Raw genomic sequence first — 115,343 nt, forward strand, 5'->3', positions numbered from 1 at the left:
CTTCATTAACTTGTATGTGCTGCTGTTTTTGGCGAGTGTGATTGTGGCTGTGCTGTTGGCGAATCAGATTACCCGGCCTCTGAGTATGGTTCGCGAAAAGCTGAAGGGAATTCAGTTGGTGAAAAAGAACGAACAGATTGTTTATCAGGGGGATGATGAGATTGGAGCTTTGATTCAGGAGTATAACCGTAAGGTGGAGGAATTGGCAGAAAGTGCCGAGCTTTTAGCACGCTCCGAGCGGGAGTTGGCATGGCGTGAAATGGCCAAGCAGATTGCTCATGAGATCAAGAATCCACTGACGCCAATGAAGTTGAATATTCAGTATTTGCGGCGTGCAAAAGATGAAAAAGGAGAACACTTTGATGAATTTTTTGACCGGGTTACCGGTACGTTAATTGAACAGATTGATACGCTGTCGGAGATTGCTACCGAGTTTTCAAATTTTGCCAAAATCCCTAAAGCTCGTAACGAGGTGTTTGACTTGACTGACGAATTGAATAAGGTGGCCGGATTGTTTGAAACCAGCACTCAAATTGATTTTTCGGTTTATTTAAGAGAGCATGAAAAATTGCTGATTTATGCTGATCATGAGCAAATTTCGAGGGCTGTCGTTAACTTGGTGAAAAATGCCATTCAATCCATTCCGCCACAACGAAAAGGGAAAGTGGAGCTGCTTTTAAGCAAGCAGGATAATCAGGCAATTGTAGCTGTAAAAGACAATGGTAGTGGCATTCCTGAAGATATTCGTCAGCAGATGTTCCAGCCGAATTTCACCACCAAAAGCAGTGGAATGGGGCTTGGCTTGGCAATTGTGAAAAAGATTATTGAAAATGCGAAGGGAACCATTTGGTTTGAAACAGAGTTGGATGTCGGTTCTACATTTTACATTGAGTTGCCCTTGTATGAAGAGGAATGAGAATGTGTATTGAAGCTTGAAGGTCAGGCGGTTAAGATCCGGGCTTCCAAGGTCCGGATTGTTGAAAGAGGTCGGAGTTGGGGATTGGAGTTTCAGGTTTCTGTTGTCCGCTGTTCGCATATCACAGTTTGAAGTTTCCAAGTCTTGGTTCCTGTTTCTGAAAATCTGAATATCTATTTTCTGAGATGTATTATCTTGGCTTTTTACTATCTAAGTAAACCTAGCTTTTGAAGTTTTTCTGAAGCTGCCATCCCATTCGGATTGCATCCGGGAAGCCCTTCCGGAATTGCTATTCCCAAGTCTTCATAATGCTTAACCCAAGTGTCAACAAACTTCCCGGTTACAGGATCTTTGAAAGTCATTGGATTCATTTTAAAGATGGAGTCGTGTTGAAAAGCTTTGTAGATGAATTCTGAACAGTAGTGGCTTGAATCGCTCAGCACGTAGCTGAAATTGTAGGGCTTTCCGAGCATACTGTATGCTTTTTGGATAGCTTGCGGAATACCCTTTCTGTACGGTTCTTTTAAACGATAAACAAAAACTTGAGTTGAGTCGCTTTCAGAATGTGTGAATTCGTTCAGGCTTACTTTACAGGTTCCTCCAACAGAACTGGCATGCAACACAAAAACAGAATCTTGTTCGACAACTGCTAAGCCAACATGCGAAAAATGAGTCTTCTGATTGGTTTGCGTGACTTGGTCTATTGCTTGAGAAAGTGATGCCGTTACTTTTTCGCGGAACAATAGGTCGCTGGTTTTTATGTTGCAGCTGACAATGGTCTGTGCTTGACTATTCATTGTGGTCATAAAGAGTAGGGTGATCAGAAAATGAAGTTTTAAAAAGCATGCTCGCATGTTACTTGGGGTTTATAAGTCAATTTTTCCACGCCTTTTCTTTTTTTCAGCGGTTTGCTTTTTGAGTTCCATGCGCTTTTGGATGGATGCGCGGGTGGGCTTAGTGGCTTTTCGTTTTTTGATGGGCCTTAGCGCTTTGTGCAAGAGCTCATAAAGCTTTTCAATTGCCAATGCCTTATTTTTGTACTGCGATCGTTCTTGTTGGCAAACCACAATCAAGTCGCCGTCGCTAGTTAGTTGAGAAGAAAGCTTTTGGTGAAGGATCACTTTTTGGTCATCACTTAGCAGCTCTGACTTTTGTGGATTAAAACGTAGTTCAACCCGGGAATCGGTTTTGTTAACGTGTTGTCCGCCCGGTCCGCTGCTTCGACTTGTTTTAAAAGTAAACTCACTTGTTAAATCCGGTAGATGTGTTAACGCCGTGTTCATGGCTAAGTTTTTTTGGGAGATAAGCTATTTCCCCATTTTAAAGAGCAATTCTTTTTCCTCTTTCGTTAGTGAATCATAGCCCGATTTGCTGATTTTTTCCAACACCCTATTAACTTCTTCTTGCTTCAAGTTTTGCTGGCGGTTGTATTCAATATCATCGTTAGCTTTTCCCTTGTAGGTTATTTTTATTTTCTGCTTGGGCTTAAAGAGTTTGGCGCCTTTATCCAGTAGCGAACTTACTCCCTTGGTCAGGTCATTATTCTTACGGTATTGTAGAACAAACAGTAAGCCGAATGCTGCTCCTCCAATATGGGCCAAGTTGCCTCCAGCATTGGATGATGCAATCCCGATGACGTACATAGCGACAGCAACAAGAGCAATGTATTTCATTTTTATTGGTCCAATAAACAAGAGGTTGATGGTATGATTTGGTGCCCACATGGCGACGGCAATTACAATGGCAATAACCGATGCTGAAGCTCCGAGCAGTTGTGAAAATGGTACCTGGTTAGCAAAGGCCGGGAAAAGATTGTAGGCAGCCAGGAAAAAGATCCCCCCAACGATGCCGCCCAACAGGTATACGCCAATCAATTGTTTTTCATTGAAGTAGAATAGAAACAACTTGCCCAGCCAATACAACCAAAGGATGTTGAAGAGAATATGCAAAAAATCAAAATGAAGGAACATGTAGGTAATCAAGGTCCATGGCTTGTATACAAGCTGACTAATATCGGCAGGTAGAGCCAACCAACTGATTAACGAAAAGTCCTGGTTCAACAAGAAAAAGAAAACATTAATGATGCGGATAACCAGAAATACACCAATATTGATGTAGATCAGGCGTGTTAAAGCAGATCCCTTTTTAAATGATTCCTTTATTTCGTCGAGAATACTCATGATTTTTTTTTGACGCTAGTAAAAATTGTTGGTATTCTTATTCCAATAACGAATAAGAAGATAGCCAAACAGCATGCCTCCTAAGTGAGCAAAGTGGGCGACATTACTTCCCGGACGAGCAAGTCCCAGGTATAACTCGATTAAGCCGTAACCAATAACAAAATACTTGGCTTTAATCGGAATAGGCGGAAATAGCAGCATCAATTGCGTGTTTGGGAAGAGCATTCCAAAACCAAGCAATACCCCAAAAACAGCACCCGATGCACCAACGGTAGGTACGTTAAGTAGAACATTTAACTTACCCATCAGTGGATCTGTGTAGTTTTTTCCCTGCATCCAAATGGAAGTCCCGTTCTGAACAACCAAGTCAATTTGTTCCGGTGTCATTTTTGAAACGACAGATTGGTATTCAATAAAGTTGACAAAAGTGTGCAAGACAGCGGCTCCTAGTCCGGTGACAAAATAGTAGATAAAAAAACGTTTTGGTCCCCACACACTTTCCAGAATGCGGCCGAACATCCAAAGAGCAAACATGTTGAACAAGAGGTGTGTAAAGCCCCCGTGCATAAACATATGGGAGACAATCTGGTAAGGCTCAAACTGTGGTGAAGCAAAAAAGTGCAGGCCTAATATACGTGATAGCTCAACACCTCGCATACTCATGATATAAGTAGCCAGCAGCATTAAAACATTAATGATGATTAAGTTTTTAACGACTGGAGGTATGGAGCCGAAGTTGGGTCTGTAATTCTGCATAGTCGAAAATTTTATTGTAGGCTACAAGAGCCAAGCCAAAAGTTGTGTTTCGTACAAAGTAAACAATTCTATAGACAAATTGTCACTTTAAAAGTTTTTCAAAATGCTCAATCGGCATAATTGTTAACACTTGTTTTCCCGATGGCGAAAAATTGGGGGTTGAACAAGCAAACAATTGATCAATCAGTTGGTTAATTTCCTCTAGCTTCATGGCATAGCCATACGAGATGGCAGAGGCACGGGCCAATGAGGCAGCCACATTTTCGCGAGCTTTTTCCTTCAGGTCAGTAGCCGAGCTTTTGATATCTTCAAGCAAGGATTCGATAACTTCCAGTGGAGACGAGTTATCCAGCATTCCTGGAGTCCCATTGATGATGAAGCTGTTGTTTCCAAAATCCCGGATGTCAAAACCTAAAACTTTCAGGTCGTCTAAAACAGAACGTAATAATTCGGCATCTGCTGGATTGAGGTCAAACGTATGTGGGAAAAGCTGTTGTTGACTAACCGTTTCATTGGTTGCTATCACAGCCATAAAATTTTCAAACAGAATACGTTCGTGGGCACGCTTTTGGTCAATGACCATCAGTCCTGACTTCACCGGTGTCAGAATATATTTGTTCTTAAACTGAAAGCATGTTCGGCTGTTGTGCTGCTCTTCATGCTTTATTTCTAAGGGGCTTTGTTCCTGGTTAATATGCTTTTCATTGGGAAACTCTTCAGGCGCTTCTTCCTCTTCTTCTTGAGCAAAGTCCCGATACAGTTTTTCCCAATATTGTGCTTTTTTATTATCAGGTGGTGTATTTGCAAAATCAGGAATTGATGTAAACTTCTTTTCTTCTTCAAAAGGATTATAGGTTGGATCAATCTCGATTTCCGGGGGGCGAATTTCTCCTGCATTTTTAGGAGGAAGTGGAATTTCAATACTTCCTGCCTGATCGAAATCAATTGAAGGCACCACATTGTGTCTTCCGAGTGATTCGCGGACAGAAGCTCTAATCATTTGCCAAATCGCAGATTCACTTTCAAATTTAATTTCGGTTTTTGTTGGGTGAATGTTGATATCGATGCTTTCAGGTTTCACCTCAAAAAACAGGAAGTAAGATGGGATACTGTCTGGCGGTAATATTTTTTCGTAAGCTTGCATCACTGCTTTGTGAAAAAAGGAGTGACGCATGTAGCGCTTGTTTACAAAGAAAAACTGTTCGCCAAATGTTTTACGGGCATGTTTGGGTTGACCGATGTACCCGGTAATATTCACCAAACTGGTTTCTGTATTTACAGGAATCAGGTTTTGAGTGCTGTTTTTTCCAAATAAAATTCCAATTCGTTTTCGGATGTTATCTTGCCCCAACTCATAGATGGTTTGTTGATTATGAATCAACGAAAATGAAATATCGGAGTTGGCTAAGGCAATTCGCTGAACTTCAGTGATTACGTGTTTAAGCTCTGTCGAGTTTGCTTTTAAAAACTTACGTCGTGCCGGAACATTAAAAAACAGGTTTTTAACCATGAAGTTTGTTCCACAAGCACAGCTGGTTGCTTCTTGCTTAATAACCTTCGAACCGTTGATGTGAATAAATGTCCCAATTTCTTGGTCGTGTTGACAGGTATGTAATTCAACATCAGCAATTGCTGCAATAGATGCTAATGCCTCACCACGAAAACCCATGGTGCGGATCTCAAATAGATCATTGGCTTCTTTGATTTTTGACGTGGCGTGACGCTCAAATGCCATTCGGGCATCGGTGTCTGACATACCACAACCATTGTCGCTTACTTGGATAAGCGTACGACCGGCATCTTTCAAATTGATCTTAATTTGAGATGCACCGGCATCTATAGCATTTTCAACGAGTTCTTTAACGACAGATGCAGGACGTTGAATAACTTCACCTGCTGCGATTTGGTTTGCAACCGAATCAGGAAGTAATTGAATGATATCTGGCACAGAGAATCTTTAAAATTTGAAAAACAAATAAACTGCTAGTGATAAAATGACAATCAGCATGATTAGTCGGGTATTGGAGCTTTTGCGCGCATCCGATGCTGTTTTTGATGAATCACCCATTGAGCGACGAAATTGTCCTCGAATATTGGGCCGGTAGTTTTCATCAGACTCCTTCTTTTCATGAATACCCATTTCTTTCTTAATCCGGCTTTCACGCTCTTCCATTTCCTCTTTTTCCGGGTTAAAATACCGATAAGGTATATTAAAACGGCGATGGTTGGGTAGATGAAAAAATTTCCCGATCATGGCTTTAATTGTATTGATTGACTCACAAAAATACAAAAATCAAGCCAGATGATAAAAGAGAAAAACGTTAAAAGTCGTAAACAGCACTAGGCGGGTTCTCAGGATTGATGTGTCCCATTTAGGGGAGTGCCACATTTCTTGCAGAAAACAGCGTCATTATCATGCTTGTCATGAAGACATTGAGAACAGACTTGCGTGTTGGTTTTGTCTGGAGTTCGTATCATCTCGGCAGTCACAATGCCGGTTGGTACTGCAATAATGGCATACCCGGCAATCATCACTACGCTGGCTAGTAATTGCCCCAAAGGAGTTTGTGGCGAAATATCACCGTAGCCAACTGTGGTCATGGTAACAATTGCCCAATAGATACTTGATGGAATACTTACAAAACTATTCTCTGGGCCTTCAATCAGGTACATAAGTGTCCCGACAATAATGACCAGATTAATAATGAAGAAAAGGAAGACGAAAATTTTCTCACGGCTGGCCCAAAGAGCACGTGATAAATTGTTCCCTGCAACCGTATAGCGGTTGAGTTTAAAGATTCGAAAAACACGTAACAGCCGAATGGCTCGAATAACTACTAAACTGTGGCTACCAACAAATACTAAACTCAGGTAAGTAGGTAAAACAGCAAGTAAATCAATGATTCCATAAAAGCTGAAGACGTATTTGAACGGACGTTTCACAATGAAAATCCGGAGTAGGTATTCAAGGGTGAAAACCAGCGTAATCACCCATTCCAGAATTCTTAAAAGTCCACGATATTCGGCATTAATTGAGGGAACGCTTTCCAGCAAAACCAGCAAAATGCTAATTAGAATGGTGATGAGTAGAATCACGTCAAACGCTTTGCCTTTGGGGGTGTCTGCTTCAAAAATGATCTCGTAAAGCTCTTGTTTAAGTCTCATTTGCCTGGGGTTGAAATGAAACTTAAAATTAGCAAAAACAATTGAGAAGAAGGGAAGAATGTCCTTTTACCAAAAGGTAGAAGTGGAGTCAGCTCAAGTTTTGTGAATACTCATTCTATGGGGATGAGGGCGTTATTGGGTTCGTTTTCAGCGAGAAGACTGGCTTGAATACTTGCAATTTAACAAGAGTCCTTGTAAATTTATGTTTTGTTCATAACTTCCCTTAATTCTTGCCCTATGATGATTAAAACTTTTGCGGCAGCGGTACATGGAATAGATGCGATAACAATTACGGTTGAGACAGACGTTAGCCAGGGAATTAAATTTTTTTTAGTGGGATTGCCCGACAGTGCTGTTAAAGAAAGTCAGCAGCGTATTGAGTCTGCTTTACGGCTGAATGATTTTAAATGGCCTCGTAAAAAAATCGTGATCAATATGGCGCCAGCTGATATTCGAAAGGAGGGTTCTGCTTATGATTTGCCTTTGGCCATTGCCGTTCTCGCGGCTTCAGAGCAGTTGGTCTCGGAGAAGCTTGAACGTTACCTGTTGATGGGAGAACTGTCATTGGACGGAACGCTTCAACCCATAAAAGGAGCTTTACCCATTGCGATTAAAGCACGCGAAGAAGGTTTTGAAGGTTTTATCCTTCCTAAACAAAATGCCCGAGAGGCTGCGGTGGTGGATCAGCTGAAAGTGTATGGGGTAGAAAACCTGATGCAGGTTGTCGATTTTTTCAACAATGAAGGAGAACTGGACGAAACAGTTGTCAATACGCGGGAAGAATTTTATCAGAAACTTAATGATACCGATTTGAACTTCTCGGATGTAAAGGGGCAGGAGAATGTGAAGCGTGCGCTGGAGATATCTGCCGCAGGGGGGCACAATGTTATTATGATAGGCCCGCCAGGTGCAGGTAAAACAATGTTAGCCAAGCGGATTCCAACTATTTTGCCTCCTTTTACTTTGCATGAGGCTTTGGAAACGACCAAAATTCATTCGGTTGTAGGTAAGATCGATCGGGATACTTCGCTGATGACTGAACGCCCGTTTCGGAGTCCGCATCATACCATATCTGATGTGGCGTTGGTAGGGGGTGGAACCTATCCACAACCTGGCGAAATAAGTTTAGCTCATAATGGCGTGCTATTTTTAGATGAGTTGCCAGAGTTTAAACGGACTGTTTTAGAGGTAATGCGACAGCCTCTTGAAGATCGGAGGATAACCATTTCGAGGGCAAAGTTCTCAGTGGACTATCCAGCTAGCTTGATGTTGGTGGCTTCCATGAATCCGTGTCCATGCGGGTATTACAATCATCCGACGAAGGAGTGCGTTTGTGCTCCGGGAATGGTGCCGAAGTACCTCAATAAAATTTCTGGTCCATTGTTGGATCGGATTGATATTCATTTGGAAGTGGTGCCCGTTCCGTTTAAGAAACTATCCGAATTGGATGAGACGGAAAGTAGCGAAACAATTCGGGAACGGGTGATTCATGCCCGTGAGATTCAATCTGCGCGCTACCGGGAAGTGGAGGGCGTATTTTGTAATGCTCAAATGTCATCCCGGCAAATTCGCGACTATGTGGAGCTGGATGAAGCTAGTAACTCATTGCTGAAAAATGCGATGGAGAAATTGGGACTTTCGGCCCGTGCTTACGATCGTATTTTACGTGTGGCACGCACTATTGCCGATTTGGATAATTCAGAACCCGTTGATGCCCACCATATTTCAGAAGCTATTCAATACCGGAGTTTGGACCGGGAGAATTGGGGAAGCTAAGTAAAGCTTAAAAAATAACTTAGCTACTTTAAACGGTAGATTGTTAATGTTTGATTTTAGTGTTTTGTGTGATATTGGTCTAAACTGTTGTAATTAAGGGGACAATGAATGTCTGACAGTCTGAAATCTGAAAATAGAATGATCTATTGTTTTAAAATATTTGAGGTAATCCAGACAACAATTGCTGTTTATTATAGTTAATACTCTTATTTTAGTCATTGCTTTTTTAAAATCAAGCTATCAAATTATTTACGATGAAGAGTTATACTCGCCTTCCTTTTATTTTTTTCGTTTTAAGTTTTGTCGTTGCGGCTTGTGGCGATCAAAAGTCAAAGCCAAGTGCTGCTGTCGACAGTGGTTTTACGCAATTTGTAAGTAGTTACACCAGTGGTGTGATTTCTTGCCAGGCACCAATTCTGGTTGAGTTTAGCCAAGATCCCCTGCATCCGGGACAGCCGGGAGAGGAAGCACCTGCTGAGTTGATCAGCCTTTCGCCTAAAGTGAAAGGAAAGGTACAGTGGGTTGATGGAAATACCTTGGCTTTTATGCCTGGGGAAAAAATGAAATCGGACACTGATTATGAGGTGCATGTGGCTTTGGCAAAAGTGCTGGAGGTGCCTGCTGAATACAAAACCATGAAGTTTGTGGTAAAGACCATCAAGCAGTCTTTCAACCTAAATAATTTGGCCGTAAAGGCGTATGACAGTCAATCGCTGGAAATGCAGTATTTGTCGGGAGTTGTTTACACGGCTGACTGTGCCGATGACAAGCAAGTTGAATCGCTTGTGAAGGTGAGTAAAGACAATGGTCAACTAAGCTTGAACTGGATTCACAATGCAAATGGAAAAGAGCATACTTTTCGGGTAGATAGCTTGAAACGAACCGAGGAGACCCAGAAGATCCAGGTGGAATGGGATGGCCAAGCGATTGGCGATGAGAAAGAGGGGAGTGAAGAAGTCGAATTGCCAGCATTGGATGTTTTTAAGGTGGTCGATGTACGTGTTGTTCAGCAACCTGAACAGTACTTGTTGGTGCGCTTTTCCGATCCTTTGTTGCAAGGGCAAAACTTGACAGGTTTGGTGACGATCGATCAACTTGATGATTTGCGCTATCAATTGGATAACAATGAGCTAAAGGTGTATTTGCCATCGCGACTGGCAGGAGATCATGAGGTGTATATTTCCAGCGGAATTCGAAACGCACTCAACTTCAAACTGAAAGAGTCAACGACTTTGCAGGTGCGCTTCGAGGATCTAAAACCTGCCGTTCGCCTTGTGGGAAAAGGAGCGATTGTCCCTTCTTCCGGAGAATTGATTTTCCCTTTTGAAGCAGTTAATTTGCGATCGGTCGATTTGCGGATCATCAAGATTTTTACCAACAATATTCACCAATTTTTTCAGAGTAATAACTACGACCAGAGTTCGGATGTTAAACAGGTTGGACGCTTGGTTTATCAGGATAAAATTGATTTGGATGTGGCTTCTTTTGCTGAGTTGAAGCGATGGAATACCTACCGGGTTGACCTGACAAAACTGATTCAAGTGGAACCAGGTGCTATTTATCGTGTGCAGTTACGGTTTAATAAAGACTATTCGCTGTACGGACAAGAACAATTGCCGGATAAAAAGATGGTTTCGTCGGCAGAGAAACTTACTGCTGATCAGGATTTGAAGAATGAAATGGACGAATGGGATCGTCCGGGATGGTATTCCGACTATTATTACCCCGATGGTTTTCAGTGGCGTGAGCGTGAAAATCCAGATCATATTTCGTATTATAATTCGGACCGCTTTGTTGCCCGCAATTTGTTTGCGACGAATTTAGCCGTAATTGCTAAAGGAGGAACAAACCAGCGCATGCGTTTTGTGGTGACTAACTTGGTGACAGCGGAGCCAGAAGCTGGTGTGACGCTCAAGGTTTATAGCCTTCAAAAGCAATTGATGGAAACTGTTTCAACAACGGCTGATGGGATGGCGATGGTTGAGTTGAAGCATAAACCCTTTTTGCTGGTGGCTGAAAAGAATGGTCAGTTTGCTTACCTGCGTTTGGATGATGGCTCTTCCTTGTCGCTCAGTAATTTTGATGTAAGCGGGAGTGTTGTTCAAAAAGGAATTAAAGGGTATGTCTATGGCGAACGTGGCGTTTGGCGCCCGGGAGACAAGATTTTTCTGACCTTTCTTTTAGAGGATAAACAAAATAACTTACCGGATGATCATCCCGTGATCTTTGAGTTAATTAATCCCAAAGGACAGGTGGTGAGCCGCCAGGTTAAAAGCCAGGGGATGAATGGTTTTTATTGTTTCACAAGCGAGACCGATGCCGAAGCTCCAACAGGAAACTGGACAGCCATGTTGAAAGTTGGGGGACAGTCTTTCAGTAAGCGAATTAAAGTGGAAACGGTAAAACCCAATCGATTAAAAATTGACTTGAAGTTTGATGCTGACCCATTGTCAATTGATCAGGGGAATGCCGAAGGACAACTAAAAACAGCTTGGTTGCACGGAGGTATAGCGAAAAATCTGAAAGCCCAGGTTTCATTAAGCTTTTCCAAGTCAAAGACAACATTTAAAGACTTGTTTAACTATGTATTTGACGACCCGGCCAAAGACTTCTATGCGGAAGAAAAAGAGGTGTTTAATGGCAAGGTAGATGAAAAAGGGAATGCGGTTGTCAACTTCAAACTACCCAAAATAAGCTCGGCTCCAGGAATGCTGAATGGCCATTTTTCAACACGGGTTTATGAAGAAACCGGAGACTTCAGCATTGACGTGCAAACGGTACCTTATGCGCCATACGCTTCTTTTGTTGGGGTGAAACTGCCGGCATCCGAATCGAATTGGTATAAAACAGATACAAGCTATCCATTGGATTTGGTAACAGTGGATGGAAAAGGAAATAAGATTGACCGAAAAGGACTGGAAGTAACGGTTTATAAGGTCGATTGGCATTGGTGGTGGGACTCAGGCGAGGACAACCTGGCTCGGTATGTAAACAACTCCTACAATAAGCCAGTCATGCGGGCTAAAGTGGCTACGAAGAACGGATTGGCCAGTTTGCCATTGCAAATAAAATACACGGACTGGGAAGATAATGGCCGGTACCTGATTCATGTGAAAGACCCGGAAAGTGGACACAGTACCGGTCTTACTGCCTATTTCTCGAAATGGGGGTATTGGGCGGCTGATGGTATGCAGGGTGCAGCTACGATGTTGTCGTTTAAAACCGATAAAGATAACTACCAGGTTGGTGACAAAGTAACGGTTACAATTCCTTCGGGAAAACAAGGGAAAGCCTTGGTAAGCATTGAAAACGGTTCGGATGTACTGGATTTGTTTTGGGTGGAAACGAAGGAGAAAAATACGGTCTTCAGCTTCGAGGCAAAAGCTGAAATGGCACCCAATGTGTTTGTGCATGTTTCTTTAATACAACCGCATGCGCAAACCGAAAACGATGCTCCAATTCGTTTGTATGGTGTAATTCCGGTGTTGGTTGAAGATCCGGAAACGCATCTCACACCTCAGATTAAGATGAAGGATGAACTGGAGCCAGAAGAAGAATATGAGGTGAAAGTGTCTGAAAAAGATGGAAGGAAAATGACCTATACCTTGGCCGTTGTTGATGAAGGCTTGTTGGATCTGACTCGTTTTGATACGCCTGACCCGTGGCCATCGTTTTATGCTCGCGAAGCTCTGGGGGTGAGAACCTGGGATTTTTATGATGATGTGATTGGAGCATACGGTGCGCGTCTGGAACGGGCCTTTGCTGTTGGTGGTGATGAGAACCTGACGGCTTCGAAACGGAAAAAGGTGAACCGGTTTAAACCGGTGGTTTCATTCATTGGGCCTTTTTCGCTGGACAAAGGAAAAACCAATAAGCACAAGTTGAACATGCCAAACTACGTGGGGGCTGTTCGGGTGATGGTTGTTGCTGGCGATCAGGGAGCTTATGGAAATGCTGACAAATCGGTTAAAGTTTTAAAACCATTGATGTTGCTGGCAACCTTGCCGCGTGTGCTTGGTCCAGGCGAGGAAGTGATGCTTCCGGTGAATGTTTTTGCGATGAAGCCGGATGTTAAAAATGTTACCGTTAGCATTGAACCGAATGAGTTGCTAAGTCCTGTGGATGGAAAAACGCAGCAAGTGAAATTTTCAGAGGTGGGCGACCAGATTGCTGGATTTAAGCTGAAGGTGGCTGAGAAAACGGGTGTCGGAAAAGTCAGGATTACAGCTCAAAGTGGGAGTCACAAAGCTTCTTATGAAGTTGAACTTGAAGTACGTCCATCCAACCCTCGCATTGTAAATAATGAAGAAACCGTCATTCAATCTGGAGAAAAATGGGAAATGGCAGTGACAGCTCCGGGAATGGAAGGAACCAACTCGGCCCGTCTGGAGTTGTCAACAATTCCCCCGATTGACTTAAGTCGTCGCTTGAATTACCTAATTCGCTATCCACATGGTTGTATTGAGCAAATTACCTCGGGCGTATTTCCGCAGTTGTTGCTTAATCAACTTACTCAAGTGTCGGATGAGCAAAAACAAGAGATTGAAGTTAATATTAGGACAGCGCTGAATAAATATCCTCGCTTTTTAACTTCGGATGGTGGTTTTGCCTATTGGCCCGGAAGTCGTTACTCATCATCGTGGGGAACAAATTATGCGGGGCATTTTATGTTGAAAGCAGAAGAGGCCGGATACAGTTTGCCATTTGGCTTGAAAGAGAAGTGGTTGAACTACCAGAAAAATGCCGTGCGCAATTGGCAGCGTTCTGAACGGACCTATGAGCGATCAGAACTGGTTCAGGCTTATCGTTTATATACTTTGGCTTTAGCGCAGTCGCCTGATTTTGGTGCCATGAACCGCTTGCGTGAAGAGAAAGGCCTTGATGCAATTGCACAGTGGCGTTTGGCCGCTGCTTATGCGTTGGCTGGGCAACCTGAAGTTACTGAAAAAATGATTGCTAGCTTGAGTAAGCGTATTCAGCCCTTCCGCGAACTTTCCTACACTTTTGGATCAGATGTTCGGGATAAGGCGATGATCCTGGAAACTTTGGTATTGCTGAATAGGCAAAAAGAAGCTTTTCCTTTGGTGACCGAACTTTCTGAAGAGCTTTCGGCTGATTCCTGGATGAGCACACAAACAACCGCTTACTCCTTGTTGGCAATCGCTGAGTTTGCTGGAGGTAAGTTGGAAGATAATCCCCTAAAAGCAGGCGTTTCAATAAATGGCTCTTCCTCAAAAACGATTTCAACAAATGCTCCGGTTTGGCAGGGCGAAGTAGCCTTTAAAACTAATCAAACTGCAACGGTTGAAGTTGAAAATAAGACTGACAAGGTGATGTATGCCCGTGTGATGAGTGAAGGGATTCCGGTGACCGGAGATACGACATCGGCTCAGAATAACCTGTTTATGGAAGTGGCTTACACTGATATGCAAGGGCAAAAGGTAAATCAGGAAAAATTGACGCAAGGGACGGATTTCGTCGCAGTAATTCGTCTTCAAAACCCCGGGCAACGTGGTGCTTATAAAGAAATGGCTTTGACAACGATTTTTCCATCCGGTTGGGAGATTATCAATCATCGGTTAAATGATATTAATAGTCCGTTAAAGAGTGATGCTTCAAATTATCAGGATATTCGGGATGATCGGGTGTTGACTTATTTTGATCTGAAAGCGAATGAGAAAAAGACCTTCCGGATTCTTCTGAATGCGTCGTATGAAGGAAAGTTCTATTTGCCATCTGTTCAGTGCGAGGCGATGTATGATAATCGAATCAATGCGCGCCAGCCAGGCCGCTGGGTGGAAGTAGTGAAGTAGGTGTTCGTGTGGAATTAAAAGCAGGTTTCTGGATTTTGAAAAAGAAAAATAAGCTCCAGAGAAGCTATAAGGTATTCAACCGCAGAGGGCGCAGAGAAATTATGAATAACTAAAAAAATCTCTGTGAACTCTGTGGTTGATTTAAAGAAGGAAACTTGGACCGAAAAGGAGTTATTATTGTACCATAGAGTATAGAGAGCAAATGGATGAAGAAAATAAAATAACTGCAGAGATTATAAATTGTGCAATCAAAGTACATGCTTCTCTTGGTCCTGGATTACTTGAGTCTGCCTATCAGCAATGTCTGTTCTATGAATTGAAAAAATCCGGGTTAGATGTTGAAAAGGAAAAGCCACTTCCTGTCACATATAAAGAAGTAAAATTAGACTGCGGTTATCGTTTGGATTTAGTCGTTGAAAAGAAAGTGATTGTAGAATTAAAATCAGTTGAAACAATTTCAAACATACATTTAGCTCAGATGATTACTTATCTAAAACTGTCAAAATGCAAGCTAGGACTTCTCATTAACTTTAATGTAAATCAGCTTGTCAAAGGAGTTAAGCGAGTTATAAATGACAGATGATCCCTGTTAATCAGATAGAAGCAGAGCAATGATTCTAAAGTTTACCACAGAGAACGCAGAGCGATAAAATTAGGAGTAAAGAAATATCTCTGTGAACTCTGTGTTTAAATAAAAACGGAAGATTTAAATGATGGTAAGTGCTATGATAATAGATGGTTATAGAGTGAATGACTGAAGGGGTTCTAAAAGATAGAAAGTGGTAATATAAGATTCCGCACAGAGAACACAGAGTAATAAAATTGGGAGTAAAAATATCTCTGTGGTTAAATAAAAACTGAAGATATACAAAGAGGAATGAGTGCTATTGATCGACAGGGAGCATAGAATAAATGAAGAAAGAGAAAAAACATATACTGTCTTTGCGTCTTTGTGTGAGCTGTTTAAAAAATAACAAGAAGTCTTTTGTTGTGCTACTTCTTTTGTTTTTGCTGTCCCTCGTTTGGTGGTTTAGCTTGCCGTCGCCGTTGTTTTCTGATCCTACCTCCACGGTCATTGAAAGTCGTACAGGGGAGCTTTTGGGCGCACATATCGCCAAAGATGGCCAATGGCGTTTCCCGGAGGTTAAGGCGGTACCGGAGAAGTATAAAACCTGTTTGTTAACCTTTGAAGATCGTTATTTTTACTACCATCCCGGGTTTAATCCGGTTTCGCTGGGACGGGCACTGATCCAAAATATTCGGAATGGGCGAGTGGTTAGCGGAGGAAGTACGATAACCATGCAGCTGATTCGCCTATCGCGGAAGGGGAAAGCCCGAACGATGAGTCAAAAGCTGATTGAGTTATCGTTAGCCATACGGGCAGAACTCTCTTATTCCAAAGAGGAGTTGCTTCGGTTGTATGCATCCAATGCGCCATTTGGCGGAAATGTGGTTGGCCTTGATGCTGCTGCCTGGCGCTATTTTGGAAGAAATGCGGCAGACCTTTCATGGGGGGAATCCGCAATGCTAGCCGTCTTGCCCAATGCCCCTTCATTGATCTATCCGGGAAAGAAAAACAACTTGCTGCTACAAAAGCGGAATCGCTTGCTCGACTTGCTTTACGAAAACGGGAAACTGGATGAAACGACATTGGAATTAGCCAAGTTGGAGCCTTTGCCCGAGAAAGTATATGCTTTGCCTCAAGTGGCTCCCCATTTGATGAATCGTACTTTAGCTGAGCACAATGGCGAGCGGGTGATCACCACAATTGATGCTGACTTGCAGCAGCATGTAAACGATTTGGTGCGGCAGCATTTGGTAAAACTCCGTGCCAATGAGATTCACAATGCAGCTGTGTTGGTGTTGAATGCCGCCTCAGGAGAAGCGCTGGCCTATGTTGGTAACTCCCCGGATGTGGCTGAAGGACAACATGGAGAGCAAGTGGACATTATTGGGGCTCCCCGGAGTTCCGGAAGTATTTTAAAACCGTTTCTTTATGCCGCCATGCAGGATGACGGGCGGATATTGCCCCATACGTTGGTGGCGGATGTGCCAACCCAGATTGGTGGCTTTAGTCCTCAAAATTTTAATTTAAGCTACGAAGGCGCTGTCCCGGCATCCAAAGCTTTGTCCAAGTCTCTCAATATTCCGGTTGTTCGAATGTTGCGTGACTATGGTGTTGAACGCTTTTATTCGCTTCTGAAGGATTTACACTTTTCAACCTTGAACCGCCCTGCGGATCATTATGGGTTGTCTCTTATTTTGGGAGGTGCAGAAGTTAATCTGTGGGATTTGGCGGGTGCTTATTCATCGATGGCCCGTTTACTGATTCATTACGAAGAAAATGATGGTCGAAGTTTTAAAGATGACTTTCGGCAACCAAGTTATTTGCCAGCAGTTTATTCAGACGAGGAAGCATTGAAAAAGCCTATTTCTGCGGGTGCGTCGTGGTTAACCATGGAGGCGCTCATGCAGGTCAATCGGCCGGATGAAGAATCGGGTTGGGAGTCGTTTTCTTCGTCGCGGGAAGTTGCATGGAAAACCGGAACCAGCTTTGGCTTTCGTGATGGTTGGGCGGTAGGGCTCGATCGGAATTTTGTGGTTGCGGTTTGGTGTGGGAATGCCGATGGCGAAGGTCGTCCAGGACTGACCGGTACTTCAGCTGCTGCTCCCCTGATGTTTGACGTGTTTAATTTATTGCCGGCTGGGAAATGGTTCACTCAACCTGTTGATGAAATGGAGCAAATTCCGGTTTGTGCGACCAGTGGTCATCGTGTTGGACCGTATTGTGAGCAAACGGATTCGGTTTTGATTATGCGAAAGGGATTAACGACTTCTGCCTGTCCCTATCATCGTTTGGTTCATCTCGATCCAACAGGGCAGTTTCAGGTAACGGGTAAGTGCCTGTCGGTGGATGAGATGAAGCATCAATCCTGGTTTGTTTTGCCTCCGGCCATGGAATGGTATTACAAACAACGCAATCCGTTTTATCGGTCGTTACCTCCATTTATGCCGGGCTGCTCCAATGAGGTTCAGGCGGTGATGGAAATGATTTATCCGCGGGAGAATAACCAGGTGTTTGTGCCTGTGCAGTTGGATGGAACTCCCGGGCAAGTTATTTTAGAGGCAGCACATGCCTCTTCAAAGGCCATTGTATATTGGCATCTCGATGAGCAGTACTTGGGGCAAACCTCGGGCCTTCATCAGATGCCGGTTCGTCCGCAACCCGGTGTTCATCGGGTGACCTTAATTGACGACCAGGGAAATGTGTTTCAATTGCGCTTGCAGGTTGCTGCGAAGGAGTAGGTTTGAGGCTGCTTGATCAATAGATTGAATACCCAGACATGAGTGTCGATAACTGCTTGGGTTTGTAGTAAATCTTTCGTTTGTACTTTTTGTATTTCTCCGACACCCGATCATCCTTCAATACATATTCTGAAAACTCCTTGACTTGATGTCCAAGTCCATGTGCAATTGTTATTTCATCTACTTTGCGCTCCAGCTTTTTCCGAAACGGATGAAAAAGGTAGCCTATTCCTGTCAGGATAATACCTCCGGCAGTTTTTTCTTTGTAATCAACAATGTGGGCTAACTCATGGCCAATAATTCCAACTTGAGCGTTGAAAGGAACATCGCTCAGGAGCAATCCTTTTTCATTTTTAACATTGTTGTCAATGAAAATTCGGTAAGTCCGTTTGGCTTTTTTTTGAAACAGAAAGCCCAAAGCTGGTCGTGATGCCATCGTTGTTTTGATGTCTTTGCGGACAAACTCAATTCGAGTACCTTTTAGTTCCGGGAAATAACTCATTGCGATCATCGCTTCTTTTTGGTAGCTTTCGTCAAGTTTTTTGTGTTCGTATTCTTTGCTGAATAGTTCTTGGCGGCGAATATTGACCGAATCACGAAAGAAGCGGGGCACTGGATCCGGAAGAAAAGCCAGGCAGTGTAGGCTAAACAAGCTGAAAATGATGATCAAGGAGTACTTCATGGGATGCGAAACTAATGAATAAGAAGTGGGATTCCAAGTTTTTAGCAGGAGGCTGAATTGGTAAGGAAACAGCCTTTTGAGCATTAGCTAATTAAAACGAGAATAAATAGCTATGTGTTTGTTAGTTTATAGTAAATAACATGAAGGCTTTTTTAATTTTGCATGAAAAATGAGTTCCTCCAAAACATTTTAGCATTTGCGAGGTTTAACTGTTTAATTGATAAAGAAAATAATATGGTAGACAAATTATCTGATCCTATCGGCCGATTGATGGGATTACGTTATAAGTCGCATCCTTGGCATGGAATCTATATCGGGAAAGATGCTCCTGAAAAAGTAACCGCATTTATTGAAGTTGTACCAACTGATACGGTGAAGTATGAAATTGATAAAGACAGTGGATACTTAAGGTTGGATCGCCCTCAAAAATATTCCAATGTTATTCCTGCTCTTTATGGTTTTATTCCGCAAACTTTTTGTGGCGATGAAGTTGGCGAATTTTGCATGCAAAAAACAGGAAAAGAAGGAATTAAAGGAGATGGTGATCCAATTGATATTTGTGTCTTGACTGAAAAGGACATTACACATGGCGACATTTTGGTTCATGCACGTCCTATTGGTGGTTTTCGGATGATCGATGGAAATGAAGCCGATGACAAAATTATTGCAGTATTAAGCAATGATGTTGTTTACGACACTTACAAAGATATTACTGATCTTCCGTCGATTGTAATTGAGCGGTTGAAGCACTATTTTTTGACATACAAAGATATGCCAGGTCGAAATAAAGATACCGAAATTACCCATACCTACGGGGTGGATGAGGCAATTGAGGTAATCAAACATTCTGTTAGTGATTATCAAAAGCGATTTGACAACTTGGGAAAACTAATGTATTAGCAAAACCAAAAAGTCCGGTTTTAACCGGACTTTTTGGTTTTATAGTAGTTACTTTCTTACCAGGTTAATGTAGGAATAGTCAAAGCCATTTTTATCATCGTGAAAGTCTTCTCGACTTTCTTGTTCCCAATTGTTGTAGTCAATTTCCGGGAAATAAACATCCGCTTCAAAATCCTGATGGACGACCGTCAAATAAAGTTTGTTGGCCATTGGGTAAAACTGCTTGTAAATCATACCACCGCCAATGATGAATGCTTCTTTTTCATCTTTAACTTTTTCGATCGCAGCTTCTAGTGACGAAACAACTTCACATCCTTCAAAATGATCATCAGCCTGGTCGCTGATAACAATATGGCGACGATTGGGTAAAGGCCATTTGGGAAGCGAAAGCAAAGTGTTACGTCCCATAATAATGGTGTGTCCCGAGGTGATATCCTTAAAGTGCTTTAAATCGTTGGGTAGATGAAATAGCAGGTCATTGTTCTTTCCAATCGCGAAGTTTTGAGCAATGGCAACAATGATTGAAATATTTTTATGTGTCATAAACTTGCGTGTTTTATACGGCAACTTTTCCCGGAATATGGGGATGGGCTTCGTAGTTTTGTAATTCAAAGTCTTCGTATTTAAAGTCGAAAATCGAACTTACTTCAGGATTGATTTTCATTTGCGGGAGTTTTTTGGGCTCCCTTGTTAGCTGAAGTTTTACTTGCTCCAAGTGGTTTTGGTAGATGTGTACATCGCCACCAGTCCAAACAAATTCACCGGGATTGAGTCCGGTAACCTGTGCCATCATCATCGTTAGCAGTGCGTACGATGCGATGTTGAAAGGAACTCCCAGGAAAACATCGCAACTGCGTTGGTATAACTGACAGCTCAATTTCCCATCAGCTACATAAAACTGAAAAAGCAAATGGCAAGGAGGAAGGTTCATTTTATCCAACTCGCCAACATTCCAGGCGCTAACAATCAGTCTTCGTGAATCTGGATTGGTTTTGATGGCATGAACGACTTCTGAAATTTGATCGATTTGTTTTCCTTCAGGCGTTGGCCAGGAGCGCCACTGATAGCCATAAATATGACCTAAATCGCCATCTTTGTTGGCCCATTCATTCCAAATACGGACTCCCTTTTCCTTGAGGGTGTTATTGTTGGTATCTCCAGCTAAAAACCAAAGTAATTCATGAATAATGGATTTTAGGTGAAGTTTTTTGGTGGTTAAAACAGGAAAACCATCTTCTAAATTAAAGCGCATTTGGTGGCCAAACACACTCACCGTTCCGGTACCTGTTCGATCGTCTTTTTTTACTCCGTGAGTGGTGACATGATTCAGTAAATCAAGGTATTGCTTCATGATAAATATTCGAGCGAAATTAATTCAATGTGAAATTTTAATGGGGCAAGTTAAGCTTTTTGATTGAATAGGGAAAACGATTTTTTTTAACAAGCTGAGTCATATTTCATAAAAAGAGCGCAAGCCAGCTGGCTCACGCTCTTTCGCAAAATGACCGGTACGGTATCATTCAAATACTTCCTGTTCGGCTACAAAACCTTCAGAAATTACGGTCATTCGTATGTTTTGTTTGTTAACAACTTGTCCTTCCAATAAAATTGCAGGAACTAGTCGGTGTCCATTGTTGACCGTGAAGCTCATGTTGTCACTAGGATCTTTGCCTTTAGCCATTTTGACCGAAGCAATCGCAGCATTGAAGGCTAATGATTCCAATGGTTTGTAAATCGTAATGGTCTGATTACCAAAAACAATATTCCGAATGGCATTGATGTCAGCATCTTGTCCGGCGACCAATACTTTACCTTCCAGATTGTGTTCGTGAAGCGCTTCGATCGCTCCGCTGGCCAAGGCATCGTTAGCGGCAATAATAGCATCAAGCTTGATGCTGTCTTGCAGTAGTTTTTTGGTTACGTCATAACCTTCCTCAGGAACCCACTCTTTAACAAAAGTGTTTGATACAATGTTAATGTCTCCTTTGTCAATCAGTGGTTGTAGTACATTCATCCATCCCAGATAAAGTTGAATGGAGTTGTTGTCTTTAGTTGGGCCGCCAATGAGAGCATAATTCCCTTCGGGTTGTGCTTTGGTAATAAAATTGGCTTGCTTTTCACCAATTTGAATGTTGTCCGTTGAAATGTAGAAATCCAGATCACAATCCCAGATTAAGCGGTCGTAGGCTAGTACTGGGATGCGTGTTTTTTTAGCTGTCTTGACGATTCCCGCCGCAACGGTTTTATCAACCGGGATAATAACGAGAACGTCAATTCCTTCATTGATTAAGTCAAGTGCCTGCTGAAACTGAACAGAAGCATCGGAATCCGCTACTTTTACAATAACAGAACCTCCCAGGTCATTCACTTTTTCAACAAACAGGTCTCTGTCCTTTGCCCATCTTTCGCGCTCTGTTGTGTCCATCAAAAGTCCTATGACAGGATTGGTGTTGCAACCGGAAAAAAGAAAGATCAACAAGAAAAATCCGAAAATTACGTTGATGTGTTTCATAACGGAAAGTTTTTGAATGATTTATATCTATTCAATCATACGTCAACAATCCATTGAACGTTAGGTATTTAAAAGCATGGCATTTGTTGTAACCTTTGAATGCTTTTTCAGCTTTCCCCTTTCAGTTAATAAAATTAAGTTTATTAAGTGTTGTAAATAAGCTGATTAGCTATCTGTTGGCTGCTTTTGCTTTTAGCCTAAAATCATGCCGATAATGGTGGCAGACATGAGTGATGCCAGTGTTCCGGCAATTAAGGCAGGCATTCCATAGCGCGACAGCAACACCCGTTTATTGGGAGCTAAAGCACCAATTCCTCCAATTTGAATCCCAATGGAAGCAAAATTGGCAAAGCCACATAAGATGTAGGTGGCCATGATAATCGATTTTTGCTCGACAAAGGCCCCAGCTGATTTAAGTTCTGAAAGACTGATATAGCCAATAAACTCTGTTAGAATGAGCTTTTCTCCAAGTAGCCGGCCAACCAGCAAGATATCTTGCGGGTTAACACCAATCAACCACATAATGGGCGCGAAAATATAACCGAGCAGAAATTGCAGTGAAAGTTCGGAGAAACGGCCTCCGGTTCCTTGTGCTATGATTTCATTTAAACCAGTCCAGTCACCAACTTTTCCAAAGATAAAGTTGAACATGGCGATCAAAGCCAAAAAAGCCAACAGCATAGCTCCTACATTAACTGCCAGCCGCAAGCCTTCTGATGTTCCATTGGTGATAGCATCCAAAACATTGCTTCCAATGCGGTCTTTACTAACTTCAATATCTTTGTTGACTTTATCGGGATTGGGCACAATAATTTTAGAAAAGATAACCGCTCCGGGAGCTGCCATGACAGAAGCTGTTAATAAGTGTTTGGCAAATTCGAGGCGTAAAACAGGATCATTCCCTCCAAGCATCCCGATGTAAGCAGCCAATACGGCTCCAGCCAATGTGGCCATTCCTCCGGTCATGACCAACATGATTTCGGAGTTGTTCATTTTGGGCAAATAGGCTTTAATCATCAATGGTGATTCGGTTTGTCCCAAGAAAATATTTCCGGCCACGGAAAGTGCTTCAGCTCCTGATAACTTCATCAGTTTCGTGAAAACCCAGGCAAGTGCCCAAACGACACGCTGAATGATGCCCCAGTAAAAAAGCAAGCTGGTTAAGGCTGAAAAGAATATGATGGTGGGCAGAATCTGAAAAGCGAAGATCATTCCAAACTGGCTGAAATCAACTAAGTTGCCAAATAGAAATTCGCTGCCTACCTTGGTGAAGTCGAGTACTTTTACAAACACTTTCCCAAAGAATTCAAAGCCCGTTCGAACAAAGGGAACATATAGAACCCCCAGCGCCAATACAATCTGGAAAATCAGCCCAACACCGACTGTTTTCCAAGGAATATTTTTTCGGTCTTTGGAAAGGAGAGTTCCCAGTCCCACCAAAACCAACATTCCGAGCAGTCCTCTTAAGATGGTCGAAAATTGGAAAGAGCGTTCTTTTGAATGATCAATTAAAATATTGGATGTTGCACCAGACTGATCCTGTGCAACGGCAACACTTTCCTGAGGAGATGTTTGACTGTTTGAGTAGGAGGTGACAGGAAATGCAGCAAGCATGCAGATAACTGCAAGCAGCAGGATAAGCAGTCTTTTCATAGTCCGGGTCTTAGTTATTTTTTTCGGCGGTTCAGTTCATCCCTGATTTTTGAGGCTCGTTCGTAGTCTTCATTGTTAATTGCCTCATTGATCATCTCGTTAAGCTCGTTTTCAGTATAATTTTCAAACTCGCTTTGTGATCCTTGTTTGTTCGACTCTCCTTCAAAATCAACAGGGCTTTCTCCTTCTGAGTCCATGACAATTCCTGCCTTTTCCAAAATGGATTCGTTGGTGTAAATCGGGCATTTGAAGCGAAGTGCCAATGCAACGGCATCCGAGGTGCGCGAGTCAATCCGTACTTCATCATCTCCCAAGGCACAGACCAATTCCGAATAGAAAATACCTTCTTCCAGTTTGTAAATAATTACTTCCGACACGTTAATGTCAAAAGCGAAGGCCATGTTCTTAAATAGGTCATGTGTTAGTGGGCGGGGAGGTTTTAATCCTTCAAGTTGAATGGCGATGGCTTGAGCCTCGACAGGCCCGATAATGATTGGAATACGTCGGTCACCATTTTCCTCAGCTAGTACCAATGCGTAAGCTCCCGATTGCGTTTGACTGACAGAGAGTCCAAGAATGTTCAATTTTTTTTTCTGCATAAAACGAGTACATCAGACATGTATGCAAGCAAATATAACAATACTTTTAAGTGTTTCATTAAAAATAAAAGGTGTTTCTTAAAACAGATGCCGACTTCTTTGTTGTGCGAATTGGGCTAAGGCAATTATATTCAGTTAAAAAACACCTTCAATTCTTTGCTGATGACTAAAAAATATCTACTTTTGCAGTCCAAAGTTTTCGAGTAGGCTCTAAAAAGTGGATAATCAGTGATTTCCCGCCTGCCGGAGGAAATTATAAAAGTATAGAGAATGTACGCTATTGTAGAAATTGCAGGACAGCAATTCAAAGTAGAGAAAGACAAAAAGATTTTTGTCCACCGTCTTCAAGAAGAAGAAGGTGCAAATGTTGAGTTTGACAACGTTCTTTTGGTAGAAGATGAGTCTGGCGTGAAAGTTGGAACTCCAAAAGTTGACGGAGCTAAAGTCAGTGCTAAAGTTGTAGAACACTTGAAAGGTGACAAAGTAATTGTTTTCAAAAAGAAAAGAAGAAAAGGTTACAAGAAGAAGAACGGTCACCGTCAGTACATGACTCAAATTCAGATTGAAGAAATTATTGGATAACCCTAAAAACATTAGACCATGGCTCATAAGAAAGGTGTCGGTAGTTCGAAAAACGGACGCGAATCGGAAAGTAAACGACTTGGTGTAAAAATTTACGGCGGTCAAGTTTGCAAGGCTGGTAACATTATCGTTCGCCAGCGTGGAACTTCTCATCATCCTGGAAGTAATGTTGGTATGGGAAAAGATCATACATTATTTGCCTTGATTGATGGCACTGTTGTTTTCAAAAAGAAAAGAGACAACAAATCGTATATTTCTGTTGAACCTGTTACTTCAGCAAACTAGGCGATTTTAAAAATATGCAGTTAAGAATCTCCTGTCTTTGCTAAGGCAGGAGATTTTTATTTTATAACTTTGCCCGACAAAATTTTAAACCCGTTCAGAAAATGCTTAACCTAAGATTTATCCAAGATAACCCAGAGCTGGTTATAGAAAAGCTTAAAAAGAAGAATTTTGACGCTTCTGCTATTGTAAAGGAAATCATTAACCTGTATCAAAAAAAGAATGAAATTCAGGTTAAAGCCGATCAGTTTAAATCCGAAATGAATAAGTTGTCGAAAGAAATCGGCCAGTTATTTCGTGAAGGGAAGCAAGAAGAAGCCAGTCAGGCAAAATCGCGTACTTCGGAGCTAAAGGATAACATCAAGCAACTGGATGAGGAGTTTGCCAAAATTGATGACGAGGTTTTCCAACTGCAAGTGCAGTTACCCAATATTCCTGCTGACATCGTACCAGCAGGAAAAACACCTGAGGACAATGAAATTGTAAAGAATGCAGGGGAACAACCAGATTTAGGTGAAGCAAAATTACCACACTGGGAATTGGCTGAAAAATACGACTTGATTGATTTTGAATTGGGTGTAAAATTGACGGGCGCAGGTTTCCCGGTCTACAAGGGAAAAGGATCGCGCTTTCAACGGGCTTTAATCAATTTCTTTTTGGATGAAGCACAAAAAGCAGGTTATTTGGAAATTCAACCTCCTTTGGTGGTGAATGAAGACAGTGGGTTTGGAACGGGCCAGCTTCCAGATAAAGAAGGGCAGATGTATCATGTTACAGAAGACAACCTTTACCTGATTCCAACAGCTGAAGTGCCTGTAACCAACTTGTATCGGGATGTGATCCTGGAGGGCAAGCAATTGCCTGTGAAAAATACAGCCTACAGTGCGTGTTTCCGTCGCGAGGCAGGTTCATACGGGAAAGATGTTCGCGGATTGAACCGCTTGCATCAGTTTGACAAAGTAGAGGTGGTACAAGTTGCTCATCCTGAAAAGAGCTACGAGGTGCTGGATGAAATGGTGGCTCATGTAGAGAGTTTAGTTCAAAAGCTGGGATTGCCTTACCGTATCTTAAGACTTTGTGGTGGCGATATGAGCTTTACGGCAGCACTGACTTACGATTTTGAAGTTTTCTCTGCCGCTCAGGAAAAATGGTTGGAAGTTAGCTCGGTATCTAATTTCGAATCGTTCCAGGCAAATCGTTTGAAACTCCGGTTCCGCGATGAGGGGCAAAAGAAACCTCAAATTGCACATACCTTAAATGGGAGTGCTTTGGCTTTACCACGAATTGTCGCAGCTTTGCTTGAAAATAATCAAACACCCGAAGGTATTAAAGTGCCAGAAGTTTTGGTTCCTTACTGTGGCTTCGAGTGGATTCGTTAAGCATATTAATCAACCAATAATATAAATTTGAAGGCCGTTCCCTTAATTGAAGGAAATGGCCTTCATTGATTTAAATCTCTTCTTAAATGAAAGCTGGCAGGCTGAATGAAACGGTTGTTCCCTGTCCTTCTTCACTTTCAATCCAAATTGATCCGTGTTGTTTCTCAACAAGCTCTTGGCATAAAATTAAGCCTAAGCCGCTTCCCTTTTCGTCATTGGTGCCCGCAGTGGAATTTTGAGCGTCCAGCTGAAAAAGTTGCAGTAACTTGTTTGATGGTATTCCAATGCCCGAGTCTTTGATTGAAATGATCCAGTAAGTTCTATTATTGATTTGTTTTTGATGACTATTTACTGTTATTTTTCCTCCCTGTTTGGTGAACTTTAGCGCATTCGAAACTAAGTTTCTTAAGATGGTGTGCGTTGCCCGTTGGTCACACAAAGCAAAGGTTTGCTGGGAGATTTGATTGCTAATTGATATGGACTTTTTTATGGAGCCGGGCTGCATGGCTTTCAAAGCTTCTTCTGCCAAATTGTAAATATTGTGTTTCTGAAGATTGAACTGAAGTTCATTCTTTTGAGAAAGGGACCATTCCAGTAAATTTTCCAAAAGGTTGTTGAGGTGCGATGAAGATTCATGAATTGCTTTGATCAGTTGTTTCTTGCTATCGTTGCTAATGGAATCATAGTCTGTGTGTAACAATTCTAAAATGCTTTGAAAACTGGCGAGAGGACTGCGTAGATCGTGAGCTATGATGGAGAAAAACTTGTCTTTCGTTGCGTTGAGTTGTTTTAGTTTTTCTGTCGACTGGCGAAGCTTTTCTTCGTCTTGTTTTTTTTCGGTTATGTCGTAGGCACTTAGAATGACTGTTCCTCCTTTTTTGTAGGATAGTCTTCCAGTAAACCAAAAATTTTTGTCATTAATAACAAGTGGATACTCTATGATTATCAATTTACGTGTTTGAATACACTGAGAAATTGCGCTTAAAAATTGTTGAGCAACTACAGTTTCTAAAACGTCCGTGACATTTTCTCCCAATAATTCATGCTCAGGCTTGATTAATAAGTCGGTATTGGTGGGGGCTATTTTGATGTAATTTCCATCTTGGTCAAACTCGACAATTAGGTTACGCATCGAATTAAAAATCGCTTTTAGCTCATTGGCATTGGTTCTGATTTGTTGTTGCGAACGGATAACCAGCCAAAATAGAAAGCTGATAATGATAGAGCTGATAATTAGGAGGATGCTTAAGGTTTTATCTTGATCTAAATAGCTATTCCAGCCGGTTTGTGGGCTTGCACCCAGAATCCATTCTCCGTCGGGAAGATCGACAGAGATTGTTACTGGATTTTGAGCAAAAACAGCTTCATCTCCCCAAAAGACATCACCTGCGTGTCCTTGCCCGTCTTGCCCTTTTAGGGCATAGTTAAAGCCATTTTCAGTGGTGTGGAACGAGGCTTCTTTCAACAACTCATCCTTGTAGATAACAATATCTGTCATGCCCCAAAAACTGCCGTTGCTTTCAGGTAGTTTGTTAAAAATGGGCGTATAACTGATGAAGGCAATTCCTCCTTCAACTAATTCAACAGGGCCTGCAACAAAGGTGCGCTGGGTTTTGATGGTTTGCTCAACAATCTCGCGTCGGGCGGGGTGTGCTAATAGATCAAGGCCAACGGCTTCCTCATGCCCTTCGTAGGGATAGATTGCACTAATAATGCAATTGGGAGCAATGGACATCGACGAAATAATGCTGTCTTGTTTGATTAATTCTTTGGCGAGTTGATCAAAGTCGGAGGTGCTTAGATCAGGATTAACAGAAACGTATGCAGCAAGCCCCTTTGTGTAGTAGATGCGGGAGGAAAGAGCTTTCTCCAATTTTGATTTTTTTCCGATCAAGATTTCCAGAAGGTTTGCTCTGATGTCTTTTTCCCATTGTCCTCTTTTATAGGAAATATAATAGAAGGAAATTGAAAGTAAACTGAGAAAAAATAAGCTTGCGACAAGAAATGGAAAATTTCTTCGCATAGGGTTTGTCAGGTCTTTGAACTTCATGAACTGGACATGTTGGTAATTATAAAGTTATCTCTTGAGATAACTCGAAATCGGCCAGTAAAGTTTAAAATAAGTTGTTATTTACGGGGAAAGAAAAGTATAGAGAAGGAGGGACTAGCCCTCCTTGAATATTATTTTACCAATTTCGAAATGGTCTTGAATTCAGCGGCTTTAGCTGAGCGGGTCAATTCGAATAAGATGGATTCGTAAGAAGTCATTAGAATATTCTCATGACGGAAACGTTCACTTGCTAGCTGAACATTCTTTAAGTTACGTGATGAAGTACAATCCATAACGATGATCGGGTTGTAACCTGCTTCTTTTAAGTCAACAGCTGTTTGCAGCACGCAAACATGGCTTTCAATACCACAGATGACTACATTCTTTGCTCCACTTTGCTCGAGTCTTTCTTTAAAAACAGCCTCATCCAAGCAGCTGAAGTCACTCTTTTCAATTGGAGAAAAGTCGTTGATGATTTCGCTTACTTCAGGAATGGTTTGCCCCAGTCCTTTGCTGTATTGTTGCGTTACCAGCAAGGGTAAATTCAGGGCTTGAAGTCCTTCGATTAAGATCTTGCTGTTTTTTACAAAAGTCTCTTTCTCTGCCATTGCAGGAACCAATCGCTCCTGAATGTCAATCACTACTCCTACAGTGTTGTCTTTGGTAATGCGCATAGCTTATTTTTTATTTTTTAGAAGTCTTGCCTGGCTACGTGACTTATCGCCCAAATAACCTCCATGGTGGCGTTTGGCATATTCTTCATTTGTAAATCCGATGGCTTTCATCAATAGAACAACCAAAATGTCTCCAATAACTGTCATCGTGGTTGTAGAAGTGCTTGGAGTTAATCCAAGGGTGCAAACTTCAGCGGGGTTTCCGGTGAATAGAACAGCATCCGCCATTTGAGCCAACTCGCTTTCTTCGTTTCCGGTAATTACCAAAATTGGGAGATTGGGATATAAGTTATCAGCCAATTCAACCAGCTCTACAATTTCACGAGTTTTTCCAGAGTTTGAAATCAACAAAAGAACATCGTTGGGTTGAACTACGCCCAAGTCGCCATGTTGTGCATCACTCGGGTGTAAAAAAACAGCTGGAGTTCCTGTTGAACTGAATGTGGTGGCAATGTTTAAAGCAATTTGTCCGGCTTTTCCCATGCCACTGGCAACGAGTTTCCCGTTGAGTCGGTGAACTCTTTCCTTGATGATTTGAATGGCTTTTTCGTACTGGTCAGTTACGGGAATGGATGAAATTGCATCTGCTTCCTGTTTAATGAGTTTAGCTACTTCCTCTTTCATGGTTTATTTATTATTCAGACAACAATTACTTTTTTTTGATGGCTGTCTCTTCAAAATTTGTGAGCCCAAAATTACGCTAATTTTTAGCTTCTGCCAATGTCAATTGTATTATTTGGATACGATTGCTCTCTTTTAGCGTGAGACTGCCATTTTTGAATAAAAAGCCGACGGACTGGGAAGCGATACTTGTATCGTACTGCTGAAAGTTTGCTATGAACTTGTTTTATAAACTATTGTTTACTTAATGCTAGTTTGAGGGCAAAAAGAATGGTGTTGACAACCGATTGTTTCTGTTTAGAATTTTGGCACAAACAATTCGGTAAAACGACTGTTTATATGTTTTAAAATAGCCAAAAGGGGTGATCGAAGTACTTCCTGACCTCTGGATATTTTGATACATTTAAAAAGCTCGAAATTCTCTAACCTATTTTAATAAATACTTTATGAAGATACATGAATATCAAGCCAGAGAAATCTTCAAGAAATACGGCCTTCCGGTACCGAACAGTGTGCTTTGCCAGTCGGTAGAGGAAGTAGAAAAAGCAATGGCAAAGAAAGAAGACCTCGTGGTTGTTAAAGCACAGGTTTTGGTTGGTGGACGAGGAAAAGCCGGAGGGGTAAAGCTCGCTCGAAACAAACAGGAAGCGGTTGATGCTGCCCGTCAGATTTTGGGAATGGACATCAAAGGGTTGACTGTTGAAAAAGTGTTGGTAGCTGATGCTGTCGACATTCAGAAGGAGTTTTACGTGGGCTTAATCAACGACCGGAATACCAAATCGGTGACCTTAATGGCGAGTGCTGAAGGTGGAGTCGAAATTGAAGAAGTTGCAAAAAACACTCCTGAGTTGATTCACAAGTTTGCAATTGATCCATTAACGGGTTTGTTGGATTTTCAAGCGCGTGAGATTGGCATGAAGTTGTTTGGCAATGTTAAGCATGCTCGTAAAGCAGCTGATATTATGCAGAAGCTTTACACTTTGTTTGTTGAGACAGATGCCACAATTGCCGAAATTAATCCGTTGGTTTTAACACCTGACAATGAAATTTGGGCGATTGACGGAAAAATGAACTTTGACGATAATGCTTTGTACCGTCAGGCAGAAATTGAAGCCATGCGCGAAGCAGATGAAGATGAGTTGAAGGAAATTGATGCGCATGAAAAAGGACTTTCCTATGTGAAGCTGGATGGCAACATTGGTTGCATGGTTAATGGCGCCGGTTTAGCTATGGCCACAATGGATATGATCAAGCTTTATGGAGGCGAGCCTGCCAACTTTTTGGATATTGGTGGAAGTTCGAATCCTCAAAAGGTTGTGGATGCGATGAATATTCTGCTCTCTGACCAAAATGTGAACGCTGTGATGATTAATATTTTTGGAGGGATTACACGTTGTGATGATGTTGCCCGGGGCTTAATCAAAGCTCTGGATACTATTAAGACGGACATGCCTATTGTTGTTCGCTTGTCGGGAACCAATGCCGAAGAGGGATTGGCTTTGTTGAAAGAAACAGGCCTGCCAACTGTAGCAACAATGAGCGAAGCTGCACAAAAAGCAATTGAATTAAGTCAAGGTCAGTAATCTTAAAAAGAATTAGTCATGAGTATTCTCGTAAATAAAGATACAAAACTAGTGGTGCAGGGAATAACTGGCCGCGATGGACAATTTCATGCCGGAAGAATGAAAGCATACGGAACCAATGTTGTTGCTGGAACCTCTCCGGGAAAAGGAGGACAAGAAGTTGATGGAGTTCCTGTTTTTGACACCGTGGCTGAGGCAGTTCAGGCTACGGGGGCCAATACGTCGATTATTTTTGTGCCGGCAGCCTTTGCCGCCGATGCAATTTTAGAAGCTTCTTATGCGGGTGTTGAGTTGGTGGTTGCAATTTCAGAAGGAGTCCCTATTCAGGATATGATTCGGGTGACTTCAATTATTGAGAAAAATGGCACCAAATTGATTGGTCCAAACTGTCCGGGATTGATCACTCCCGATGAAGCATTGATTGGCATTCTTCCAGGAATGATCTTCAAAAAAGGCAACATTGGATTGATGTCTCGAAGTGGAACCTTAACCTACGAGGTGGTGAACATGTTAACCATGAATGAAATGGGACAGAGCACTGTTGTGGGTATTGGAGGTGATCCGGTGGCCGGATTGTATTACCGGGAACTGCTGGAGATGTATGAAAATGATCCGGAGACAGAAGCCGTGGTGCTGATCGGAGAGATTGGTGGTGACGCCGAAGAGCAGGCTGCTGCTTATATTGCTGAGCACATGACCAAGCCGGTAGTTGCCTTTATCGCAGGGCAAACAGCTCCTCCAGGGAAACGAATGGGGCATGCCGGTGCGATTATTTCCAGTGGCTCTGGAACTGCCGAAGAGAAGATTCGGGCCTTTGCCAAGGCGGATGTTCCTGTGGCTAAGGAGCCATCTGAAATCCCCAAACTATTACAAGAAAAGCTGGCAAAAACTACAGCATAAATACAAATGGGCTGCAGAATTTCTGCAGCCCATTTTTTATTGATTTCAAAATATCTTACATGATTCCACCCTGGGCTGAAGCTCCGTTAAGAAACGAGTTTAGAACATCAAAGAGGCTGTATAACAGGTAGATTCCTCCAAGGATGAATAAGGCAATTTGCTTGGTTTTACTTTTTACCGCAAAGGCTAGTCCAAAGGGTACGAATGCCCAAATGATGCCCATTAGCATATTAACTAATTCATACCATCCTGGAGAATACTGACTTTCGGTAAATAGTGGGACTAAAGCCCAGAAGAATCGAGAAAATGCCATCCAAATAACGATAATCAAGATCACAGAATCTTCTGTAGAAGAATCAACCGAATGGTCGATTAACTGCATTTCATCGGTACTTTCATTATAGGTGTAACTGAAATTGGGATTTTCTCCGTAGTTATTTTCACCGGGACTGCTTTTTTTTGCTAATAAAACGAATAGCCAGATTGTTCCGATTACAGGAATTAGCGCAAGCAAAATAAATCGACCACTTTTCCCAATATCGTGGAGCCGCCTGACGGTAACGGCAAGGCAAGGAATAAGAAGAGCCAGCGCAAATAGGGAATAAAAAATACCAATGCCTGTACCTGCGAAAGCAATGCCCAGAACGTTGTCGATAATCATTGCGACACTGGCAAAAATGAGGTTGAAAAGAACAAACATCCAGTATTCTGTTCTGCTAGCGCGGCTTTTAAAATCAGCGTACTGTTTTAATACCTTCAAATACCAATTCATAAATTTAGTTTTTAGTTTTTCCCACTCAACTTTTGCTTTTGATCGATTGAGGAGATCACACGGGGATTCTCCTCTGAGGCTCTGTCTCAGCTAATTTAAGCAAATCTTTTTTAGAAATCAGAATCATTTGAGGTTGATGTTTATCATTTTCAATCTTATAATGGCTAATTTTTTGTCATAGTTTGTTGGTCGTTACATCTTTTCGAACCAGAATTTTAAAACTTGTTCAGCTGGTTTGTCGCGAACCGAGGCAGCCTTATCAAATGCTGTATCCATATTTCTGGGAGCGTACTTTTTGAATTGGTCAAAATACATGTATCCATGAGAAATAACCCCGAGCACATCGACTGACGATTCATTTAATGCTTCAAAAATCCCTTCATATACGTCGGCCTGCTCATAAAAATCAACTACATAATTGGAGGCGGCTTGACTAACATCCAACACGGGCTCCAAATGTCCATACTTGTTGGCTGAGCCATCAACTGATGGAGACCAAACCCAGAGGATGATTGGTTTTTCAAAGCTCGTGTACCGATCCAGAATCGATGTGACCGAGCTTTTGATTTGATCAATACTTGGATTTGGCGTTGATGTAATGTTTGACAAAATGACTCCAAAAGCATCGAACAAGTTCTTGAAAGTTGTTGTATAAGCTTCATCTTCATAATATTCAATTTCACTACCTCCTTCATAATTTTGAGCGGTAAAAGATCTGTTAGTCCCAAAATAAATCAAATCGCCAGCATAAACTTCTTTGATGCTATTAATTAGGTTAGTCCATAAGGAATGGTAAAGCTCGACAGATGAGAATTGCTGTGGGGAAGTTGCATAATTCAACCCATGTCCTAATGAAATGTAGGGAACACTTTGAGTTTCTGCAAGCTTAGCATAGTCAACCAAGATTCTGGTGTATTCGGAGAACCAATCCTGCCAGAATTCATCAGGCAATACTTTGCCGCTAAAAACAATGGCATTGAACGATTTTCCTGAAAGCTGCTTTTCAGCTTGAGGCCATACTCCAAACCAAAACATAAAATCAAGTCCTTTTTGTGTTGCTTTGTCTGTCAGGTCTGTGTATTGCGATGAGCTAAGCATATCCCAAGGATATTCGGTATTAGCGCTGGTGCTCATTTTTACGGAATCGTTTCCTGCTTCAGTGATAAAAACAGGATCGAACACAGTGACTAAATTACTGTGATTGCTGGCTAAACGATCGAAGGTAGAGGCAAAAGCATCGGGGTACAGATCTTGTCCCATCCATGGGCCTGCATCAAACATCGAGACACCTTTGATAAAGCCTTCTGCTTGTTTTTGAACGTTTTCGGGCTTTTGATAAAGGTAGAGATCATGGCTGGCGTTGGTGTTTTCAGTAAGATCAAATCCGACAGTAGTGCCCATAAAGTCTTCGGTTGCGTTAATTTCCAGCGCGTAGTGTCCTTCTGCAAATTGATTGGTTATTTCGTATTTACCGGCAGCATCCGAAGTTGAAGATTGATCTCCCAAGTGAATGGTCAAGCCCGGCAAGTTGGCAGTAGTCTGGCGTGATTTGATCGTTCCGGTATAGTTTGCCGTTAGCCGAGGTTCTGTCAAGGTAATGTTGACTGAGCGAAGCGTTTTTTGATCATTCAAATCGCAGGCTTCAACTTTTATTGAATAACTTCCGGGAGTGGCTTCTGTTGTGTTCCATTCGTATTGGTATGGAGTGGTTTCGGTATAAGCAACTTCTTTGTTTTGGATGTAAAATCGAACATAGCGAATTCCGGTATCATCAGTTGCAGATGCAGTAATTGAAACAGTTTCACCTTGAGCAATTGCAAGACCACTTTGGGGAGAAGTGATTGTTAGTGATGGAGGTGTTAATATGGTTTCTTCTTCTTCAGAACTTTTACTGCAAGAGAGTATCAGGATAATTAGCAGGAGTGAAAGAAGGTAGGTGTAATTCGTACTTTTTTTCATTGTTATTGGTCTTAAGGGTTGTTGATTGTGCTATATGATGGTTTTGAACAGAAAGTTAGCTTACAGAAATAGTAGGATAAGTTGAGTTTTCATTAATGTGTCAATAATGAATTGATCATGTTTCTTACGTCCTGTAATCGATCTTCTATGATCGTTCAGCTTTCATCTGAAATACCCTGACAATGAATTAACAAAAGAGCTTCTTATGTAGAAGCAAGTTAAAAAATCTTTCTGAATTTTTGTTCAAATAGACATTAATTTGGAACAGGTCAAAATAAAAAATTTCGCAGGGGAGAGGGGGAAGGTCGCGTTTGTTTATCGCTGGCGTTTATGTTTCCACCTTTTATGCGACCAAAGGTAGTATTCAGGACGTTGGCTGATCAAATGCTCAATTTTTGAAACGTAACGGTTTAGCACTTCGTCTTTGGGAAGTTCAGATGGATTATTGGCTAATTCTTCAAATGTTATTCGATAGTAGCCTCGTTTAACCTTTTCTACATGTTGATAAAGTACTGGAAAGCCAGTGTGGCGTGCTAGTGCTTCTGGTCCGGGAAAAAAGCCGGCCTCTTGGTTTAAAAAAGTGGTCCAGTAGCGAGTGTTTGCTTTTGGACGCTGGTCGGCTGACAACCAGGTAAATGTTGGGATTTGACTTTTCTTGTAAGCCAGAACTTGCTTTAAAATTTTCTTTGTTGAAACCAGTTCTCCTCCAAAGCGTGCTCTCATTCGGTTAATGAAAGCATCCCAAGTAAGGTTGCGAGCCGGATTGTACACCAGTAAGCATTTGTGTTTTAGGTAGGTCGGTAAAATGGCATTCCATTCCCAGTTGTTATAGTGCATGGTTAAGGCAAGTACACTTTCGCCTTTTTCGAAATAAGCATTGACCAACTCGGGATTGGTAACCTGCATCCGTTTGCTTAGATGTTCCTTGGAAATGGTTTTGAGTTTGAATGATTCAAAAAGCAGGTCACAAAAGTGATGGTAAAACTTTCGGGCAATGTGATTAATTTCCCCTTCTGACTTTTGCGGAAATGATTTTATCAGGTTCTGATAAACTACTTTTTTGCGGTATTTGAATACGTGAAATACCAGAAAAAATAAGGTGTCCGATAGTAAATAGATAAACCAAAACGGAAATAGAGAGAGCATAGAGAGTAGAAGAAAACCAATATGGTTCAACAATTTTCTCATGCTTATTTCTTTGGTGTGCGTTCGGTGAGCGGAACATTCGGAGAACGTTTATGTTTCCAACGACGGTGTGACCAAAGCCAGTATTCGGGGGTTTCCTGAATGACTTTTTCCATTTGATCGATATAAGCCATTAGGATATCTTCCGGTTTTTCTTTCGCAGGTTCAGCAAAAAGCTCGATGAGGTTGACCTGATATTTTCCTCGTGCTAGTTTCTGAGTGTGATGAAAGAATACAGGTTGGTTGGTTTTGTAGGCAATTTTTTCAGGACCACTGAAAAAAGGAGTCTCTTGGTTTAAAAACATAGTCCAGAATTTCGTTCTCTGGAATGGGGTTTGGTCAGCAGCTAGCCATAGGCATCCCGGCCTATCTGTTTGGTCAAACTGAATCGCAGATCTCGCTGATTTATGGACAGGAACCGATAGGCCTCCAAAGCGTTCGCGCATATCAAGAATAAAGCGCTCCATCTCCAGGTTGTTGCGAACGGGGTTATAGATCATTAATAACTGGTGGCTAGCCATGCGTTGAAGGCTGGCACTCCATTCCCAGTTATTATAATGCATACCCAACAAAATCATGCTCTTTCGCTGTTTGAAATATTTTTCCGTTTGATCCAGCCCTTTAACAATTAGTCGTTTATCAAGTTCTTCATCACTCATGCTATGAAGTTTGATTGATTCAAGGCCCATGTCGCAGAGATGATGATAAAATTTACGGGCTATTTGGTCAATTTCCTGTTCACTCTTTTCAGGGAATGAATTTCGTAGATTGGTATAGACAACTTTCTTTCGATATCCAACGACATGAAAAACGATCGCATATAAAATATCTGAAATAACATAAAGCACACCGAAAGGAAGGTGCGAAAAAGCTTTAAGTAAAGAAACGATTGAATTTCTGAATAGTTTTCCCATGTCTAACAATTGTAGTTCCGGCAAAATTAAGATTTTTTTAAGAAGATTTTTAACAATATCTCACCCAAAATGGACACCTTTGTTAAGCTCAGGGCTTTAGGAAATAGGCCGAAGAGAAGATACCCAACGAATTATTGCTATCGCCGAATAATTGAAATCTAAATCTCTAAACAAAATAACATGAAACAAATGATGTGCTTTTGCATTTTTTTTATGGCTGTTTCGTCAGCTATTGCTCAACCAACCATTATTGCTCATCGGGGAGCATCGTATTTGGCTCCTGAAAATACGGTTGCCGCAGCTCAGCTCGCCTGGGAGTTAGGGGCTGATGCTGTTGAAATTGATATTCATCTGTCGGCTGATGGAAAGGTGATGGTAAACCATGATCATACAACCAAACGTACTGGCGGCGAAGAACTCAAAATTGCAGAGAGTCAGTCGGCAAGTTTGCGGAAACTGGATGTTGGTACCTGGAAGTCAGAAAAATATAAAGGAGAGAAGATTCCTTTTGTTGCAGAAGTTCTGGAAACGCTTCCGGCAGGAAAACATTTGGTGGTAGAAATTAAATGTGGATCAGAGGTGTTACCAGCGTTAAAAGAAGCAGTAGACGCCAGTGGTAAGCAAGATCAAATTATTTTTATCAGTTTTGGATGGCAAACTATTGTAGATACCAAAGCCAAGTTTCCGGACAATGAATGTTACTGGTTGAGCTCTTCAAAAGATAAGGTGAATGAGAAAATTGAGGAAGTTGCTCAACTTGGCTTAGATGGAATTAATCTGCACTCATCCATTGTAGATCAGGCCATGATGGATCGAGCAGCTGCATTGGATCTGAAAGTGCTCTGCTGGACTGTTGATTCTCCAGAGGAGGCCAAACGAGTAAAGGAACTTGGTATTGGAGGTATTACAACCAACCGCCCCGCATGGTTGAAAGAGCGAATCTAGGCTTACGTAGTTGCATTTAAATTCATAAAAAAGTCCAGTTCATGCCTGTTTTTGCAGACAGCAACTGGACTTTTTTATGGCGTATTTTTTATTCGAGTTTAATCTTAGTTCAATGGTCGGGCAATCACAATACCTGTATAACTCGCTTTATTTTGAAGCATTTCGTCCAATGGCTCTTCTGAAATAACCACTTCGTTGGCTAGCGAAGAAGCATGCATCAGGTGAATCCGTCCTTCAATGCGAACCAAAATTCCTGTATGGGTGACGTCTAATCCTTTGATGTTGGTCACGAGCCCAATAATATCGCCTTCGTTCAGTTGATCTTCATTTACTGCAAACTCAGCTTTAGGAAGGTAGAAGTAGTCTCGTCCTGAAACCTTGGTTTCTTGTTCGGCCATGGTTTTTACCAATTCTGGGTTGGCTTTTAAAACGGCATAACTATCAGGGTGGGTCGACATAAAATCAACTTTTACAGGGAGAGGCTTCCCGAAATCTTTGGCCGGTTGAGTAATCAAGCCTTTTTGTTCGTTGTCAAATAACCAATCCGTAAAATAATGAAGGCGTGAAAGGTAGCCATCTCGTTTTCCGTCGCGATAGCGTATTTTTTCCAGCTCTTGGGCAAATTGGTTAAAATTGGAGGTTTGTGCTTTGGCTGTTTTGGCAAGTGCCAGGGCTGTTTCAACAAAAGTAGTGCAGTCCAGACCTTCTACTTCTATGGTCAATGGTTCTTCCAAACCATGCTCAAGGGTGTGGGCAACATAAGGAATTCCAAGAAATTCTTTTCCTGCTGCAGCAACCAAATTGGCAGTCGATTGATCCGCTTTTTTGTTTAAATGATCCAGTACTGCTTGCACTTTTGTGCTATCGGCAGCCTGGCAAATGGCTAGTACTTTGGGGTGCTCAACAACAACTTGTTTGGTGTCTTTTTTCCTCTGTTGACAGGCTAAAAACAACAGAGCACTTAGGGCAAATAGGATTGGTTTAGTCATGTTTATCATATTTACTGTTCGAAATTACAAAAATAAATTTCGAATTCAAGGTAGGGTAATTTGATTTTTAAACGGATATGAGGTGAAAAGCAAGGAATAATACTTAACTTTTGAGAACAGACAACCAAGTACTGGTAAACTTTGAAAGTGAAGAAATAACGTTCTTTTGAAAAGTGACGAAACAGGAATTTAAGCAGTTATTTGACCTACATTTTGAGGCAGTACGCAACTATGTGTACTATCGATGCGGCGATGTGGAACTTGCAACAGATGTTGCTCAGGAGACCTTTTTGCGCCTGTGGGAAAAGCAACTGTCAGTTCAGGAGCAAAGCGTGGTTGGTTTGCTGTATAAGATGGCTCGCGATGAGTTTGTGAACCAACACCGACGGAAACAGCTGGAATTGGGCTATCGGAAAACCTTGGAATTCAAAGTGACTCAAAATTCGTTGGATGAGGAATTGGCTTATGCCGAGCTGCAAAAGAACTATGAGAAAGCACTGAGTGAACTGTCGGAAAAACAACGAGTTGTTTTTCTAATGAGTCGGATGGATGGTTTGAAATACTACGAGATTGCGGATCGCCTGGCGATTAGTGTAAAAGCTGTTGAAAAGCGAATGAAACATGCATTGGAGCACTTAAAATTTAAATTGAAACAAAGTGAAAGACCATATCAAAAAAGGGAATAACGAAAAGCTGGGCTGGGATAACTTCGAGGATAAGCTCCAAATCCCTTATCCCAGATCCAAAGAACAGGTCTGGGCTAAGTTAGAAGAGCAGCTTGAAGAGCAGGAAAAGTCTCAGCAAAAAAGTCGTGTGTTGAAGCTGGCTTGGTATTGGGCGGCAGCAGCAATGGTTTTAATTGTGCTGGGAGTTGGAAGTTTTATGCGTTACTATACCATTCGGGTGGACGTACCGGCAGGCGAAGTGCAGGTAGTTAGTTTGCCTGATGGCTCAACGGTAAAGCTAAATGCGGTGTCCGAATTGGCTTACCATCCCTATTGGTGGCGAATAAATCGTCAGTTAAGTTTGACTGGTGAAGCTTATTTTGAAGTGAAAAAAGGTTCGCGATTCTCGGTGGTGTCGGCTAAAGGCATCACGTCTGTTTTAGGGACACAGTTTAATGTGTTTGCTCGAAAAGAGGTTTACCGGGTGACCTGTTTGAGTGGAAAAGTACGCGTAACTGATGCGCATAAAGAACAGGAAGTTTTGCTTGAAGCCAATCAGCAAGCAGTCTTGGATGGCCAAGGAAAAATGAACTACGAAGAACTCGTTCAATTTTCTGATGAAGCCGCTTGGGTGAACAATGAGTTTGCCTTTAGAAAGCAGTCATTGGTTGAGCTATTGGAAGAGGTGGAACGTGCTTATGATGTTGAAATCGAGGGAAAAGAATTGATTGCTGCAAACAACATTGTTTTGCTTTCGGGCCGTTTAAATCGGAATGAGCTGACTGCTGATCAGGTTTTAGAATTACTTAGCCAGATTAGTGTTTTTAAAATAGAAAAGATAGACTCCCGAAAATACCGTATCTTTCCCAAAAAGAATTGATTACCCTTGAAAAAGCAAATTATTCTTTTCGGACTATTGCTGCTCAGTTTGCTTGGATTTTCTCAAAAGGTTGAACTGAATGAACAGGAGCACCCCCTGAGTGAAATCATTATTACTATTTGTGAAAAATACCAGCTACAGTACTCGCTTAATGAAAATACCTTGGCTGATATCAAGGTGACGGCATCAGGAAGTTTTGACTCGCCTGAAAAAGCGTTTGACTATTTGTTGAAAAAAGTTCCGGTGGCCTATTCTCGGGTGGGTGATGTCTACCTTTTTTACGAGCAGCGGGCTCAGCAAGAGCAGGTATCCTATCGGTTGAGCGGACGTTTTTCTGATCAACTTAACACAGAGTCACTGCCTTATACGCACCTTTCAATTAATGACCGGGGACTGGTAACAGACCAAACGGGAAGTTTTTCAATTACAGCCAACGACAGCCTTTTCCATCTCCAGGCCTCCTATTTGGGCTATCATTTGCTCGACACCGTGGTAGTTGCAGGGATGAATCAGCAGTTCTTTTTAGTGCCAACCAGTTTTAAACTTCAGGAGATAAAGGTTGTGTCAAGTCCAGTGATTCGTTCTTTGCAAATCGGACAGCAGCCAGGAGTCATGCGTCTGAATCATCAGGTCGCCCGATATTTGCCCGGAAATGGTGATCATTCTGTTTTTAATCTTTTGCGATTACAGCCTAGCGTTTTAGCTGCTGGTGAGCAATCCAACGATTTGGTCATTTGGGGGAGCTACGAAGGGCAAAGCCAGATTTTGTTCGATGGAATGACCTTGTTTGCTATGAAAAACTTCAATGATAACATCAGTACGGTTAACCCATTTATGGCCAAAGATATTCAGGTGCTGAAAGGAGCTTATGGAGCTGAGTTCGGAGGTCGGGTTGGCGGGATGGTCAATATTACAGGAATTGACGGTGACCGAAAGGCAACGCGTTTGAAGTTGAGTATAAATAACATGACTGTCAACGGAATGATAAGTGTTCCGGTTGGGAAAAAGGCTGCTTTTACTGCCGCATTTCGACAAACTTATTACGAACTATATGATTCCAAACAGCTAACATTCAGTAGTGGACGAGGTGAAAATTCGGGGGGGAGTATGGAGCGAATGATTTATCCGGACTACACCTTTCGGGATTTAAACCTGAAGTTTGCCGGAACAAATAAGGCCGGAGATCATTATGGGATCAGCGCTGTGATGGGGGAAGATCGTTTTTCGTATTTGTTGGATCTCGAAAGTGAGCATTCTCGGTATGATTATGAGGACCATGAACACAACCGGCAACTTGGCGTTTCAGCTTATTATCAGAAAAAATGGGCCGGAGGAAGTCGAACAAAGTGGCAGGTGGCCTATTCCGGTTTGTCGAAAGAAATTCGAAATTTAAGGCAGATTGGGCGGTGGCAGGAAGGTCATCAGGGCAAAGGGCCTGGGGGCGGTTTTAGCGATGTGTCGAATGAGGACAGTCGAATTGAAAATGAAGTGGCAGAATTGATTGCAAAAATGGAACACCGATTTGCTGTTGGGGCTGCCAATCAGTTTTTGGCTGGAGTAAGTTGGGTGTTGAATCCGGTTTCTTTTCAGCAGGATTCATTTGACATTACAACTGCAAAGCAAGAGCTTGATGGAGAACGAATCAATGGCTATTTGCAAGATGCAGTGTCTCTTTCTTCGTGGCTAAATTTGAAATTGGGCTTGCGGGCAAATTATTCACCATCTCTGGAACAGTTTTTTTGGCAACCGCGCCTGTCAGCCACTGCTGATTTTACACGGAATTTAAGAATGAACATAGCGGCAGGCATGCATAACCAGTTCATTACTCGCAGCTCAATGGTTGATGCTGATGGGAATTATCATTATTGGTGGTCGGTTAGCAATGCGCAGGATGTTCCGGTGTTGGAATCGCTTCATAGTTTGGTTGGTCTCACTTTTCAGGATCATGGGTTCACGTTTAGTTTAGAGGCCTATCAAAAACACACAACTGGCTTAACCCGTTTTGTGGATGGCGAGTTGACCTCTGGTCTATACGAAGGAGAAAGCAAAAGTAAAGGGGTGGACTGTTTCGTGAGGCAAGATTTCATGGGGCATTCAGCATGGATCAGTTATAGTCTTAGTCAAACGCTTGAGCGGTTTGACTATTTTGAAACGGCAGACTATCAGCGGGCCTTGCACGATCAGCGTCACGAACTGAAGGGGGCTTTGTTACTCAATTTCAAGGCATGGCATGCATCGGCAAGTTACGTTTATGGCTCAGGTTTCCCAGATCCTCGATTGCAGCGAGAAGACGGCTCTTTGTATGCCTATCAGCGACTTGACTTAGGGCTGGTCTATTCCTGGTCTACGCAGCGGCTGGGGTTGGAGGCTGGTGTGTCTTTGTTAAATGTACTGGACTATACAAATTTGAAGTACAGCAATTTTATTATTCTTCCGGAAGATCAGGATGTTTCGGTTGGTTTACAAGCTGAAGCGATTCCTTTTACGCCAACCATTTTTCTGAATGTTTCTTTTTAAGTGAGGAAAAAATTGAGAAAGCTTTTGAATCCCTTTTGTCATCTGAAAAGGAACTTATTCTCAAAAAAAATCAAAATCAAGGTAGGGTAGATGGTGTTTCATACGGTTTAGAGGTGAATCAATCTTTAAACACACAGGTTATGAAAACTTATTTTAAAACAATTGGACTATTGGTTGTCTTGCTGTTGACCGCGGTGCTGGCAGGAAATGCACAGGAAGTTGGAGATCAAGTGAGGGATCGCTTACATCAGGAGGATCAGACTGCAGATCAGGATCAGCTTCAAAAACAAGATCGGATGCATAAGCAGGATCAAATACATTTAAACCTGACAGCCGATCAGCAGGCTGCACTCAATGAGGCGAGAGCAGCAAACCAGGAATTTCGGAATACGTTTCGGGCAACGTTTACCGAAGAGCAATTAGCCATCTTGGAGAATATGGAAATGACCCGGGAAGAAAAGAGGGCTGCTTTACAAGCCTCATTTTCTGCAGAGCAGTTAACAATGCTTCAAGAACATCAAGAGTTGCGTGATCAGCAACGTGAGCAACTACATGCGAATCTTAGCGGACAACAGCAGCAACAACTCCGGAAGCAAATGGGGCAGCAGAATGGTGAAGCTAAAGGAAATGGGATGCAAGCACGAATGCAGCAACAGAGTTCGCAACAAGCACAACAGTGTGCTAACGAGCAGGTTCAGGCTCAAGCACAGCAGCAAGCACAGGCTCAAGCACAACAACAGGCTCAGCAGTGTTTGAACGAGCAGCTTCAAGAGCAAGTCCGTCAGCAAGCCACAGAGCAGGCTAAAAATCAAATTCATAAAGGACATGGCGGCCGGTAATTAAGAAAAGGGTTAACCTAAGGCCCGTAGGTATTTTCTACGGGCTTTCTACATTAAAAAACTTAGAATATGAAGCTAAAGCAGTGGTTGATCATAGTTGGAGTGCTTGGAACAGCGCAAGCTCTTTGGGCGCAGCAACCCACAGATATTTTTGATGAGGTTTATACCGATCGGGTGGATTCTCTGTTGAACGATGTGTTTTTTGGAGATGAAGAATGGTCATACTTGGTGGAATCCCGCAAGCATTATCAGTTTTTGTACTGGCGAAGTAACTTTGATTCAGGAACCTATTTTGCTGGTCGGGAAATTGGTGAACAGCAGAGTAACCTGTCTGGTCAGTTGTATTATCTGCACTCTTTGGGGTTTTATGCTGGAGTGTCTGGTGCGTGGTATAGCCAGTTAGATCCGGGCTACCGAACAACGGTGTTGACTGCCGGCTATGCAAATGGACCCCAGAAAATGAGCTTCTTCAGGTACCGATTGGCATTCGATTACTTCTTGTATCATGATGATGATCCGGATTTTGATCCGGCCTATTCCGGAGGAATCAATACTGGAATCACCTTGAAAAGTAAACATGCCGGTGTTCGTGTTGATGCCTATCACTTATTGGGAGATGGTTTTAAAACGTCATTGACTGTTGATGGCTACAGTTCATGGCGGATTTTACGCTTGGGAACTTATGACCGGATAAGCTTGGAGCCGGAAGTGTCTTTGTTCTGGGGAGCAGAGTTGGTGGAATATCAGTTAAATGAAGTCCTGATTGATCCGGAGACCAATATCATTTACGATCGGTATTTTGAAGATACGTTTGGACTCATGAACATTCAGCTTGAGATCCCTTTAAATATTCGGTATAAGCAGTTTGATATTGAAGCATCCTGGATTCATAATTTTCCACATTCGATGCAAGATGGCTTAACTTATCCCGAAAGTTCCTTTTTCCGTTTTTCAGTGGGCTACTTGTTTAATCTTTAAGTGTTATCGTTGGCCAGTTTAAAAAGTTCGTTCAATTCAAAAATGCGATAGTCACTGTACTTTTTGGGATTTACAGCAACATTGATCATGGCCTGAGCAACAACTTTTGCTGGCGTTGGGCGATATTTTTTGAATACATAGCGGGTAAGCCAACGATTGATTTTCAGACCTAGTTGCTCAAACGGTCGCTTTTCTTGTCGATTGCCATCCAAAAAAGACGGGCGCAAAATAATTGTTTGGTTAAAGCTCAACGCTTTTACATCGCGATCCAGCTCCCCTTTCATTCGGCTGTAAAAGATCTGAGACTTTGGATTTGCCCCTGCCGACGATACTAAAACATATGCCGACACGCCATTGGTTGAAGCAGCTTTGGCAAACTGGTATTGGTAGGTGTAATCAACCAGAAATTGATTTTTCTTACTTCCTGCTTTTTTCATGGTTGTCCCTAAAGTTGAGAAAAGCACATCTCCTTGGACCAGTGCCTGCCATTCTCCCGGAGCATTGAAGTTTATCTGGTGTTGTTCCAGTTTGGGATGACTGAGTTCGAGAGGACGACGGGTAAAGACACGGATTCGGTCAAATCGGTCGTCTTTTAATAATTGTTGGAGTAGCTCTCCACCAACTAAGCCTGTTGCTCCCAAAAGGAGTGCTGTAAACTTTTGCATGCTTTTCAAAATTAAAGTGAAAACTAGGAACGTTTGTCAGGAATGAGTCCGTCATTAACCAATTGCTTGAAATGATCTTCAATGGTGGTTTCAAATGGACGGAACTTTAGTCCGAGATCCTGCTGAATATAGCTATTGTCAAAAACAAAGTCATAGCCAATATTGCGCTCCACATATTTACGAGAAAAACCCATGAGCGGACCAACAAACTTAAATAACCACTTGGGTAAAACTTTCTCAGGAAGTGGATATCGTGGATGTTTTTTTCGAATGACTTCAGCGATTGCCAGAAAATCCTTTTGATGAGCAGCTGCGAGATGACGACCATTGGCTGAAGCGGTTAGCCCTGCTAAAATGTGTGCTTTGGCAACATCTCGAACATCAACAACCGCTTGGTCGCCATCGGGAACTCCCATTTTGAATTTTCCGGAAAGCAGCTGACGCATGAGACTGATACTTGTAGAGTCGGTTCGTTTACTAAGTGAGGGTCCAAGAATAAAACCTGGATTAATAACCACCAGGTCCCAGCGATTTTGTTCCGATGCAATTCGCCAAGCTTCCTTCTCTGCCAAGGTTTTGGAGTAAGGGTAGGGTTGATGATTGACAGAACTGGTCGTATTCCAGCTTTTTTCAGTCATCACTCCATGGTTGAGGTTTTGAATGTCAATCGTGTCGCCCACCATGGCAACAATACTCGATGTGAGTACAATCCGCTTTACTGAATCAGAATCGTTTGCTGAGAACAAGACATTTCGTGTGCCTTGTAGAGCGGGCTGCACCAACTCTTTATCGGCATTTTTAATTCCAGTTATTTTGAATGGCGATGCCGTATGGGTGACCAGTTCACAGCCCGTCATGGCTTCCTGAAAAGAATGATCAATGAGCAAATCAGCTTCAAAAATCTTAAGTTTGCCTGGAGATTGTTTGGCTGCGTCAAGTAAGTGTTGATATTTAGTTTTGTGCTTTTTCTGTCGAACAGTGGTGTGGACAGAAAGTCCTTCATCCAGTAATTGTTTGATAATCCAGGAGGCCAGGTAGCCTGTTCCGCCTGTTACCAAAATGGGTTTGTGTTTATCTATTGTTGTCATGCTTTCTTTAAGTTGTTTCGCTTCGTTTCCTGTGTGTAATTTCTGCTATAGACCAAACAGTCAGCTGTTGAAATGAAAAGCTTAACCTTTTAAGACATCCCAAAACATGCTGAAAGCTTGTTCTGTAAACTCTCTATCATCGATTTTTTCCGGGTGTTCCATCAGGTAATTGGTGATGCCATCCAAGGTCCCCTGAGCAGTATCAATCATTAAACCAATGGGAATGGCTTTCAAAATGTCGTTTTCCTGTCCCTCTTTTAAAAGTTCCTGAATGACATGAAAGCGTTGTAATCCCAATTCACGAGTTAAGGTTGAAATAAAAGGAGAGTAGCTGTATTGGCTGTAGAAGAACTGATGATCGGGGTGACTTATTGCCCAATTAATGGCATTGTAAAAAACTTGACGAAACTTACTTTTAAGCGTGTCTTGTTCATTTACTTGCTTGGTTAAGGCCTGGATCAGAATTTCTTTGGTCTCCAGATACAGGGTGTTAATGAGCTCTTCTTTTGTTTTGAAATGATGAAACAGGGTGCCTGTTGCTACGCCGGCTTCTTTTGCGATCATCGATGTAGGGGTGGCGTGAAAACCGTTTTCTACAAAAAGTTTAAGAGCTGTCTCGAGTATTTGTTGTCTTTTATCTTTCATGATTCGAATTGACTAATCAGTCGGTAAAGCTAACTTTTTCCGAGGAAACAGCCAAACTACAGTTCATCGAATTGACAGATAGGCTGTTTGTTTTTTTTACTCAAGATGTTAAAACGTATTTTATGCTTTAACATCTTGAGACTTTTTATGTTCTTTTTGCTCAACAATTCTTTCTGCATAATGGTTATTGATAAAGTAAAATCGAAACACATCGCTGATTTCTAATGCAATCGCAAGACAGAGAAGACAGACTTACCGGGAGGAAATCGCAAAATGTTGTTTCTTGTTTTTATTCAGTTTAAATTAGTATTATCCTATTTTACCAAGATAACAAACAACCTAAAAAACAAATGAAATGATAAACAAAATCCATAGCCTGGGGGGCTATATTCACGAGTATCAGAAGAGCATCGCTAATCCCGAAGCTTTTTGGACCCAGCAAGCAGAATGCTTTTTTTGGCGAAAGCGTTGGGACAAAGTTTTCGATTGGAATTTTGATGAGCCTAACATTCAGTGGTTTGTAAATGGTAAGCTGAACATTACAGAAAACATTTTTGAGCGTAACCTTTATACGCATGGCAATCAGGAGGCCATCATCTGGGAGCCCAATGATCCGAATGATGAAACCCGCACGCTGACGTATTCAGAACTTTATCAGGAAGTGAATAAGTTTGCTAACACCCTGAAACGTTTAGGTGTTGGTAAAGGAGACCGGGTCGCTATTTACATGCCCATGGTTCCTGAACTGGCGATTGCTGTTTTGGCTTGCGCCCGCATCGGAGCCATTCACTCGGTGGTCTTTGCCGGATTCTCAGCCAATGCTCTCCAGGAACGAATTAACGATGCCACGGCAAAAGTGCTGTTAACAGCCGATGGCGGTTTTCGGGGAGATAAAATTACACCGCTGAAGAAGATTGCGGATGAAGCTTTGGAAAGTTGTCCAACCATTGAAACAGTGGTGGTGTTGAAACGAACCAATTCGGAAGTGGATATGGTTGTAGGACGCGATATCTGGTGGCATAAAGCGATCGATGGACAATCTGATACTTGTCCGGCTGAAGAGATGGATTCAGAAGATCCTTTATTTATCCTTTATACTTCTGGTTCAACAGGCAAGCCTAAAGGAATTGTGCATACCACAGGAGGCTACATGGTTTACACGGCTTATTCCTTCTCCAATGTATTTCAGTATCATGTAGATGATGTTTATTTCTGTACGGCTGATATCGGCTGGATTACCGGACACTCCTACATCGTTTACGGGCCTTTGTTGGCTGGCGCCAAAACCTTGATGTTTGAAGGAGTTCCAACCTGGCCAAATGCCGGGCGCTTCTGGGATATTGTAGCCAAACACAAAGTCAATCAGTTTTACACGGCGCCGACAGCCATTCGGGCATTGTTGGCAAAGGGGAATGATTTTCTGGAAGAAAAGAAACTTCAATCGCTTAAAGTATTAGGAACGGTTGGTGAGCCAATCAATGAGGAAGCTTGGCATTGGTATCACGACCATGTGGGATTAAACCGATGTCCAATTGTTGATACTTGGTGGCAAACAGAAACCGGTGGAATTATGATTTCGCCTTTGGCGGGAATTACACCAACGAAACCATCTTTTGCAACCTTGCCTTTGCCGGGCATTCAACCCATTATCATGAATGGTGATGGAAAAGAACTGACTGGCAATTCGGTTGAAGGGAATTTGTGTATCAAGTTTCCGTGGCCAGGCATCGCTCGCACCATTTGGAACGATCACCAACGGTTTAAGGATACCTATTTTTCAACCTACAATAAAATGTACTTTACCGGAGACGGTGTAAAGCGAGATGAAGATGGGTACTACCGGATTCTTGGGCGCGTTGATGATGTGATTAACGTATCCGGACACCGATTGGGGACTGCCGAAATTGAGAATGCCATTAATGAGCATCCATTGGTGAATGAATCAGCTGTGGTTGGTTATCCGCATGCGATTAAAGGACAGGGAATTTATGCCTTTGTGGTTTGTGGTGAATTGTCAACTGGAGGAGAAGAAGGTATTCGTAAAAGTATCATGCAAGGGGTAACTAAAATTATTGGTCCTATTGCACGGCCTGACCTCGTGCAGCTTGTTCCTGGCCTTCCAAAAACAAGAAGTGGGAAGATTATGCGCCGTATTCTTCGGAAAGTGGCGGAAGGAGATGCAACTAATTTGGGAGATATAACGACTTTGCTGGATGAAGACGTGGTTGATAAGATTATTGATGGAGCATTAGTTGATGTGAAAAGATAAGGTTAAATCGTACCTCTAAAAAGGAGCTATCAGTGCTCCTTTTTTTATGATGTAATCTTTGTGTTAAAAGTGATTTACCGGAAATTAGAAAAAGAACATGGATGCTTTTTCTAATTAATTTTGGATAAAATGAGGGACAGAAAAGAAAGATTGTTACAGAGAACATAAAGAGTGTAGTAACGTATTGAGAAAGTAGTCGGATTAGTTGAAGGAGTATTCGCGAAGTTCGCACAATCTCGTTTTTTAAAACCTTTTAAAAACAACAAATATCATGACAGTAGACAGAACTTTTGGAATAGGCATTAACAGCAATGAGCCTGAGGTGTCAGCTAAAAAGAAAATTCAATATATCAACTTGAAATTAGCTGCTGATGGTTATCCAACATGTATGCCGGGGCTTAAAACCGATTTCTTGGAGATGGCCAGACCATTGTTGAATAATTATAATATTAAATCACAGCTGCTTTCCAAAAAGAATTCGCCAATGGGAGAGCGGATTCAGGATTTTCTGAATGATTTTTTGAGTGATGTCCCTGGCAATAATCAGTTTACTTTTCCAGGACACCCATTCATTCTTGATCGTCATGGATTGGCCCGGATTGTTTCAATGCCCGGCGATGCCGATTATTATGAAACAGATATTATTAAAAGTTTCCGTACCGCTCAAGGAGTGTTGAATAATCCGAAAGAAGATCGCCGGACAACAAAAGGCGTTTTCCATGTTAGTGAAGGTGGGTTACCTATTCCCGACGATAAAAAATCGGTTCCCAAGGTGACCTTTTGCAAATTGTTGCAAGCTGCTCTTAATCCGCCACGAGAGCTGATGCGTTTGCCATTTACGGCTAACCAGGAAAAGCAGGCTGAATTATTTGTCAAGCTGATGCTTCGTCCAATTGTTGTTCCTGAAGTTCCGGGTGTGATGAAAGAAAAATCGATGGAAATCTGTTTTCTCGCACCAGGTAGTTTGGTGTCAAACCTCGATTTTGTGGAGTCGATTTTTGGAAATGCTGGCGATCCTTTCTTGCCAGAGAATGATGCAGCGCTTTCGCCAGACAACTGGACCGGACATAGCGGATGTGTTATTTTAGCGCCTCATTTGACCAAATTAACGAAGAAAGAATTAGGCCTTCCTCATTTTGATAATGCGACCGATCGCCAAAAACGCGATGGCATGTGTTGGACAGAAGAGGGCGAAAAATATAACGATGGAACGGCATTCAAAATTACTGCTCGTACCGAGCAGGGAATTGCGGTTACATTAATTGCAGATAACTATTACGGGTATTGCAAGAAAGAAGTAAAAACCATGATTGGCTATTCGGCCAACCTTTATGGGTTAGCTGAAGAGGAACACGCCGGAGGTGCTATCGCTTTCAGAAGCTATAATCTGGGGGAAAAGTGCTACATGGATGAAAGGCTTCCAACCAACGGGTTGACTTTTGCCTCATTCCTGTATTTATTTGCTGATATGCTTGAGCTGCGGGAAGAAGGTTATGCTGTTGATAAGCAATATCGCGATGTTATTTACATTCCGGAAGATTCGCGTTTCGATCTGTTGAAGCAAACCATCACATGGAATAAGGGGAATAAAGAGCAGCTGATTAAGCTGCTTCCATACAAGCATTACATTTACCCCAATGGTTACCGGGTTGAAATGAGAAAGCGGATTGAAGGTCCGAAATGGCATTTGGTGGGAACCGTTGCTGAGGGAACGCTTTGTCATAAGCCATGTACCGTGTCGGGTGGTGGAAAATCGGAGATCTCAAAATCGATTGAGGATGCCATGATTCAAGGATCCGTAATCGTAGCTGACTTGAACGCTGATCTGGATATCGTTGAGGAAATCATGTCAAAAGATTTCTCAAAACGTTTTAAAGTTCCGGCAGACTATTCAGTTAATAAATCGCGCCATATTTTGAGTCGCCGCAGATCGCTGGGATCGGTAATCAAATTGCTGACACCAGCCGAAGAATATACCGAAGAATACAACGATTGGGTAAACTCATTGCCACAACGAATTAAAGTGTTGGTGTATGTAATCAAAGGAAATTACAGCGAAGATTGGGATAAAGATTGGCGGAAATATTTTTCTGTTGATAAAATCAATGGGGTGCCTGGAAATGAGTTGAAATTCCAAAATAATAAATTGTTGTCAAACTACTTGCGTGTAGGACATGACACCGATAATAGCTGGCGTATTTTCTTGCTTCGTCAGGATTACAACCCATCGAGCAAAGTGCAATTTGAGGATGATATCACCGCCTCGGTGGTGTTGGATGCGAAGAAACTGGAAAACCTGAATCCAGAATACAGAAACAGCAGTGTCAAGATTGTGAAGAACTGTGAGTCTCGCTTGTTCCAGCGTCCGGATGACTGTGTAATTAAAGGGTATGACAAGCAGGGCGAAAAGGATCTTTCCAGTCCAAATACCTTCTTGTCGAACTTCGAACCCTTAACGCGTAAGCAGGTGCAGGAAATTAAGGACGATGCTATCGGTTTTGAATTGTACACCCAACCAGTGAAGGACTTGATCAACAACTTCCTGTCAAGTGATAAACCAGAATATTTGGTTGTACCTTCTGAGCCTCGTTTGGTTAACGGAAAGCCTTCTAAAAACCCACGGTACTTACAAATTCGCCCTGATCTGGTTGATCCGGTGAATAAGTATGTTGCGGAGGTGACAACGCGTATTTTCCGGAAAGTTCCTTTGGATAAGGCTGTTTACCTGCCTGTGAATGCGGTCTTGCCAGGAAGACGTAATAACCCGGCTGAACCGGCAAATAACGTACCTCCATTGGCTGTTTATAACCCGATTCATTACCAAGAGTTGCCAGAGCTTTTTATTGATTTTATCTGTAGCATTACTGGAAAATCACCTTCAACAACTGGCTTCGGTTCTGAGGGAGCATTAACCAAAGGGCCTTTCAACTCGTTGTTGCCGGCTTCTGACTTGAACAACGCATTCCTTTCATACATCTTGACAGGTTACGATGGATTTTCATCGGCTGCAGGCTATGTTGGACCAAAATACAAAGTCGATCATGATATCAGCTTGTTGGTTCCTGAAATTTGGTGCCGCATGTCAGTCGAGGAGCGGGATCCTGAATTCTTGATTAAGAATGGATACCTGGAGAAAATTGAAAACTTTGTTTACAAAGGAAAGCCGGTTGACGCCAGTTTGTTGGGATACCGGATTACCTTGAAGTTTGTAACACACTTCATGGCACGTATTTTCAGTAAGCCTGATGCTGTTTTCAATGAGGAAATGCTGCGTCCAGAAACTCAGGACATGGAAACTTTTGTTGCTTCAATCGACAACTTGTCAATCACTCAAAAACGGGTGGCAGAAGGATTCCTGCGGGACAATACGGTTGATCAACTTTGCCCTCCATTGAAAGCCTTGATTTATGTAATGACTGAAGGAAATTACAAGGGAATGGATCGGAATGATCCGGAGTTCCGGGCGATGTTCACGCGTGATGCAGTTCTGAATAGCGATTGGTACAAGGAGCGTTTGATTGAGAAACAAAAACGCGACATCGCTCAATGGACCAAAAATGTAGCGTACATGGAAGAGGTGATTGGCCGTCAAAATTTTGCTGAAACTTCGGTGCGTTTAGGTTTGCCTGAGCGTTTGGCGGAAGCTCGAGGAACCTTGAAAAAGGTTTCCTCTTCAGCTTATCTTGATAGTCTACAAGGAACAATTGGTGTTGATACCTTATCACCAATTGCCGATTAAAATATTACGAATTGATTAGAAAGGAGTTCTGCGGAACTCCTTTTTTTATGGTGTAATCTTTTAGTTAAGCTTTGGTTTAGCAGTTTGTTTAAAGTCATGAATAAGTTTGATACGATGTTACTTTTGATTTTTAAAGAACCAATTTTCAGATTATGAAACTAAAATATGGTGTTGTAGGAACAGGAGCCTTGGGTGGATTTTATGGAGGAAAGCTAGCCAAAGCCGGGCATGATGTTCATTTTTTACTTCGTAGTGATTTTGAACACGTCAAGGAGCAGGGATTGAAAGTTGACTCCGTTGATGGTGATTTTTTACTTCAACCAATTGCTTGTTACAACTCCGCTCAGGACATGCCGGTGTGCGATGTTGTTTTGGTTTGTATGAAAACTACGGGTAATCATCTGTTGCCAGAATTGTTAGACCCGATTATTGATGAGCAAAGCCTGGTGATTCTGGTTCAAAATGGTTTGGGCATTGAGGAGCGCTTGGCTCAGGAAGTTCCTCATGCAAGTGTTGCCGGAGGAATTGCCTTCATTTGCGCACATAAAGTTGGGCCAGGCCATGTCAGTCACTTGGATTTGGGCCGGTTGATTTTAGGCTTGCACACTTCTACGGGAAATGAATTGCTGCAGCAATGTCAGCAGGATTTTGAGCAAGCAGGTGTTCCTGCTCAGCTTGCTGAAAACTTAGGGTACATCCGTTGGCAGAAGTTGGTTTGGAATGTGCCGTTTAATGGTTTAGCAGTCGTGCTGAATACAACGACGGATCAACTGATGAAGCAAAAAGAAACCCGCGAGTTGGCTCATGAAATGATGCACGAGGTGATCTTTGGAGCTAAGAACTGTGGTTACGATCTGGATCCCGATTTTGCGGATAAAATGATCCGGACAACAGAGAAGATGACACCCTATGCGCCAAGCATGAAGCTGGATTTTGACAACCGCAGGGCAATGGAGATTGAGAGTATTTATACGTCACCTGTTCAAGCAGCCCGTCAGGCCGGATTTGAGATGAAGAAAGTAGCGATGCTTGAAAGTCAGCTGCGGTTCATCGCCAGCCAGATGGAAAATTGGAAGATTAGAGTATCAGAAGGTTAGAATGTTGACAGATTAAAATAGAAGAAGTTGCAAAAAAACACAGTGTTCTCTGGGGGTGAAAACTAGAAAAATAACAGAGCGCCACGGAGATTGAGAAGTGATTATCTCGATACTACTGCAAAGAATTTCAATGAAAGTTTTAGAGGCGGCAAAAAATAAAAGAGGACTCGTTTTGAGTCCTCTTTCTTTTATCTGTTAATGATGCACATGCTCATTGTAAACTCGTTTTAACCACGGTAGCAGGAGTAGAATAATCAGGAAGGCACCGGCCGTTAGCAGGGCGTTGGTCAGGAAAAAATTGGATTTCTTTTCAAACAAATCCCACATACCCGAAAGTACGCCGGAAAGCTTGTTTCCAATAGCGGTTGATAGGAACCAACCTCCCATCATCAAAGCGGCGATTCGGCGAGGAGCAAGTTTTGATACCAGTGATAAGCCCATTGGACTTAAACAAAGCTCTCCAACTGTAATTACACCGTAAACGCCAAATAACCAAGCAACAGAAGCTTTGTCTGCTCCATTGCCTGACATGACTGCTGCGGCAACCATGACTAGCCAGGATACGGCTGAAATGAGCATCCCCCAGGCAATTTTGCCAGGAGTTGATGGCTCTTTTCTTCGGCGTCCAAGGAAGGCAAAGAAAGCAACAACCAATGGTGTTAGCACAACGACAAAGAACGGGTTAATGGAAGCCTGAAGCTCGGTTGGCCACAACACCAGTTTTCCGAAACTGCTCTTTGAGCCATCTTTAATTTGTGCCCATTCTTGCTCTGTGATATCGTCTGGCTTACCATCAAGATTACCTTGAGGAAGCTCGCCGGTATAGTTGTCAAAGTAATAGCTTGGTCCTTGCTCTGTTCCAAGACTTTCGCCATGCAGGCCAGTAATTTGACGCTCGCGAGGAACTGTTGACACTTCTTCGCTGCTGGCAATCGTATTAATTACGACTTCCATTTTAGGGCCTAGTTCTCGATCGGTGTTATTTTTAGCCCAATAGGTAAGTGCTGAACCATTTTGGTGGAATACCGCCCAGAAAATGATAACAACGCCAAAAATCGAAAGTAAGGCGGCGATAGGAGCTTTCTCTGTTTTGTCAGCAGTCCGCCAAGTATTGAAGAAGAAATAAAGGACCGGAAGACAGAAGAAAATGAATGCATCGTTCGAGTCTGATCCAAAAATATTGTTAGGAATAATCCAGCCAATGGCTGCGGCAGCAAAGGCTGGTAAAAACAAAACGGTGAATATACGGGCCAGCGAAAGATCATTTTCCCGTTTAGGTGAGATTTTGTCAGCTTCCTTAATCTCAGGAACACGCCAGTTCCCCCAGGCAAACCAAAGAACACCGATGAGCATGCCTACTCCGGCAGCAGCAAAAGCCCAGCCCCAGCCATAAGAAAGACGCAGCCAGGCAGCGACGAAATTACAAACAAAGGCACCAATGTTAATTCCCATGTAAAAGATGTTGTACCCTGAATCTTTCAAATGTTCATACTCAGGTTTTTCATATAGTTTTCCCAATAAAACGGAAACGTTGGGCTTGAACAGTCCATTTCCGAGAATGATAAGTAGCAAGGAAATGTAGAAAGCCATCATGCTATTGGGGATAGACAAGCCAATGTAGCCGGCTGCCATAAATAGGCCTCCGATATAGATGGATCTTCTGTAACCCAGAAAACGGTCAGCCAGCAAGCCTCCAAAGAAGGGCGTGAGGTAAACTAAGGCCAGGTAGGTTCCGTAAATATCGGCTGCTTCCATGTTGCTCATGCCTAGTCCAGCAAATTTTGCAGTCTCGGGAGCAATCATGTAAAGGGTGAAGATTCCGAGCATGAGGTAGTAGCCAAAGCGCTCCCACATCTCGGTAAAAAAGAGAATCATTAATCCTTTAGGATGTTTGTTTTTCGCCATAATTTGATTTTTTCTATTTAGTATATACACTTCGATTACAATGATAAAGAGCTTGTAAGTTAATCAAAATGATAAAACCCCAGTATTTCTTTTGAGCTTTTATTGGATGCCCGTTGAGGTAAAAAAAAACCGGACAAGATGCCGGTTTTTTAAGTTTCTTATAATGAGATTTTTCTATTTGATTCCTTTCATCATCTTTTTCAGCTTTAGAGAAAGAGCCAGCTAGATCGTTGTAGCTCCATTCGTTTTCTGTCTGAAAACATGAATCTCTTAGCTATAAGATTAGTGGATTCCTTTCATCATCTTATTCAATTTTGGAGCAATTAAGAATGCGACTCCTGCAAGAATAATCGAATAGATGGCAATAAAGTAAAATGTAGGAAGACCTAACCAAAGGCAGATGGCTGTCATTGCAGCTGCAAGATAGTTTCCTAAAGCAATTGATGCAAACCATGTTCCCATCATCACAGAAGTAATCTTGGGAGGTGATAGTTTGGTGATCATTGATAGGCCAACAGGAGACATGCAAAGCTCTCCCATCGTATGTAAAAGGTAAACAAATACAAGCCATAGCGGACTTACTAGTCCAGTGGCAGCTTTATCGTTAGCAATACCAATAATCAAGAATCCGATTGACAAAAAGACAAGTGAGAAACCAAATTTATTTGGTGTTCTCGGGTTTAGTTTCTTTGCTGAAAGCTTATCCCAGACGATCGTGAATATAGGAGCTAAGATTACGATAAATAGTGCGTTTACAGATTGGAACCAAGATGCTGGAATTTCCCAACCAAACACAACGCGATCAGTCATATCTTTTGCGAAGGTGTTAAAAGATGTTCCAGCTTGTTCAAATCCAGACCAGAATGCAATATTGAAGAAGGCCAAGACCACAATCACACCGACACGGCTCCATTCCGTTTTTCCGTTTGTATTGGTGAAAATAGTATATCCCAAGTACCCGAATCCACCGATTGCGGCTCCAATAGCAATAATATCAGTTACAATTTTAGGAACTGACAAAATACCAAAGACAATTGCTAAGATTCCGCCGCTAATGGCCAAAGCATTAATAACAACTTTTCCCCAGTCTGCTTTACTCAGCCGTTTTTTGATATTGCCGTCATCTTTTGGGCGTAATCCAATACTGTATCCTGTAACTCGTTGTTCTATTGTTGTTTCTTTAAGGAACAACCAAATGATAGAGGCAATCATTCCAGTACCAGCAGCAACAAATCCCCAGTGCCAGCCAATCTTTTCAGCCAACGTACCTCCAATGAAGTTAGTGACTAAGGCTCCAAGGTTAATTCCCATATAGAAAATCGTGAAGCCGTTGTCTCGCTCATTATCTCCTTTTTGGTAGAGCCCTCCAACCATTGTTGAAATCACCGGTTTGAAGAATCCGTTCCCTAAAATTAATAGGCCTAAGCCGGAAAATAGGAAAAACTGCTGTATGTGGTGTAGTTCTCCGGTGTGTGTAACTTTACCGTAGTAAGAACCAAATGCCATGGCAAATTGTCCAAATGCCATCATAAGTGCACCAACATATATCGAAAAGCGTTGTCCCCAGATCTTGTCAGCAATAATCCCTCCGGCAATCGGAGTTAAATACACAAGCGAAGTGAATAGCCCGTAAATCGAATAGGCTGCCGTTCTGTCTAGCCCAAAACCGCCGCTGGCTAATTCCGCCGTCAAAAAGAGGACGAAGAATCCTCTCATTCCATAATAACTAAAGCGCTCCCAGAACTCTGTTGCAAATAGCGTTGATAACCCTGCGGGATGTCCAAAGAACGCTGTATCTCTATTGCTTGACATAATTTGATTTGAATTTTGGTGAAGAGCAAAGATAGCATCTTTTTGTTTTTTTACTTGGTGAAAAGTCAGCATTTATTGCTATTTTGACTCGGTCCAATTACAAGAAGTCAGTCCTGATTTTTAGAATGTTTTTGTATTTTAGAGAGAAATTAAAAGCCCATGAAAATCTTCTCAACTCAACAAATAGCTGTTATAGATCAATTTACTATTGAACAAGAGCCCATATCAGATCTGGATTTGATGGAGCGAGCTTCGCTTCAAATGACGAATTGGGTCGTTCAGAATATTTCCAACGAAAAGAAACTAATGTTTTTTGCAGGCCCTGGCAATAATGGAGGAGATGCACTAGCAGTCGCTCGCCTATTGGCGGACCTTGATTATCAGTGTGAAATGTTTGTTCTTGACTTCGGAAAAGGACTGAAAGGAGCTCCTGCTCAAAATTTGATTCGATTAAAAGAACAAAGGAAAGTGCTCGTTCAAATGATCGCATCAGAAGACGATCTTCCGGTGATTGAAAAAGAACATGTTGTTTTGGATGGTTTGTTTGGCTCTGGTTTGAACCGAATGTTGGACGGCTTGCCTGCAACCATTGTAGAACGGGTTAATGCTTCGGGGGCAAAGGTTGTGGCTATTGATATTCCTTCAGGTTTGATGGGGGAAGATAATTCGACAAATGATAGGAGCCGGATTGTGAAAGCGGAGCATACCTTGACCTTGCAGTTTCCAAAGTTGAGTTTCTTCTTCCCCGAACATGAAGCATTGTTGGGGAAAGTGGAGGTTCTTCCCATCGGATTGCATCCGCAAGTGATAGAAGAAACCGAAACGCCTTATTGCTTGCTAGAACCGGATTTATTAGAGCAAAAGCTGATTTGTCGTTCAAAATTTTCGCACAAAGGAACTTTTGGGCATGCTTTGTTAATCGCTGGCTCGTATGGCAAGATGGGAGCGTCGGTCTTGGCGGCCAATGCTTGCTTGCGGTCTGGAGTTGGGCTGTTGACTGCTCATTTACCTCATTCAGGTTATCCTATTATGCAAACGGCTTTGCCTGAAGCCATGTGTTCCATCGATCCTTCGGATTTGATGTTTACTGAATTTCCTCCGCTCGATCACTTTTCGGCTATTGGCATTGGCCCTGCTCTGGGGGTTAAACCGAATTCGCGTCGGGCATTAAAACAGTTGCTGGAGGCTAAGCCCGGAAAAATTGTTCTGGATGCTGATGCTTTGAATATTTTATCGATGCATCCGGAGTGGTTGAAGCTTTTACCTGTAGAAGCTATTTTAACACCTCATCCGAAAGAATTTGAGCGCTTAGTGGGGGAGTCGTCCAATTCTTATACCCGTTTGCAACGGCAGCGTGATTTTGCTCGGGAATATCAAGTGTATGTGGTATTGAAAGGGGCACACACCAGCATTGCTACTCCTGACGGGATGGTGTATTTCAACAACACCGGTAATCCGGGAATGGCCACTGCCGGAAGCGGAGATGTATTGACGGGGATCATTTTAGGTTTGTTGGCGCAGGCATACGAACCACTTGATGCCGCCTTGTTGGGCGTTTGGATTCATGGTGTTGCTGGCGATTTAGCAGCTGAGAGGAGTGGTTATCATGCCTTGATTGCAAGCGATGTGATCCAGTCGTTGGGGAAGGCTTTTTTGTCTTTGAGGAAATAAAACAGCACCTTTGACTGTTATATAATTTAAGTAGAAAAGCAGTAAAATATGGAAATTTTGAAACTTGCTTTTACAATTGAAGTGAGTTTGATTATTTTTGACTTCAATTTAAATCGATTAAACAAATGAGAACATATTTGATATTGGCCTTGTTATTGGTCACCTCCTCTGTTTTTGCTCAGAGAAATGATAAGCGAAAGGATGATGAGGCTGGGGTCGTTCCATCGGAAGGAGTAATATACAGTTTACCACGTACCGGAATTCGGGTTCATGTGAAGGCGAAACAAGAGAAGTTCTTTCACGGTCCGTATTTTCAATATGCAGAGGCTTTGCTGGGAATCAAAAATGCACCAGCACTGGATTATGAGCGTTGGACAATTACTGACATTCAGATTGAGACTTTTAGCGAACCAGACCCTGATCAGGTGTATAAAGCCATGGGAGGGCCAGCTGCTTTGCTTAGCTTGACGGAGTCGGGCGTATTGGCTGGAATTAACCAGGAAGTTACATTTGAAGATGAAGCCTATTCGGTATCTACCTTCCTTGGCGATACTAAAACTCCGGATTTTCCATTTTTGGATTTATCGCTAAATCCTTTCTATGAGCGCGGCGATTCAACAACGAATAATGCCATTGTTACAAAGTCGCTCGAAGCAAAAGCACAGGAAGCAGCTCATACCATTACCAAGTTGCGGAAGCGTCGTTTTAAATCGTTGGCAAATGCTTACGAAGAGCAGTTGCCAGATGGACGTGCTTACAAATTAATGGTTGAAGAGTTGGATAAACTGGAAGAAGAATATGTTGGTTTGTTTGTTGGAAAAACTTACAAGAAGACATTTGATTATAGTTTTGACTTTATTCCGGGAGAAAAATCAGTCTCCGGTGAAGTTGCCTTCCGTTTTTCTGAAAACAAAGGGGTATTGCCCAAAACGGACTTGAGTGGAAAACCAATTGTGATCGATTTGAAGAAGTTGGAGAATTTGACAGCTGCTCAAGATCGAATGAAAGCTATAGCAAGTGCCGGATCAGGAGCAAGTGGGGTTTTCTATCGCATGCCAGGAAAAGCCGAAGTAAAGGTGATGAATGGGATGAATATCATGGCAGTTAGTCGAGCTACAATTGCTCAGTTTGGTACGGTTGCCTCTATGCCTGAAAGTTTACTTGATGGTAGCTTCCGGATTAGCTTCCATCCTAAAACTGGCGCAATAAAAAGCGTTGTAGAACAATGAAAATAAAGGGGCTACTTGGTAGCCAGATCAAAGAATAGAATGGAAAGCTCTGTGCCTCGATGGTACAGGGCTTTTTTGTTATCGAGACAATTGGTCGGAAATGTTTTATTCAAAAGCTTTGATGAGTCTGGTGGATTGGCGGCCATGCCGAGTAGTATCGATCCTTTGAGTGAAAGTTTGCCTATCGCCTGATTGGTGCAGCCATCATGTTTAAGTTTAGTAACTGATAAATTTCAGAACAAGTTTGCCCATTTAATTGTAATTTTAAGCAATTCGTGTATACTGTTTAAAAATAAGTTTATTCACAGTTATTGTATCGATACCTTAAAGCTCTTTCTTTGAATCATCGCGATAAAAGGGGGGCAACCAGGGATCGCGACAATCAAAAAATAGAGAATTATGAGTAAGGTAATTGTTGACCTGGAGCCCAAACTACTTTGGAAGTATTTCTATCAACTAACGCAAATACCACGTCCATCGAACCATGAAGAAAAGGTTCAGGAGTTTGTATATAATTTCGGAAAAGAGCTGGGGTTGGAAACCCTGAAAGATGAAGTGGGAAACATCATTATTAAGAAACCTGCAACGCCGGGCATGGAGAATCGTAAAGGTGTTATTTTGCAAGGGCACTTGGATATGGTTCCTCAAAAAAATAGCGATAAAGAACATGACTTTACCAAGGATCCAATTGAAGCTTATATTGATGGCGATTGGGTAACAGCCAACGGCACAACTTTGGGAGCAGACAATGGTATTGGCGCTTCTGCAGCAATGGCCGTGTTGGCTTCAGATAATCTGAAGCACGGCCCCATTGAAGCGCTGTTTACAGCAACTGAAGAAACCGGAATGGATGGAGCAGAAGGCTTAAAACCTGGCGTGCTTCAAGGGGATATTTTGTTGAACACCGACTCTGAAGATGAAGGTGAGTTGTACGTCGGTTGTGCCGGAGGCGAGGATGCTAATTTACGCTTTACTTATGCCGAAGAAAACGTACCGGACGGTATGGTGGCGTTGGAATTGGCAATTACCGGGCTAAAAGGGGGGCACTCCGGAATGGATATTATTTTGCAACGAGGGAATGCCAACAAGTTATTCTTCCGTTTATTACAGGTTGCTTATCCTGAGACGGGCGTGCGGTTGGCTTCAGTTAATGGCGGTAGCTTACGCAATGCTATTCCGCGTGAGGCCTTTGGTATTTTAGTGGTCGAAGAAGCAAAAGTTGAACAACTGAAGGCGTTGATGGATGCTGAATTTGCTCTTGCAAAAAATGAGTTGGCAAAAACGGAGCCTGACATGCAATTAAGCCTGACTTCAACAGACTTGCCGGCTGAGTTAATTGATGAATTGACTCAGGTGCGGTTGACGCAAGCGATCCTTGCTTGTCCAAACGGCGTTATTCGAATGAGTGACAGCATGCCGGGATTGGTTGAAACTTCGGTGAATCTGGCTAGTGTGAAGTCCGAAAATGAAGGGAAAACCATTTCGATCGCTTGTTTGATGAGAAGTTCTGTTGATTCGGCAAAAGCTGACTTGGGACGAAGCATTGATGCCGTATTTCGTTTAGCAGGTGCCGAGGTGAAGTTTTCAGGAGCCTATCCTGGCTGGCAACCCAATATGGACTCTCCAATTTTAAAAACAATGCAGGGCATTTATGAAGGGAAGTATGGTAAAATCCCTCAGGTAAAAGCGATTCACGCTGGTTTGGAGTGTGGCATTTTAGGAGGAACTTATCCGAACTGGGATATGATTTCTTTTGGTCCAACGATTCGTTTCCCTCACTCTCCAGACGAGAAAGTAAATATTGAAACGGTTAAGAAATTTTGGGATTTCTTGGTTGAAACCTTGGAAAACATTCCAACGAAATAAGATTTTCAAAAGAATAGTTGAAGAGGCTGGCGGTTTGTCAGCCTCTTTTCTTTTTGTTAAGATGTGCTTTTCCCTTTCGGTTTTATTGCGCCGGAGTGAATAAAGTAACCGTTTGATCAACGGGTTCTAAAGTTTTCAAATAGGCATAAATCGCTTTTAAATCCTCGGTTTTCATTTCAGCGTAGAAGGTCCAGGGCATCAGCGTTTGAAATTCTCCAGGCGGAACACGATGAGGAGTGTAATCGGATTTGGAGAACGCTTTGAAACGTTGAATGAATTGTTCTTCGTTCCAACTGCCTATGCCGGTTTCATGAGGTGTGATATTTGCCGAGCGCAAAATTGCTCCGTCCGGAAATTTGAACTCCATACCTCCGGCAAAGGGTTGCCCTACAAATTGACCTTTTTCCTGTCGGGTATGGCAATCATTACAAGAGGCCGCTGTTACCAGGTATTTCCCGTAGTTGATCAGGTCCGTTTCTGCAGGGCGAGTGCTGAGTTGTGCTTCTTTGGGGATCGTATTGATAATGAGATTCATTGGGAAATCAGATGCCGAGGCTTCAGTTTCATGTTTAATAGGTTTGAGTGATCGGATATAAGCAATGACTGCATAAATGTCCTCCTTGTCTAGCTTTCCGTAGTTGGGGTGAGGCATAATGGGAAATAAGGCCCGACCATCTTTAGCTACACCGGATGTTACCGCTCGGAAGATTTCGCCATCTGTCCAGTTCCCTAGTTTCGCAGGAGTGATGTTGGGAGAAATGTAGCGTCCGGGAAATCCCAGGTTTTGGTCAAAAAGCTCGCCTCCTTGTCCTTCGGTGCCAGCAACCATTGGAGCCGTAAAAATGCTGTAGTCTCGCTCAGAGTGACAATCCATGCAAACCATAACATGATTGGCCAGGTATTCTCCTCGTTGTAGGCGTTCATCTGTAATTTCCACAGTTATCGTTGGAGCTTCGCCTACATTGGGGAGCATTACTTTGATATACGAGAGAACAAGAGCAATAACTAATACGAAGAAGCCTACACCATAAGCCAAAATCCGAATCACTTTTCTTTTCATACAGGGAACTTTTAATCAATTATCATTTAGAACGATAGCGAATGATCCGCGTGATTAAAAATAGTTAATAAATAAATACCTGCATGTCTTATTCTTAGTGTTTGTCAACAGCTTAACAACTTCGTTTTCTTGTTTTTAGAAAATTGTGTTTCGAAAGGAGCACAATTTGCCAAAACGTCCTAGTTCGATTTTATACGTTTCTCAATGTATTTGGAGTTCATAATGCGCAGAACGCCCATGTAATCCATTTCAAATTCCAATAGCGAACCAACCTGGTAGTTTTCCTTGTTCTCACCAAGGTCAACCACAAGCATGTCTGATGAAGCACCAACAATTTTCAAGTTCTTGTTTTTTAGTTTGATGTGCTTTTCATCAATGTCTAAAAGTCCGAGATCAATCAAAGCCCGGTTAGAGGTTTCAGATAAGTCGGAATCTTCAAAAATGATGGTTTCCCCAAGGAGATTTTTGCCGAGTTCGCCAATTGGACGCATCCGCTTTTCTGTTAATTCAATAATTTCAGCATGAAGTTGAAAGGCGTTGTTTTCCATTTGGTCAAAGGTGACATTGTTGTAAACATCGGTCCCCAAAAAGAAGGTTTCGCCAATACGGAAATGGTTAATTCCCTTGGGGAGAAGACCTTGAAAAATGAGCGGAACTGTTACTGAAGCGCCACCAGAAACGTATTCAATCTCTTTGTTAAACTTGGCTTCGATAAGCTGCTCATAAAGACAGAGTTGAACCAGTTTATCGTGACTGGGCAAAATCCCGTACATGCAGGTTAAATTTGTTCCTATGCCAACTACTTCAATGTTTGGTAGCTTAAAAACAGCATCATAAAAGTCCAAAAATTCTTCTTGAAGAACACCTTCCCGGAGTTCTCCAGTTTCAATCATGATGATAATTTTGTGTGTTTTTCCTTGTTTTTTAGCCTCTTTTGAAAGGAGTTCGATGGTGTGTCTTTCGGTGTTGAAACTAATGTCGGCATATTTCACGATTTCATCAATGGAGTGTTTTGGTGGTGGTTTGATATAAACCGTCTCTACTTGGTCTGAAATGGATTTGATAACCTTAAGGTTGGAAACACGAGAGTCACAGAGTTGTTTGATTCCAAGTTTTATCACCTCTTCAAGATAGGTTTTATTGCCGCACAAGAGTTTGGAGACAACAGCCCAGGTTATTCCGTTTTTTGAAAGTAGCTTTTCTAAGTAGTCGTAGTTCTTTTTTAGTTTTTGAGTATCTAATGTGATGTAAGCCATAACTAAACTAATTGTGTGTTTTTGTTTGATTTTTGGGTTTGAACGTTTTGTGGGCGTTTGTTGCTTTTTTGAATATAGTTTGTGTAGAAAGTAATTTTACATATTAGAACTTTGTGATTTGGGATTCTTTTGTGTTCGGAAAAATATTTTCTAATTGTACTTATAAAGTGGATGAAGTAGGAGGGTTTTCTAAACTTTCAATAGCAATGTTGTGTGTAAATGGAACGAGCATAGATTCTTGTTTTAATCTTTGTTTTTGTTCTGACATATGTGAAAACAACCATTATGGAGCATTGTTCGTATTTTTTTCAAAAAATAGTTGGTGTAGGAAGTATCTGAAAAATGAAAGAGCAATGGAAGAACCATCACTCTTTCTAAAAATCGGCTTAACTCGTGCTTTATTCAGTTGTTCCTTTTAGGTATTTGTTCAGGAAGTTCAAAATGTCACTATAACCTTTTATCTCATTCTCCTTCTTAATAAAGCCATGTCCTTCGTCAGGGAAGATCACGTATTCTACGGGCACATTATTGGCTTTTATGGCTTCAACCATCTCGTCTGATTCGATTTGCAAAACCCGAGGATCATTGGCTCCTTGCAGAACCATGACAGGATTTTTTACATTTTCGGCATGGAAGAGCGGAGAGATATTATATAAACGCACCGAGTCTTCGGTGAATGGATCTCCCAATTCAGTGTATAAAGCCTGACGGAATGATTCCCAATAAGGAGGAATGGATTTCAACGTACGCAGCCAATTGGTTACTCCGAAGATGTTAACGCCCACTTTAAATTCGTCGGGGGTGAATGCCATAGCCGCCATGGTCATATAGCCGCCATAACTACCACCGATGATTCCTATTTTTTCAGCATCGATATATTTCTGCTCTTGAAGCCATTTTTTACCCCAAATGCAATCTTTCAGGTCTTTATCGCCATGATTTCGATCGTCCATCTTATAGAAGGTTTTTCCGTAGCCACTACTTCCGCGGTTATTGACCGCCAAAATTGCATAGCCGTGATTCACCAAGTATTGGATTAATGCGAAGTAGCCCGTGCGCGATTGGCCGCCTGGACCACCATGAACCCACACCAATGCCGGAACCTGATTGTTCTCTGTAGCCATTAAAGGTTTGTAATAAATTGCTGGAATTTCAGTTCCATCAAAAGATGAAAAGCGAACGACTTCGGCTGAAACCAAGTCTTGAGGATCAATTTCAGGATTGCGTGTTTCTGTTAGCTTCTTTAATTCTTTCGTTTCGAAATTATAGACATAAATGTTGTTGGGAGCTTTGGAGGTTCCGATGGTTAAGCGCAACAATTCTTCACTGTCTGAAAAACCTACAGCAACAATGTTGCCGTCTGGAATTTCAGGAAAATCAACTTGTTCGTTGGTGGCGTTGTTTTTTACAAGTAAGGTGTTCTTACCATCTTCATTTATGGCTATTACCCTGAATTTCTCATTTTCGCTGAGGTAACTGTACATTACATCCCAATTGGTTTCAAAGAGTGCTGTCTTTTTCCCGGTTGCAATTTCGTATTGCATCAAATAGGCAAACTCTTTTCCAGCGTTGGTGATGTAGAAAAAGAAGTTGTCATCTTTACTGAAACCGGAACTACTGTATTGTCCTGGTTCGTCAGATATCTCGATTGTTTTTTCTGTGTCGCGGTTGTAAAGGAACAGTTTGCTTTCACTGGTGGTGATTGTTTGGTTTAGTCCAAATAATCTTTCATTGTGAGAAATTCCCGAAATGTTGAGGCCTTCATCGTTTTGGTAGATCATTTCAGCTTCCCAGTTTTCAGTGTCCATTTTGTAGAAATCGAAAAACTTCGGATCTCTCTTGTTTGACACATAGTACAGATACTGGTCGTCATCGCTCCATCCGGCAAACTGTGCTTTTTCGTTCTCGCCTGGTGTTAGATCAACCGTGCTCCCATCGCTTTTTAACAGGTAAAGATGGTCAATTTCATTGCCTCCTTTATCGGCCGAGTAGATAATTTCCCCGGTTGTTGGAACATAGTCGCTGGCAAAAAACGATTCTTCTTCAGAGTGAGTGATTTGTTGTTTGCTGCCATCAGCAATGGTGATTTCGTAAACATTGAAGATACCTGATTCATCACTGCTTACCAGCAACTTTGTTTCATCATTAGAAAAAGCACCTCCTCCGATACGCGTATTTTTATAGAATTGCTCAATGGAGTACTGTTTGGGAACATGCTTTTCCGGTGTTTGTGTGCAGGCCAACAGAAACAAGGCCGGTAACAGAAAGACTAGTTTTCTCATAGTGTTTTACTTTTTATTAGTTAAAGGGAGTTTTGGATTTGAATTTTAGGAACAGCATTTTGGTTAAGTTTATGAGGCAATCCTTTCTGCTCGTTCCTTCCCGTTGATTTTGAAAATTGCTTGCCGCTGGAGTCTTTTAGGATTACAGTTAACTAAAATAGTTAATTATCAGGACTAAAGGAATGGGGGGTTGTGTTTTATAGGACATGTTTTTTGACGAGATCGTAGACTCTGATACTAGAAATCTAAAGAGGATCAGAAAAGAAATAGCACCAATTTTGGTGCTATTTCGATGACTTATAAAAGAAGTTATAAACTCTTTATTTCGTTGACTAGTGTTTGTAAGGTGTCTTTTGCATTTCCAAACAACAAACGTGTTTTATCATCAAAGAACAGGCTGTTTTCGATCCCTGCATATCCCTTGCCTCGTCCGCGTTTCATCACAATGATGTTTTTCGATTCGTGTGCTTTTATAATGGGCATTCCGGCAATCGGACTGGACGGATCATTGAGGGCAGCAGGGTTGACGACATCGTTTGCACCAATGACGACCGAAACATCGGTATTGGGCATGTCGGGATTGATGTCTGCCATTTCAATCAGCTTGTCGTAAGGCACATCGGCCTCGGCCAACAACACATTCATGTGTCCGGGCATACGACCGGCAACCGGATGAATCGCATAACGCACATTGACTCCTTTTGAGCTTAGCAGTTCATCCAATTCATGACAGACATGCTGGGCTTGGGCAACGGCTAGGCCATAGCCTGGGATGATAACGACATTTTGTGAATAAGCCAGCAAAACAGAGGCATCGCTCATGGTCATTTCTTTCATGGTGCCTTCTTCTCCGGTCCCCGAAGAACTGCTTCCTCCAAAAGCTCCAATGATGACATTGAGCAAGGACCGATTCATTGCTTTACACATAAGCAAGGTTAAGATACTTCCGGCTGCACCCACCAGAATCCCTCCCAGAATCATGGCTTGGTTGTTATAAATAAAGCCGGCCATGGCAGCTGCTATTCCTGTGAAACTATTAAGAAGGGAAATAACAACAGGCATATCGGCACCGCCAATCGGCATAACGAAAAGAACTCCGTATAACAATGAAATGGCCAATAACAGGTAAATGGCCCAGTTGAGTTGTGCCGGAGTTTGCCCTGAAAGTAGGATGAATAAGGCGAGAGCTAGTGTGCCTCCCAAAAGAATGAGGTTGACAAAGCTCATGTAGCTTGCGCGTATGTCTTTGACTTTACCATCCAATTTTCCATAGGCAATCATACTTCCGCTGAAAGCAATGCTTCCGATAATTAGCCCCAGAAGGGTGACTAAGACCGAGCCCCAGTTACTCATATCGGCATTCGGGAATTCAAGCAGGGCAACCAAGGCAGAGGCAGCACCTCCGGTTGCATTGTAAAACGACACCAGTTGGGGCATGGCCGTCATTTTTATTTTGCGGGCAATAACCCATCCAATGGCCGAGCCCACACCAATGGCAGCCATGATGATCCAAACATTGGCTAAAGGGATGCCTGCTCCTGAATCGTTTTTATGTAGCAAGAGGGTGGTTGCCATGGCCAGCAGCATCCCACTGGCCGCATAAAAATTCCCTCGACGTGCGCTTTCGGGGTGGCTTAGGAGTTTTAGCCCTATAACAAAAAGCAGGGCGGCAAGGAGGTAGCTGAGTTCCAATAGGGTTTCCCCAATCGTAAAGTCTATTCCGTTGAGTGTTCCAAGTACGCTATCCATAGTTCCTCCTATTTTTTCTTCTTTTTAAACATTTCAAGCATACGGTCCGTCACCACAAATCCGCCAACAACATTGAGCGTTCCGAAGATAACGGCAAAAATACCGAGGATAAGTTCGGTGTTGAGCGTGGTGGCATCTGCATGCCCAACAAGAATAATTCCTCCGATGATAATGACTCCACTGATGGCATTGGCTCCCGACATAAGCGGGGTGTGAAGGACTGCTGGAACGTTTGAAATCACTTCAATTCCCAAAAAGATGGATAGAGCAATGATGAATATGGCTTCCTTGTAGGTGTAGAAAAATATCAGTATTTGATCCATGATAGTTCGTTTTAAGGTTGAATGATTGACCGGACACGTTCGTTGACAATTTCTCCCTGGTGAGTAATGCAGGTGCCTTTCACGATAGCATCATCGAAATTCAAGGAGAATTCGCCTTCCTCGTTAAACAGGAGTTCCAAGAAATTGAGGATGTTTTTCCCAAACATTTTGCTGGCATCAATTGGCATTTGAGAAGGATAGTTGGATTGTCCAATAATGGAAACCCCATATTCAACAACGGTTTCATTGTCTTTTGAAAGTTCGCAGTTGCCTCCTGTTGAGGCGGCCAGGTCGATAATGACTGAACCGGGTTTCATTTTAGCAACGGCTTCTTTGGGAAGTAGCAGAGGAGCCTTACGTCCGGGAATTTGAGCGGTACAAATAACCACATTGGCTTTTGCTGCATGTTCGTTGATTGCCTGTTGCTGCTTTTGCTTAAAGTCTTCGGATTGTTCCACGGCATAGCCTCCGGCTGCCGAATCTTCTTGAGCCCCTTCCACTTCAATAAATTTGGCCCCAAGGCTCATCACTTCTTCTTTAACAGCCGACCGTACATCAAAAGCTTGGACTTGTGCACCCAGCTTGCGGGCAATGGCAATGGCTTGCAGGCCTGCAACTCCTGCTCCCAACACCAAAACGGTGGCTGGTCGGATCGTTCCCGCCGCTGTCATAAACATGGGGAAGAAGCTCGGCAGTTTAAGGGCTGCTTCCAGTACGGCTTTGTACCCGGCAACAGTGGCCTGAGACGATAAAACATCCATGGCTTGTCCGCGGGTTGAACGCGGAATGGCATCCATGCTGAAGGTCGTTAGTCCTTTGGATTGAAAACTTTTAACCAACTCAATATTCCAGAGCGGGTTGTACTGACTGAGCCAAATTTTTTCCTGGCTTAGAGAAGCAACCAATTTATCATCGGGAGCTTGAATGCCAATCAGAAAGTCTGCTTGTTTGATTACTTCACTACGTTGGGCAATGCTTGCTCCTGCTTCTTCGTAGGCTGCATCACTGGCCAAGGCAGACTCGCCGGCCCCCGTTTCGACAAGAACACTGACTTTTCGTTTGATCAGGCTCGCAACAACTTCGGGAAGGAAGGCTACCCGGCTTTCTGAATCGCTTTCTTTTAAGAGTCCAATACGCATAACTAGTCAATTTTAGTTATTGATTAAAATAGGCTGGTTGGGTATGTTGATTTTTGATGGTTTATCGATGACTCTCCACTAAGATAGCATTTTCCTGTTCTTTCTGAAAGAGTGGCAAGTATCACTTTGTAGCTTTTGGATGAGAAACAAGCGCTAAGGGCTGTTTTATTTACTCGCATTCACCAGCAGGTCGCTGCTTTGATCAATTTCTCAATTTTGTGAAAAACTATTTGCTAAAAAATGGGCATAAATCCTTGAAGAAAATATCTTTGCATACTCATTTTTAAAGTTAGAATTATGCAGACTTGGTTTGAATGCAAGGTAAAATATGTCAAAGTTGATCAGGATGGACGTGAACGTAAGGTTTCAGAATCTTATTTGGTCGATGCCGTTTCATTTACAGACGCTGAAACACGAATTGTTGAGCAAATGCAGCAAATTGTTCGCGGTGGCGAGTTTCATGTTGATAACATCAAGAAGTCAAATATTATCGAGATTTTTCCTCATGATAATGGAGAATACTGGTTTAAAGCAAAAATCAGCATTGTAACCATCGATGAAAAAGCCGGAAAAGAGAAAAAAGTGAATAACTATTTCTTGGTGGCTGCCGATGATTTTAAGCAAGCTTTACAACGTATGGAAGAAGGATTGTCTTATATTTTGGTTCCTTACCACATCACAGCGATGAATTTGAGTACGATTGTGGATGTTTTCCCTTACTTTAAAGATGAAGTTAATGAGCCACTTCCTCCACATTTGAAACGGATTGAACCAGAGCAAATGCCTGTTGAAAGCAGTTTTGAAGCGGAGCAGGAGGATGAAGCACCTCAAGGTGATTTTGAGGCTGAAGCTGCCGACGAAGCACCAACAGATGATGAAGAAATTGTAGACGAAGAATAATTAAAAAGCCGGAAGCAGACGCTTCCGGCTTTTTTGTCCCCACTTAGTTTGCTTGAGGAATTGTTTTCTTTAAACCAATCATAACTCTGAAAAAACAAAACTGGTCACGTTTTACCGGGTCAAAAAGGTAATAGGCAGTAGCCACGCGACAAATATCCTTGATCTCAGAAAAAATGGCGTTAATAACACGCTTGCCCTCTTCGGTTAAATGATCTGATGTGTTAATCAAATCGAAGCATGCTTTAAATTCATGCAGTTGATTGTCAAAATCCGTTAGATTTTGAATGAGTGTCAGCGGAATCGATTTATTTGTAAGCAGGTCGGAAAGCTCTGAGCTCATGTTTTTGTGTAACGTTTCGAGCAGAAAATACAAACTGTGGTAATCCCCATTCTTGGCATCGCTGAAATAGTCGTTATAGCCTAACTCTTCAAAAAGGTATTTCTGAAATTTTTTATCTTCTTTAAAATCAACTTTTATGAGGGCCCGCAAAATACTTACTCTTTTGAGGGCTGAGATCATGAGTTCGTGAACGTAGTGTTGTCGCTCGGCGTGGCGACAGAATGATTCGGAAGGGAGATAATCTGCCAGGGCGGTGTTAATCCGTCCTTTTAGTTCAGCGGCATAGGCCGGAGTCCAGTCGGTCCGTACCAGCGCTAGTTCGTAGATGTTTTCGTTGAAAGATTGAACGATTTTTTTGCAAGCCAGAATGGTTGCATTGGCTGTTGAACACGTAATTTTACCATCCATTTGAGCTGATTTTTGGGTTGTATGTTAATGAACTTCTAAAAAAAGTTACGATAAAACCAGCTCATAAAAAATGCTTAATCTTCTTAAAATGAGAATTATGTTGTAGAATATCTCATTCTGTAAAGATTAAGCATCTTGCTATTCTAAAAAGAACCTATGTTTTAATAGTTGATCTTCATTCCTCGTTTTCTTTCTGCTTCGCGAAGTAAAATTTTACGCATCCGGAATGATTTTGGAGTTACCTCCAAGTATTCATCTTTCCCAATATATTCCAACGCTTCTTCTAAGCTGAAACGAATTGGTGGTGCCAGCTTTGTTTTTTCATCCGAGCCAGAGGCACGCATGTTAGTCAGCTTTTTCGATTGAGTGACGTTGATGGTCAGGTCGTCAGCACGTGTATTTTCGCCAATAACCATTCCTTCATAAACATCTTCGCCTGGAGCAACGAAGAAGCGTCCACGATCCTGCAGCTTGTTCAGAGCATAAGCAAATGAGGTTCCCGGTTCTTTGGCAATCAACGAACCATTTTTCCGTCCTTCAATTTCACCTTTTAATGGTTGGTACTCTATAAATCTGTGAGTCATGACTGCTTCTCCAGCCGTAGCTGTAAGCATGTTGGTTCGTAAGCCGATAATTCCGCGTGAAGGAATCAGAAATTCCAGGTGGATTCGGTCGCCTTTACGTTCCATATTTTGCATTTCTCCTTTTCGAACAGAAACCATCTCAACCACTTTCCCTGAAAATTCATCAGGAACATCAACGTGCATTTCCTCCACTGGCTCACATTTGATTCCGCCAATTTCTTTGTACAAGACTTGTGGTTGGCCTACTTGCAGCTCATAGCCTTCGCGACGCATGGTCTCAATCAGCACTGAAAGGTGTAGAACACCTCGTCCGTAGACTGTGAAAGTATCAGCTGACTCACCTTGAACAACACGCAATGCCAGGTTTTTCTCCAGCTCTTTATGTAGTCTATCGTGTAGGTGGCGTGAGGTTACAAATTTTCCTTCTTTTCCAAAAAACGGAGAATCGTTGATGGTGAAAATCATACTCATGGTTGGCTCATCAACAGCAATTGGATCAAGAGGTTCCGGGCTTTCTAAATCGCAAATGGAATCACCGATGTCAAAACCTTCGATGCCTACTAAGGCACAAATATCTCCGTTTTGCATGCGATCCACTTTTTGGCGTCCTAAACCGGTAAATGTATGCAGCTCTTTTATTTTGCTTCGTTTGATCGAACCATCGCGTTTTGCAAGGGCCACCTGCATGCCTTCAGTTAGTTCTCCACGATGAATCCGCCCAATGGCAATTCGTCCAACATAAGAAGAATAATCCAGAGAGGTAATCAACAATTGAGGTGTTCCTGGATTTGGTTTTGGAGCAGGAATGTATTCAATGATTGCATCGAGAAGCGAACCAATATTATCGGTTTTCTGACTCAGATCAGGTGTCATCCATCCTTCTTTAGCTGAGCCATAGATGGTTGGGAAGTCCAATTGTTCTTCGGTTGCATCCAGGCTAAACATCAGGTCGAACACTTGTTCGTGCACCTCTTCGGGGCGACAGTTGGGTTTATCGACTTTGTTAATAACAACAATGGGTTTTAACCCTAATGCTAAGGCTTTTGAAAGCACAAAGCGTGTTTGAGGCATGGTGCCTTCAAAGGCATCAGCCAAAAGTAAAACCCCGTCAGCCATGTTCAATACCCGTTCTACTTCTCCACCAAAGTCGGCGTGTCCAGGGGTATCAATGATGTTGATCTTGACATCTTTGTAGTTTACTGAAACGTTTTTAGCCAGAATGGTGATGCCTCGTTCGCGTTCCAGATCATTGTTATCGAGAATCAGCTCTTGCTTTTTTTCGTGTTCTTTCAGGATGTTACAATAGTAAATCATTTTGTCAACCAAAGTGGTTTTTCCGTGGTCGACGTGTGCGATAATCGCAATGTTTCGAATCTTCTGCATACTTTCTTCAAAATTGAGGCGCAAATATAATTTTATTTCGCGTAGAGTGCGCTCTATCTTTTTATTTGTTGATGGTAACTTAACAAGCTGTCGCGGAATTGGTTTGCTTGAAAGGTCCCATTTCTTTTTTCGAGGGGGATCGGGCTGATAAAAGTTTTTTTTAGGAGCTGATCCTCAGAAAATGACAACTAAAGAATTTTACGGTCAAAACCAAGCATTTGAAAGATAAAATATGCTTGGTGCATGAAGTTGGATTTGCAACGCGTCGGTGAAGATGGTTTTGTCCAAACATAGTTTCTGGAAAGTTTCCCATTTTTGTTGTGGGGGAAAAAGTTTTTGCATGTGCAGTAGAAGAATAAGCTTGTTTTTTTCTCTTAAATAATTGCCTATATTTTGTCCAAGTTTAATTTAAAACAAAATTTATGATTTTAGGAGTTTCGGGTTGGCTTAGTGAGAAGTTAGGATGGAAAGAATCGTACATCCGGATTGCGTTTGTTGTTTCGTTTTTATTTTTTGGAGTTGGATTGGGTTTATACCTGATTCTGTGGATTGTGAAAATGTTTTCGAAATAACAACGAATAGCAAAAGCCGGGTGCGCTAAAATTTGGAGAGCTTGGTGTCGACAACTTTTAATGTGCCCCGGTGGACTTCAATTTTTATTGGACTTTTTAGGAAAACCGGATCGCCATCAATATGAACTTGTTTGTTTGAAGTCTGGATCGTTATCGGGCCAGCTGTTGAAATGTAGCGAACGTAGTGGTTTGGCTTGAGTGTGCCTAAAAAGAGTCGGGCGGAAAAGCCCAAAAAATGGATTAATGGCATCGGTTTTACCAGAACCATGGTTAAGAGACCATCGGTGGGATTTGCCATGGGAGCAATTTTTGCACCATAGCCAAACTGGGCAATTGTCGCCAGATTAATCATGAAAAAACGATCTTTTATAGTCTGATCTTCCCACTGGATGTTTGCTTCAATCGTATGTTTTGCAAAGTAGATGCGGATGGTGCTAAGCAGGTAGTTCCAAAAGCCACGCCCTTTGCTGTGGGCAAAGTCATGGGCAACAGCAGCATCATAGCCTAAACCGCTCATATGTACACTGGAATGTCCATTCAGGTAACACACATCTGCCGAGTGTAGTTTTCCTCGTTCTATGGCAGCAAGCAGTTGCTCCAGATTATTGGAAAAGCCAAACTCACGGGCGAAACCATTGCCAGATCCGGTTGGAAACACCGCCAGCGCTTTCTCCTTTCCAGCTAACACCGACGCCACTTCGTTGACAGTACCATCGCCTCCTACAGCCACAAAAACATCGTAATGTTCCATTTCTTCCAGAATGATTTGCTTGCTATGACCGGGAAAAGCTGTCAAACGGAAATCAATATTGGAGCCAGCATCAATTAGTTGCTTTTTGAGTTGAATAGCCTTTCGGCTACCAGCTTTTGGGTTGAGGATAAAAAGTACTTTCTTCAAACTGGTTGTCATTCCAAAGTCTGTTAAACAAGGATGTTGAAGATAAAGTTATTTTTCTTGTAGGCAAAAAAGAAGTCAGCGTAATTGCTGGCCTCTAGCTAGAATTTATTTCTGTAAGATGACTTTGTAACTTCTGAAGTTGTATTGTTCGTCCAATTGTAATAGGTAAATCCCGTCGGGCTGATCTGAAAGATCAAACTGTATGGATTCAGATGGAGCAACAGTCTGTTGCTTGATCAACTTCCCTGTAAGGTTCAGTAGCTGAATCGTGCATCTTTCTCTCCGATCGGCGATGAAAACAGTTAGCTTTCCCGAGGTCGGGTTGGGATACACTTTTATTGTTTGCTGATCTTGATCAAGATCGACATTCGTTGGAAAGTTGACTGTTACGATTATCTTTCCCAAGGCTTGTGCGCCAAGTAAATCTGTACCGACAAGATTGAATGAATGAGCTCTGACGTGGTCTGAGTTCGTTGGGGAAAATTGAATGGTTCGGGTTTCTGGATCAAAATGAACCCAGTCGGGGAGTGGTTGACCGTCAGTTCCCTTTAGCTCAATACTAATTTGATCTCCCTCGTCGGGATCAGAAAATAAGTCGGCAGAGAGCACCAACTCCTTGGTTTGTCCTTTTTCAATTTCCAATTCTTCAACGATTTCCTGGCTGATTTCCGGAGGGCGATTCTCCAATACTGTTAGCAGAAATTCTTTGGTTATTGAAGCTTGTTCATTACTTATTGTGACTGCGATTGTTGCATCTCCAAATGTACCAGCTTGTCGATTTAAGAAGAGCGTTCCTGTATTGGCTCCTGCTTCATAATAAACGCTTGTGTTTTGTACAATCTCATGATTGGAGGAGGTAACGGAGAATTGAACAGGAAGCTGTTGTTGACAAGTGGCTCCAGAGCTAATTTCATTGAGCGCAATCGTAAGCTGTTTTTGATGAGCCGGAATTGTAAGATCCGAAAGCTCTGCCAACTGAGGTGGCATAATGGATGAATTTACAATAACCTGGAAGCTCATTGTCGTATTGTTTCCAGAAGGATCTGTCGCCTTAAATGTTACCGTTGTTGCACCTGCAGGGAACTCACTACCACTGGGCAGACCTTCGGTTTGAGTTAGATGAACATCGCAGTTGTCGGTTGCTGTGGGCAGGCCAAAAGAGGCTTGCGCAGTACAATTGGCATTCGCATCCAGAATGATATCTGGTAACTGTTCTAGCTGCGGAGAAATATTTTCAACAACAGTAACCGTTGAAGTACAAAATGACGAGTTTCCGTCAAAATCAGTCAGTGTTAATGTCACTTTATTATTTCCAATATCGGTGCATGTGAATTGAGTTCGATCTATATGGGTTTGCTGAATTCCAACATTGTCATAAGATCCAGCATCAATAAAACTACTTGTAATGTTTACTTTTCCATCGTCATCAAGATAGACCGTAATGTCTTGACAGAGAGCTACCGGTGGAACTTCGTCAACGACAGTGATTGTTGCATCGCAACTACTGGTATTCCCCGATTCATCTTGAACCAGGAGTGTTACATTATTGGCCCCAATGTTGCTTACTCCGAATGCGATTGGTCCATCTTTAAACTGGAGGGTGACAGCACTACAGTCATCGTAGGAACCGTCATCAATTTCAGAAGGATTGATTTGACGAGCTTCGTCGCTTGTAAGGCTTATGGTAATGTCTTTACAGAGGGCTACCGGAGGATTGTTTTCAGCAATGGTAACGGTCAAAGAATATGTTGAGAAATTCCCTGATTGATCGGTAACTTTTAGTAGAACTGCTTGTTCGCCAATATCAGCACAAGTAAATGCTGTTGGAGTCAATTCTATTGATTGAATTGCACAATTGTCGATTGCAGTGTATGTCAGGTCCGAAAGGGCTAGTGTTGCTTTGCTGTTTTCATCGAGGTAGATAGTAATGTCGTCGCAAGTCACAGTAGGCGAAATGGTGTCCAATACGGTGACAGTGGCTGTGCAAAAGGCTGTGTTGCCTGCCGCATCTGATACGGTCAACGGAATTGAGTGATTCCCCAGCTGGCTGCAATCAAAAGAAAGAGGACTTGTTCCTGTATCAAAAACTGTTACTTCGCAGTTGTCAGTTGATTCTTCACCTAATTCTTTGGCAGTTATGCTGGCTACACCATTCTCATCCATGTAGATTGTTGTATCCTTGCATATAGCGGTTGGGGAAGTGTTATCAACAATAGTTATGGAAGCTTTAGATGATGCTTCGTTACCATAAAGATCGATGGCTGTTAATATAATTTCATGCTGTCCAATATCAGAACAACTAAAACGATTTATTTGATCTGCAAGCTTGAGAGAAGGAGCACTGCAGTTGTCAGTCATGTTTTCGACCAAATCAGCATTGAGAATGTTGGCTGCTCCATTTTCATCCAAAGGAAGCGTGATTGTTTTGCCTACGATTACTGGAGCAATCGTATCTTTTATTGATATTAATGCATTACATGTTCTTGAGTTCCCTGATCCGTCAGAAACGGTCAATTTAATTGTTTGTTCTCCAATAGAGTTACAATTAAAATCATGAATCAAATCGGGAGAAAGCAATTCCGATCCACTACAATTATCGTCTAGATTAGAAAGAAGTTCAGAATTTATAATACTGGCTTCTCCGATGGCATCAAGGTAAAGTGTGGTGTCTTTACAAGCTACAGTAGGCGAAATAGTGTCCAATACGGTGACAGTGGCTGTGCAAGAAGTGGTGTTTCCCGCCGCATCTGATACGGTCAACGGAATTGTGTGATTCCCTAGCTGACTGCAATCAAAAGAAAGCGGAGTCGTACCAGTGTCAAAAGTTGTCACCTCGCAGTTGTCCGTTGATTCTTTCCCCAATTCCTCAGCAGTAATGCTAGCTGCACCATTCTCATCCAGGTAGATGGTTGTGTCTTTGCAAAGGGCGGTAGGAGCCAGGTTGTCAATGATTGTTACTTTGGCTTGGCAACTTTCTGTCTCTCCTGCTGCATTGGAAACATACAAGGTAATTGTTACCTCGGGTCCATCAGTACAGCTTAAGTCGGTTTTAGATAATGACAGTTTGGGGGTTTCGCAAGGAACGCTTGAGCCATTGTCGATTTCAGAAGGACTTAAGGTATAAGTTCCATCACCATCAAGCGTAACGGAGATGTCTTTACAAACTGCATGAATCGTATTTATTTCTGTTGTTATTCGTTGAGTGAATACCTCATCTTTGGCTTCGGATGACCGCCCAAACCAGCTTACCCAAAAATATCCATTAAGTGGATCATAAGAGATTTGAGGAGCATGAGAGATCGAGCTTAGATCGCTGAGCTTAAATGGCGTTCCAAAATTAGAGCAAGGGGTTGTTGAAAACTCTTGTGCCCAGACTTCGTCTTCCGTTTGATTATTCCAACTGACCACAAAACTATTGTTGGTGGGGTGAGTAGCGACAGCAGGCTGCCCTTCTGTAGAGGAAGCATCTCCAAATTCAATAATTCCAGGCTGTTCAATACCTGTGTTATCGGTTAATATCGCATGAATCTGTCCTTGGAGATCATCGTATGCGATTAAAAACTGGTTAACGGAGCTGTTGTATACAATGGCTGGGGTTGCCACATTGCTTATGGTTGTATAGTTATTTAAGGTTCCGGTTGTTGCGTCGATCTTTACAGTCTTTGAAAAAAGATTGCTATTATGATCAGCCCAGGTAACTAAAAAGGCATCATCTTGTGTATTATAGGCTAAATCAATGGCGTAAGGAAGCAGGTAGTTGGTTGTTGCTTGGCCTAAGGTAATTGTCGTTCCTTGTAATGTTCCAGAAGCATCCACCAGTTGTCCGAATATGGTTTGACTGCTACTTTCAAAATAAACAACCAGGTAAGTTCCCTGTCCATCTGAAGCGACGTTAGCTGCCATGTTCCAAACATTGTTACTTGCCACAACCAGTTCGGTTATTTTCGTTTCGGTATCTGTATTGATAAGCGCTAGCATGACCGAATCTTTAGCTTCTGTTCGACTTTCAAGCCACACAACTGCTGCTGTTTGTGATTGCAGATCGTAAGCGACTTTAGGCCTTTCAGCGTAACGAATAGCCGTAGCTGTTGACAGCAGCGTTCCAGTTGTTCCTGGAGTGCCATCCAAGTCACCGTTGGTATGGAAGGAGTAATAAATCCGGTCTGTTCCATCATTGTTGCCTGTCCATGTGAACAGAAACTTCTCTGAAGAGCTGCAATAGACGGTTTGTGGAAAGCTCGCGCTTACAGTATTTGTTGCTGTTTTGCTGTCTTGCCCAATTTCAGAGGCTAGAACTGTTTGGAAAGGAAACGTGGAAAATAAAAGGAATAGAAAAATACAAGCCAAGTAGTAGTTTCTCATAAGTTTATTTTCAGTTGGGGGTTGAGTATATTATATGAAGCATTTCTCTTGAGCTAAACGAATAAATATGGATTGAGCCATCCCGATCGGTAGTCATTATCTAAAACGGCAAATTGTTCGCTAAATTCATTCACCGGTTGAAAGCCTTCTGATGGCTGGCTCGTTGGCAAGCTTGAATGGCTGGCTTTTACCTTGTTGATGTATAGTTTGTTTTGAATCATGCCCGATTGTTTATCGATGTGCACAGGTCCCCTCGGAGAACTAAGGGAGCAGGATTTGAGAGCTTCAATCATTGAGGCTGCTGAAAAATCGCTACTACAACGCGATAGAGTATCATAGATAATTTGCCCGGTTTCGTAGCCTAAGGTGCTAAATGAATCGGGTTGCTTTTTGTATTCTTTCTGATAGCTGCTGATGAAATTGTGATTTTCTTTTAATTCCAGGTTTTTATTCCAGCTACTGATGTAAGTCAGTTGGTTGGCAGCTTCACCGAGGTTGATTAATTGATGTTCATCAGCAACAAAGGCAGTTGTAATAACTGGCGTTTTGATTTTATTAAAATGAAGCGCTCGAAGCATTTCTTCAGCAGCTTGTCCGTGTCTAAACAAGTAAATACAATCAGGTGATGCTTGCTTTATTTGAGCAATTGTTTTCTCAATGAAACCCTCGTCATTCTGGTCAGCAACATAGTTCTCTATGAGCTCTCCACCTGCATCCTCCACTCCTTGGCGGAAAGTAAAAAGGGAGTCGTAACCACTATCATAAAACGAGCTTACGATGGCAATCTTTTTCCCATATTGCTCAACGGCATAGTGCCCGGAATGGTACGCTGCCTGGTAAAGTCCCAAACTCGTGAAGAACAGGAAGGGATTGTGCTTTAATTCGTTTAGTAAATAATTTTCTCCGGAGCTGGCTAAAAGAGCAGGTACCTTTGCATTTTTGAATAAGGTGTTGGTGTGGGCTGCTACTTCCGGATTTAAAAGACCAGAGATGAAATCAACATTATTTTCGGTTAACAACTTCTGAACCTTTTCTTTGACAATCATTGGTGTGCCATAATTGACAGACTCGACCACCAATTCGATCTGGTCCTTTTGAATGGCTTTATGTTGATTGATTCCACAGCGCAGGCCATTAAGAAATGAACCAGGGTATTGAGGGTGTTCGGTCGATTGAGGCAACAAAATACCAATTTTAAGTTTTTGACCTTTGGTATTCAACCGTCTTGCCTGGGCTTGAAAAGGACGCATGACAGAGCCAGTTAATCCAATTCCTGCCAGTTTTAGAAAATTTCTTCGATTACTCATAGTGCATTAGCTTCGTGATGGGAATAAGCCTTGTAAGGCAATGCAGTAGTATACTGCAAGTGAGGGTTGCATATTATCGTGAGCTTGTCCTTCTCCTGTTTGTGCAACTCCATTGGGATTCATTATCGTTTGAGGCTGGGCAGTTGTGTATCTTTTCTCATTTTTAGATTGGCTTAATGAGGGAGAACTTCCAGCTTCTTTAGTTCCCTCTGTTTCTGCAATCATGAGCTTATGGGTGTGGGCTGGCAGTTCATTTGCTGTTAATGTATGGGTTTCTGCTCCTGATTTTGCTCCTGGTTGTATCGTTGAATTGTTTGGGTGAACAGGAGAGCGTCCTCGAAGATCGGGAAGCGCAAATGATGTTTGCCCATCACCGCCATAAGTTGTTCCCAACAAGGAATATAACGATTGATTTTGATTGATGGGTAGAATTTGTCCATCGCAAAAGGCCCAGCCCCGAGGGGCAAAGTTGAACCCGACGATTCGTATTTCGGCTAAAAATGGTTCTGACATAGTTTTGGGTTTAGTGTCTTGAAGGATAAATGCCAAAGAGTGCAATGATATAATTGATACAGGTATAAGGCATCAGGTTGTTATGCGACCGTGAGCCTCCTGTATTTTGAACCGTGCTTGACGAAAATGTTGCCAGATTGGTTGCATCAGACGTATATGCCCGATCGGTGGATCCTGCAGCAATAGCTGTGTTGACATTACCTGTGGAATTGCCTACGGCGACATCTGCTGGAACAGAGTGGGTGTGCCCCGGAACTTGGTTAGTCGTAAGTGTTACTTTCTCAACTCCTAATTTGGCTCCAAGACGCCTGTCACTTAAACCTGGTCCAGCTCCTGCATGGATTGGAATTCGCCCTCGTAAGTCGGGCAGTCCAAACGTGGTTCTTCCATCTCCTCCATAGATGGTTCCCAGTAAAGAAAAAAGCGCATCATTTTGTGAAACGGCAAGGAGTTGTCCATCGCAAAAGGCCCAGCCTCTTGGAGCAAAATTTCCGGCAAACATTCTTATTTCGCCAACAAATGGTTCAGACATAATCGTTTTTTTATGATCGTGATGGATAAAGACCTACAAGAGCAATGATAAAGTTAATACCGAGGTACGGTTGCATGTTGTTGTGAGCTTGTCCTCCTCCTTGAGGGGAAAGTTCATCAATGTTTTGTGTTGGCGAAGAACTCGTATAAATACTGGCTTCAGGAACGGCTGATTGAGCGAATAGCTTATTTGCAGGATTATTAGAGTCTCCGGCTGTGCTTCCATTCAAGTACATGGAATGGGAGTGGTTTGGTATTTGGCTCTCTGTTAAAGTAACTGAGCTTACACCTCCCTTTTGTCCTAGGCGTCTATCCGTTAAGCCAGGCCCGCGTCCCGGATGCATAGCTGCCTGCCCCTGTAGATCTGGGAGCGCTGTAGTGGTTATTCCATCTCCTCCATAAGTGGTGCCAATTAAAGAAAAGAGAGCTGTATTTTGAGCGATCGGAAGCAGCTGCCCATTGCAGAAGGCCCAGCCTCTTGGGGCAAAGTTTCCTGCAAAAATGCGGATTTCGGCAATGAAAGGTTCAGACATAAGAGTTGATTTTTCTTTAGTTTAGTTGTTGTTGTATTTTGAACTCATAAAAGAGTTTGTAGTTTTGAATAATTAAAAATAGTTGTCTTTTAGTTAGAATTCAATAGAAATAACACACTTTATGGAAATTGGTTTGCGCAAGGTTGAAAAGAATGACTTACTTTTTTTAAAACAGGTTTATCGGAGTACCCGAGAAGAGGAGTTAGCTTTAACCGAAATGAAGCTGGAAGAGAAAAATCAGTTTGTTGATTTTCAATTCAATGCTCAACATACACATTATTTAAAAGCCTATCAGGGGGCTGATTTCCAGATTATTTTACTGGATGGCGAGCAAGCAGGGAGACTGTACCTTTGGGAGACCGAATCTCAAATTCGAATTATGGATATCGCTTTGTTAAGCCAATTTCGGGGAAAAGGAGTCGGCACGAAAATTTTAAATGACCTCATTCTGGATTCAGAGAGCAAAGGAAAAAAGTTAACCATTCATGTTGAGTATTTTAATCCTGCATTGAGGCTCTACGAGCGACTGAATTTTAAACGAACCGATGATACCGGAATTTATTACTTTATGGAACGCCAGCCTGAAATGGGCAATCCTTGATCTATTGAATAAACCGTTCCAGTTTTATTGGCTCTATGGGTAGACTTTTCGGAATCTCGTTTAGTTGAGGGAATACTTCAGCTAAGGTTCGACTGTTAATCGTTGGAATGCTATCCGTTTCGAAAGGGAATGGGCGACGGGTATAACGTAAAAACCATTCGTACAATTGGTCATTGTTGTACGTTCGATGAATATCGTGTCCTGTGTTTTTCAATCTCGAATAGGTAACAGCGGCTCCTTGGGCCTTTAAGGCCTCTACCATTTGATCTGATCTTCTTACCGGAACCTGTCTGTCTGCAGTTCCGTGAAAGACCCAAACAGGTAGGTGAGCCAGGTTTTCTGCCCATTGAGTTTTCCCTCCACCACATAAGGGGGCAATGGCTGCAAACCGATGTGGATAACGGTTGGCAAGTTCCCAAGTGCCAAACCCACCCAGGCTCATGCCGGTCAGGTAGACCCGGTCCGGATCAATCCGATACTGGCTGCTGACCTCGGAGTAGATGGTGTCCAGCCAATTTTCGCTGGCCCAGTTTTTTCCCCACGGACATTGAGGAGCCACAACAATGAAATCCATTTTTTTTCCGCGATCTAAAAAGAACGGAAGTCCGTAGCGTTTGATCCGGTTGATGTTGGTGCCCGACACCGAACGCCCATGCAAATAAAAAATTACGGGGTAGAGTTGATGTTGCAGGCTGTCGTAATTTTCAGGTAAAAAGGTGAGGTAATTATACCTCACTTTCTTCGTATTATTTTGTGCTTGCGAAGGACTCGTGATCAGAAAAAACAGGCCCATCAGCAACAGAAAGAAATATCGTTGGTACATATTGGTCAGATTTGAACAGGCGAATATATAAAAAGCATGCTGCGGTGCTTCGTTTAACAAGCCTACTTTTGCAAGTATTAACAAATCTGGAATGAATGTACCAACGAAAGCGATGGTTGCTTGGGCGATATCCGTTTCTCTATTTGTGTCGCTTTTTTAATTCACGAGCGAGGTCTTCAATGCGATAGCCTTTGTGTGTCAGCAGTACGATGAGGTGATAAAGCAAATCAGCTCCTTCGTACAAAAAGTTTTCATCGTCGTTAGCCATGGCGCCAATGATGGTTTCCACTGCTTCTTCACCCACTTTCTGCGTAATTTTACGGGTTCCGGACTGAAACAGGGAAGTTGTATATGAACCTTCGGGCATTTCTTGTTTTCGCTTATCGATGAAATCCTGCAAGTGTTTAATAAATGCCAGATCGTCCAATTCATTATTTTCATTCCAGCAGGTATCACTTCCTGTATGGCAAACGGGGCCTACCGGATTCACTTTTATGAGCAGGCTGTCGTTATCACAATCAGTTGCTATTGAAACAACATTCAAAAAGTTCCCACTCTCTTCACCTTTGGTCCATAGCCTGTTTTTTGTACGGCTAAAAAAGGTAACTTGTCCTGTGGCTTCGGTTTTTGCCAAAGCTTCTTCGTTCATAAATCCCAACATCAATACTTTGTTGGTGTCGTTATCTTGAATAATTGCCGGAACGAGTCCGTTTCCTAATTTCGAAAAATCTGTTTTTATCATTTTGTTTTATTTCAAGTTCATTCTATCTAATGCGCGATGTTTTCTAATGTTGCCAAACAAATTGTAGGTGACCATTACCGAGAAATAGTTACCTGCCAGATTGGTGCCTCCCGTATTTTTGTAGTTGACGATGTTGTATTTTGCCTGAACACCGAGGTAATTCATACTTTTTGAGTAGAATCGGTAGCCAAGGCCAATGTTGAGGTTCAGAGCATTGATGGACTTTCCTTTGATGTCGTTGTCCACATCGCCTTCAATGGCATCAAAACCATCAAATGCAATTCCTCCAACCAAGTCAAGCTCCCTTTTTAGGTTGTTATGAAGTTCGTAAGACAAGTCGAGCCCAACGAGACCTCCAAGGTAGTGGTCGGTTGATTTGAGCTGGTCATCATGAATAACCTCATACATTTCCTTTGCTTTTCCGGGACGAATGGCGATTGTCAGGTCGTACTGCATTTTCTTCATTTTAAAGCCGAACTGCATTCCGATAAGTGCTTTGGGGCCAATAACCGATGCAAGGTCTCCGGTTGGCAGATAAATTCCAGAAAGTACGCCAAAGTTTCCGTCAATCATGTTTTTGATTTTGGCTGTCTCCTCTGAGTAAACTTGCTCCAGCGGAGTTGTTGCTTCTTGTTTTTGCTGAAGGTGTTGCCAGAATCCTTCAGTATTGTTGGCATACAGCAAGCAAAAGGCGCGTGCATCGCCGGTCACCTCCTTGTTTTGAAGCAGACTTTCAGCCCATGCAGTTGTTAGCAGGTCAAAGTCTGACTTTAGCGGAATAAATCCGAGGGCAACTTTATAATATTCGTAGTATTGGTGATAGTTTTTAGCTTTTGCAAACTCTTGCCGATCAATGTAAGTGAAAACATGGCTCATGAGTTCTTCTTGGTCAAGTTCCTGGCTTGAAAATATGCCGAGCTGGATTTGACTGAGCACCTTAATACGAAAGATGGGCTCGGACTCACCACAGAATTCTTCCCAGCGATTGACCACATGGCTGATTGAATCGTAGGCCTGTTTGGTGTAGAGGTCATTGATAATTTGGGCCGAATTGTAGGCCACATTTTCGCAGTTGGGAATATCCTGAAGCAACTTGTGATCAATGTCGGTTTGTGCATTGGCTTGTCCCAATAAGGCTAGCGAGATAAGAAGTGTCAGAAGGTATTTTCTCATCGGTTTTTTAGTTAGTGATTTTTCAAACTGAAAATACAACAATCCTTTTATTTTTTATCGCACTGTAATGCCTTTTTGTTTGAGGTATGCTTTTAAGTCGGGAATCGCAATTTCTTTGTAGTGAAAGATACTGGCAGCTAGCCCGGCATCAGCTTTCCCTTTGGTAAAAACATCGACAAAATGATCCATGTTGCCAGCGCCACCTGAAGCAATGATGGGGATTTTTAATGAGTCGGCCATTCTGGCCAGTTCATCATTGGCAAATCCAGCTTTGGTGCCATCATGATCCATAGAGGTGAACAAAATTTCTCCGGCACCGCGATCTTCAGCTTCCTTGGCCCACGAAAATAATTCTTTGTCTGTCGGAATTCGTCCTCCATTAACGGTGACCGTCCAGTGCCCATCGTAGTTTTTGGCATCGATGGCCACGACAACAAATTGGGTTCCGAAGTTTTTGGCCAGGTCATCAATCAATTGAGGGTTGCGCACTGCTGAAGAATTGATGCTGACTTTGTCGGCTCCGGCGCTCAGCAAAGCTTCGGCATCTTTGATTTCGCTGATGCCACCGCCCACAGTAAATGGAATATTGATTTCGCGAGCGATACGCTTTACCAACTGAACAAAGGTTTTTCGTCCTTCATGTGTTGCTGTAATATCGAGAAAGACCAATTCATCAGCTCCCTGTTCGGCGTATAAAGCACCCAATTCAACAGGATCGCCTACGGATTGTATATTGACAAAGTTCACGCCTTTTACGGTCTGACCGTCTTTAATATCCAGGCATGGTATGATTCGTTTTGCTAACATTTTTTTTAGTTTGTAAGTAGACTAGGCAGAAGCTAGAAGGCAGAAGATGGTTTTCTCTTTCCTCTCTTTTTTCATTATTCCTGAGTCTATTTTTAGTTTTTTTTAAGCTTGAGCTTAGAAATTAAGCTAGATAGCATCTTTTCAATTTCGATACTTAATGAGTTTATCTCTGTGTATTTTTCTTCATCAATATAATTTAGTTTGTATGAGAGTTCTAATTGAGTTTGGAATTCATACAGCGAGCCAGATGCAATCTGAAGGAAGCGAATATAATCCCCTAAATGATTTCTTCCATATCCTTCTGCAATATTGCTGGGAATTGAAACTGCACTTCTTTGTATTTGGGAAATAATTCCGAATACTTCTTCTTTGGGAAATGTTTTGGTCTCTCTATAAATACTTAAAACGAGGGACATCGATTTTTGCCAAACAATTAGATCTCTGTAGGTTTTCATATTTTTGTTTTTAGATCCTTTAGGAGTTTCCTTTTTGATGTCAGCAACTTATTTAGACTTCTGCCTTCTCCCTTCAACCTTCTGCCTTAAATATAAAACTGTTCAATCTGAGCTAAAGTAATTTTACCTTCATAAATGGCTTTGCCCGTGATTACACCGGGAACACCCATCTCGTTCAGTTCGTGGATATCTTTCATGCTGGCAATTCCGCCACTGGCAATGAGCTCAAGTCCTTCGAACTTTTGCATGATTTCCTGGTAAAGCTCAATACTGGGGCCGGTGAGCATGCCATCCCGGGCAATATCTGTGGAAATAACTTTCTGAATGCCTTTACTTGTATAGCTCTCAATGAAATCAAGAATCGATAATTCGGAAACCTCCTGCCAGCCGCTTACCGCAATTTTTTTGTCTTTGGCATCGGCTCCCAAAATAATTTTCTCGGGGCCATAGGTTTCAATCCAGCTTAAAAACGTTTCCCGGTCTTTTACCGCAATGCTGCCTCCCGTGACCATTTGTGCTCCACTCTCAAAGGCTATGCGTAAATCGTCATTTGTTTTTAAACCACCTCCAAAATCAATAACCAGGTCGGTTTTTCCGGCAAGCTGCTCAAGCACTTTGTAGTTCACAATGTGTTGAGCTTTTGCTCCATCCAAATCAACCAAATGTAAGCGGGTGATTCCGGCATCTTCAAACATTTTTGCTACTTCCAGCGGATTTTCATTATAAACCGTTTTTTGGTTATAGTCGCCTTGAGAAAGCCTGACGCATTTTGCATCAATTAAATCAATGGCGGGGATGATGGTTATTTGGGAGGTTCTTGAGTCTTTGAGTTCCTGATTCTTTGAGTTCATAGTTTGTTTTCTTCGTGGGTTCTTTGGGTACAAAAATATTGATGGACTTATGCAATCTTATCAATTTAAATTTTCAAAAAATTCTCTAACAGTTTCGAGCCTACTGAGCCACTTTTCTCGGGGTGAAACTGCGTGGCGTAAAAATTGTCCTTTTGCAAGGCCGCGCTGAACGAATTGATGTAATCACAAACAGCTGCAGTATGTTCACCCACCGTAGCATAATAAGAATGCACAAAATAGAAGTATTGATTGTCAAGTGACGGATCAAATAGCTTGCTTTTCAGGTTGGAGATGGTGTTCCAACCCATGTGCGGAACTTTGGTTGAAAATTCCATGCCAGGTTGTGGAACAAACCGTTTTACCTGTTCTTCAAAAATTCCCAGGCATTGGGTATTTCCTTCTTCTGAATGGCTGCACATGAGTTGTAAGCCAAGGCAGATGCCAAGTACCGGTTGTGTTAAAGAGGGAATGAGTTGATCCAAGCCTTCTTTCTTTAGGTAAGCCATGGTGGTGCTGGCTTCACCTACTCCTGGGAAAATAACTTTATTGGCAGCTTTGATCTTTTCGTGATCTCCGGTGATTTCAGCTTGAATTCCTAACCGCAACAAGGCGTTGCTTAGTGATTCGATGTTCCCTGCGTTGTATTTGATAATGACGATGTTCATGCTTTTTGTGTGCATGAGTACCTAAGTACTCAATTTATTTAATAAGTTTTTTTCTAATCCTCGAAGTAGTGCTTCAATCTCTTTTGTTTGCTCGTACAAGAGTTTAAAATCAGAAGAGTTTAAATAGCCTATGTTATTGGAAATTTCAAGCTGTGTTTGGCACTCATAAAGTGAGCTGATTGAAATCCGAATATAACGGATAAACTCATTATTACCTTTTCTTCCAAAACCTTCAGCAAAGTTACTAGGAATAGACACTGCTGCTCTTCGGATTTGCGATGTCAAACCAAATAACTCTTCTTTAGGAAAGTTAAGTGTTGTTTTGTATACATCAGTAACAAAGGCCATTGCCTTTTGCCAGGCAATAAATTCTTTATAAGTCTTCATGTTTGGTAATTAAAATGGTTGAACTGATGCACTTGGTACTTTTGTACTACTTTAAGAGTTTTTCAATGACACTTTTCATTTCGTCAAACTCTTCTTGCTTGAACAGACGGGTCATGTAGACAATTTTCCCTGTTTTGTCGATAATGACATTGCGGGTTACTCCAGCTCCTTTCTGCGCATAGCTGTAAAAAATTCCTCCTTTAGGATCAAGTAAAAGCGGATAGGAGACTGGAATTTGCTTGCCAAATTTTTCTACTTTCTCGCGTGGTTCATCCAAATCGATGCCAAACAAGGCAAAATCACTGTTGTCTTTGTGTTTTTGCCAAATGTCTTTTTCGATATGGGGCATCTCTTTGCGGCATACGCCACACCAGCTGGCTGTAAACTGTAGCATCACAACTTTTCCTTTGTAATCAGAAAGCTTTACGGTTTTTCCATCGGTTGTTTCAGTGGTAAAATCGGGAGCCTGCTGTCCAACTTTGACTAGGTAGCCATAATCGTCGGGTACTTGCTGGATAGTGGTTTGTGCGTTAGCAAATGTAAATGCGAAAATGAAAATAAACGTTAGAAATTTCATGGGATCTATTGTCTGTTAATTTGTTAAATCTCAATAATGACTTGACTGATTAATGAAAAACAACGGTTCGGTTATTGTATACGAGAACTTTCCGTTGCAGGTGCTTGAAAACGGCATTGGAAAGAACAATTTTTTCCAAATCGCGCCCTTTTCGTATCAGGCTTTTTACGGTATCAACATGGCTACAACGGGTAACGCCTTGGTCAATAATTGGGCCGGCATCCAAATCACTGGTTACATAGTGACTTGTGGCTCCAATAATTTTCACGCCGCGTGCATGCGCTGCATGATATGGTTTGGCTCCGGCAAAAGCAGGAAGGAAAGAGTGATGGATGTTGATGATTCGATTGGGATAATGGTCAACAAAATCTGCAGAAAGAATTTGCATGTACCGGGCTAAAACGATAAAATCAATTTGATGTTCTTTTAGCAATTCCAGTTCAGCAGCTTCCTGCTCCTCTTTGTTGGCATTGTTGACTGGAAAGTAATGGAAGTCGATTCCAAAACGTTCTGCCACCGGACGCATCGTTTCATGGTTGCTGATGATTAGTGGAATTTCAACATCCCATTCTCCTGCCGTGTAGCGAGCAAGAATATCGAACAGGCAGTGCGACATTTTCGAGACAAAAATTGCCATCCGGGGAACGTCTTCGGAAAAATAAATTTTCCAGTTCATGTTTAATTTGGATGCGATGAGGGTGTCAAAATATTCACCAATTTTATCGGCAGGAATTGAGAAATCTTTCAGTTCCCATTCTACACGCATGTAAAATATTTTTTCAACCCGGTCAACATGCTGATCCAGGTTCATGATGTTCCCATTGTTTTTATTCAAAAATTCCGTTACTGTTGCCAGTATTCCTTGCTGGTCGGGACAATGAATTAGCAGGATCGCTGTATCTTTCTTTTCGCGGAGTGGTTTTATGCTTTTCATAGTTTTTTCATTTTTTATCTTTCTCACCACAGAGTTTGCAGAGGTTTCTATTTCTGCATTGATTCTCCTTTCAGGGGTCTGCGGCAAAATTTAATTTAGAGTGTTCCCTTGGTCGATGGGAGCTCAAAGTTAAAAACATCTTTCCGGATTGCCATTTTGATAGCCCGGGCAAGTGCTTTGAAAATACCTTCAATTTTATGGTGTTCGTTTTCGCCTTCTGCTTTTATGTTGAGGTTGGCAAGCGCGGTGTCAGAGAATGATTTGAAAAAATGAAAGAACATTTCGGTTGGCATATCTCCAACTTTTTCGCGCTTGAAATCGGCTTGCCAGATCAGCCAGGGTCTTCCACCAAAGTCAAGAGCAACCTGGGCCAAACAGTCGTCCATGGGTAGGCAATAGCCGTAACGTTCAACGCCTCGTTTATCTCCCAAGGCAAGTTTAAAAGCTTCGCCTAAAGCCAAGCCAGTATCTTCAATGGTATGATGCTCGTCAACCTGTAAATCGCCGTCCACCAGAATATTCAGGTCAATCCCTGAGTGACGCGCTATTTGATCGAGCATGTGGTCGAAGAACCCCAGTCCAGTGCTAATGTTGGCTTTGCCGCTTCCATCCAGGTTCAGCTCAATTTTAATCTTGGTTTCTTTGGTATTTCGCTCCACTTGTGCTGTGCGTTCAGGAGCGGCAACTTGAGCATAAACTTCATCCCAGCTTGAGCTTGTTAACACGCAGGTTTGCTCCAGCCCTTGTTTTTTTAGTTCTTCGGTAAGTGAGCCGTCATTTAGCAAAATGCCCTTGGCTCCAAGATTTTTAGCCAGTTCAATATCTGTTAACCGGTCGCCAATGACAAAGCTGTTGGCTAAATCGTAGCTTCCGTCCATATAATTGCCCATCAATCCGGTGCGAGGTTTGCGTGTCGGAGCATTATCTTCGGGGAAGCTGCGGTCAATTAGAATGTCATTGAACGTGATTCCTTCGTTTTCAAAAGCCTTTAGCATCTTATTGTGAGCAGGCCAAAAAGTATCTTCCGGAAACGAGTCTGTCCCCAGTCCATCTTGGTTGGTCACCATCACCAACTCGTAGTCAAGGTTCTTCGCAATGAAATAAAGGTTGCGAAATACGCCAGGAATAAATTCCAGTTTTTCCAATGAGTCTAACTGAAAATCGATTGGTGGTTCAACAACCAGTGTCCCGTCACGATCAATGAATAAGGCCTTTTTCATCTGTTTAAAATTTTTAATATCGAATAATCAATTATTCGGATTTATAGCAATTCGTTTAATTTATCCAGCAAGATTTGGTTTTCTTCGGGCGAACCAACAGTGATTCGCAGGCTATCATCACACAAAACAACTTTTGAGCGATCTCGCACAATAATTCCATTCTCCACCAGGAAGTCGTAAATTCCTCTGGCATCGTACATTTTAACTAATAAAAAGTTGGCGTCCGAAGGGAATACTTTTACAACAAACGGGAGTTTGGAGAGTTTTTCTTCGAGCGCTTTTCGCTCCTGAATTAGCAGCTCCACCCATTGGTTTTTATCGGCTTCCTGCTCGATGAGCTCCAACGCTTTTTGCTGAGTCAGCATGTTGATGTTGTATGGATACTTGATTTTGTTGAAAACGCGAATGATTTCGGGATTGGCAAAGGCCATTCCCAACCGGATACCTGCCATGCCCCAAGCCTTGGAGAAGGTTTGCAAAATAACGAGGTTTTCGTAGTGACTCAACTTTGGAAGGAGACTGGCTCCCGGAGCAAAATCGATGTATGCTTCATCCAAAATAACCAAGCCCTCAAATGTTTGGATGAGCTTGATTAGTTCCTTGTTGTCGAGCAAATTGCCCGTTGGATTGTTGGGGGAGCATACAAAAATCAGCTTGGTGTGTTTATCTGTTTTTTCCAGAAGGGCTTCTGCTGAAAAGCCATAGTTGTCATTCAGTTTCACCTTGCGAACTTCAATATTGTTGATATCTGCCGCAACTTGGTACATGCCGTAAGTTGGATCAATCGTAACAATATTATCTTTCCCAGGTTCGCAAAAAGCACGAAAAAGCAGATCGATTGGTTCATCACTTCCATTGCCCAGAAAGATTTGGTCAGCCTCACAGCTTTTTTGTTTTGAAATGGCCACTTTTAATTCCCGTTGAAGGGGATCTGGGTAGCGGTTGTAGGGAGCGTTGAATGGGTTTTCATTGGCATCGAGAAAAACCATTGCCTCCCCGGTGTACTCGTCACGTGCTGATGAGTAGGGCTTTAGTGCCTGAATGTTTTTACGTATCAGTTGTTGAAGGTCCATTTTTTTATGTTTTTGAAGGCGGTTGAAAATGATTGAAAACAGTTGAAAACGATGGAAGAAGTGGAAGGCAATTGTCTCCTATTACTTTTCTTTTCCTAATGCTTTCAGTCTTAATGTTACCGCATTTTTGTGTGCATCCAATTGCTCAGCTTCAGCCATTTTTTCAATTACGGGGCCTAAATTTTTAATCCCGGATTCAGATATTTCCTGAAATGTAATCTTACGAATGAAACTATCCAGGTTGACACCGCTGAATGAGCGGGCCCAGCCGTTAGTCGGCAGAGTGTGATTGGTCCCTGATGCATAATCACCAGCGCTTTCAGGGGTGTAGTTCCCGAGGAAAACAGAACCAGCATTCGTAATTTTATCTGCGGTTTGCAGGTAGTTTTCCATGGAGATGATTAAATGTTCCGGTGCATATTCGTTAATAAGCTCGATCATCTCAAACTCATCATTCAAAACAATGGCGACACTGTTTTTTAATGCTTTTTGGGCAATTTCTTTTCGGCTGAGTTGCTTGAGTTGTTTTTCAAGTTCAAGTTCAACCTGATCCACTAATTCTGTCGAGTTGGCCACTAAAACAACTTGAGAGTCTGGTCCGTGTTCGGCCTGCGAAAGTAAATCGGATGCGATGAAGGCTGGATTGGCTGATGAGTCAGCCATGATAGCTACTTCAGAAGGTCCGGCAGGCATGTCAATAGCCACATCGCTGATGCTGACCAGTTGTTTTGCTGCCATAACGTATTGGTTTCCCGGACCAAATATTTTGGCAATCTTTGGGACTGGACCGGCTCCATAGGCCATGGCTCCAATGGCTTGTACGCCTCCCAGCTTGAAAACTTTGGTAACGCCCACCAGCTGAGCCGCAAATAGAATGGCAGGGTTGATTTGTCCTTTTTTGTTTGGTGGGGTGCAGAGCACAATTTCTTTACAACCGGCAATCTGGGCAGGTATGGCTAACATTAAAACACTTGAGAACAAAGGAGCTGAACCTCCCGGAATGTACAAGCCAACTTTCTCAATGGCTACAGCTTTTTGCCAGCAAACAACGCCCTTGGTTGTTTCCACTTTGTTTATTTCCGTCTGTTGGCTGGCGTGGAATTGCTTAATGTTTTCAGCAGCAATGGTAATGGCTTCTTTTAATTTCGGATCAAGTTGATTGGTCGCTTCGCTTAATTCTTGAGCTGAAATGGCAAAATCATCGATCTCGGCACCATCAAATTGTTGGGTGAATTTTTTTATAGCAGAAAGGCCATCTGTTTTGATTTCGGTGAGAATTGCTTTAACGTTTGCAGTCAACTCACTGGCGTCAAAAAGTGGGCGTTCCAGGATTTGAGGCCATTCAGATTTTTTGGGATTCAGGTAACTTTTCATGTATTTAAAATTAGAACCAAGACACTAGAACCAAGACACTAGATAAGATATTTCAATCATTCTCGTGTGTATTAAACGTCCTTGCCATGGGTGTGTTATATGTTTTAATTGCCGTGCATTGTGTTTAGAAAATCATCTTTTCGATTGGCATGACTAAAATACCTTGCGCACCCGCTTCTTTTAATTTCCCAATGATTTCCCAGAACTCTTTTTCGGCAATTACCGACGACATAGATACCCATCCTTCTTCAGCCAGTGTGGTAACCGTTGGGCTTTTCATTCCGGGAAGGATTGCCTTTATTTCCTCAATTTTTTCTTTAGGAGCATTGAGGACAATGTATTTTTTGTCTTTTGCACGTTCCACTGATTCCATGCGGAAAATCATTTCGTCCATAATGGCTCGTTTGTCCGCTGAAAGTTCTTTGGGAGCGACAAGTACAGCTTCTGAGTACAGAGCAACTTCTACTTCTTTAAGACGATTGGAGACCAGTGTTGATCCGGAGCTGACGATGTCAAAAATTGCATCAGCCAAGCCAATCCCTGGGGCAATTTCAACTGATCCGGAAATCACGTGGATATCCGCTTTAACGTTGTTTTTGTCTAGGAAGTCTTTTAAAATAACCGGATAGGAGGTGGCAATTTTTTTGCCATTGAACCACTCAATGCCGGGGTAATCTTCCGATTTTGGAATGGCCAGACTTAAACGGCATTTGCTGAAACCCAGTCGTTTGATGATTTGTACTTGCTCTTTCTTTTCCAGCATTTCGTTTTCACCAACGATGCCGATATCAGCTACTTGGTCGGCTACGGCTTGGGGAATATCGTCATCCCTAAGAAATAGCACTTCGAGTGGAAAATTCTTGGCTGCAGCCAGCAGTTTCCGTTTTCCTAAACTAATGCTAATGCCAGCTTCTGCAAGTAATTGCATGGAGTCTTCGTTGAGTCTTCCTTTCGTTTGAATCGCGATTCTCAGTTGTGTCATGATAATTCAGATCAAATAAAAAAGGCTTACCGTATGGTAAGCCTTCTTTGGATTAATATTTTGGAACAAAACAAAAGAATTACAGCCTACCAATTAATAGGGTATCATGATGATGGCCGTAATGTCCTTGAATGTTGTTCATGTCTTAATTTTCTCTTTGAGCTGCAAGTATAGTGATAAAATAAAAGTACTGCAAGGCTAAAAGTGATAAATTATCATTTAGAGGTGATTTATTATTCATTTTTTAATTTTTCAAGAAAATTACAATCGATTGCGCAAAAAAGATTATTTTTAGGGAAACCTAATATCCAATGGATGGGCTTGCTTGTAAAACAAGTATTGCAATACCCCAAACAACAAATTTTTAGAGGCTGGTTAATGTTTTGTTTTGGAGTGGGCTCGAATGATATTAAAAATAGAAACTTATGAAGAAATTATTAGCAGTTAGCTTAATTCTGTTGTTGGTATGTCAACTATATGCGTCGGACAATGCTGATTTATTCAAGCCTAAGAAGATTGAGAAAGCCATGAAAAAGGCGACCTTCTGGCAGTTAAAACATCCTAAGCATAAACTCTATGACTGGACCAATGGAGCTTTTTACGCCGGTGTTTTTGCAGCCTATGAAACAACCGGTTCAAAAAAAATATGGAAAGCTTTAATGGAGATGGGAGAGACCAATGAGTGGAAGCCCGGTCCTCGTTTACATCATGCTGATGATCACGCAATCTGTCAAACTTACCTGGATGTATATAGGGTTGAAAAGCAGGAGCAAATGCTGATTCCTTTTCGCGATACCATTGATAAGATGATGGCAACACCATATTCTACTGGAAAGATTCGGCCGATTACCTGGTGGTGGTGCGATGCCTTGTTTATGGCACCTCCGGCTTTGGTTAAGCTTGGAGAGATTTTGGATGAACCCAAGTATTTAAAGCTTAATGATAAGCTCTTCAAGGAAACCTATGATTTGCTTTTTGATGAAGAGGAAAACTTGTTTGCGCGAGATATGAAATATAAAACCGACTGGGAAGAACCTCGTTATGAAGCTAACGGGAAAAAGATTTTCTGGTCGCGAGGAAATGGTTGGGTAATGGGCGGTATTGTTCGCGTGTTGGAGGAGCTTCCTGCTGACTACCCGAATCGCTCTTTTTATGAGAAACTTTTTGTACGGATGGCGCAACGCATAGCTGAAATTCAGCAGGAGGATGGACTTTGGCGGGCTAGCTTGCTTGATCCTGCTTCTTACCCAGGAGGAGAGGCCAGTGGTTCTGGTTTCTTCACCTATGCTTTGGCTTGGGGAATCAATAATGGCTTGTTGGATGAGGCTACTTATAAACCGGTTGTTCAGAAAGCTTGGGTGGGCTTAAATAGCCTGATTCAAGCTGATGGACGCGTGGGCTGGACTCAACCGATTGGCGCTGATCCGAGAGCCAATTTTTCAAATGCAAGTTGGGAGGTTTATGGCACTGGTGCTTTTCTTTTGGCCGGTAGCGAAGTGATTAAAATGAACTGGTAGGCTATCTGCTAATTATAAGCTGAAATCTGAAAGGAAATTAGCTGTTAGGATAAAAAGAAAGGGGCGGTTTTCTCAAGTGGAAAACCGCCCCTTTTATCTTGATCAAAAAAGTTATTCAAAAATATTCTTCATCTTCTCGAAGAAGTTTTTGTCTCCGCTTCCGGGAGTGTGCTTGAAGTTGGGAGATTCCTGGAGTTTTTCCAGAAGTTTCCGCTCTTCAGCAGATATTTTCTTTGGTGCCCAGGCATGAATGCGTACCAGCAAGTCTCCCTTGCCATAGCCATTCACATCGGGTAATCCTTTGCCGCGTAGGCGTAAGATTTTTTCAGGCTGAGTTCCTGCTTCAATTTTGACTTTTACCTTGCTTTCAACCGTCGGAATTTCAGCAGTTGTTCCTAAGGCAAAGTCTGGTAAACTCAAAAATAGATTATAAATCAAATTGTTGCCATCTCGAATTAAGTCCGGATGGTTTTCCTCAGCGATGATAACAAGCAAGTCTCCATTCATGCCACCTCTACGTCCGGCATTTCCTTTTCCGGATACGTTGAGTTGCATGCCTTCAGCAACTCCAGCAGGAATTTTAATGGTAACCACTTCTTCGTCGCGAACGACTCCTTCGCCATGGCATGCGGTACATTTGTTTTTAATGATCTGGCCTTCACCATTACAACTCGGGCAAGTTGCTGTTGTTTGCATTTGTCCAAGCAGGGTGTTGGTTACCCGAGTAACATGGCCACTTCCGCGGCAGGTAGAACAGGTTGTATAATCATTACCACCTTGTGCTCCGGTTCCATTACAAGTATCACAAGCTTTGTATTTTTTCAGCTTGATCTTCTTTTCAACGCCATTGGCAATGTCTTTCAACGAAAGTGTGACTTTTACGCGCAAATCTGATCCTCGGTGAACTCTTCGGCCTCCACCTCTGGACGAGCCTCCAAAACCACCAAATCCGCCACCAAAACCACTGCCACCGAAAATATCGCCAAACATGGAGAAGATATCGTCCATAGACATGTCGTGCTGGCTAAATCCACCACCGCCACCGGCGCCACCAACTCCGGCATGACCAAATTGGTCATAACGTTGTTTTTTCTGAGGATTACTCAATACCTCATAGGCTTCGGCTGCTTCCTTGAATTTTTCTTCAGCTTCTTTGTTATCCGGGTTTTTATCCGGGTGATATTGAATGGCTTTTTTTCGGTAAGCCTTTTTAATTTCTTCAGGTGAAGCGCTTTTACTTACTCCTAATACTTCGTAAAAATCTCTTTTTGTCATACTTGCATGTTTTGTCTACTCACCCACCACAACTTTGGAAAAGCGAATGACTTTTTCGTTCATCTGGTAACCTTTCTGGATGACATCGACCACTTTCCCTTTCAGCTCATCTTTTGGTGCAGGTATTTTGGTTACTGCTTCGTGTAAATCTGTGTCAAACTCCTGTTCCAAAGCTTCAATTTCGGTAACACCGTTTTGTTTTAAGAAGTCTTTGAATTTGTTGTAAATCAAGGTTACGCCCGTTTTCAACGGATCATCTTCTTTCATTTCACTGAAAGCTGTCAGTGCGCGCTCAAAATCGTCAATGATTGGAAGAATATTGACTAAAACCGATTCGCCACCAGACTTAATCAAGTCCATTTTTTCTTTCATGGTGCGTTTCCGGTAGTTGTCAAACTCAGCTTGAAGACGAATGTGTTTGTCTTTTATGCTGATCAATTCTTGCCCCAGCGCTTCTACTTTTTCGCTGGCATCGTCTTTTTTCGATTTCTTATGTTCTTTTTTGGCTTTCGCCTTTTTGTCTTTCTTATCAGGTTCAGCAGTTTCTTCCTGTGTTTGAGCTTCGTTACCGTTAATCTCGGTCTCGTTTTCCAGCTCTTGTTCTTGCTTTATTTTTTCGTCTGCCATTGCTATATCTAGTTAAAATTATCGGTTTGACAGTTTACAAAAATGTTGCCAATTCAGGATAGGGGACAAATTGGCACATCCACTTTGCAAAATGCTGACAAAAGTATAAAAAGAAAGGCAGTACCTATGCACTGCCCTTGTATTATCAGGTATGATATAATCTTATTTTAATAGTTCCTTCAAGGTTGCTTTAAGTGCAGCACCTCTTAGGTTTTTGGCAATAATGACACCGTCACCATCAATCAAAAAGTTTGTTGGAATACCTCTTACTCCATACACTGCAGCATATTTTGAATGCCATCCTTTCAGGTCTGATACATGGTAATCCCAGCTTAGTTCATCGGCTTTAATTGCGCGCTCCCAAGCTTCTTTACTCTTATCGAGCGATACACTGAAAACAGTAAACCCATTTCCATTCTGGAACTTTTTGTTTTTAAACTCCTCATAAGCTTCAACCACAATTGGGTTTTCGCGACGGCATGGTGGACACCAGGAAGCCCAAAAGTCGATTAGTACCAATTTTCCTTCCAATGATGATAGTTTTAGTTCTTTACCATCAATTGATTGTTCAGCTATTTCAGGGGCTTTGTTTCCTTCACGTAACCCAATCTTAACTCCATCCTTGGCCTCGGTGTGAATTGCTAATCCTAGAATTAGCACCAAAGCGATAATAATTTTCTGTTTCATCAATTTCAAAATGTTTATAATTCCAAATTAAACGAGATGTCAAGTATAACAAAAATGGAAGTATTCAGGTCGATCTTGCTTTGATTTTTGAAAATATTAACAAAATCAGTCGCTTATTTGGCTAATCGACTCGTTCTATTTTTGCTCCAATGCTATTCAGGCGTTGATCAATTCCTTCGTATCCTCGGTCGATTTGCTCGATATTATAAATTTTGCTTTCTCCTTGTGCTGAAAGGGCGGCAATAAGCAAAGCTACTCCTGCGCGAATATCAGGAGACGACATTGTTGTTCCTTTCAATTGGTGCTTCTTATTTTGTCCGATAACGGTTGCGCGGTGTGGGTCGCATAAAATGATTTGCGCACCCATATCAATAAGTTTATCAACAAAGAACAGGCGACTTTCAAACATTTTTTGGTGTATGAGGACACTGCCTTTCGCTTGTGTCGCAATAACCAGGAAGATGCTGAGCAGGTCCGGAGTAAGTCCGGGCCATGGAGCATCGGCAATGGTCATGATTGACCCATCAATAAATGTCTCAATTTCGTAGCTATCCTGTGCCGGAATGTGAATGGAGTCTCCCTGAATGTTAAGCTGGATGCCGAGTCGTTTAAATGAATCGGGGATAATGCCTAAGTGGTTAACTCCTGCATTGGGTATGGTTATTTCAGAGCTGGTCATTGCCGCTAGTCCAATAAAACTTCCCACTTCAATCATGTCAGGCAGAATGGTGTGCTTACATCCTTTTAATTCGGAAACTCCTTCGATACGCAAAAGGTTTGAGCCAATTCCATCAATTTTCGCCCCCATAGCAACCAGCATGTTGGATAGTTGCTGTAAGTAGGGCTCGCAAGCTGCATTGTAAATGGTGGTTGTTCCTTCTGCCAGAGTGGCTGCCATTAAAATGTTGGCTGTTCCCGTTACCGAAGCTTCATCCAGAAGCATGTAGGCTCCTAGAAGCTTTTCTGTTTCAACATGGTAAAAATGCTTGTCTGGATCGTAGTTGAATTGAGCTCCTAGCTTTTGGAGACCGACAAAGTGCGTGTCTAAACGGCGACGTCCGATTTTGTCGCCCCCAGGTTGAGGAATGTAAGCTTGTCCGAAACGGGCAAGCAGAGGCCCAATAATCATGATTGAGCCACGCAAACTGGTCGCTTGTTGAGCAAATTGTTCTGATTGCAGGTAGTGCATGTCCAACTGGTCTGCCTGAAACAGATACATTCCTTTTTGAACTCGGTTTACTTTTACACCGAGTTCGGTAAGGATTTCAATAAGTTTCAGAACATCCCGTATTTCTGGAATATTGCTGATGGTAACTTGTTCTGTCGTTAGAAGTGTTGCACAGATTACTTCAAGAGCTTCGTTCTTTGCTCCTTGGGGGTGAAGCTCACCAGCTAGCTTATGACCTCCTTCAATATGAAATGTTGCCATCTCTTTGCTTGCGATTAATCGTTTTTACGGTGTTTTTTTGGATTGCGTCCTTGGGTGTTTTGTTTTTTTCGTGGAGCTGAACGTTGCAAGATGTCGCGAGTTTCGGCCAGGTTCAGATTATCTCTCTTGACTTTTCCTTTTGAAATTTCTTCCAAATCCAAGTAGATTTTTTCATCGTCGACAGCATCTTTGTTCCACGTGAGGTAGCACTTTTTCATGTGGTTGGCCAGCATGGTGATCAGGATTTCTTTTTCTTCCCCATCCTCATAGGCAGCAGCCTCATCAACCATACGTTCTAATACTTTCCCATAATACCGGAATCGAATATTGTTACTCGCATATTCCACTTTTTTGGGAGCTTCTTGGAATGTTTCAGGTCTTGGAGGGTCGTATGGATAGTCAATATCCAATTTGAAATCAGCCATAATGGCTAAGTGATCCCACAATTTGTGTTTGAAATCATTAATGTCTCTCAAATAAGGGTACAAATTACCCATGATGTCGATGATGGTTCTTGCCGCCAGGTTGCGTTCCTCACGATTTTCAATGGTTAATACATGATCAACCATATTTTGAATATTACGCCCATACTCTGGCAGGGGTAATTTTTTACGATTCGAGTTATAATCCATTTAAAAAAAGTATATCAAAATAATCTTTTTGTGTAAAACAAGGTTGTCTAATTCCGGTAATTCAGTTGATAATCTGAAGTGAAGGCGATATTATCTGTTTGCAAAACTAAATGAAATTAATTTGCTGACCAATTTATTTCTCATTTTATTGGTCTAGTATCGCTTAATTTATTGGATGTTACCTCTTTTTTTTAGACAATTTTTAGTTTGGCAAATTTGAGTAAGAGTTGTTTTTGTCCGGCATTTTGAAAGAACACGGTTGCCTTGAGGTTGGGGAAGCTTCCTTCGACTTGGAGTACTTTCCCCTTGCCAAAACGTTGGTGTTCAACCATCATTCCGGTTTGGATATCACGAGGATCATCACCGTCAAAGTTCTGAGAGCGCTGTTTTGCTTGGCGCAGCTGTACCAATTTTTGTTTCATGCCTGGTTGGTCAGTTGTTGTAGGACGGCGCCCCACAGTACCAGTTTTGCCGAAGCTTTGTTTTTGAATGGCTTGTCCTTCAGTAGGGAGCTCATCAAAGTTGAAATCTGCTTCATCTGGCATGTCCAGGTATTGTTCATCAACCTCGGTAATGAAGCGGCTGGGGTTGCAAAAATCTAACTTCCCCCAACGGTAACGTTGTTTGGCAAAACTGAGGTAGGCATTTTCCTCAGCCCTGGTTAGAGCAACATAAAATAGCCGGCGTTCTTCCTCAAAAGCTTCTGGTGTAATATTTCCAAACTGGCTTGAAGGGAACAGGTTTTCCTCAACCCCCACAATGAAGACATTTTTAAATTCCAATCCTTTGGAAGAGTGCACAGTCATGAGGGTTACTTTGTCCATGTCTTCCTCTTTTTCCGAGTCTTGATCGGTTAGCAGGGCGACATCTTCCATGTAGTTTGCCAGTAAATTGGGCTGGCCTTCTTCCCGCGCGTTAATTGAGAACTCCTGGATACCGTTGAGCAATTCCTGAATGTTTTCAAAACGGCTTAAGCCTTCGGGTGTCTGATCTTTGTATAGGTCTTTGATGATGTTGGTCTGGGTGGCAATCTCGCTGGCCATTTCGTAGGCATCATTTAGTACTGCTTTCTCCTGAAACTGCAGGATCAACGCAACAAATTGTTGTACTTTGCTGAGTAGCCCTTTATTAAGCGCTGCATGGTTGTTTGTTCCGCTTTGCTCAATAATTTCGAAAATGCTAACGCCATTATCCAAGGCTGCTTGTTCCAGCTTGCTAAGTGTTGTTGCTCCAATTCCCCGCGCTGGGTAGTTGATGATTCGCTTGAGCGCTTCGTTGTCCTTTGGGTTGATTACCAGTCGGAAATAGGAGAGCAGATCTTTGATTTCCTTGCGTTGGTAGAAGGAAAGACCACCGTATATTTTATAGGGGATATTTCTTTTTCGCAGGGCTTCCTCAAAAATACGCGACTGGGCATTGGTTCGGTAAAGAATGGCATAGTCAGCGTATTTATAATGTTGCCGCATGCGGGTTTCACTAATTTCATTGGCCACCAAGTAGCCTTCCTCATTGTCAGTCAGAGCCGAGAAAACCTTGATTTTATTTCCTTGGTCATTTTCAGAATAGACGGTCTTGGGTAATTGGCGCTTATTTTTTTGAATGATGCTGTTAGCAGCATTTACAATTGTTTGTGTTGAACGGTAATTTTGCTCCAGTTTATACACTTGATGCTCAGGATAATCTTTTTGAAAGTTGAGAATGTTCTCAATTCGTGCTCCCCGGAATGAGTAAATACTTTGTGCATCGTCACCTACGACACACAGATTTTTGTGGGTTGCAGCCAGGTTTTTAACAATCAGGTATTGTGCAAAGTTGGTGTCCTGGTACTCATCAACCAATACATAGTCAAATCGTTCCTGGTATTTTTTTAGAATGTCCTTGTGGTCACGAAACAGGATGTTGGTTTTCAATAGCAGGTCGTCAAAGTCCATGGCTCCTGCTAAAAAACAACGACGTGCATATTCCTTATAAATTTCTGCAATTCGAGGCATTCGGATGCTCATGTCGTACTCACGAACTTGGGCATTTTGAGCATAAGCTGCCGGTGTTATTAAGCTGTTTTTGGCAGCCGATATTCTGCTGGAGACAACATTCGGCTTGTAGGTTTTATCATCGAGTTTAAACTCTTTGATAATGGCCTTTAACAAGCTTTTAGAGTCAGCAGTGTCGTAAATTGTGAAATTAGAAGGATAGCCGAGAACTTCGGACTCAGTTCTTAAAATACGGGCAAAAATGGAGTGGAAGGTTCCCATCCACAGGTAACGAGCCGTTTGCTGTCCAACAATGCTGGCAATCCGTTCTTTCATTTCGCGGGCCGCTTTGTTGGTAAATGTAAGCGATAAAATGCTTCCCGGGCGTGCTCCTTGTTTCAACAGGTGAGCAATTCGGTATGTAAGAACGCGCGTTTTTCCTGATCCGGCTCCTGCAATAACGAGCGATGGGCCATCGGTGTTTTCAACTGCGTTGCGCTGAGCTTCATTAAGTTCTTCTAGGTAATTCACAATCACTATTTTTCAAAATCAGCCTCAAAAGTATAACCTATTTTTATATTTTACTGTTTTGCCTGAGGCTAGTTTTCAACAAAACGTTTTGGGAGAAAAATAAAAGTCTGTAAAAGATAAATCAATTTTTAGCGTTAATATTGTATTGTTTTAGAAATTCAAGACAATTTTTCGATGAAATAACGCAGGTTTCCGAATTGGATGTCCTTTTGGTAAAGAGAATCCGATTTTGGAAAAAAGTTCATCGATCACAATCGAAAAAAAGAATTTATTGACATGAAGTTGATGCCTAAACTGCAAGTAGTTTTCTTATTTATTTATTGCTTTTCAAGTTTGTTTGTTAACGCTCAAATTAGTTCTGAGGCTGATGATATGGTTCCCACTGAATACAGTTCTGGGGCGCAAGATCAGATTTATATTTTTTGCACCGCCCCCAATGAACAGGCAGGCATGCTAAAAGCAGACGCTCCGGGAGGAGGGGCTGCTTCGTTTGAATGGGGCAAATACAATTCGGCAACGGGTAGTTTTGATGTTTTTCTAACTGAAAACTCGGGGAGTAGCTCATCAACGGTTAATAACTTGGCTGATGGAGGCTATCGTGTGACAGTAACGGAAGGAACTGAAAGTACTGTTTATACGGCTTGGGTGATGAATAGTTGGTACACGGCTACGGCTGAAGTGTCGGAGTCAACTTGCGATTATTTTCAACTCACTGCAGCGTTTGAGGAGGCTAATTTAACTTATTATGATCTGCCAACAGGTCAGGCAAAAACCTTGTTTAAAGATGTTAAGGCAAAATGGATGGTTGATGGCCTTGAGATTTCATCCTTGTTGAGCCCGCAGATATATGGTCCGCCTGCAGAAAATACCAATTATGTGCTGACTGTTTATGATCGTTTTGGCTGTCAGGTTGAAGTTCCGGTTACCTATCAATCAGTGGTAACAGAGGCTTCGTTTACTGCAAATCCAAGTCAGGGAGATGCTCCTTTGGAAGTCGCTTTTACAAGTACTTCGAAAAATGCGGATGAGTATGAGTGGTTCTTCTTTCGTGAGCGCGGAGAGTTGATTGAGGAAGGTCAGGCTGGAGGAGTTGTTGATAGTATTTTACAAACAGCAATTGATCCTAATCCGACTTTTGTGTTTGAGAAAACAGGAAGTTATGAAGTGAAACTCGTGACAATAAAGAATAACGGCGACTTTGCATGTACCGATACGGTGTATTTGGATGGCTATATTGAGGTTGATGAGTCGGATTTGTTTGTGCCGAATGTGTTCACTCCCAATGGAGATGGGGATAATGACGAATTTGTAGTTGCTTTTAAGTCGATGCAGTCCGTCGATATTCAGATCTTTAATCGTTGGGGGCGAAAGGTGCATGTATGGAAGAGTAGCAATATTCGTAATTCAGAAGAAGCACAAAAAGAGGCTGTTTGGGATGGGCGCATTGGAGGTCGTTTGGCTAGTCCTGGCGTTTATTACTATGTTGTTGAAGCCAAAGGGCGCGATGGAAAAGCTCATAACGATCATGGCTTTGTGCATCTGTTTCGCGAAAAGTAAGAGCTTGGCATAATAAGGAATTGAGTCGGAGTTGGCAGTTTTTTATATCGCTGGTAGCCATTGGTAAATAAATAAGATTTTTATGAAAAGTAAAATCCCCCGGATTGGCTGGTCCGGGGGATTTTCATGTTTAGTTTTTGATTACTATTAAAGAAAGGATTAGAAATTGGTTTTTTTAATCTTCTTCTTGTTCTGCGGCGTAGCTTGCAAGAAGTTCATCTTGTACCTCTTGAGGTACTTTTTCGTAGCCATCGAAACTGATGGAGAACATGCCTCGCCCTTGTGTAATGGAGCTTAACGATGTGTTGTATTTGTGCATTTCTTTGAGTGGGACTTTGGCGTTGATTTTCTCATAGCCTTTTTCGCTTCCCATTCCCATGATCAGGGCGCGGCGTCCTTGTAAGTCACTCATGACATCACCCATGCGTTCGCTTTGTACAAAAACCTCAAGGTTATAAATTGGCTCCAAAATTTTTGGGCCTGCATTTTTAAATGCTGTTGAGAAGGCATTTCTTCCGGCTAGCTTAAATGAAATTTCATTGGAGTCAACCGGGTGCATCTTACCATCGTAGACATATACCCGGATATCGCGAGCATAGGAGCCGGTAAGCGGTCCTTCTTCCATTTTTTCCATGATTCCTTTAAGAATAGCTGGCATAAAGCGACCATCAATGGAACCTCCGACAATGCAGTTGTGATAAATCAATTTTCCACCCCATGATAATGGGTATTCCTGCGTGTCGCGAATGGAGAGTTTTTGCTCTTTTCCATTCATTTGGAACATCGATTTAGGATCTACTCCTTCGATGTAGGGTTCAATAATCATATGTACTTCGCCAAACTGTCCGGCACCACCTGATTGTTTTTTGTGGCGGTAATCGGCTTGCGCTGACTTGGTGATGGTTTCACGATATGGAATTTTTGGTTTAAGGAATTCAATGTCGATTTTGTATTCGTTTGTGTAGAACCATTTGAGTGCATTGAGGTGATATTCTCCCTGGCAGTGTACCAACATTTGCTTGAGTTCTTTTGAATACTCTACGATGAATGTTGGATCCTGATCATGAAGTTTTTGGAAGCTTTCACCTACTTTTTCCTCATCGGCTTCGTTAACTGCCTTTAAGGCAACGGTATGGCGCGAAGTTGGAAATTTAACTTCTGCAAATTTATAACGAGCTGATTTTTCGCTAAGCGTGTTGTTTACGGTAACATCTTTCATTTTTACCGTTGCACCGATGTCGCCGGCAATCATCGCTTCTACTTTGGTTCGGTTTTTACCGGCTGAAACGAAGATCTGAGAAATTCGCTCTTTATTTTCGGTTTTAGTGACAATCAGATCCTGGCCTTCTTTAACCGTGCCACTCATTACTTTGAAATAAGTAATCTCGCCAACGTGCTGCTCAATGGTTGTTTTAAAGACCATTAGAGAAGTCGCTGCGTTTTCTGATTTATCCACTGTTTTTCCATTGATTTCGGGAACTTCAACTGCTTCGGCGGGGGAAGGAGTGATGTTGGCAATAAATTCCATCAAGCGTCCAACTCCCATGTTGTGTTTGGCTCCAGTGCAAAATACGGGGAAGAGACTGCGGTCGATCATGCCAAGCTTAATACCTTGGCGCATTTCATCTTCGGTCAGCGTGCCTTTGTCGAAGTAAAGCTCCATTAAAGCCTCATCGTTTTCGGCAGCCATCTCTACCAGTTCGTTGTGTAGTTCGTCTGCTTTATCTTTTTCGTCAGCAGGAATGTCCAGGATTTCGGGTTTGCCACCATCTGCCGGGTATTTATAAAGCTTCATTTTCAATACGTCAATGATTGAATCGAAGCCAGGGCCAGCATTAACCGGGTATTGAACAACGGTAACCTTGTTTCCAAAAATGCTTTTTGCTTGATCAACGGCTTGGTCAAAATTGACGTTTTCGTGATCGAGTTGATTGAATGCAAAAATCATTGGTTTGCCTGCCTTTTCGGTGTAGCGGCATACTGATTCTGTGCCTGCTTCAATGCCATGCGAGGTGTTAATCGTAACGATAGAGCATCCCACAACATGAAGGGCTGAAATAACGCTTCCGCGGAAGTCGTCCATTCCGGGAGTGTCAATGATGTTGATTTTTTTGTCGTTGCAGAAGGTGTGAAGGACTGATGAGAAGACGGAGTTGCCATAATCCTGCTCAATGGGGAGGTAGTCCGAGGTGGTGTTTTTTGCAGTTACCTCGCCTCTGCGGTTGATCACTCCACCCTCGAACAGCATGGCTTCTGCGAGGGTGGTTTTCCCACTGCCAGCATTTCCAACTAGTGCAATGTTGCGGATTTGGTCTGTTTTATAGATTTTCATGTGTTAGTTTATTTATTGGTTTAAAAAAATCTCTTGTAGGTCTATTTTCCTGTGGAAGTCACCAAAATTAGTAATAATTTATTAACAAACAACGAGACGTTGTTTGGGGGAATATGTTATAAAAATGTTTTCAAAAATCTACCAAAATAAAAGTTTAAAAAGTTTTGCTATGAACTTGCTATCGCGGCATTGGTTAGTTGTGAAAAGTGCGTGCTTGAATAGGTTTTTATTTTTGATTGGATTTTGGGAGGGCTGTGTTTTCTTGGTTTAGTATAATATTTATCAACGCAACGTTTTTCGGGTTTATTCATCTTGCTATTGTATTAGGGAGACTAAAGGATTTAAATTATGGAAAGAGATATTCGTTGCGTGTCGATTTTGTTTTTGGGTGTGTTTTTGATGGTTGTTGGCTGCTCTAAAGAGGAGACTGTTGTTGAAGGTTTTGAGAGAGGGGAGGAGGTGAAGTGTGTGTCCGGAGTAAAAGGAGTTATTGGGTATGTTGCTCAGGTTGATAAGTTTGCCATTTTTACAGGTGTTGATGGGGCTTATGATTCGCAGGGCGTCGGTCTTGTGTCTCTTATTCCTGAAGAGTTTCAGGTTGAGGGTTTAGAGGTTGTGTTTGATGGTGTGTATTATTCTTGTGATGGTATTTTTCCAAGTATTCCAGGGCAGGTCTATTATTATCTTGATGTTTCCGCAATTAAGTTGCTTGTGGATTAGTGGATTTGGATCGTCATTGGGTAAATGAGTATTTTTTTTGCACTATCAACGGGTAATTGTGAATAACTAATGGCTGGTATTGGCGAGTGAGTGCTGAATTGCCGTATTTTTAAGGTGTAAAATTGCGCTATGTCTCGTTTTCCTCATTATAAGCAGCCTGACGCCATGGACTGTGGGCCTACTTGCCTGCGGATGGTCGCCAAATTCTACGGGCGTAACTTTAGTTTAAATTACCTGAGGGAACAATCTCATATTTCGCGGGAAGGGGTTTCATTGCTGGGAATCAGTGATGCGGCTGAGGTTATTGGTATGCGTAGCTTGGGGACAAAGGTGACCTATGCTCAGCTGGTAAAAGATGTGCCAAAGCCTTGTATTGTGCATTGGGATCAGAACCATTTTGTTGTGGTGTACCAGGTGAAAAAAGGGAAGGTTTATGTGGCTGATCCTGCTTTTGGTTTGGTGAAATACAACGAGCAGGAGTTTAAAAAGCACTGGTTGGCTACCGTGAAAGAGGGGGAGCAAAAAGGAATTTGTCTGATGTTGCAGCCAACGCCTGCTTTTTATGATCAGGATGATGAGGCTACGGACCGTACAGGCTTTGCTTTTTTGTGGCGCTATGTTAGGCCTCATCGGCGTTTGGTTAGTCAGTTGTTGATTGGCTTTTTGGTAGCCAGTGTTATTCAGTTGATTTTTCCATTTTTAACGCAAAGTGTTGTCGATGTTGGTATCAATAACCAGGATATTGGATTTATCTACTTGGTTTTGGCTGCGCAGATGATGTTGTTTATTGGAAAAATGTCTGTTGACTTCATCCGGTCGTGGATTTTACTGCATATCAGTACGCGGATTAACATTTCCATCATCTCCGACTTTCTGATTAAGCTGATGAAGTTGCCAATTGGCTTCTTCGATACGAAAATGATTGGAGACTTGATGCAGCGGATTCAGGATCACCGGCGAATTGAGCGTTTTCTGACGACTCAGACTTTGAGCGTGTTGTTTTCGTTGTTCAATTTGGTGGTTTTTGGTGTGGTGCTGGCCATTTATAGTTTGAAAATTCTATTGGTCTTTTTGTTGGGCTCTGTCTTGTATGTGGTTTGGGTGTATTTGTTTATGCAGCGCAGACGGCAGCTCGATTATAAGAAATTCAGCCAGCTGAGTGAAAATCAGAGCATGCTTATTCAGTTGATTAATGGGATGCCCGAAATTAAACTGAATAACTACGAAAAACAGAAACGATGGGAGTGGGAGCGGATACAGGCTCGTCTCTTTCGGGTGAATGTGCAAAACCTATCCGTTGATCAGTACCAGCAAGCGGGGTCGGTATTTATCAACGAGACTAAGAATATTGTTATTACCATTTTGGCGGCCATGGCTGTTTTGAGTGGTGATATGACTTTGGGAATGATGTTGGCTGTTCAGTATATTATTGGGCAGCTGAATGCACCTTTGGCGGAGTTGATTAGTTTTCTGCATTTGGCGCAAGATGCTAAAATTAGTTTGGAGCGCTTGGGCGAGATTCATAATAAGGAAGATGAGGAGCGGAAAGAGGATCCGCGTATCAATACCATGCCTTCGGAGCATACCATTGGAATTTCAGATCTCATTTTTCAGTATGAAGGGCCTCATTCGCCGAAGGTGTTGAATCGGATTAATTTGACAATTCCTGAGAAAAAGTTGACCGCCATTGTAGGAACGAGTGGTAGTGGAAAGACAACCTTGATTAAGCTGTTGCTTGGTTTTTATCCGCCTGTGTCTGGTGAGATAAAAGTAGGGGATACCAGTTTGAAGAACTTTTCGCAGCAGTGGTGGCGAACGAAAGTTGGTGCGGTGATGCAGGATGGTTTTATCTTTTCGGACACCATTGTGAATAATATTGTGGTGGGTGATGAGTATGTTGATAAGGAGAAATTACTATTTGCTGTGAAGACGGCCAATATTCAAGATTTTGTGGAAAGCTTGCCGTTGGGGTACAATACTCGAATTGGGCAGGATGGGCATGGCTTGAGTCAGGGGCAGAAGCAGCGGATTCTGATTGCCCGGGTGGTTTATAAAAATCCGGAGTACCTGTTTTTTGATGAGGCTACCAATGCCTTGGATGCGAATAATGAAAAAGCAATCATGGAGAATCTGGATCAGGTGTATGCCGGAAAGACCGTGGTGGTTGTGGCTCATCGATTAAGTACAGTGAAGAATGCCGATCAGATTGTGGTTCTTGATCGGGGTGAAATTGTCGAGTTGGGAACGCATGTAGAGCTGACGGCTCAAAAAGGAGCATACTATCATTTAGTGAAAAATCAGTTGGAGTTGGGGAATTGACTTTATCTGAAGTCAGTACTATATAATATAAAGCAACGTTCTTGTGAATAATGAATTAGATTTGATGTAATTAATGTGGGTGAGTAATGCCAAATGCAAACGATAATATAGAGATTCGGAGTGACGAGGTTCAGGAGATTATTGGGAAGTCTCCTTCGTGGTTGCTGCGCAGTGGTCTGACAATGGTTTTGGTGCTGCTGGTTCTTTTGCTTTTGGGGAGCTGGATTTTTCATTACCCTGATCTTATCCGAGCTCGGATTGTGGTGTTGTCAGAAAATCCACCAGCTCATATTGCAGCGCGTACTACTGGAAAGATTGATCAATTGTTTGTAGACGATAATGACACGGTTCGCGAAGATCAGTTGATTGCTATTTTGGAAAATACGGCCGACTACGAAGATGTTGTGCGCCTGGAGGAGGAATTGGCGGCTTTGGAGAGGTATTTTGTTACGTTTGATACTCTTTATTATAGGAAGCTAAAACCAGATTTTAAGTTGGGAGATATTCAGCCTGATTTTTCTTCGTTTCTGCGCTTATATAATAATTATATCAGTTTTATTCGGTTGAACTTTTATCCGCAGAAAATTGCTTCGCTGAGAGAGCAGGAGCATATGCAGCGTATTTATTATGATCGCATGTGGACGCAACGTCAAATTTTGGAAAATGAATTCCGAATTGCTCACGAGCAGTTTCAGCGAGATTCGGGTTTGTTTGTTCGGGAGGTGCTTTCGTTAGTCGATTATAAGGCTTCCGAGTCGAATGCTTTGCAGAAAAAATATGCCTTTAATGGTGCGCGGACCGATTTGGCGACAACTCAGAAAGATATTATTCAGCTTCAGCAGGATATTATTGGTACTGAAAAGGAGTTTGAAGATCAGAAGCAAAAAATGCAGACGGAGTTGATTGAATCGCTTAATGTGTTGCAGAGCCGCTTGGAGTATTGGAATAAAACTTTTGTGTTGAAGACTCCGATTGCGGGAACGGTTGCTTTTACTAATTTTTGGAGTAAAAACCAGCAAGTTAAAAGTGATGAGATTGTTTTTACTGTGGTACCTGAAAGTGAGAGTCGGATTATTGGTCGGGTGACTTTGCCTTTGCGAGGAGCGGGTAAGGTAAAGCCGGGACAGGTGGTTAATATTCGTTTCGATAATTTTCCGCATATGGAGTATGGCCTGGTAAAGGGAGTTGTAAAATCTATTTCGTTGGTGCCATCCAATGATAATTATATCGCCGAAGTTGAGCTGCCTCAGGGGTTGGTGACCAATTATGGATTGACTTTGGCTTTTAGTCAGGAAATGAAGGGTGATGCCGAGATTGTTACAGAGGACCTTCGTTTGATTCAGCGTTTCTTTAATCCAATCAAGTCAGTCTTAAAAGAACGGGTGGTTGATTCAGAATGATCTTCTTCGAATTTGCTTGAGGTCTTCAAGAGTGAGTCTACTGGTTCCTAATGCTTTTTAAGAATTCCCCTCATCTTTTAATTTTTCGTAAAAATCGAAAAAACACTAGTAAAAGCTATTGTTATTTTCTGAAAATTAGTACTTTTGCCTGCCGTTTTTGGAGAAAACTGTCAAAAACGGAGATGGAATGCGTTGATTTTATTGATCTTTTCAATACCTTTGCAGTCCATTTTGCGATAATATTAATGCTTAATTAAATAGTTGTATGCCAACGATTCAACAGTTAGTTAGAAAAGGACGTACTCTGAAAGTAGAGAGCAGTAAGTCTCCTGCTTTGGATTCTTGTCCTCAGAAACGAGGTGTTTGTGTGCGTGTTTACACTACGACACCTAAGAAGCCTAACTCGGCTATGCGTAAAGTAGCAAGGGTAAGGTTGACCAATCAGAAAGAAGTGAATGCTTACATTCCAGGAGAAGGACACAACCTACAAGAGCACTCAATTGTGTTGGTGCGTGGTGGTAGGGTGAAGGACTTGCCAGGTGTGCGTTATCACTTAGTGCGCGGTGCTTTGGATACCGCAGGAGTAGAAGGACGTACTCAAAGACGTTCTAAGTACGGTACAAAGAGACCGAAAAAATAATTTGTGAATTGACCGTTTAGTGGTTTGGTTGAGTAAATGACTCCCAATAGTGTAGGGATGAACTGAAGCTCCAAATCGAAAGCAACCAATTCGAATAACACTAAAGAAAACATACGATGAGAAAATCGAAACCAAAGAAGAGGATCCTGTTGCCGGATCCTAAATTTAACGACGTTCTAGTTACACGTTTTGTAAATGATATGATGTTGCACGGTAAGAAAACCGTTGCTTATCAGATCTTCTATGATGCTCTTGATATCGTTGGATCACGCATGAAAAGCGAAGAGCTTGCTCCCCTTGATGTCTGGAAGAAAGCTTTGGAGAATATTACTCCTGCTGTAGAGGTAAAAAGCCGCCGTGTAGGTGGTGCTACATTCCAGGTTCCTATGGAAATTCGCCCCGAAAGAAAAGTGGCTGTTTCTATCAAAAACTTAATCTTATTTGCTCGCAAACGCTCAGGAAAGTCAATGGCAGACAAGTTGGCTGCTGAAATTCAGGCTGCGTATAATAATGAAGGTGGCGCCTTCAAGAAGAAAGAAGATACGCACCGTATGGCTGAAGCTAACCGTGCATTTGCGCACTTTAGATTTTAAACAGAGCCTATCTGATGATAGGTTCATTTTTAGTTTTAAGGATTAGAATATTGGTTGATTAATATGGCAAAAAAAGATCTTAGATATACAAGAAATATTGGCATCATGGCGCACATCGATGCTGGTAAAACAACCACTTCAGAGCGTATCCTTTATTATACAGGATTAACGCACCGCATCGGTGAAACCCATGACGGTTCTGCCACAATGGACTGGATGGAGCAAGAGCAAGAAAGAGGTATTACAATTACCTCTGCAGCGACAACTACTTTCTGGAAACACGAAGATAACGAATACAAAATCAATATTATTGATACTCCTGGACACGTTGATTTTACCGTTGAGGTAGAACGTTCATTGCGTATCTTGGATGGTTCTGTTGCTTTGTTTTGTGCGGTGAGTGGAGTAGAAGCTCAGTCTGAAACTGTATGGCGTCAGGCTGAAAAATACGGTGTTCCTCGGATTGGTTTCGTAAATAAAATGGACCGTCAGGGAGCAGACTTCTATAATGTATTGGCTGAAGTTCGCGAGAAATTAGGTGCTAACCCTATTCCTATTCAGATTCCTATTGGAGCTGAAGAAAACTTCGAAGGGGTAATTGACCTGATCGAAATGAAAGCTATTCGCTGGTACGACGACGCTACCTTGGGAACAGCATATAAAATGGAAGAAATTCCAGAAGAATTGAAGGCACAGGCTGACGAATACCGTGAGAAAATGGTAGAATCAGTTGCTGAATTGGATGACGAATTGATGGAACGTTACTTCGAAGATCCAGATTCAATTACTCCTGAGGAAATAATTAAAGTAATTCGCCAGGGAACTTTGAAGCAAATCATTGTCCCTATGATGTGCGGGTCCGCTTTCAAAAATAAAGGTATTCAGCGTTTGTTAGATGCAGTAATCGACTTCTTGCCAAGTCCATTAGACAAAGGAGAGATTATTGGAACTAATCCAGATAACGGCGAAGAAGTATCTCGTAAGGCTGATGATGAAGAGCCTTTGTCTGCTTTGGCATTTAAAATTGCAACTGACCCTTATGTAGGTCGTTTGTGTTTTATTCGCGTTTATTCTGGTAAAATTGATGCAGGAAGTACCGTATTCAATACGCGTACTGGCAAAAAAGAGCGTATCTCTCGTCTTTACCAAATGCACTCCAATAAGCAGAATCCAAAAGATGTGATTGAAGCAGGAGATATCTGCGCTGCTGTTGGATTTAAAGATATTCGTACTGGTGATACTTTGGCTGATGCAAAACATCCAATTACGCTGGAGAGTATGGAGTTTCCAGAACCAGTTATCGGTATCGCTGTTGAGCCAAAAACTCAAAAAGACTTGGACAAATTGGGAAT

95 protein-coding genes (2 of these 95 only partly in view) are annotated in these 115,343 nt (G+C 42.1%); 34 read left to right on the forward strand and 61 right to left on the reverse strand.

Annotation, left to right across the window (positions count from 1 at the left end; all coding sequences use genetic code 11):
- On the forward strand, positions 1 to 916 hold the end of the coding sequence (locus BM156_RS06610) for an MFS domain-containing histidine kinase (protein WP_093919047.1). Its footprint begins 2,744 nt before the window's first position; the window shows 916 of its 3,660 coding nt (coding positions 2,745-3,660); the start codon falls outside the window, past its left edge; it ends in the stop codon at positions 914 to 916.
- A 206-nt stretch (positions 917 to 1,122) separates the two neighbouring features.
- Here the strand turns inward: BM156_RS06610 and BM156_RS06615 are convergent, their stop codons facing one another.
- The 7 genes from BM156_RS06615 to BM156_RS06645 form a co-directional block, all read right to left on the reverse strand.
- Entirely contained in the window at positions 1,123 to 1,722 is a 600-nt protein-coding gene (locus BM156_RS06615; protein WP_212733438.1) for a YiiX/YebB-like N1pC/P60 family cysteine hydrolase, read from the reverse strand.
- A gap of 60 nt (positions 1,723 to 1,782) precedes the next feature.
- Positions 1,783 to 2,199, reverse strand: coding sequence for an alternative ribosome rescue aminoacyl-tRNA hydrolase ArfB (gene arfB, locus BM156_RS06620; protein WP_093919048.1), 417 nt, complete (start codon positions 2,197 to 2,199; stop codon positions 1,783 to 1,785).
- A 24-nt stretch (positions 2,200 to 2,223) separates the two neighbouring features.
- Positions 2,224 to 3,096: a rhomboid family protein gene (locus BM156_RS06625; protein WP_093919049.1), complete on the reverse strand. Its 873-nt coding sequence runs from the start codon at positions 3,094 to 3,096 to the stop codon at positions 2,224 to 2,226.
- Between the two features lie 15 nt (positions 3,097 to 3,111).
- Positions 3,112 to 3,852 (reverse strand): rhomboid family intramembrane serine protease, encoded by a 741-nt coding sequence (locus BM156_RS06630; protein WP_093919050.1) that lies wholly within the window; start codon positions 3,850 to 3,852, stop codon positions 3,112 to 3,114.
- A gap of 82 nt (positions 3,853 to 3,934) precedes the next feature.
- Positions 3,935 to 5,800 carry a DNA mismatch repair endonuclease MutL gene (mutL, locus tag BM156_RS06635; protein ID WP_093919051.1) on the reverse strand — a complete coding sequence of 622 codons (1,866 nt, stop codon included), beginning with the start codon at positions 5,798 to 5,800 and terminating at the stop codon, positions 3,935 to 3,937.
- 9 nt (positions 5,801 to 5,809) lie between these two features.
- On the reverse strand, positions 5,810 to 6,106 hold the full coding sequence (locus BM156_RS06640) for a hypothetical protein (protein WP_093919052.1): 297 nt from the start codon (positions 6,104 to 6,106) through the stop codon (positions 5,810 to 5,812).
- A 98-nt stretch (positions 6,107 to 6,204) separates the two neighbouring features.
- Positions 6,205 to 7,017 carry an ion transporter gene (locus tag BM156_RS06645; protein ID WP_093919053.1) on the reverse strand — a complete coding sequence of 271 codons (813 nt, stop codon included), beginning with the start codon at positions 7,015 to 7,017 and terminating at the stop codon, positions 6,205 to 6,207.
- A 237-nt stretch (positions 7,018 to 7,254) separates the two neighbouring features.
- Here BM156_RS06645 and BM156_RS06650 point away from each other — a divergent pair, with 237 nt between their 5' ends.
- From BM156_RS06650 to pbpC, 4 genes are all read left to right on the forward strand, one after another.
- Entirely contained in the window at positions 7,255 to 8,793 is a 1,539-nt protein-coding gene (locus BM156_RS06650) for a YifB family Mg chelatase-like AAA ATPase (protein ID WP_093919054.1), read from the forward strand.
- Between the two features lie 254 nt (positions 8,794 to 9,047).
- Positions 9,048 to 14,606 (forward strand): alpha-2-macroglobulin family protein, encoded by a 5,559-nt coding sequence (locus BM156_RS06655; RefSeq protein WP_093919055.1) that lies wholly within the window; start codon positions 9,048 to 9,050, stop codon positions 14,604 to 14,606.
- A gap of 202 nt (positions 14,607 to 14,808) precedes the next feature.
- Positions 14,809 to 15,189 (forward strand): GxxExxY protein, encoded by a 381-nt coding sequence (locus tag BM156_RS06660; RefSeq protein WP_093919056.1) that lies wholly within the window; start codon positions 14,809 to 14,811, stop codon positions 15,187 to 15,189.
- Between the two features lie 407 nt (positions 15,190 to 15,596).
- Positions 15,597 to 17,912 carry a penicillin-binding protein 1C gene (gene pbpC, locus BM156_RS06665; protein WP_262987303.1) on the forward strand — a complete coding sequence of 772 codons (2,316 nt, stop codon included), beginning with the start codon at positions 15,597 to 15,599 and terminating at the stop codon, positions 17,910 to 17,912.
- Positions 17,913 to 17,928: 16 nt separating this feature from the next.
- Here pbpC and BM156_RS06670 read toward each other — a convergent pair whose 3' ends face one another.
- Positions 17,929 to 18,594, reverse strand: a complete 666-nt coding sequence (locus tag BM156_RS06670; protein ID WP_139218226.1) for a hypothetical protein — start codon at positions 18,592 to 18,594, stop codon at positions 17,929 to 17,931.
- Between the two features lie 234 nt (positions 18,595 to 18,828).
- On the opposite strand from BM156_RS06670, the gene BM156_RS06675 reads away from it, so the two are divergent.
- Positions 18,829 to 19,494 carry an inorganic pyrophosphatase gene (locus BM156_RS06675; protein ID WP_093919421.1) on the forward strand — a complete coding sequence of 222 codons (666 nt, stop codon included), beginning with the start codon at positions 18,829 to 18,831 and terminating at the stop codon, positions 19,492 to 19,494.
- A 48-nt stretch (positions 19,495 to 19,542) separates the two neighbouring features.
- On the opposite strand, the gene BM156_RS06680 is transcribed toward BM156_RS06675, so the two are convergent.
- The 5 genes from BM156_RS06680 to BM156_RS06700 form a co-directional block, all read right to left on the reverse strand.
- On the reverse strand, positions 19,543 to 20,037 hold the full coding sequence (locus BM156_RS06680; protein WP_093919059.1) for a dihydrofolate reductase: 495 nt from the start codon (positions 20,035 to 20,037) through the stop codon (positions 19,543 to 19,545).
- A gap of 13 nt (positions 20,038 to 20,050) precedes the next feature.
- Positions 20,051 to 20,845 carry a thymidylate synthase gene (locus tag BM156_RS06685; protein WP_093919060.1) on the reverse strand — a complete coding sequence of 265 codons (795 nt, stop codon included), beginning with the start codon at positions 20,843 to 20,845 and terminating at the stop codon, positions 20,051 to 20,053.
- Between the two features lie 165 nt (positions 20,846 to 21,010).
- Entirely contained in the window at positions 21,011 to 22,006 is a 996-nt protein-coding gene (locus BM156_RS06690; protein ID WP_093919061.1) for a substrate-binding domain-containing protein, read from the reverse strand.
- Between the two features lie 192 nt (positions 22,007 to 22,198).
- The gene (locus BM156_RS06695) at positions 22,199 to 23,659 is read right to left on the reverse strand and encodes a NupC/NupG family nucleoside CNT transporter (protein ID WP_093919062.1); all 1,461 of its coding nucleotides are present in this window, start codon (positions 23,657 to 23,659) and stop codon (positions 22,199 to 22,201) included.
- 14 nt (positions 23,660 to 23,673) lie between these two features.
- A complete protein-coding gene (locus BM156_RS06700) occupies positions 23,674 to 24,258 on the reverse strand; it encodes a bifunctional nuclease family protein (protein WP_093919063.1) in 585 nt (194 codons plus the stop codon).
- A gap of 270 nt (positions 24,259 to 24,528) precedes the next feature.
- Here BM156_RS06700 and rplU point away from each other — a divergent pair, with 270 nt between their 5' ends.
- The 3 genes from rplU (at position 24,529) to serS (ending at position 26,501) form a co-directional block, all read left to right on the forward strand.
- Complete coding sequence (gene rplU / locus BM156_RS06705; RefSeq protein ID WP_093919064.1) at positions 24,529 to 24,840, forward strand: 50S ribosomal protein L21; 312 nt, start codon at positions 24,529 to 24,531, stop codon at positions 24,838 to 24,840.
- An 18-nt stretch (positions 24,841 to 24,858) separates the two neighbouring features.
- Positions 24,859 to 25,125, forward strand: a complete 267-nt coding sequence (gene rpmA / locus BM156_RS06710) for a 50S ribosomal protein L27 (RefSeq protein ID WP_093919065.1) — start codon at positions 24,859 to 24,861, stop codon at positions 25,123 to 25,125.
- Positions 25,126 to 25,226: 101 nt separating this feature from the next.
- Positions 25,227 to 26,501, forward strand: a complete 1,275-nt coding sequence (gene serS, locus BM156_RS06715; protein ID WP_093919066.1) for a serine--tRNA ligase — start codon at positions 25,227 to 25,229, stop codon at positions 26,499 to 26,501.
- 82 nt (positions 26,502 to 26,583) lie between these two features.
- On the opposite strand, the gene BM156_RS06720 is transcribed toward serS, so the two are convergent.
- From BM156_RS06720 to BM156_RS06730, 3 genes are all read right to left on the reverse strand, one after another.
- Positions 26,584 to 28,374: a sensor histidine kinase gene (locus tag BM156_RS06720; protein WP_170846882.1), complete on the reverse strand. Its 1,791-nt coding sequence runs from the start codon at positions 28,372 to 28,374 to the stop codon at positions 26,584 to 26,586.
- Positions 28,375 to 28,682: 308 nt separating this feature from the next.
- The gene (locus BM156_RS06725; RefSeq protein WP_093919068.1) at positions 28,683 to 29,225 is read right to left on the reverse strand and encodes an isochorismatase family protein; all 543 of its coding nucleotides are present in this window, start codon (positions 29,223 to 29,225) and stop codon (positions 28,683 to 28,685) included.
- Between the two features lie 3 nt (positions 29,226 to 29,228).
- Positions 29,229 to 29,849 (reverse strand): SIS domain-containing protein, encoded by a 621-nt coding sequence (locus BM156_RS06730; RefSeq protein WP_093919069.1) that lies wholly within the window; start codon positions 29,847 to 29,849, stop codon positions 29,229 to 29,231.
- A gap of 443 nt (positions 29,850 to 30,292) precedes the next feature.
- On the opposite strand from BM156_RS06730, the gene sucC reads away from it, so the two are divergent.
- Both sucC and sucD read left to right on the forward strand, forming a co-directional pair.
- The gene (gene sucC / locus BM156_RS06735; RefSeq protein ID WP_093919070.1) at positions 30,293 to 31,429 is read left to right on the forward strand and encodes an ADP-forming succinate--CoA ligase subunit beta; all 1,137 of its coding nucleotides are present in this window, start codon (positions 30,293 to 30,295) and stop codon (positions 31,427 to 31,429) included.
- Positions 31,430 to 31,447: 18 nt separating this feature from the next.
- Positions 31,448 to 32,329 carry a succinate--CoA ligase subunit alpha gene (sucD, locus tag BM156_RS06740; protein WP_093919071.1) on the forward strand — a complete coding sequence of 294 codons (882 nt, stop codon included), beginning with the start codon at positions 31,448 to 31,450 and terminating at the stop codon, positions 32,327 to 32,329.
- A gap of 55 nt (positions 32,330 to 32,384) precedes the next feature.
- Here the strand turns inward: sucD and BM156_RS06745 are convergent, their stop codons facing one another.
- From BM156_RS06745 to BM156_RS06760, 4 genes are all read right to left on the reverse strand, one after another.
- Complete coding sequence (locus BM156_RS06745; RefSeq protein WP_093919072.1) at positions 32,385 to 33,101, reverse strand: DUF805 domain-containing protein; 717 nt, start codon at positions 33,099 to 33,101, stop codon at positions 32,385 to 32,387.
- Between the two features lie 192 nt (positions 33,102 to 33,293).
- The gene (locus BM156_RS06750; RefSeq protein WP_093919073.1) at positions 33,294 to 35,060 is read right to left on the reverse strand and encodes an Ig-like domain-containing protein; all 1,767 of its coding nucleotides are present in this window, start codon (positions 35,058 to 35,060) and stop codon (positions 33,294 to 33,296) included.
- A 315-nt stretch (positions 35,061 to 35,375) separates the two neighbouring features.
- Positions 35,376 to 36,248, reverse strand: a complete 873-nt coding sequence (locus BM156_RS06755) for a lysophospholipid acyltransferase family protein (RefSeq protein ID WP_093919074.1) — start codon at positions 36,246 to 36,248, stop codon at positions 35,376 to 35,378.
- Positions 36,249 to 36,250: 2 nt separating this feature from the next.
- The gene (locus BM156_RS06760) at positions 36,251 to 37,159 is read right to left on the reverse strand and encodes a lysophospholipid acyltransferase family protein (protein ID WP_133463236.1); all 909 of its coding nucleotides are present in this window, start codon (positions 37,157 to 37,159) and stop codon (positions 36,251 to 36,253) included.
- Positions 37,160 to 37,339: 180 nt separating this feature from the next.
- Here BM156_RS06760 and BM156_RS06765 point away from each other — a divergent pair, with 180 nt between their 5' ends.
- Positions 37,340 to 38,104, forward strand: coding sequence for a glycerophosphodiester phosphodiesterase (locus tag BM156_RS06765; RefSeq protein ID WP_093919076.1), 765 nt, complete (start codon positions 37,340 to 37,342; stop codon positions 38,102 to 38,104).
- Positions 38,105 to 38,208: 104 nt separating this feature from the next.
- On the opposite strand, the gene BM156_RS06770 is transcribed toward BM156_RS06765, so the two are convergent.
- Positions 38,209 to 39,093: an N-acetylmuramoyl-L-alanine amidase-like domain-containing protein gene (locus BM156_RS06770; protein ID WP_170846883.1), complete on the reverse strand. Its 885-nt coding sequence runs from the start codon at positions 39,091 to 39,093 to the stop codon at positions 38,209 to 38,211.
- Between the two features lie 173 nt (positions 39,094 to 39,266).
- Between BM156_RS06770 and BM156_RS06775 the strand changes: the two genes are divergently transcribed.
- The 5 genes from BM156_RS06775 to BM156_RS06795 all read left to right on the forward strand — a co-directional run bounded on the left by BM156_RS06775 (position 39,267) and on the right by BM156_RS06795 (position 44,972).
- Positions 39,267 to 39,779 (forward strand): RNA polymerase sigma factor, encoded by a 513-nt coding sequence (locus tag BM156_RS06775; RefSeq protein WP_093919078.1) that lies wholly within the window; start codon positions 39,267 to 39,269, stop codon positions 39,777 to 39,779.
- Entirely contained in the window at positions 39,751 to 40,638 is an 888-nt protein-coding gene (locus tag BM156_RS06780) for a FecR family protein (RefSeq protein ID WP_093919079.1), read from the forward strand. The genes BM156_RS06775 and BM156_RS06780 overlap by 29 nt, the downstream gene beginning before the upstream one ends.
- 6 nt (positions 40,639 to 40,644) lie before the next feature.
- Positions 40,645 to 43,155, forward strand: a complete 2,511-nt coding sequence (locus tag BM156_RS06785) for a TonB-dependent receptor plug domain-containing protein (RefSeq protein WP_093919080.1) — start codon at positions 40,645 to 40,647, stop codon at positions 43,153 to 43,155.
- A gap of 140 nt (positions 43,156 to 43,295) precedes the next feature.
- A complete protein-coding gene (locus BM156_RS06790; protein WP_093919081.1) occupies positions 43,296 to 43,994 on the forward strand; it encodes a hypothetical protein in 699 nt (232 codons plus the stop codon).
- A 69-nt stretch (positions 43,995 to 44,063) separates the two neighbouring features.
- A complete protein-coding gene (locus tag BM156_RS06795; RefSeq protein ID WP_093919082.1) occupies positions 44,064 to 44,972 on the forward strand; it encodes a hypothetical protein in 909 nt (302 codons plus the stop codon).
- On the opposite strand, the gene BM156_RS06800 is transcribed toward BM156_RS06795, so the two are convergent.
- The 3 genes from BM156_RS06800 to BM156_RS06810 form a co-directional block, all read right to left on the reverse strand.
- Positions 44,969 to 45,637 carry an oxidoreductase gene (locus tag BM156_RS06800; protein WP_093919083.1) on the reverse strand — a complete coding sequence of 223 codons (669 nt, stop codon included), beginning with the start codon at positions 45,635 to 45,637 and terminating at the stop codon, positions 44,969 to 44,971. The genes BM156_RS06795 and BM156_RS06800 overlap by 4 nt on opposite strands.
- A gap of 23 nt (positions 45,638 to 45,660) precedes the next feature.
- Positions 45,661 to 46,725, reverse strand: coding sequence for an NAD-dependent epimerase/dehydratase family protein (locus tag BM156_RS06805; protein WP_093919084.1), 1,065 nt, complete (start codon positions 46,723 to 46,725; stop codon positions 45,661 to 45,663).
- Positions 46,726 to 46,806: 81 nt separating this feature from the next.
- The gene (locus BM156_RS06810) at positions 46,807 to 47,370 is read right to left on the reverse strand and encodes a TetR/AcrR family transcriptional regulator (protein WP_093919085.1); all 564 of its coding nucleotides are present in this window, start codon (positions 47,368 to 47,370) and stop codon (positions 46,807 to 46,809) included.
- Between the two features lie 355 nt (positions 47,371 to 47,725).
- On the opposite strand from BM156_RS06810, the gene acs reads away from it, so the two are divergent.
- The 3 genes from acs (at position 47,726) to BM156_RS06825 (ending at position 54,475) form a co-directional block, all read left to right on the forward strand.
- Positions 47,726 to 49,639, forward strand: a complete 1,914-nt coding sequence (gene acs / locus BM156_RS06815) for an acetate--CoA ligase (protein ID WP_093919086.1) — start codon at positions 47,726 to 47,728, stop codon at positions 49,637 to 49,639.
- Positions 49,640 to 49,910: 271 nt separating this feature from the next.
- The gene (locus BM156_RS06820; RefSeq protein ID WP_093919087.1) at positions 49,911 to 53,378 is read left to right on the forward strand and encodes a PPi-type phosphoenolpyruvate carboxykinase family protein; all 3,468 of its coding nucleotides are present in this window, start codon (positions 49,911 to 49,913) and stop codon (positions 53,376 to 53,378) included.
- A gap of 152 nt (positions 53,379 to 53,530) precedes the next feature.
- Complete coding sequence (locus BM156_RS06825) at positions 53,531 to 54,475, forward strand: putative 2-dehydropantoate 2-reductase (RefSeq protein ID WP_093919088.1); 945 nt, start codon at positions 53,531 to 53,533, stop codon at positions 54,473 to 54,475.
- Positions 54,476 to 54,670: 195 nt separating this feature from the next.
- Here BM156_RS06825 and BM156_RS06830 read toward each other — a convergent pair whose 3' ends face one another.
- A complete protein-coding gene (locus BM156_RS06830; RefSeq protein WP_093919089.1) occupies positions 54,671 to 56,380 on the reverse strand; it encodes a peptide MFS transporter in 1,710 nt (569 codons plus the stop codon).
- 282 nt (positions 56,381 to 56,662) lie between these two features.
- Positions 56,663 to 58,264, reverse strand: a complete 1,602-nt coding sequence (locus BM156_RS06835) for a peptide MFS transporter (RefSeq protein WP_243745374.1) — start codon at positions 58,262 to 58,264, stop codon at positions 56,663 to 56,665.
- An 87-nt stretch (positions 58,265 to 58,351) separates the two neighbouring features.
- Between BM156_RS06835 and BM156_RS06840 the strand changes: the two genes are divergently transcribed.
- From BM156_RS06840 to BM156_RS06850, 3 genes are all read left to right on the forward strand, one after another.
- Complete coding sequence (locus BM156_RS06840) at positions 58,352 to 59,863, forward strand: NAD(P)H-hydrate dehydratase (RefSeq protein WP_093919090.1); 1,512 nt, start codon at positions 58,352 to 58,354, stop codon at positions 59,861 to 59,863.
- A 125-nt stretch (positions 59,864 to 59,988) separates the two neighbouring features.
- Entirely contained in the window at positions 59,989 to 61,092 is a 1,104-nt protein-coding gene (locus BM156_RS06845; protein ID WP_093919091.1) for a DUF4831 family protein, read from the forward strand.
- Between the two features lie 399 nt (positions 61,093 to 61,491).
- Complete coding sequence (locus tag BM156_RS06850) at positions 61,492 to 62,958, forward strand: aminoacyl-histidine dipeptidase (RefSeq protein WP_093919092.1); 1,467 nt, start codon at positions 61,492 to 61,494, stop codon at positions 62,956 to 62,958.
- 82 nt (positions 62,959 to 63,040) lie between these two features.
- Here BM156_RS06850 and BM156_RS06855 read toward each other — a convergent pair whose 3' ends face one another.
- The 6 genes from BM156_RS06855 to BM156_RS06880 form a co-directional block, all read right to left on the reverse strand.
- Positions 63,041 to 64,018, reverse strand: a complete 978-nt coding sequence (locus BM156_RS06855) for a c-type cytochrome (protein WP_093919093.1) — start codon at positions 64,016 to 64,018, stop codon at positions 63,041 to 63,043.
- Positions 64,019 to 64,197: 179 nt separating this feature from the next.
- Complete coding sequence (locus tag BM156_RS06860; protein ID WP_093919094.1) at positions 64,198 to 65,274, reverse strand: alanine racemase; 1,077 nt, start codon at positions 65,272 to 65,274, stop codon at positions 64,198 to 64,200.
- A gap of 398 nt (positions 65,275 to 65,672) precedes the next feature.
- The gene (locus BM156_RS06865) at positions 65,673 to 67,556 is read right to left on the reverse strand and encodes a S9 family peptidase (RefSeq protein WP_093919095.1); all 1,884 of its coding nucleotides are present in this window, start codon (positions 67,554 to 67,556) and stop codon (positions 65,673 to 65,675) included.
- A 309-nt stretch (positions 67,557 to 67,865) separates the two neighbouring features.
- The gene (locus BM156_RS06870; protein WP_244525717.1) at positions 67,866 to 69,305 is read right to left on the reverse strand and encodes an NAD(P)(+) transhydrogenase (Re/Si-specific) subunit beta; all 1,440 of its coding nucleotides are present in this window, start codon (positions 69,303 to 69,305) and stop codon (positions 67,866 to 67,868) included.
- An 8-nt stretch (positions 69,306 to 69,313) separates the two neighbouring features.
- Positions 69,314 to 69,628: an NAD(P) transhydrogenase subunit alpha part 2 gene (locus BM156_RS06875; protein ID WP_093919096.1), complete on the reverse strand. Its 315-nt coding sequence runs from the start codon at positions 69,626 to 69,628 to the stop codon at positions 69,314 to 69,316.
- 11 nt (positions 69,629 to 69,639) lie between these two features.
- On the reverse strand, positions 69,640 to 70,767 hold the full coding sequence (locus BM156_RS06880) for a Re/Si-specific NAD(P)(+) transhydrogenase subunit alpha (RefSeq protein WP_093919097.1): 1,128 nt from the start codon (positions 70,765 to 70,767) through the stop codon (positions 69,640 to 69,642).
- A gap of 297 nt (positions 70,768 to 71,064) precedes the next feature.
- Between BM156_RS06880 and BM156_RS06885 the strand changes: the two genes are divergently transcribed.
- Positions 71,065 to 71,667 (forward strand): DUF4494 domain-containing protein, encoded by a 603-nt coding sequence (locus BM156_RS06885; protein WP_212733439.1) that lies wholly within the window; start codon positions 71,065 to 71,067, stop codon positions 71,665 to 71,667.
- 43 nt (positions 71,668 to 71,710) lie between these two features.
- Here BM156_RS06885 and BM156_RS06890 read toward each other — a convergent pair whose 3' ends face one another.
- Complete coding sequence (locus BM156_RS06890) at positions 71,711 to 72,415, reverse strand: hypothetical protein (RefSeq protein ID WP_093919099.1); 705 nt, start codon at positions 72,413 to 72,415, stop codon at positions 71,711 to 71,713.
- A gap of 161 nt (positions 72,416 to 72,576) precedes the next feature.
- The gene (gene typA / locus BM156_RS06895) at positions 72,577 to 74,382 is read right to left on the reverse strand and encodes a translational GTPase TypA (protein ID WP_093919100.1); all 1,806 of its coding nucleotides are present in this window, start codon (positions 74,380 to 74,382) and stop codon (positions 72,577 to 72,579) included.
- A gap of 422 nt (positions 74,383 to 74,804) precedes the next feature.
- On the opposite strand from typA, the gene BM156_RS06900 reads away from it, so the two are divergent.
- Entirely contained in the window at positions 74,805 to 74,954 is a 150-nt protein-coding gene (locus BM156_RS06900) for a PspC domain-containing protein (RefSeq protein ID WP_093919101.1), read from the forward strand.
- Between the two features lie 25 nt (positions 74,955 to 74,979).
- Here BM156_RS06900 and BM156_RS06905 read toward each other — a convergent pair whose 3' ends face one another.
- The 6 genes from BM156_RS06905 to BM156_RS06930 form a co-directional block, all read right to left on the reverse strand.
- Entirely contained in the window at positions 74,980 to 75,864 is an 885-nt protein-coding gene (locus BM156_RS06905) for a diacylglycerol/lipid kinase family protein (RefSeq protein WP_093919102.1), read from the reverse strand.
- A gap of 93 nt (positions 75,865 to 75,957) precedes the next feature.
- A complete protein-coding gene (locus BM156_RS06910) occupies positions 75,958 to 80,214 on the reverse strand; it encodes an HYR domain-containing protein (protein ID WP_093919103.1) in 4,257 nt (1,418 codons plus the stop codon).
- A 53-nt stretch (positions 80,215 to 80,267) separates the two neighbouring features.
- A complete protein-coding gene (locus BM156_RS06915) occupies positions 80,268 to 81,521 on the reverse strand; it encodes an ABC transporter substrate-binding protein (RefSeq protein WP_093919104.1) in 1,254 nt (417 codons plus the stop codon).
- Between the two features lie 6 nt (positions 81,522 to 81,527).
- The gene (locus tag BM156_RS06920; protein ID WP_093919105.1) at positions 81,528 to 82,034 is read right to left on the reverse strand and encodes a phage tail protein; all 507 of its coding nucleotides are present in this window, start codon (positions 82,032 to 82,034) and stop codon (positions 81,528 to 81,530) included.
- Between the two features lie 10 nt (positions 82,035 to 82,044).
- Positions 82,045 to 82,566, reverse strand: a complete 522-nt coding sequence (locus BM156_RS06925; RefSeq protein WP_093919106.1) for a phage tail protein — start codon at positions 82,564 to 82,566, stop codon at positions 82,045 to 82,047.
- A 10-nt stretch (positions 82,567 to 82,576) separates the two neighbouring features.
- Complete coding sequence (locus BM156_RS06930; protein WP_093919107.1) at positions 82,577 to 83,098, reverse strand: phage tail protein; 522 nt, start codon at positions 83,096 to 83,098, stop codon at positions 82,577 to 82,579.
- A gap of 121 nt (positions 83,099 to 83,219) precedes the next feature.
- On the opposite strand from BM156_RS06930, the gene BM156_RS06935 reads away from it, so the two are divergent.
- Positions 83,220 to 83,699: a GNAT family N-acetyltransferase gene (locus BM156_RS06935; RefSeq protein ID WP_093919108.1), complete on the forward strand. Its 480-nt coding sequence runs from the start codon at positions 83,220 to 83,222 to the stop codon at positions 83,697 to 83,699.
- Between the two features lies 1 nt (position 83,700).
- Here the strand turns inward: BM156_RS06935 and BM156_RS06940 are convergent, their stop codons facing one another.
- From BM156_RS06940 to hisG, 14 genes are all read right to left on the reverse strand, one after another.
- The gene (locus BM156_RS06940; protein WP_212733440.1) at positions 83,701 to 84,522 is read right to left on the reverse strand and encodes a carboxylesterase family protein; all 822 of its coding nucleotides are present in this window, start codon (positions 84,520 to 84,522) and stop codon (positions 83,701 to 83,703) included.
- Positions 84,523 to 84,661: 139 nt separating this feature from the next.
- Positions 84,662 to 85,264: a bifunctional phosphoribosyl-AMP cyclohydrolase/phosphoribosyl-ATP diphosphatase HisIE gene (gene hisIE, locus BM156_RS06945; protein WP_244525718.1), complete on the reverse strand. Its 603-nt coding sequence runs from the start codon at positions 85,262 to 85,264 to the stop codon at positions 84,662 to 84,664.
- 6 nt (positions 85,265 to 85,270) lie between these two features.
- Positions 85,271 to 86,437 (reverse strand): hypothetical protein, encoded by a 1,167-nt coding sequence (locus BM156_RS06950; RefSeq protein WP_093919109.1) that lies wholly within the window; start codon positions 86,435 to 86,437, stop codon positions 85,271 to 85,273.
- A gap of 54 nt (positions 86,438 to 86,491) precedes the next feature.
- Positions 86,492 to 87,244, reverse strand: a complete 753-nt coding sequence (hisF, locus tag BM156_RS06955) for an imidazole glycerol phosphate synthase subunit HisF (RefSeq protein WP_093919110.1) — start codon at positions 87,242 to 87,244, stop codon at positions 86,492 to 86,494.
- 92 nt (positions 87,245 to 87,336) lie between these two features.
- Positions 87,337 to 87,699, reverse strand: coding sequence for a four helix bundle protein (locus BM156_RS06960; RefSeq protein ID WP_093919111.1), 363 nt, complete (start codon positions 87,697 to 87,699; stop codon positions 87,337 to 87,339).
- A gap of 86 nt (positions 87,700 to 87,785) precedes the next feature.
- Positions 87,786 to 88,550, reverse strand: a complete 765-nt coding sequence (gene hisA, locus BM156_RS06965) for a 1-(5-phosphoribosyl)-5-[(5-phosphoribosylamino)methylideneamino]imidazole-4-carboxamide isomerase (RefSeq protein ID WP_093919112.1) — start codon at positions 88,548 to 88,550, stop codon at positions 87,786 to 87,788.
- Positions 88,551 to 88,615: 65 nt separating this feature from the next.
- Entirely contained in the window at positions 88,616 to 89,215 is a 600-nt protein-coding gene (gene hisH, locus BM156_RS06970) for an imidazole glycerol phosphate synthase subunit HisH (RefSeq protein WP_093919425.1), read from the reverse strand.
- Positions 89,216 to 89,236: 21 nt separating this feature from the next.
- On the reverse strand, positions 89,237 to 89,602 hold the full coding sequence (locus BM156_RS06975) for a four helix bundle protein (RefSeq protein ID WP_093919113.1): 366 nt from the start codon (positions 89,600 to 89,602) through the stop codon (positions 89,237 to 89,239).
- Between the two features lie 46 nt (positions 89,603 to 89,648).
- Positions 89,649 to 90,179 (reverse strand): TlpA family protein disulfide reductase, encoded by a 531-nt coding sequence (locus BM156_RS06980; RefSeq protein ID WP_093919114.1) that lies wholly within the window; start codon positions 90,177 to 90,179, stop codon positions 89,649 to 89,651.
- A 49-nt stretch (positions 90,180 to 90,228) separates the two neighbouring features.
- The gene (gene purU / locus BM156_RS06985; protein WP_093919115.1) at positions 90,229 to 91,113 is read right to left on the reverse strand and encodes a formyltetrahydrofolate deformylase; all 885 of its coding nucleotides are present in this window, start codon (positions 91,111 to 91,113) and stop codon (positions 90,229 to 90,231) included.
- 95 nt (positions 91,114 to 91,208) lie between these two features.
- Positions 91,209 to 92,333, reverse strand: coding sequence for a bifunctional histidinol-phosphatase/imidazoleglycerol-phosphate dehydratase HisB (gene hisB / locus BM156_RS06990; protein WP_093919116.1), 1,125 nt, complete (start codon positions 92,331 to 92,333; stop codon positions 91,209 to 91,211).
- 41 nt (positions 92,334 to 92,374) lie between these two features.
- Positions 92,375 to 93,406, reverse strand: a complete 1,032-nt coding sequence (gene hisC / locus BM156_RS06995; protein WP_093919117.1) for a histidinol-phosphate transaminase — start codon at positions 93,404 to 93,406, stop codon at positions 92,375 to 92,377.
- Positions 93,407 to 93,487: 81 nt separating this feature from the next.
- Positions 93,488 to 94,780: a histidinol dehydrogenase gene (gene hisD, locus BM156_RS07000; protein ID WP_093919118.1), complete on the reverse strand. Its 1,293-nt coding sequence runs from the start codon at positions 94,778 to 94,780 to the stop codon at positions 93,488 to 93,490.
- A gap of 124 nt (positions 94,781 to 94,904) precedes the next feature.
- The gene (hisG, locus tag BM156_RS07005) at positions 94,905 to 95,762 is read right to left on the reverse strand and encodes an ATP phosphoribosyltransferase (RefSeq protein ID WP_093919119.1); all 858 of its coding nucleotides are present in this window, start codon (positions 95,760 to 95,762) and stop codon (positions 94,905 to 94,907) included.
- Between the two features lie 425 nt (positions 95,763 to 96,187).
- On the opposite strand from hisG, the gene BM156_RS07010 reads away from it, so the two are divergent.
- Positions 96,188 to 97,279, forward strand: a complete 1,092-nt coding sequence (locus tag BM156_RS07010; protein WP_093919120.1) for a glycoside hydrolase family 88/105 protein — start codon at positions 96,188 to 96,190, stop codon at positions 97,277 to 97,279.
- A 111-nt stretch (positions 97,280 to 97,390) separates the two neighbouring features.
- On the opposite strand, the gene dnaJ is transcribed toward BM156_RS07010, so the two are convergent.
- The 6 genes from dnaJ to BM156_RS07040 all read right to left on the reverse strand — a co-directional run bounded on the left by dnaJ (position 97,391) and on the right by BM156_RS07040 (position 104,430).
- Positions 97,391 to 98,554 (reverse strand): molecular chaperone DnaJ, encoded by a 1,164-nt coding sequence (dnaJ, locus tag BM156_RS07015; RefSeq protein ID WP_093919121.1) that lies wholly within the window; start codon positions 98,552 to 98,554, stop codon positions 97,391 to 97,393.
- A 15-nt stretch (positions 98,555 to 98,569) separates the two neighbouring features.
- Entirely contained in the window at positions 98,570 to 99,181 is a 612-nt protein-coding gene (locus BM156_RS07020; RefSeq protein ID WP_093919122.1) for a nucleotide exchange factor GrpE, read from the reverse strand.
- 162 nt (positions 99,182 to 99,343) lie between these two features.
- The gene (locus BM156_RS07025; protein ID WP_093919123.1) at positions 99,344 to 99,868 is read right to left on the reverse strand and encodes a TlpA family protein disulfide reductase; all 525 of its coding nucleotides are present in this window, start codon (positions 99,866 to 99,868) and stop codon (positions 99,344 to 99,346) included.
- Between the two features lie 121 nt (positions 99,869 to 99,989).
- Positions 99,990 to 101,297 carry a UDP-N-acetylglucosamine 1-carboxyvinyltransferase gene (murA, locus tag BM156_RS07030; RefSeq protein ID WP_093919124.1) on the reverse strand — a complete coding sequence of 436 codons (1,308 nt, stop codon included), beginning with the start codon at positions 101,295 to 101,297 and terminating at the stop codon, positions 99,990 to 99,992.
- A gap of 14 nt (positions 101,298 to 101,311) precedes the next feature.
- On the reverse strand, positions 101,312 to 101,929 hold the full coding sequence (locus tag BM156_RS07035) for a DUF4290 domain-containing protein (protein ID WP_093919125.1): 618 nt from the start codon (positions 101,927 to 101,929) through the stop codon (positions 101,312 to 101,314).
- A gap of 191 nt (positions 101,930 to 102,120) precedes the next feature.
- Entirely contained in the window at positions 102,121 to 104,430 is a 2,310-nt protein-coding gene (locus tag BM156_RS07040; protein WP_212733441.1) for an ATP-dependent helicase, read from the reverse strand.
- Between the two features lie 276 nt (positions 104,431 to 104,706).
- On the opposite strand from BM156_RS07040, the gene BM156_RS07045 reads away from it, so the two are divergent.
- On the forward strand, positions 104,707 to 105,987 hold the full coding sequence (locus BM156_RS07045) for a T9SS type B sorting domain-containing protein (RefSeq protein WP_093919126.1): 1,281 nt from the start codon (positions 104,707 to 104,709) through the stop codon (positions 105,985 to 105,987).
- A gap of 175 nt (positions 105,988 to 106,162) precedes the next feature.
- On the opposite strand, the gene BM156_RS07050 is transcribed toward BM156_RS07045, so the two are convergent.
- Positions 106,163 to 108,319 carry an elongation factor G gene (locus tag BM156_RS07050; RefSeq protein WP_093919127.1) on the reverse strand — a complete coding sequence of 719 codons (2,157 nt, stop codon included), beginning with the start codon at positions 108,317 to 108,319 and terminating at the stop codon, positions 106,163 to 106,165.
- 348 nt (positions 108,320 to 108,667) lie between these two features.
- Between BM156_RS07050 and BM156_RS07055 the strand changes: the two genes are divergently transcribed.
- From BM156_RS07055 to fusA, 6 genes are all read left to right on the forward strand, one after another.
- Positions 108,668 to 109,039: a hypothetical protein gene (locus tag BM156_RS07055; RefSeq protein ID WP_093919128.1), complete on the forward strand. Its 372-nt coding sequence runs from the start codon at positions 108,668 to 108,670 to the stop codon at positions 109,037 to 109,039.
- A 129-nt stretch (positions 109,040 to 109,168) separates the two neighbouring features.
- The gene (locus BM156_RS07060; protein WP_093919129.1) at positions 109,169 to 111,358 is read left to right on the forward strand and encodes a peptidase domain-containing ABC transporter; all 2,190 of its coding nucleotides are present in this window, start codon (positions 109,169 to 109,171) and stop codon (positions 111,356 to 111,358) included.
- A gap of 86 nt (positions 111,359 to 111,444) precedes the next feature.
- The gene (locus BM156_RS07065; RefSeq protein WP_093919130.1) at positions 111,445 to 112,758 is read left to right on the forward strand and encodes an HlyD family secretion protein; all 1,314 of its coding nucleotides are present in this window, start codon (positions 111,445 to 111,447) and stop codon (positions 112,756 to 112,758) included.
- Between the two features lie 265 nt (positions 112,759 to 113,023).
- Positions 113,024 to 113,398: a 30S ribosomal protein S12 gene (gene rpsL, locus BM156_RS07070; protein WP_093919131.1), complete on the forward strand. Its 375-nt coding sequence runs from the start codon at positions 113,024 to 113,026 to the stop codon at positions 113,396 to 113,398.
- Between the two features lie 116 nt (positions 113,399 to 113,514).
- Positions 113,515 to 113,991 (forward strand): 30S ribosomal protein S7, encoded by a 477-nt coding sequence (gene rpsG / locus BM156_RS07075; protein WP_093919132.1) that lies wholly within the window; start codon positions 113,515 to 113,517, stop codon positions 113,989 to 113,991.
- A gap of 63 nt (positions 113,992 to 114,054) precedes the next feature.
- A protein-coding gene (gene fusA / locus BM156_RS07080) for an elongation factor G (protein ID WP_093919133.1) crosses the window boundary here: on the forward strand, positions 114,055 to 115,343 show its 5' portion. The gene runs 823 nt beyond the window's last position; 1,289 of the gene's 2,112 nt are visible here — the first part of the coding sequence; it begins with the start codon at positions 114,055 to 114,057; its stop codon lies beyond the right edge, outside the window.

This window comes from Sunxiuqinia elliptica (genome assembly GCF_900113005.1).
Lineage (GTDB): Bacteria > Bacteroidota > Bacteroidia > Bacteroidales > Prolixibacteraceae > Sunxiuqinia > Sunxiuqinia elliptica.

Bases quoted from the DNA above. Each gene is read 5' to 3' on its own strand.
- BM156_RS06615 (WP_212733438.1), bottom strand. From the start codon at position 1,722: ATGACCACAATGAATAGTCAAGCACAGACCATTGTCAGCTGCAACATA.
- arfB (WP_093919048.1), bottom strand. From the start codon at position 2,199: ATGAACACGGCGTTAACACATCTACCGGATTTAACAAGTGAGTTTACT.
- BM156_RS06625 (WP_093919049.1), bottom strand. From the start codon at position 3,096: ATGAGTATTCTCGACGAAATAAAGGAATCATTTAAAAAGGGATCTGCT.
- BM156_RS06630 (WP_093919050.1), bottom strand. From the start codon at position 3,852: ATGCAGAATTACAGACCCAACTTCGGCTCCATACCTCCAGTCGTTAAA.
- BM156_RS06640 (WP_093919052.1), bottom strand. From the start codon at position 6,106: ATGATCGGGAAATTTTTTCATCTACCCAACCATCGCCGTTTTAATATA.
- BM156_RS06645 (WP_093919053.1), bottom strand. From the start codon at position 7,017: ATGAGACTTAAACAAGAGCTTTACGAGATCATTTTTGAAGCAGACACC.
- BM156_RS06650 (WP_093919054.1), top strand. From the start codon at position 7,255: ATGATGATTAAAACTTTTGCGGCAGCGGTACATGGAATAGATGCGATA.
- BM156_RS06655 (WP_093919055.1), top strand. From the start codon at position 9,048: ATGAAGAGTTATACTCGCCTTCCTTTTATTTTTTTCGTTTTAAGTTTT.
- BM156_RS06660 (WP_093919056.1), top strand. From the start codon at position 14,809: ATGGATGAAGAAAATAAAATAACTGCAGAGATTATAAATTGTGCAATC.
- BM156_RS06670 (WP_139218226.1), bottom strand. From the start codon at position 18,594: ATGAAGTACTCCTTGATCATCATTTTCAGCTTGTTTAGCCTACACTGC.
- BM156_RS06675 (WP_093919421.1), top strand. From the start codon at position 18,829: ATGGTAGACAAATTATCTGATCCTATCGGCCGATTGATGGGATTACGT.
- BM156_RS06680 (WP_093919059.1), bottom strand. From the start codon at position 20,037: ATGACACATAAAAATATTTCAATCATTGTTGCCATTGCTCAAAACTTC.
- BM156_RS06685 (WP_093919060.1), bottom strand. From the start codon at position 20,845: ATGAAGCAATACCTTGATTTACTGAATCATGTCACCACTCACGGAGTA.
- BM156_RS06690 (WP_093919061.1), bottom strand. From the start codon at position 22,006: ATGAAACACATCAACGTAATTTTCGGATTTTTCTTGTTGATCTTTCTT.
- BM156_RS06695 (WP_093919062.1), bottom strand. From the start codon at position 23,659: ATGAAAAGACTGCTTATCCTGCTGCTTGCAGTTATCTGCATGCTTGCT.
- BM156_RS06700 (WP_093919063.1), bottom strand. From the start codon at position 24,258: ATGCAGAAAAAAAAATTGAACATTCTTGGACTCTCTGTCAGTCAAACG.
- rplU (WP_093919064.1), top strand. From the start codon at position 24,529: ATGTACGCTATTGTAGAAATTGCAGGACAGCAATTCAAAGTAGAGAAA.
- rpmA (WP_093919065.1), top strand. From the start codon at position 24,859: ATGGCTCATAAGAAAGGTGTCGGTAGTTCGAAAAACGGACGCGAATCG.
- serS (WP_093919066.1), top strand. From the start codon at position 25,227: ATGCTTAACCTAAGATTTATCCAAGATAACCCAGAGCTGGTTATAGAA.
- BM156_RS06725 (WP_093919068.1), bottom strand. From the start codon at position 29,225: ATGCGCATTACCAAAGACAACACTGTAGGAGTAGTGATTGACATTCAG.
- BM156_RS06730 (WP_093919069.1), bottom strand. From the start codon at position 29,849: ATGAAAGAGGAAGTAGCTAAACTCATTAAACAGGAAGCAGATGCAATT.
- sucC (WP_093919070.1), top strand. From the start codon at position 30,293: ATGAAGATACATGAATATCAAGCCAGAGAAATCTTCAAGAAATACGGC.
- sucD (WP_093919071.1), top strand. From the start codon at position 31,448: ATGAGTATTCTCGTAAATAAAGATACAAAACTAGTGGTGCAGGGAATA.
- BM156_RS06745 (WP_093919072.1), bottom strand. From the start codon at position 33,101: ATGAATTGGTATTTGAAGGTATTAAAACAGTACGCTGATTTTAAAAGC.
- BM156_RS06750 (WP_093919073.1), bottom strand. From the start codon at position 35,060: ATGAAAAAAAGTACGAATTACACCTACCTTCTTTCACTCCTGCTAATT.
- BM156_RS06755 (WP_093919074.1), bottom strand. From the start codon at position 36,248: ATGAGAAAATTGTTGAACCATATTGGTTTTCTTCTACTCTCTATGCTC.
- BM156_RS06760 (WP_133463236.1), bottom strand. From the start codon at position 37,159: ATGGGAAAACTATTCAGAAATTCAATCGTTTCTTTACTTAAAGCTTTT.
- BM156_RS06765 (WP_093919076.1), top strand. From the start codon at position 37,340: ATGAAACAAATGATGTGCTTTTGCATTTTTTTTATGGCTGTTTCGTCA.
- BM156_RS06770 (WP_170846883.1), bottom strand. From the start codon at position 39,093: ATGACTAAACCAATCCTATTTGCCCTAAGTGCTCTGTTGTTTTTAGCC.
- BM156_RS06790 (WP_093919081.1), top strand. From the start codon at position 43,296: ATGAAAACTTATTTTAAAACAATTGGACTATTGGTTGTCTTGCTGTTG.
- BM156_RS06795 (WP_093919082.1), top strand. From the start codon at position 44,064: ATGAAGCTAAAGCAGTGGTTGATCATAGTTGGAGTGCTTGGAACAGCG.
- BM156_RS06800 (WP_093919083.1), bottom strand. From the start codon at position 45,637: ATGCAAAAGTTTACAGCACTCCTTTTGGGAGCAACAGGCTTAGTTGGT.
- BM156_RS06805 (WP_093919084.1), bottom strand. From the start codon at position 46,725: ATGACAACAATAGATAAACACAAACCCATTTTGGTAACAGGCGGAACA.
- BM156_RS06810 (WP_093919085.1), bottom strand. From the start codon at position 47,370: ATGAAAGATAAAAGACAACAAATACTCGAGACAGCTCTTAAACTTTTT.
- acs (WP_093919086.1), top strand. From the start codon at position 47,726: ATGATAAACAAAATCCATAGCCTGGGGGGCTATATTCACGAGTATCAG.
- BM156_RS06820 (WP_093919087.1), top strand. From the start codon at position 49,911: ATGACAGTAGACAGAACTTTTGGAATAGGCATTAACAGCAATGAGCCT.
- BM156_RS06825 (WP_093919088.1), top strand. From the start codon at position 53,531: ATGAAACTAAAATATGGTGTTGTAGGAACAGGAGCCTTGGGTGGATTT.
- BM156_RS06830 (WP_093919089.1), bottom strand. From the start codon at position 56,380: ATGGCGAAAAACAAACATCCTAAAGGATTAATGATTCTCTTTTTTACC.
- BM156_RS06835 (WP_243745374.1), bottom strand. From the start codon at position 58,264: ATGCTGACTTTTCACCAAGTAAAAAAACAAAAAGATGCTATCTTTGCT.
- BM156_RS06840 (WP_093919090.1), top strand. From the start codon at position 58,352: ATGAAAATCTTCTCAACTCAACAAATAGCTGTTATAGATCAATTTACT.
- BM156_RS06845 (WP_093919091.1), top strand. From the start codon at position 59,989: ATGAGAACATATTTGATATTGGCCTTGTTATTGGTCACCTCCTCTGTT.
- BM156_RS06850 (WP_093919092.1), top strand. From the start codon at position 61,492: ATGAGTAAGGTAATTGTTGACCTGGAGCCCAAACTACTTTGGAAGTAT.
- BM156_RS06855 (WP_093919093.1), bottom strand. From the start codon at position 64,018: ATGAAAAGAAAAGTGATTCGGATTTTGGCTTATGGTGTAGGCTTCTTC.
- BM156_RS06860 (WP_093919094.1), bottom strand. From the start codon at position 65,274: ATGGCTTACATCACATTAGATACTCAAAAACTAAAAAAGAACTACGAC.
- BM156_RS06865 (WP_093919095.1), bottom strand. From the start codon at position 67,556: ATGAGAAAACTAGTCTTTCTGTTACCGGCCTTGTTTCTGTTGGCCTGC.
- BM156_RS06870 (WP_244525717.1), bottom strand. From the start codon at position 69,305: ATGGATAGCGTACTTGGAACACTCAACGGAATAGACTTTACGATTGGG.
- BM156_RS06875 (WP_093919096.1), bottom strand. From the start codon at position 69,628: ATGGATCAAATACTGATATTTTTCTACACCTACAAGGAAGCCATATTC.
- BM156_RS06880 (WP_093919097.1), bottom strand. From the start codon at position 70,767: ATGCGTATTGGACTCTTAAAAGAAAGCGATTCAGAAAGCCGGGTAGCC.
- BM156_RS06885 (WP_212733439.1), top strand. From the start codon at position 71,065: ATGCAGACTTGGTTTGAATGCAAGGTAAAATATGTCAAAGTTGATCAG.
- BM156_RS06890 (WP_093919099.1), bottom strand. From the start codon at position 72,415: ATGGATGGTAAAATTACGTGTTCAACAGCCAATGCAACCATTCTGGCT.
- typA (WP_093919100.1), bottom strand. From the start codon at position 74,382: ATGCAGAAGATTCGAAACATTGCGATTATCGCACACGTCGACCACGGA.
- BM156_RS06900 (WP_093919101.1), top strand. From the start codon at position 74,805: ATGATTTTAGGAGTTTCGGGTTGGCTTAGTGAGAAGTTAGGATGGAAA.
- BM156_RS06905 (WP_093919102.1), bottom strand. From the start codon at position 75,864: ATGACAACCAGTTTGAAGAAAGTACTTTTTATCCTCAACCCAAAAGCT.
- BM156_RS06910 (WP_093919103.1), bottom strand. From the start codon at position 80,214: ATGAGAAACTACTACTTGGCTTGTATTTTTCTATTCCTTTTATTTTCC.
- BM156_RS06915 (WP_093919104.1), bottom strand. From the start codon at position 81,521: ATGAGTAATCGAAGAAATTTTCTAAAACTGGCAGGAATTGGATTAACT.
- BM156_RS06920 (WP_093919105.1), bottom strand. From the start codon at position 82,034: ATGTCAGAACCATTTTTAGCCGAAATACGAATCGTCGGGTTCAACTTT.
- BM156_RS06925 (WP_093919106.1), bottom strand. From the start codon at position 82,566: ATGTCTGAACCATTTGTTGGCGAAATAAGAATGTTTGCCGGAAATTTT.
- BM156_RS06930 (WP_093919107.1), bottom strand. From the start codon at position 83,098: ATGTCTGAACCTTTCATTGCCGAAATCCGCATTTTTGCAGGAAACTTT.
- BM156_RS06935 (WP_093919108.1), top strand. From the start codon at position 83,220: ATGGAAATTGGTTTGCGCAAGGTTGAAAAGAATGACTTACTTTTTTTA.
- BM156_RS06940 (WP_212733440.1), bottom strand. From the start codon at position 84,522: ATGTACCAACGATATTTCTTTCTGTTGCTGATGGGCCTGTTTTTTCTG.
- hisIE (WP_244525718.1), bottom strand. From the start codon at position 85,264: ATGATAAAAACAGATTTTTCGAAATTAGGAAACGGACTCGTTCCGGCA.
- BM156_RS06950 (WP_093919109.1), bottom strand. From the start codon at position 86,437: ATGAGAAAATACCTTCTGACACTTCTTATCTCGCTAGCCTTATTGGGA.
- hisF (WP_093919110.1), bottom strand. From the start codon at position 87,244: ATGTTAGCAAAACGAATCATACCATGCCTGGATATTAAAGACGGTCAG.
- BM156_RS06960 (WP_093919111.1), bottom strand. From the start codon at position 87,699: ATGAAAACCTACAGAGATCTAATTGTTTGGCAAAAATCGATGTCCCTC.
- hisA (WP_093919112.1), bottom strand. From the start codon at position 88,550: ATGAACTCAAAGAATCAGGAACTCAAAGACTCAAGAACCTCCCAAATA.
- hisH (WP_093919425.1), bottom strand. From the start codon at position 89,215: ATGAACATCGTCATTATCAAATACAACGCAGGGAACATCGAATCACTA.
- BM156_RS06975 (WP_093919113.1), bottom strand. From the start codon at position 89,602: ATGAAGACTTATAAAGAATTTATTGCCTGGCAAAAGGCAATGGCCTTT.
- BM156_RS06980 (WP_093919114.1), bottom strand. From the start codon at position 90,179: ATGAAATTTCTAACGTTTATTTTCATTTTCGCATTTACATTTGCTAAC.
- purU (WP_093919115.1), bottom strand. From the start codon at position 91,113: ATGAAAAGCATAAAACCACTCCGCGAAAAGAAAGATACAGCGATCCTG.
- hisB (WP_093919116.1), bottom strand. From the start codon at position 92,333: ATGAAAAAGGCCTTATTCATTGATCGTGACGGGACACTGGTTGTTGAA.
- hisC (WP_093919117.1), bottom strand. From the start codon at position 93,406: ATGGACCTTCAACAACTGATACGTAAAAACATTCAGGCACTAAAGCCC.
- hisD (WP_093919118.1), bottom strand. From the start codon at position 94,780: ATGAAAAGTTACCTGAATCCCAAAAAATCTGAATGGCCTCAAATCCTG.
- hisG (WP_093919119.1), bottom strand. From the start codon at position 95,762: ATGACACAACTGAGAATCGCGATTCAAACGAAAGGAAGACTCAACGAA.
- BM156_RS07010 (WP_093919120.1), top strand. From the start codon at position 96,188: ATGAAGAAATTATTAGCAGTTAGCTTAATTCTGTTGTTGGTATGTCAA.
- dnaJ (WP_093919121.1), bottom strand. From the start codon at position 98,554: ATGACAAAAAGAGATTTTTACGAAGTATTAGGAGTAAGTAAAAGCGCT.
- BM156_RS07020 (WP_093919122.1), bottom strand. From the start codon at position 99,181: ATGGCAGACGAAAAAATAAAGCAAGAACAAGAGCTGGAAAACGAGACC.
- BM156_RS07025 (WP_093919123.1), bottom strand. From the start codon at position 99,868: ATGAAACAGAAAATTATTATCGCTTTGGTGCTAATTCTAGGATTAGCA.
- murA (WP_093919124.1), bottom strand. From the start codon at position 101,297: ATGGCAACATTTCATATTGAAGGAGGTCATAAGCTAGCTGGTGAGCTT.
- BM156_RS07035 (WP_093919125.1), bottom strand. From the start codon at position 101,929: ATGGATTATAACTCGAATCGTAAAAAATTACCCCTGCCAGAGTATGGG.
- BM156_RS07045 (WP_093919126.1), top strand. From the start codon at position 104,707: ATGAAGTTGATGCCTAAACTGCAAGTAGTTTTCTTATTTATTTATTGC.
- BM156_RS07050 (WP_093919127.1), bottom strand. From the start codon at position 108,319: ATGAAAATCTATAAAACAGACCAAATCCGCAACATTGCACTAGTTGGA.
- BM156_RS07055 (WP_093919128.1), top strand. From the start codon at position 108,668: ATGGAAAGAGATATTCGTTGCGTGTCGATTTTGTTTTTGGGTGTGTTT.
- BM156_RS07060 (WP_093919129.1), top strand. From the start codon at position 109,169: ATGTCTCGTTTTCCTCATTATAAGCAGCCTGACGCCATGGACTGTGGG.
- BM156_RS07065 (WP_093919130.1), top strand. From the start codon at position 111,445: ATGCCAAATGCAAACGATAATATAGAGATTCGGAGTGACGAGGTTCAG.
- rpsL (WP_093919131.1), top strand. From the start codon at position 113,024: ATGCCAACGATTCAACAGTTAGTTAGAAAAGGACGTACTCTGAAAGTA.
- rpsG (WP_093919132.1), top strand. From the start codon at position 113,515: ATGAGAAAATCGAAACCAAAGAAGAGGATCCTGTTGCCGGATCCTAAA.